The organism is Spirillospora sp. NPDC048823 (assembly GCF_043198445.1).
Lineage (GTDB): Bacteria > Actinomycetota > Actinomycetes > Streptosporangiales > Streptosporangiaceae > Spirillospora.
The window spans coordinates 345,605-458,543 of record NZ_JBICUT010000001.1; the positions used below are offsets into that span (position 1 = coordinate 345,605).

The 112,939-nt window shown below is 72.2% G+C and carries 108 protein-coding genes (2 of these 108 cut by a window edge); 60 read left to right on the top strand and 48 right to left on the bottom strand.

What is annotated here, in order from left to right:
- Window positions 1-1,440 carry the 3' portion of a nitroreductase family deazaflavin-dependent oxidoreductase gene (locus ACGFK0_RS01375; protein WP_392898386.1) on the top strand. The gene continues 72 nt to the left of window position 1, outside the view, so only the last 1,440 of its 1,512 coding nucleotides appear in the window; its start codon lies off the left edge, out of view; the stop codon is at window positions 1,438-1,440.
- 49 nt (window positions 1,441-1,489) lie between these two features.
- Here ACGFK0_RS01375 and ACGFK0_RS01380 read toward each other — a convergent pair whose 3' ends face one another.
- Both ACGFK0_RS01380 and lon read right to left on the bottom strand, forming a co-directional pair.
- The gene (locus ACGFK0_RS01380) at window positions 1,490-1,975 is read right to left on the bottom strand and encodes a VanZ family protein (RefSeq protein ID WP_392898389.1); all 486 of its coding nucleotides are present in this window, start codon (window positions 1,973-1,975) and stop codon (window positions 1,490-1,492) included.
- A gap of 119 nt (window positions 1,976-2,094) precedes the next feature.
- Complete coding sequence (lon, locus tag ACGFK0_RS01385) at window positions 2,095-4,491, bottom strand: endopeptidase La (RefSeq protein WP_392898392.1); 2,397 nt, start codon at window positions 4,489-4,491, stop codon at window positions 2,095-2,097.
- 186 nt (window positions 4,492-4,677) lie between these two features.
- On the opposite strand from lon, the gene ACGFK0_RS01390 reads away from it, so the two are divergent.
- From ACGFK0_RS01390 to ACGFK0_RS01400, 3 genes are all read left to right on the top strand, one after another.
- Window positions 4,678-5,181, top strand: a complete 504-nt coding sequence (locus tag ACGFK0_RS01390; RefSeq protein ID WP_392898395.1) for a hypothetical protein — start codon at window positions 4,678-4,680, stop codon at window positions 5,179-5,181.
- 11 nt (window positions 5,182-5,192) lie between these two features.
- Window positions 5,193-5,798: a Type 1 glutamine amidotransferase-like domain-containing protein gene (locus tag ACGFK0_RS01395; RefSeq protein WP_392898398.1), complete on the top strand. Its 606-nt coding sequence runs from the start codon at window positions 5,193-5,195 to the stop codon at window positions 5,796-5,798.
- Between the two features lie 347 nt (window positions 5,799-6,145).
- Window positions 6,146-7,348: an MFS transporter gene (locus ACGFK0_RS01400; protein WP_392898399.1), complete on the top strand. Its 1,203-nt coding sequence runs from the start codon at window positions 6,146-6,148 to the stop codon at window positions 7,346-7,348.
- A 640-nt stretch (window positions 7,349-7,988) separates the two neighbouring features.
- On the opposite strand, the gene ACGFK0_RS01405 is transcribed toward ACGFK0_RS01400, so the two are convergent.
- The 4 genes from ACGFK0_RS01405 to ACGFK0_RS01420 all read right to left on the bottom strand — a co-directional run bounded on the left by ACGFK0_RS01405 (window position 7,989) and on the right by ACGFK0_RS01420 (window position 9,938).
- Window positions 7,989-8,912 (bottom strand): GNAT family N-acetyltransferase, encoded by a 924-nt coding sequence (locus ACGFK0_RS01405; RefSeq protein ID WP_392898401.1) that lies wholly within the window; start codon window positions 8,910-8,912, stop codon window positions 7,989-7,991.
- A gap of 77 nt (window positions 8,913-8,989) precedes the next feature.
- The gene (locus ACGFK0_RS01410) at window positions 8,990-9,307 is read right to left on the bottom strand and encodes a DUF3817 domain-containing protein (protein ID WP_392898404.1); all 318 of its coding nucleotides are present in this window, start codon (window positions 9,305-9,307) and stop codon (window positions 8,990-8,992) included.
- Between the two features lie 61 nt (window positions 9,308-9,368).
- Window positions 9,369-9,725, bottom strand: coding sequence for a hypothetical protein (locus ACGFK0_RS01415; protein WP_392898406.1), 357 nt, complete (start codon window positions 9,723-9,725; stop codon window positions 9,369-9,371).
- A 75-nt stretch (window positions 9,726-9,800) separates the two neighbouring features.
- On the bottom strand, window positions 9,801-9,938 hold the full coding sequence (locus tag ACGFK0_RS01420) for a hypothetical protein (protein ID WP_392898409.1): 138 nt from the start codon (window positions 9,936-9,938) through the stop codon (window positions 9,801-9,803).
- A gap of 360 nt (window positions 9,939-10,298) precedes the next feature.
- Here ACGFK0_RS01420 and ACGFK0_RS01425 point away from each other — a divergent pair, with 360 nt between their 5' ends.
- Window positions 10,299-10,841, top strand: a complete 543-nt coding sequence (locus ACGFK0_RS01425) for a methylated-DNA--[protein]-cysteine S-methyltransferase (protein ID WP_392898412.1) — start codon at window positions 10,299-10,301, stop codon at window positions 10,839-10,841.
- Window positions 10,842-10,855: 14 nt separating this feature from the next.
- Here ACGFK0_RS01425 and ACGFK0_RS01430 read toward each other — a convergent pair whose 3' ends face one another.
- Window positions 10,856-11,338, bottom strand: a complete 483-nt coding sequence (locus ACGFK0_RS01430) for a Uma2 family endonuclease (protein WP_392898415.1) — start codon at window positions 11,336-11,338, stop codon at window positions 10,856-10,858.
- Window positions 11,339-11,462: 124 nt separating this feature from the next.
- On the opposite strand from ACGFK0_RS01430, the gene ACGFK0_RS01435 reads away from it, so the two are divergent.
- The gene (locus tag ACGFK0_RS01435; protein WP_392898417.1) at window positions 11,463-12,038 is read left to right on the top strand and encodes a TetR/AcrR family transcriptional regulator; all 576 of its coding nucleotides are present in this window, start codon (window positions 11,463-11,465) and stop codon (window positions 12,036-12,038) included.
- Here the strand turns inward: ACGFK0_RS01435 and ACGFK0_RS01440 are convergent.
- From ACGFK0_RS01440 to ACGFK0_RS01465, 6 genes are all read right to left on the bottom strand, one after another.
- On the bottom strand, window positions 12,035-12,943 hold the full coding sequence (locus ACGFK0_RS01440) for an oxidoreductase (RefSeq protein ID WP_392898419.1): 909 nt from the start codon (window positions 12,941-12,943) through the stop codon (window positions 12,035-12,037). The genes ACGFK0_RS01435 and ACGFK0_RS01440 overlap by 4 nt on opposite strands.
- Window positions 12,944-13,095: 152 nt before the next feature.
- Window positions 13,096-13,584 (bottom strand): glutathione peroxidase, encoded by a 489-nt coding sequence (locus tag ACGFK0_RS01445; RefSeq protein ID WP_392898422.1) that lies wholly within the window; start codon window positions 13,582-13,584, stop codon window positions 13,096-13,098.
- A gap of 100 nt (window positions 13,585-13,684) precedes the next feature.
- Window positions 13,685-13,840: a hypothetical protein gene (locus ACGFK0_RS01450; RefSeq protein WP_392898424.1), complete on the bottom strand. Its 156-nt coding sequence runs from the start codon at window positions 13,838-13,840 to the stop codon at window positions 13,685-13,687.
- Window positions 13,841-14,009: 169 nt separating this feature from the next.
- Window positions 14,010-14,168, bottom strand: coding sequence for a hypothetical protein (locus ACGFK0_RS01455; protein WP_392898427.1), 159 nt, complete (start codon window positions 14,166-14,168; stop codon window positions 14,010-14,012).
- 85 nt (window positions 14,169-14,253) lie between these two features.
- The gene (locus tag ACGFK0_RS01460; protein ID WP_392898429.1) at window positions 14,254-14,547 is read right to left on the bottom strand and encodes a hypothetical protein; all 294 of its coding nucleotides are present in this window, start codon (window positions 14,545-14,547) and stop codon (window positions 14,254-14,256) included.
- 38 nt (window positions 14,548-14,585) lie between these two features.
- Window positions 14,586-15,767 carry an LCP family protein gene (locus ACGFK0_RS01465; protein ID WP_392898432.1) on the bottom strand — a complete coding sequence of 394 codons (1,182 nt, stop codon included), beginning with the start codon at window positions 15,765-15,767 and terminating at the stop codon, window positions 14,586-14,588.
- Window positions 15,768-16,025: 258 nt separating this feature from the next.
- Here ACGFK0_RS01465 and ACGFK0_RS01470 point away from each other — a divergent pair, with 258 nt between their 5' ends.
- Window positions 16,026-17,942 carry an ABC transporter ATP-binding protein gene (locus ACGFK0_RS01470; RefSeq protein WP_392898435.1) on the top strand — a complete coding sequence of 639 codons (1,917 nt, stop codon included), beginning with the start codon at window positions 16,026-16,028 and terminating at the stop codon, window positions 17,940-17,942.
- A gap of 11 nt (window positions 17,943-17,953) precedes the next feature.
- Here the strand turns inward: ACGFK0_RS01470 and ACGFK0_RS01475 are convergent, their stop codons facing one another.
- Entirely contained in the window at window positions 17,954-21,577 is a 3,624-nt protein-coding gene (locus tag ACGFK0_RS01475; RefSeq protein ID WP_392898437.1) for an AAA family ATPase, read from the bottom strand.
- A gap of 177 nt (window positions 21,578-21,754) precedes the next feature.
- Here ACGFK0_RS01475 and ACGFK0_RS01480 point away from each other — a divergent pair, with 177 nt between their 5' ends.
- Window positions 21,755-22,108 (top strand): STAS domain-containing protein, encoded by a 354-nt coding sequence (locus ACGFK0_RS01480; RefSeq protein ID WP_392898440.1) that lies wholly within the window; start codon window positions 21,755-21,757, stop codon window positions 22,106-22,108.
- 31 nt (window positions 22,109-22,139) lie between these two features.
- Here the strand turns inward: ACGFK0_RS01480 and ACGFK0_RS01485 are convergent, their stop codons facing one another.
- Genes ACGFK0_RS01485 through ACGFK0_RS01500 form a run of 4 tightly spaced genes read right to left on the bottom strand, consistent with a single transcriptional unit; the run spans window position 22,140 to window position 26,969 of the window.
- Window positions 22,140-22,754: an ATP/GTP-binding protein gene (locus ACGFK0_RS01485; protein WP_392899570.1), complete on the bottom strand. Its 615-nt coding sequence runs from the start codon at window positions 22,752-22,754 to the stop codon at window positions 22,140-22,142.
- Between the two features lie 40 nt (window positions 22,755-22,794).
- Entirely contained in the window at window positions 22,795-23,247 is a 453-nt protein-coding gene (locus tag ACGFK0_RS01490) for a DUF742 domain-containing protein (RefSeq protein ID WP_392898442.1), read from the bottom strand.
- Between the two features lie 30 nt (window positions 23,248-23,277).
- Window positions 23,278-23,727, bottom strand: a complete 450-nt coding sequence (locus ACGFK0_RS01495; RefSeq protein ID WP_358451981.1) for a roadblock/LC7 domain-containing protein — start codon at window positions 23,725-23,727, stop codon at window positions 23,278-23,280.
- Window positions 23,724-26,969 (bottom strand): nitrate- and nitrite sensing domain-containing protein, encoded by a 3,246-nt coding sequence (locus ACGFK0_RS01500; RefSeq protein ID WP_392898445.1) that lies wholly within the window; start codon window positions 26,967-26,969, stop codon window positions 23,724-23,726. The genes ACGFK0_RS01495 and ACGFK0_RS01500 overlap by 4 nt, the downstream gene beginning before the upstream one ends.
- 443 nt (window positions 26,970-27,412) lie before the next feature.
- On the opposite strand from ACGFK0_RS01500, the gene ACGFK0_RS01505 reads away from it, so the two are divergent.
- From ACGFK0_RS01505 to ACGFK0_RS01525, 5 genes are all read left to right on the top strand, one after another.
- Complete coding sequence (locus ACGFK0_RS01505; protein ID WP_392898446.1) at window positions 27,413-28,399, top strand: ABC transporter substrate-binding protein; 987 nt, start codon at window positions 27,413-27,415, stop codon at window positions 28,397-28,399.
- Complete coding sequence (locus ACGFK0_RS01510) at window positions 28,396-29,172, top strand: ABC transporter permease (protein WP_392898449.1); 777 nt, start codon at window positions 28,396-28,398, stop codon at window positions 29,170-29,172. The genes ACGFK0_RS01505 and ACGFK0_RS01510 overlap by 4 nt, the downstream gene beginning before the upstream one ends.
- Before the next feature lie 49 nt (window positions 29,173-29,221).
- Window positions 29,222-30,025: an ABC transporter permease gene (locus ACGFK0_RS01515; protein ID WP_392898451.1), complete on the top strand. Its 804-nt coding sequence runs from the start codon at window positions 29,222-29,224 to the stop codon at window positions 30,023-30,025.
- Window positions 30,026-30,077: 52 nt separating this feature from the next.
- Complete coding sequence (locus ACGFK0_RS01520; RefSeq protein WP_392899573.1) at window positions 30,078-30,941, top strand: ABC transporter ATP-binding protein; 864 nt, start codon at window positions 30,078-30,080, stop codon at window positions 30,939-30,941.
- A 98-nt stretch (window positions 30,942-31,039) separates the two neighbouring features.
- A complete protein-coding gene (locus ACGFK0_RS01525) occupies window positions 31,040-32,317 on the top strand; it encodes a flavin-dependent oxidoreductase (RefSeq protein WP_392898454.1) in 1,278 nt (425 codons plus the stop codon).
- Window positions 32,318-32,392: 75 nt separating this feature from the next.
- Here the strand turns inward: ACGFK0_RS01525 and ACGFK0_RS01530 are convergent, their stop codons facing one another.
- Window positions 32,393-33,007: a TetR family transcriptional regulator C-terminal domain-containing protein gene (locus tag ACGFK0_RS01530; protein WP_392898457.1), complete on the bottom strand. Its 615-nt coding sequence runs from the start codon at window positions 33,005-33,007 to the stop codon at window positions 32,393-32,395.
- A gap of 113 nt (window positions 33,008-33,120) precedes the next feature.
- On the opposite strand from ACGFK0_RS01530, the gene ACGFK0_RS01535 reads away from it, so the two are divergent.
- Window positions 33,121-34,512, top strand: a complete 1,392-nt coding sequence (locus ACGFK0_RS01535) for an MFS transporter (RefSeq protein ID WP_392898460.1) — start codon at window positions 33,121-33,123, stop codon at window positions 34,510-34,512.
- A gap of 11 nt (window positions 34,513-34,523) precedes the next feature.
- Entirely contained in the window at window positions 34,524-35,210 is a 687-nt protein-coding gene (locus ACGFK0_RS01540; protein ID WP_392898463.1) for an SGNH/GDSL hydrolase family protein, read from the top strand.
- Here ACGFK0_RS01540 and ACGFK0_RS01545 read toward each other — a convergent pair.
- From ACGFK0_RS01545 to ACGFK0_RS01565, 5 genes are all read right to left on the bottom strand, one after another.
- The gene (locus ACGFK0_RS01545) at window positions 35,192-36,955 is read right to left on the bottom strand and encodes a bifunctional 3'-5' exonuclease/DNA polymerase (RefSeq protein WP_392898465.1); all 1,764 of its coding nucleotides are present in this window, start codon (window positions 36,953-36,955) and stop codon (window positions 35,192-35,194) included. The genes ACGFK0_RS01540 and ACGFK0_RS01545 overlap by 19 nt on opposite strands.
- Before the next feature lie 131 nt (window positions 36,956-37,086).
- Entirely contained in the window at window positions 37,087-37,587 is a 501-nt protein-coding gene (locus ACGFK0_RS01550; protein WP_392898468.1) for a DUF4234 domain-containing protein, read from the bottom strand.
- A 211-nt stretch (window positions 37,588-37,798) separates the two neighbouring features.
- Window positions 37,799-39,334 (bottom strand): metallophosphoesterase family protein, encoded by a 1,536-nt coding sequence (locus ACGFK0_RS01555; protein WP_392898470.1) that lies wholly within the window; start codon window positions 39,332-39,334, stop codon window positions 37,799-37,801.
- Window positions 39,335-39,781: 447 nt separating this feature from the next.
- Complete coding sequence (locus ACGFK0_RS01560) at window positions 39,782-40,714, bottom strand: diacylglycerol/lipid kinase family protein (protein ID WP_392898473.1); 933 nt, start codon at window positions 40,712-40,714, stop codon at window positions 39,782-39,784.
- Window positions 40,715-40,717: 3 nt separating this feature from the next.
- Window positions 40,718-42,313, bottom strand: a complete 1,596-nt coding sequence (locus tag ACGFK0_RS01565; RefSeq protein ID WP_392899575.1) for an FAD-binding oxidoreductase — start codon at window positions 42,311-42,313, stop codon at window positions 40,718-40,720.
- Window positions 42,314-42,386: 73 nt separating this feature from the next.
- Between ACGFK0_RS01565 and ACGFK0_RS01570 the strand changes: the two genes are divergently transcribed.
- From ACGFK0_RS01570 to ACGFK0_RS01585, 4 genes are all read left to right on the top strand, one after another.
- Window positions 42,387-43,025 (top strand): TetR/AcrR family transcriptional regulator, encoded by a 639-nt coding sequence (locus ACGFK0_RS01570; protein ID WP_392898476.1) that lies wholly within the window; start codon window positions 42,387-42,389, stop codon window positions 43,023-43,025.
- The gene (locus tag ACGFK0_RS01575; RefSeq protein WP_392898479.1) at window positions 43,022-44,593 is read left to right on the top strand and encodes a glycerol-3-phosphate dehydrogenase/oxidase; all 1,572 of its coding nucleotides are present in this window, start codon (window positions 43,022-43,024) and stop codon (window positions 44,591-44,593) included. Before ACGFK0_RS01570 ends, ACGFK0_RS01575 begins: the two co-directional genes overlap by 4 nt.
- An 87-nt stretch (window positions 44,594-44,680) precedes the next feature.
- Window positions 44,681-45,586 (top strand): sucrase ferredoxin, encoded by a 906-nt coding sequence (locus ACGFK0_RS01580; protein ID WP_392898482.1) that lies wholly within the window; start codon window positions 44,681-44,683, stop codon window positions 45,584-45,586.
- A 185-nt stretch (window positions 45,587-45,771) separates the two neighbouring features.
- Window positions 45,772-46,068 carry a WhiB family transcriptional regulator gene (locus tag ACGFK0_RS01585; protein ID WP_021600082.1) on the top strand — a complete coding sequence of 99 codons (297 nt, stop codon included), beginning with the start codon at window positions 45,772-45,774 and terminating at the stop codon, window positions 46,066-46,068.
- 287 nt (window positions 46,069-46,355) lie between these two features.
- On the opposite strand, the gene ACGFK0_RS01590 is transcribed toward ACGFK0_RS01585, so the two are convergent.
- The 3 genes from ACGFK0_RS01590 to ACGFK0_RS01600 form a co-directional block, all read right to left on the bottom strand.
- Window positions 46,356-47,060, bottom strand: coding sequence for a phosphoribosyltransferase (locus tag ACGFK0_RS01590; RefSeq protein WP_392898484.1), 705 nt, complete (start codon window positions 47,058-47,060; stop codon window positions 46,356-46,358).
- Window positions 47,061-47,186: 126 nt separating this feature from the next.
- Window positions 47,187-48,173 carry a phosphotriesterase gene (locus ACGFK0_RS01595; protein WP_392898487.1) on the bottom strand — a complete coding sequence of 329 codons (987 nt, stop codon included), beginning with the start codon at window positions 48,171-48,173 and terminating at the stop codon, window positions 47,187-47,189.
- 39 nt (window positions 48,174-48,212) lie between these two features.
- Window positions 48,213-49,331 carry a YihY/virulence factor BrkB family protein gene (locus ACGFK0_RS01600; protein ID WP_392898490.1) on the bottom strand — a complete coding sequence of 373 codons (1,119 nt, stop codon included), beginning with the start codon at window positions 49,329-49,331 and terminating at the stop codon, window positions 48,213-48,215.
- A gap of 677 nt (window positions 49,332-50,008) precedes the next feature.
- On the opposite strand from ACGFK0_RS01600, the gene ACGFK0_RS01605 reads away from it, so the two are divergent.
- The 4 genes from ACGFK0_RS01605 to ACGFK0_RS01620 all read left to right on the top strand — a co-directional run bounded on the left by ACGFK0_RS01605 (window position 50,009) and on the right by ACGFK0_RS01620 (window position 53,671).
- Complete coding sequence (locus ACGFK0_RS01605; protein WP_392898493.1) at window positions 50,009-51,676, top strand: nitrite/sulfite reductase; 1,668 nt, start codon at window positions 50,009-50,011, stop codon at window positions 51,674-51,676.
- A 205-nt stretch (window positions 51,677-51,881) separates the two neighbouring features.
- Complete coding sequence (locus tag ACGFK0_RS01610; protein WP_392898497.1) at window positions 51,882-52,592, top strand: phosphoadenylyl-sulfate reductase; 711 nt, start codon at window positions 51,882-51,884, stop codon at window positions 52,590-52,592.
- An 8-nt stretch (window positions 52,593-52,600) separates the two neighbouring features.
- Complete coding sequence (locus ACGFK0_RS01615; protein WP_392899578.1) at window positions 52,601-53,374, top strand: sirohydrochlorin chelatase; 774 nt, start codon at window positions 52,601-52,603, stop codon at window positions 53,372-53,374.
- Between the two features lie 72 nt (window positions 53,375-53,446).
- Complete coding sequence (locus ACGFK0_RS01620) at window positions 53,447-53,671, top strand: hypothetical protein (protein WP_392898499.1); 225 nt, start codon at window positions 53,447-53,449, stop codon at window positions 53,669-53,671.
- Here the strand turns inward: ACGFK0_RS01620 and ACGFK0_RS01625 are convergent, their stop codons facing one another.
- Window positions 53,672-54,376, bottom strand: coding sequence for a DUF1707 domain-containing protein (locus ACGFK0_RS01625; RefSeq protein ID WP_392898501.1), 705 nt, complete (start codon window positions 54,374-54,376; stop codon window positions 53,672-53,674).
- A 182-nt stretch (window positions 54,377-54,558) separates the two neighbouring features.
- On the opposite strand from ACGFK0_RS01625, the gene ACGFK0_RS01630 reads away from it, so the two are divergent.
- Window positions 54,559-56,184 carry an acyl-CoA dehydrogenase family protein gene (locus ACGFK0_RS01630; protein WP_392898505.1) on the top strand — a complete coding sequence of 542 codons (1,626 nt, stop codon included), beginning with the start codon at window positions 54,559-54,561 and terminating at the stop codon, window positions 56,182-56,184.
- Here ACGFK0_RS01630 and ACGFK0_RS01635 read toward each other — a convergent pair.
- On the bottom strand, window positions 56,153-56,434 hold the full coding sequence (locus tag ACGFK0_RS01635) for a hypothetical protein (protein WP_392898508.1): 282 nt from the start codon (window positions 56,432-56,434) through the stop codon (window positions 56,153-56,155). The genes ACGFK0_RS01630 and ACGFK0_RS01635 overlap by 32 nt on opposite strands.
- Window positions 56,435-56,747: 313 nt before the next feature.
- Here ACGFK0_RS01635 and ACGFK0_RS01640 point away from each other — a divergent pair, with 313 nt between their 5' ends.
- The gene (locus ACGFK0_RS01640; protein ID WP_392898511.1) at window positions 56,748-58,922 is read left to right on the top strand and encodes a DUF6461 domain-containing protein; all 2,175 of its coding nucleotides are present in this window, start codon (window positions 56,748-56,750) and stop codon (window positions 58,920-58,922) included.
- A 383-nt stretch (window positions 58,923-59,305) separates the two neighbouring features.
- Here the strand turns inward: ACGFK0_RS01640 and ACGFK0_RS01645 are convergent, their stop codons facing one another.
- Window positions 59,306-60,040, bottom strand: a complete 735-nt coding sequence (locus tag ACGFK0_RS01645; RefSeq protein WP_392898514.1) for a class I SAM-dependent methyltransferase — start codon at window positions 60,038-60,040, stop codon at window positions 59,306-59,308.
- Between the two features lie 327 nt (window positions 60,041-60,367).
- Here ACGFK0_RS01645 and ACGFK0_RS01650 point away from each other — a divergent pair, with 327 nt between their 5' ends.
- From ACGFK0_RS01650 to glgX, 4 genes are all read left to right on the top strand, one after another.
- Complete coding sequence (locus tag ACGFK0_RS01650; protein ID WP_392898517.1) at window positions 60,368-61,228, top strand: hypothetical protein; 861 nt, start codon at window positions 60,368-60,370, stop codon at window positions 61,226-61,228.
- A gap of 48 nt (window positions 61,229-61,276) precedes the next feature.
- The gene (locus tag ACGFK0_RS01655) at window positions 61,277-61,825 is read left to right on the top strand and encodes a DUF4262 domain-containing protein (RefSeq protein WP_392898520.1); all 549 of its coding nucleotides are present in this window, start codon (window positions 61,277-61,279) and stop codon (window positions 61,823-61,825) included.
- A 38-nt stretch (window positions 61,826-61,863) separates the two neighbouring features.
- Window positions 61,864-62,451, top strand: a complete 588-nt coding sequence (locus tag ACGFK0_RS01660) for a GNAT family N-acetyltransferase (protein ID WP_392898522.1) — start codon at window positions 61,864-61,866, stop codon at window positions 62,449-62,451.
- Window positions 62,452-62,541: 90 nt separating this feature from the next.
- Window positions 62,542-64,635, top strand: a complete 2,094-nt coding sequence (gene glgX, locus ACGFK0_RS01665; RefSeq protein WP_392898525.1) for a glycogen debranching protein GlgX — start codon at window positions 62,542-62,544, stop codon at window positions 64,633-64,635.
- Window positions 64,636-64,802: 167 nt separating this feature from the next.
- Here glgX and ACGFK0_RS01670 read toward each other — a convergent pair whose 3' ends face one another.
- On the bottom strand, window positions 64,803-65,240 hold the full coding sequence (locus tag ACGFK0_RS01670; protein WP_392898528.1) for a hypothetical protein: 438 nt from the start codon (window positions 65,238-65,240) through the stop codon (window positions 64,803-64,805).
- 118 nt (window positions 65,241-65,358) lie between these two features.
- On the opposite strand from ACGFK0_RS01670, the gene ACGFK0_RS01675 reads away from it, so the two are divergent.
- On the top strand, window positions 65,359-66,078 hold the full coding sequence (locus ACGFK0_RS01675) for a pyrimidine reductase family protein (protein WP_392898531.1): 720 nt from the start codon (window positions 65,359-65,361) through the stop codon (window positions 66,076-66,078).
- Here the strand turns inward: ACGFK0_RS01675 and ACGFK0_RS01680 are convergent.
- The gene (locus ACGFK0_RS01680; protein WP_392898533.1) at window positions 66,060-66,761 is read right to left on the bottom strand and encodes a dihydrofolate reductase family protein; all 702 of its coding nucleotides are present in this window, start codon (window positions 66,759-66,761) and stop codon (window positions 66,060-66,062) included. The genes ACGFK0_RS01675 and ACGFK0_RS01680 overlap by 19 nt on opposite strands.
- A gap of 76 nt (window positions 66,762-66,837) precedes the next feature.
- Here ACGFK0_RS01680 and ACGFK0_RS01685 point away from each other — a divergent pair, with 76 nt between their 5' ends.
- Window positions 66,838-67,929: an ATP-dependent DNA ligase gene (locus tag ACGFK0_RS01685; protein ID WP_392898535.1), complete on the top strand. Its 1,092-nt coding sequence runs from the start codon at window positions 66,838-66,840 to the stop codon at window positions 67,927-67,929.
- 108 nt (window positions 67,930-68,037) lie between these two features.
- On the opposite strand, the gene ACGFK0_RS01690 is transcribed toward ACGFK0_RS01685, so the two are convergent.
- Window positions 68,038-69,714, bottom strand: coding sequence for an alkaline phosphatase D family protein (locus tag ACGFK0_RS01690; RefSeq protein ID WP_392898538.1), 1,677 nt, complete (start codon window positions 69,712-69,714; stop codon window positions 68,038-68,040).
- A gap of 217 nt (window positions 69,715-69,931) precedes the next feature.
- On the opposite strand from ACGFK0_RS01690, the gene ACGFK0_RS01695 reads away from it, so the two are divergent.
- Window positions 69,932-72,376, top strand: coding sequence for a HelD family protein (locus ACGFK0_RS01695; protein WP_392898541.1), 2,445 nt, complete (start codon window positions 69,932-69,934; stop codon window positions 72,374-72,376).
- Window positions 72,377-72,517: 141 nt separating this feature from the next.
- On the top strand, window positions 72,518-74,458 hold the full coding sequence (locus tag ACGFK0_RS01700; protein WP_392898543.1) for a Xaa-Pro dipeptidyl-peptidase: 1,941 nt from the start codon (window positions 72,518-72,520) through the stop codon (window positions 74,456-74,458).
- Between the two features lie 65 nt (window positions 74,459-74,523).
- Here ACGFK0_RS01700 and ACGFK0_RS01705 read toward each other — a convergent pair whose 3' ends face one another.
- On the bottom strand, window positions 74,524-75,609 hold the full coding sequence (locus ACGFK0_RS01705; RefSeq protein WP_392898545.1) for a DNA polymerase domain-containing protein: 1,086 nt from the start codon (window positions 75,607-75,609) through the stop codon (window positions 74,524-74,526).
- Window positions 75,610-75,674: 65 nt separating this feature from the next.
- Between ACGFK0_RS01705 and msrB the strand changes: the two genes are divergently transcribed.
- Entirely contained in the window at window positions 75,675-76,076 is a 402-nt protein-coding gene (msrB, locus tag ACGFK0_RS01710) for a peptide-methionine (R)-S-oxide reductase MsrB (RefSeq protein ID WP_392898548.1), read from the top strand.
- A 59-nt stretch (window positions 76,077-76,135) separates the two neighbouring features.
- On the top strand, window positions 76,136-76,753 hold the full coding sequence (locus tag ACGFK0_RS01715) for a TIGR04222 domain-containing membrane protein (RefSeq protein WP_392898550.1): 618 nt from the start codon (window positions 76,136-76,138) through the stop codon (window positions 76,751-76,753).
- On the opposite strand, the gene ACGFK0_RS01720 is transcribed toward ACGFK0_RS01715, so the two are convergent.
- From ACGFK0_RS01720 to hemG, 3 genes are all read right to left on the bottom strand, one after another.
- Window positions 76,750-77,325, bottom strand: coding sequence for a hypothetical protein (locus tag ACGFK0_RS01720; protein ID WP_392898552.1), 576 nt, complete (start codon window positions 77,323-77,325; stop codon window positions 76,750-76,752). The two genes, ACGFK0_RS01715 and ACGFK0_RS01720, sit on opposite strands and share 4 nt — an antisense overlap.
- Window positions 77,326-77,415: 90 nt before the next feature.
- Window positions 77,416-78,114 carry a hydrogen peroxide-dependent heme synthase gene (gene hemQ / locus ACGFK0_RS01725; RefSeq protein WP_392898554.1) on the bottom strand — a complete coding sequence of 233 codons (699 nt, stop codon included), beginning with the start codon at window positions 78,112-78,114 and terminating at the stop codon, window positions 77,416-77,418.
- Window positions 78,071-79,543, bottom strand: coding sequence for a protoporphyrinogen oxidase (hemG, locus tag ACGFK0_RS01730; RefSeq protein WP_392898557.1), 1,473 nt, complete (start codon window positions 79,541-79,543; stop codon window positions 78,071-78,073). Before hemG ends, hemQ begins: the two co-directional genes overlap by 44 nt.
- 153 nt (window positions 79,544-79,696) lie before the next feature.
- On the opposite strand from hemG, the gene ACGFK0_RS01735 reads away from it, so the two are divergent.
- Together ACGFK0_RS01735 and ACGFK0_RS01740 are read left to right on the top strand one after the other, a co-directional pair.
- Window positions 79,697-80,809, top strand: a complete 1,113-nt coding sequence (locus tag ACGFK0_RS01735; protein ID WP_392898560.1) for a hypothetical protein — start codon at window positions 79,697-79,699, stop codon at window positions 80,807-80,809.
- 119 nt (window positions 80,810-80,928) lie between these two features.
- Window positions 80,929-81,969 carry a DUF4349 domain-containing protein gene (locus ACGFK0_RS01740; RefSeq protein ID WP_392898563.1) on the top strand — a complete coding sequence of 347 codons (1,041 nt, stop codon included), beginning with the start codon at window positions 80,929-80,931 and terminating at the stop codon, window positions 81,967-81,969.
- Between the two features lie 14 nt (window positions 81,970-81,983).
- Here the strand turns inward: ACGFK0_RS01740 and hemE are convergent, their stop codons facing one another.
- A complete protein-coding gene (hemE, locus tag ACGFK0_RS01745; RefSeq protein WP_392899581.1) occupies window positions 81,984-83,000 on the bottom strand; it encodes a uroporphyrinogen decarboxylase in 1,017 nt (338 codons plus the stop codon).
- Between the two features lie 323 nt (window positions 83,001-83,323).
- Between hemE and ACGFK0_RS01750 the strand changes: the two genes are divergently transcribed.
- The 3 genes from ACGFK0_RS01750 to ACGFK0_RS01760 all read left to right on the top strand — a co-directional run bounded on the left by ACGFK0_RS01750 (window position 83,324) and on the right by ACGFK0_RS01760 (window position 85,731).
- On the top strand, window positions 83,324-83,518 hold the full coding sequence (locus ACGFK0_RS01750; protein ID WP_392898565.1) for a hypothetical protein: 195 nt from the start codon (window positions 83,324-83,326) through the stop codon (window positions 83,516-83,518).
- A gap of 130 nt (window positions 83,519-83,648) precedes the next feature.
- On the top strand, window positions 83,649-84,206 hold the full coding sequence (locus ACGFK0_RS01755; protein ID WP_392898568.1) for a DUF3000 domain-containing protein: 558 nt from the start codon (window positions 83,649-83,651) through the stop codon (window positions 84,204-84,206).
- Between the two features lie 325 nt (window positions 84,207-84,531).
- Window positions 84,532-85,731 (top strand): HRDC domain-containing protein, encoded by a 1,200-nt coding sequence (locus ACGFK0_RS01760; RefSeq protein ID WP_392899584.1) that lies wholly within the window; start codon window positions 84,532-84,534, stop codon window positions 85,729-85,731.
- Window positions 85,732-85,804: 73 nt separating this feature from the next.
- Here ACGFK0_RS01760 and ACGFK0_RS01765 read toward each other — a convergent pair whose 3' ends face one another.
- Window positions 85,805-87,409, bottom strand: a complete 1,605-nt coding sequence (locus ACGFK0_RS01765) for a long-chain-fatty-acid--CoA ligase (RefSeq protein WP_392898571.1) — start codon at window positions 87,407-87,409, stop codon at window positions 85,805-85,807.
- 208 nt (window positions 87,410-87,617) lie between these two features.
- On the opposite strand from ACGFK0_RS01765, the gene ACGFK0_RS01770 reads away from it, so the two are divergent.
- The 16 genes from ACGFK0_RS01770 to ACGFK0_RS01845 all read left to right on the top strand — a co-directional run bounded on the left by ACGFK0_RS01770 (window position 87,618) and on the right by ACGFK0_RS01845 (window position 100,947).
- Entirely contained in the window at window positions 87,618-89,000 is a 1,383-nt protein-coding gene (locus tag ACGFK0_RS01770; RefSeq protein ID WP_392898573.1) for a Rieske 2Fe-2S domain-containing protein, read from the top strand.
- Window positions 88,997-89,584, top strand: coding sequence for a 3-phenylpropionate/cinnamic acid dioxygenase subunit beta (locus tag ACGFK0_RS01775; protein ID WP_392898576.1), 588 nt, complete (start codon window positions 88,997-88,999; stop codon window positions 89,582-89,584). The genes ACGFK0_RS01770 and ACGFK0_RS01775 overlap by 4 nt, the downstream gene beginning before the upstream one ends.
- Window positions 89,581-89,907: a hypothetical protein gene (locus tag ACGFK0_RS01780; RefSeq protein ID WP_392898578.1), complete on the top strand. Its 327-nt coding sequence runs from the start codon at window positions 89,581-89,583 to the stop codon at window positions 89,905-89,907. The genes ACGFK0_RS01775 and ACGFK0_RS01780 overlap by 4 nt, the downstream gene beginning before the upstream one ends.
- The gene (locus ACGFK0_RS01785) at window positions 89,904-90,689 is read left to right on the top strand and encodes an SDR family oxidoreductase (protein WP_392898581.1); all 786 of its coding nucleotides are present in this window, start codon (window positions 89,904-89,906) and stop codon (window positions 90,687-90,689) included. The genes ACGFK0_RS01780 and ACGFK0_RS01785 overlap by 4 nt, the downstream gene beginning before the upstream one ends.
- Before the next feature lie 27 nt (window positions 90,690-90,716).
- Window positions 90,717-90,914, top strand: coding sequence for a ferredoxin (locus tag ACGFK0_RS01790; RefSeq protein WP_392898583.1), 198 nt, complete (start codon window positions 90,717-90,719; stop codon window positions 90,912-90,914).
- Window positions 90,911-92,098 carry an NAD(P)/FAD-dependent oxidoreductase gene (locus ACGFK0_RS01795; RefSeq protein WP_392898585.1) on the top strand — a complete coding sequence of 396 codons (1,188 nt, stop codon included), beginning with the start codon at window positions 90,911-90,913 and terminating at the stop codon, window positions 92,096-92,098. Before ACGFK0_RS01790 ends, ACGFK0_RS01795 begins: the two co-directional genes overlap by 4 nt.
- Entirely contained in the window at window positions 92,095-92,901 is an 807-nt protein-coding gene (locus tag ACGFK0_RS01800) for a class II aldolase/adducin family protein (RefSeq protein WP_392898588.1), read from the top strand. The genes ACGFK0_RS01795 and ACGFK0_RS01800 overlap by 4 nt, the downstream gene beginning before the upstream one ends.
- Before the next feature lie 32 nt (window positions 92,902-92,933).
- Entirely contained in the window at window positions 92,934-93,311 is a 378-nt protein-coding gene (locus ACGFK0_RS01805; RefSeq protein ID WP_392898591.1) for a nuclear transport factor 2 family protein, read from the top strand.
- Between the two features lie 169 nt (window positions 93,312-93,480).
- Window positions 93,481-94,737: an ABC transporter substrate-binding protein gene (locus ACGFK0_RS01810; RefSeq protein ID WP_392898594.1), complete on the top strand. Its 1,257-nt coding sequence runs from the start codon at window positions 93,481-93,483 to the stop codon at window positions 94,735-94,737.
- 78 nt (window positions 94,738-94,815) lie between these two features.
- Window positions 94,816-95,697, top strand: a complete 882-nt coding sequence (locus tag ACGFK0_RS01815; RefSeq protein WP_392898597.1) for a branched-chain amino acid ABC transporter permease — start codon at window positions 94,816-94,818, stop codon at window positions 95,695-95,697.
- Between the two features lie 3 nt (window positions 95,698-95,700).
- Complete coding sequence (locus ACGFK0_RS01820) at window positions 95,701-96,831, top strand: branched-chain amino acid ABC transporter permease (RefSeq protein ID WP_392898599.1); 1,131 nt, start codon at window positions 95,701-95,703, stop codon at window positions 96,829-96,831.
- Complete coding sequence (locus ACGFK0_RS01825; RefSeq protein ID WP_392898602.1) at window positions 96,828-97,622, top strand: ABC transporter ATP-binding protein; 795 nt, start codon at window positions 96,828-96,830, stop codon at window positions 97,620-97,622. Before ACGFK0_RS01820 ends, ACGFK0_RS01825 begins: the two co-directional genes overlap by 4 nt.
- Window positions 97,619-98,389, top strand: a complete 771-nt coding sequence (locus ACGFK0_RS01830) for an ABC transporter ATP-binding protein (protein ID WP_392898604.1) — start codon at window positions 97,619-97,621, stop codon at window positions 98,387-98,389. The genes ACGFK0_RS01825 and ACGFK0_RS01830 overlap by 4 nt, the downstream gene beginning before the upstream one ends.
- The gene (locus ACGFK0_RS01835) at window positions 98,386-98,964 is read left to right on the top strand and encodes an NADPH-dependent FMN reductase (RefSeq protein WP_392898607.1); all 579 of its coding nucleotides are present in this window, start codon (window positions 98,386-98,388) and stop codon (window positions 98,962-98,964) included. Before ACGFK0_RS01830 ends, ACGFK0_RS01835 begins: the two co-directional genes overlap by 4 nt.
- Entirely contained in the window at window positions 98,961-100,088 is a 1,128-nt protein-coding gene (locus ACGFK0_RS01840) for an alpha/beta hydrolase (RefSeq protein ID WP_392898608.1), read from the top strand. The genes ACGFK0_RS01835 and ACGFK0_RS01840 overlap by 4 nt, the downstream gene beginning before the upstream one ends.
- A 79-nt stretch (window positions 100,089-100,167) precedes the next feature.
- Complete coding sequence (locus ACGFK0_RS01845; RefSeq protein ID WP_392898611.1) at window positions 100,168-100,947, top strand: IclR family transcriptional regulator; 780 nt, start codon at window positions 100,168-100,170, stop codon at window positions 100,945-100,947.
- 32 nt (window positions 100,948-100,979) lie between these two features.
- Here the strand turns inward: ACGFK0_RS01845 and ACGFK0_RS01850 are convergent, their stop codons facing one another.
- From ACGFK0_RS01850 to ACGFK0_RS01860, 3 genes are all read right to left on the bottom strand, one after another.
- Window positions 100,980-101,357 (bottom strand): nuclear transport factor 2 family protein, encoded by a 378-nt coding sequence (locus ACGFK0_RS01850; protein WP_392898613.1) that lies wholly within the window; start codon window positions 101,355-101,357, stop codon window positions 100,980-100,982.
- Window positions 101,354-101,920: a VOC family protein gene (locus ACGFK0_RS01855; RefSeq protein ID WP_392898615.1), complete on the bottom strand. Its 567-nt coding sequence runs from the start codon at window positions 101,918-101,920 to the stop codon at window positions 101,354-101,356. Before ACGFK0_RS01855 ends, ACGFK0_RS01850 begins: the two co-directional genes overlap by 4 nt.
- 128 nt (window positions 101,921-102,048) lie before the next feature.
- Window positions 102,049-102,774: a GntR family transcriptional regulator gene (locus tag ACGFK0_RS01860; RefSeq protein WP_392898618.1), complete on the bottom strand. Its 726-nt coding sequence runs from the start codon at window positions 102,772-102,774 to the stop codon at window positions 102,049-102,051.
- Between the two features lie 190 nt (window positions 102,775-102,964).
- On the opposite strand from ACGFK0_RS01860, the gene ACGFK0_RS01865 reads away from it, so the two are divergent.
- Both ACGFK0_RS01865 and ACGFK0_RS01870 read left to right on the top strand, forming a co-directional pair.
- Window positions 102,965-104,140, top strand: a complete 1,176-nt coding sequence (locus ACGFK0_RS01865; RefSeq protein ID WP_392898620.1) for an enolase C-terminal domain-like protein — start codon at window positions 102,965-102,967, stop codon at window positions 104,138-104,140.
- Window positions 104,140-105,060 (top strand): ketopantoate reductase family protein, encoded by a 921-nt coding sequence (locus ACGFK0_RS01870; RefSeq protein WP_392898623.1) that lies wholly within the window; start codon window positions 104,140-104,142, stop codon window positions 105,058-105,060. Before ACGFK0_RS01865 ends, ACGFK0_RS01870 begins: the two co-directional genes overlap by 1 nt.
- A gap of 55 nt (window positions 105,061-105,115) precedes the next feature.
- On the opposite strand, the gene ACGFK0_RS01875 is transcribed toward ACGFK0_RS01870, so the two are convergent.
- From ACGFK0_RS01875 to ACGFK0_RS01900, 6 genes are all read right to left on the bottom strand, one after another.
- Complete coding sequence (locus ACGFK0_RS01875; protein ID WP_392898626.1) at window positions 105,116-105,478, bottom strand: hypothetical protein; 363 nt, start codon at window positions 105,476-105,478, stop codon at window positions 105,116-105,118.
- Between the two features lie 77 nt (window positions 105,479-105,555).
- Window positions 105,556-106,749 carry an ABC transporter permease gene (locus tag ACGFK0_RS01880; protein ID WP_392898629.1) on the bottom strand — a complete coding sequence of 398 codons (1,194 nt, stop codon included), beginning with the start codon at window positions 106,747-106,749 and terminating at the stop codon, window positions 105,556-105,558.
- The gene (locus ACGFK0_RS01885; RefSeq protein WP_392898632.1) at window positions 106,746-107,459 is read right to left on the bottom strand and encodes an ABC transporter ATP-binding protein; all 714 of its coding nucleotides are present in this window, start codon (window positions 107,457-107,459) and stop codon (window positions 106,746-106,748) included. Before ACGFK0_RS01885 ends, ACGFK0_RS01880 begins: the two co-directional genes overlap by 4 nt.
- Window positions 107,456-108,502, bottom strand: a complete 1,047-nt coding sequence (locus ACGFK0_RS01890) for a peptidoglycan-binding protein (protein ID WP_392898635.1) — start codon at window positions 108,500-108,502, stop codon at window positions 107,456-107,458. Before ACGFK0_RS01890 ends, ACGFK0_RS01885 begins: the two co-directional genes overlap by 4 nt.
- A complete protein-coding gene (locus ACGFK0_RS01895) occupies window positions 108,499-109,011 on the bottom strand; it encodes a hypothetical protein (RefSeq protein ID WP_392898638.1) in 513 nt (170 codons plus the stop codon). Before ACGFK0_RS01895 ends, ACGFK0_RS01890 begins: the two co-directional genes overlap by 4 nt.
- Before the next feature lie 154 nt (window positions 109,012-109,165).
- Window positions 109,166-111,208, bottom strand: a complete 2,043-nt coding sequence (locus tag ACGFK0_RS01900; RefSeq protein ID WP_392899587.1) for a SpoIIE family protein phosphatase — start codon at window positions 111,206-111,208, stop codon at window positions 109,166-109,168.
- A gap of 223 nt (window positions 111,209-111,431) precedes the next feature.
- Between ACGFK0_RS01900 and ACGFK0_RS01905 the strand changes: the two genes are divergently transcribed.
- Window positions 111,432-112,241 carry a hypothetical protein gene (locus ACGFK0_RS01905; protein ID WP_392898641.1) on the top strand — a complete coding sequence of 270 codons (810 nt, stop codon included), beginning with the start codon at window positions 111,432-111,434 and terminating at the stop codon, window positions 112,239-112,241.
- 43 nt (window positions 112,242-112,284) lie between these two features.
- A protein-coding gene (locus ACGFK0_RS01910; RefSeq protein ID WP_392898643.1) for a response regulator transcription factor crosses the window boundary here: on the top strand, window positions 112,285-112,939 show its 5' portion. 8 nt of this gene lie beyond the right edge of the window; the window shows 655 of its 663 coding nt (coding positions 1-655); its start codon is at window positions 112,285-112,287; its stop codon lies off the right edge, out of view.

The following is a 112,939-nucleotide window of genomic DNA, read 5'->3' on the forward strand; positions in this document are numbered from 1 at the left end:
CACCGCCCGCGCGCGCTGGTCCGCGACCCCGGGAAGGCGGCCGAGGTCCTGCAGGCGATCGGCGTCGCGGCCGGGGACGTGGAACTCGTCACCGGCGACATGCTGGACGAGGACGCCGTGGCCGGGGCACTCGACGGCACCGACGCCGCGATCCACGCCGCCGCCGCGATCGGCGTGACCGGCTCCGCCGGCGACCTGGTCGACGTCAACGTCCGGGGCACCCGCAACGTGGTCGGCGGAGCCGTCGCCCGCGGACTCGACCCGGTGATCCACGTGTCGACGATCGGCGTGTTCGTCCCGCCGTCCGCCCCGGTCATCACCGCGAACGGCTCCCTCGCGAGCCCCCGCACCGGTTACGGCAGGTCGAAGCTGGCCGCCGAGGAGTACGTGCGCGGACTCCAGTCGGACGGCGCGCCGGTCACGATCGTCTACCCGGGCGGCGTGTTCGGCCCGAACCAGCCCACCCTGGACGCGCTGATGGAAGGGCTCGCCGCCGCGCTCGGCAAGGTCTGGCCGCTTCCGGGCGGCGGCGTCTCCGTGATCGACGTCCGCGACCTCGGCGAGGCGCTGGCACGTTCCGTGCAGGCCGCGCAGCCGCCGAGCCGCTGGGTGCTCGGCGGCCACTACCTGACCTGGCCGCAGTACGCGGACCTCTGCGACCGGCTCACCGGCGTGAAGTGCCGCCGCGTGCCCGTCCCGAGCCGCATCATGCTGGGCCTCGGCTCGGCGCTGGACGCGGCCAAGCGGGTCCGCCGCTTCGACTACCCGCTCACCCGCGACGCCGCCGAGTTCATGGTCACCCTCGTCCCCACCGACGACCGTCCCCTCCTGGACGCGCTGAACCTCACCCTGCGCCCGGTCGAGGAAACGGTCGCCGACGGCCTCCGATGGCTGGCCGAGACCGGCCATCTGAAACCCCACCGGGCCGGACGGCTCGCCCCCAAGGAGAAACCGATGCCGACACTCATCCAGCGCACCTTCGGACCGGTCTTCCAGCGGGTCTCCGGCGCCGAATGGTTCTCCAGGGTGGGGCCCAAGGTCGTCCCGCCCGTCGACCGGGCTCTGCACAAGGCGACCGGCGGCCGCCTCCTCCTCGGTCAGCTCCTCGTCCCGAGCATCGTGCTGACCACGACCGGCGCGGTCAGCGGCCTCCCCCGCCGCACGCCGCTCGCGTGCCTGCCCGGCGACGACGGCGGCTTCGTCGTCGTCGGCTCCAACTTCGGCCGCGAGAAGCACCCCGCGTGGACCGGCAACCTCCTTAAGAACCCGGAGGCCGAGGTCAGCTTCCAGGGCCGTTCCGTCCCCGTCACCGCCCGCCTTCTGGACGACGCCGAACGCACCGAGATCTGGCCCCGGCTGACCGCCGTCTGGCCCGTCTACGACCAGTACGTGGAACGCACCACCCGCCAGCTGCGCGTCTTCCGCCTGACCCCCCGCTGACCCCTGCGTCCCCCTCGCCGAGCGCCGGCGGGCGGTTCGCCCCGTCGTCTCAGTCGCCGCGGACGCCCTTGGAGAGGCGGCGGCCCAGGAGGAGATAGGCGATCACGACGCCGGTGACGTTGAGGATGACGTCGTCGACGTCGAAGGCGCGGCCCATGACGAGGGCTCCCTGCACCATCTCGATGGCGAAGGAGAACATGCCGGCGAGGAGTGCCAGGCGGATCGGGCCGCGGAGGGTCGTCCAGACGATCGGAAGAAGCACGCCCAAGGGCGCGAGAAGCGCGAGGTTGCCGCCTATCTGGAGGAATGCCTCCTTGGTGGGACGGTCCAGGTAGAAGCGGAGCGAGCGGCCGGGATCGGTGTTCCCGCCCGCCTGGCCGTTGTCCTGGACGGGCGTCAACGTCAACTTGAAAGCGAAGAGGAAAAAGACGCCGAGCGCGCCCAACGCGATGGCCACAACGACCACGCGCAGAGCGATCACGTACCAGGGGACCTTCTTGCCCTTCGCTGCGGGCTGCCACATCTCCGTCAACACCCGGCGCATGGTCCCCCGCCCGTCGCCGCCCATGCACGACCGGTGATACGGCAGGACCGAAACTCGGGTTGACGTCGAACGCCCGCGCCGGGACGAGCCCGGCGCGGGCGTTCCGTGCGTCAGACCGCCACCGGCGTGGTGGCCGGCTCCAGGGCCAGGTCCAGCACTTCGCGGACGTCGCTCACGGCGAAGACCGTCAGGTTCTCCAGCACCTCGGCCGGAACGTCCTCAAGGTCCGGCTCGTTGCGCTTCGGGACGATCGCGGTGGTGATGCCGAGCCGGGACGCGGCCAGCAGCTTCTGCTTCAGGCCGCCGATCGGCAGCACCCGCCCGGTCAGCGACACCTCACCGGTCATCGCCACGTCCGAGCGGACCGGCCGCCCCGACAGCAGCGACGCCAGCGCCGTCGTCATCGTGATGCCCGCGCTCGGCCCGTCCTTCGGGATCGCACCGGCGGGCACGTGGACGTGCACGCCGCGGTCCTTCAGGTCGCCGACCGGCAGTTCCAGCTCGGCGCCGCGCGAACGCAGGTAGCTGAGCGCGATCCGCGCCGACTCCTTCATCACGTCGCCGAGCTGCCCGGTGAGCGTCACGCCCGTGTCGCCGGTCTCCTTGTCGGCCAGCGACGCCTCGATGTAGAGGACGTCGCCGCCCGCGCCGGTGACCGCCAGGCCCGTCGCGACGCCCGGCACGCCCGTCCGCCGCTCGTTCCGGCTCAGCTCGACCTCCGGCGTGTACCTGGGCCGACCCAGATAGTCCCTGAGGTCGTCCGCACCGATCGAGACCGGCAGGTCCGCCTTCTCCATCGCCACGTTCGCGGCGACCTTCCGGAGCACCCGCGCGATCGACCGGTCCAGCGACCGGACGCCCGCCTCCCGGGTGTACTCGGCCGCCAGCAGCCGCAGCGCGTCGTCGCCGAAGCCCACCTCGGACGCCTCCAGCCCCGCCTTGTCGAGCTGGCGCGGCAGCAGGTGGTCGCGGGCGATCGTGACCTTCTCGTGCTCGGTGTAGCCGTCCAGCTCGACGAGCTCCATCCGGTCGAGCAGCGGCGCGGGGATCGCCTCCACCACGTTCGCGGTGGCGAGGAAGAGCACGTCGCTCAGGTCGAGCTCCACCTCCAGGTAGTGGTCCCTGAACGTGTGGTTCTGCTCGGGATCCAGAACCTCCAGCAGCGCCGCCGTCGGGTCGCCCCGGTAGTCGGCGCCGACCTTGTCGACCTCGTCCAGCAGGACGACCGGGTTCATCGAACCGGCCTCGCGGATGGCGCGGACGATCCGTCCCGGAAGCGCGCCCACGTACGTACGGCGGTGGCCGCGGATTTCGGCCTCGTCCCTGACTCCGCCCAGGGCGACCCGGACGAACTCGCGTCCCATGGCCCGCGCGACCGACTCGCCAAGGGACGTCTTACCGACGCCGGGAGGGCCGGTCAGGGCCAGAACCGCACCGCTCCTGCGGCCGCCCACGACGCCGAGGCCCCGGTCCTCACGCCGCTTGCGCACGGCCAGGTACTCGATGATGCGCTCCTTCACGTCATCGAGCCCGGCGTGGTCGGCGTCCAGGATCTCCCGCGCGCCCGCGATGTCGTAGGCGTCCTCGGTCCGGTCGTTCCACGGAATGTCGAGAACGGTGTCGAGCCAGGTGCGGATCCAGCCGCCCTCGGGCGAGGCGTCCGACGACCGCTCCAGCTTGTCGACCTCCTTCAGCGCCGCCTCGCGCACCTTCTCAGGCAGGTTCGCCGCCTCGATCCGGGCCCGGTAGTCGTCCTCCTCGTCGGCGGGGTCGCCGTTCAGCTCGGCCAGCTCCTTGCGGATGGCCTCCTGCTGCTGGCGCAGCAGGAACTCCCGCTGCGTCTTCTCCATGCCCTCCTGGACGTCCTTGCGGATCGTCTCCGCCACGTCCAGCTCGGCCAGATGGTCCCGCGCCCACCCGATCACCAGGGTGAGCCGCTCCACCACGTCCGGGGTCTCCAGGACCTCGATCTTCTGCTCGTCCGACAGGTACGGCGCGTAGCCGGCGTTGTCGGCCAGGGTGGACGGGTCGTCGATCTGCTGCACCACGTCCACGACCTGCCACGCGCCCCGCTTCTGCAGGATCGCGCTGACCAGGCTCTTGTACTCCTTCGCCAGCTCCTGCGCCCGCCCGGACGCGGGCGGCGCCTCGATCGCGGTGCCCTCGACCCACAGCGCCGCGCCCGGCCCGGTCGTCCCGGTCCCGATCCGCACCCGCTGCACGCCCCGGACGACCGCGCCCGGCTCACCGCCGGGCAGCCGCCCCTCCTGCTCGACGACGCCCAGCGTCCCGATGCCGGCGTACTGCCCGTTCAGCCTGGGCACCAGCAGCACCCGCGGCTTGCTCACCGACCGGATGCCCGGCCCCTTGGACTGGGCCGCCGCCCGCGCGGCCTCGATGGCCGCCCGGACCTCACCGCTCTCGGACAGGTCCAGGGGCACCACCATGCCCGGCAGAACGGCCCCGTCGTCCAGGGGCAGCACCGGCAGCGTCAGGGTCTCGCTCATGCTCAGCTCCAAGTCCGTACGTCGACCCAACGGCAAGTTGAGTCATCCACACTCAAGAAAACGGAGCAGCATTTTGTTTCCTCAGCAACGTTCGCTCTCAGCGATCACATCCACCGGGGCGTCCCGCCGTCCACGTGCGACGAGCCGGGATCGCGCGTCCGCGGCCGCCCTTGACACACTTCCCTGATGATCGACCTGACCGACGAGTTCCTCACGCCCACGCCCGGGACCATCTCCTACTGGCCAGCCGGACTCGACCATCCGGTCGCCGGAACCTGGAGCATCACCATCCCGCTCACGCCCTTCTCCGCCGACGACGAGTACGAACCCGCCACCTTCCGGCCGGGTGCCAGCGGACCGGAACTCGTCACGACCGAGATTTCGCTGGACCACATCCAGTTGCCGGCCACCAACCCGGCCTCACTGAGCCGGCGCGTCTTCACCTTCCCGGCCAGGCACGAGGAGGGCCACATCGATGGCTCGATCTATCTCATCGCCGCTCACTGCCCAGTCGACGTCACCCGCATCGAGTTCGGCCGAGCCACCCCCGACCACATCACCGCCGCACTGCACACCTACCTCGACTTCGACGCCGCAGGCGGCATCGACATCCGCAACCGCACAGCGCTCCTGAGGACGAGTCTGCGCTTCGAACCAGGACACCTCACCAAAACCACAAACCAAGCCTGAACAAGATCACAGTGAATGAACACCAACACCTGTTCCTGGGGTCGGCCGGGCTCGGCGCCCTACCGGGCTGGATCAGGTCGCTCCCCACACCTCCCACCCGGGCCACGCTCATCCCCACCGCCGCCAACCCGCTGCGGTCGGCACCGTTCGTCGAAGCGGGGGCGCGACTGCTGCACAACGAGGGTATGACGGTCGATCGCCTCGACGTGGAGCACGCTGATCCATCCGCCGTCGAACGCGCTCTCCGCTCAGCCGATCTGGTCTTCGTCACCGGCGGCTATGCGATCTTCCTTCTGCAGCACGTGCACCGCACTCACGTGGACCGGACCGTCCGCCGGGCCGTCACCAGCGGACGAACGGCCTACGTCGGCATCTCCGCCGGAGCCGCACTCGCAGGACCCGACCTCCGCTTCTTCCGCGACGTCGAAGACCCCGGTCAGGTCGCCTCGACCACCGGCCTGGGCCTCGTCCCGTTCACGGTGCTACCGCACCGCAACCGCGGCAACGCCGACCGCCACGACCGCCGGCACGGCCGTCAGGCCCGCTTCATCTCGATCAACGACGACCAGGCCGTCACGGTCCACGGCAGCTCCTGGAAGATCCAGGAATCACCCTGAGACTCACCGCGCGGCTTCCGTGACACCCTTGCGCCAGCCGGCAGGAGACGCAGGCGCGGTACGACGCCAAGATTGAAAGGGGGTTGCGGTGGTAACGGGGGGTATGCGATCTTCGGCGTGATGTTCCGGCTCCGGTTCTGGAGGCAGATCGTGTACACGGGTCTCGGCAAGTCCACGACCGGCGCCTCGGCGGCGGAGCGCACCACGGCCTAGCCGGCACCGCGCTCCTCGACGCCGAGGCGAGTCCCGCGCGGGGGTTCTCCCCCGCCGCCTCGATCCTGCCGCGTCGAATCGATGGAGCATCCGTGTCCTCGCATGCCTCGCAACCCGTTGGCCTCAGCCGTCGGGTGATCTTCCTACTTGCTCTGACCTGCGGCGTCGCCGTGGGGAACATCTACTTTCCGCAGGCGGTCAGCCCGCTGGTCGCGTCCGGCCTGGACGTGTCGCCGGGAACGGCCGCGCTGGTGGTGACCGCGGCGCAGTTCGGGTACGCCGCGGGGAACTTCCTGCTGGTGCCGCTCGGGGACCGGTTCCCGCACCGGCCGCTGATCGTGGTGATGCTCGTCGTCACCGGGATCGGGCTGCTGGGCGCGGCGGGCGCCCCCGGGCTGCCTGCGCTGGCCGGCGCCAGTGCCCTCGTCGGGATCACGACCGTGGTCGCGCAGGTCATCGCGCCGATGGCGGCCGGGCTGGTGGCCGACGACCGGCGCGGCGCGGTCATGGGGACGCTGCTGTCGGGGTCGATCGGCGGCATCCTGCTGGCCCGCACGTTCGGCGGGATGATCGGCGAGTGGCTCGGCTGGCGGGCACCGTACCTGGTCTCCGCCGCGGTCGCCCTGTGCCTGGCGGCGGCGCTGGCGTTCGCGCTGCCCGCGACCGTCCCGCCGTCGAAGCAGTCGTATCCCGCGCTGCTGGCCGAGCCGCTGCGGCTGCTGCGGCGTGAGCCGGAGTTGCGGCGGACGTGCTTCTACCAGGCGACGATCTTCGGCGGGTTCCAGGCCGTCTGGACGGGCGTCGCGCTCCTGCTCACCGGGCCCGTCTACGGGTTCGGGGCGCAGGCCGTGGGGGTGCTGGCCCTGGTCAGCGCGGGCACCATGATCGCCACGCCCATCGCCGGACGGCAGGTCGACCGGCGGGGCTCCGATCCGGTCGGCCTCGTCGCCATCCTCGGGACGATCGCGGCCGCCGGGGTGCTCGCGGCCGGCGCCGCGGGCGGGCGGTCCGGGCTGGTGGCGCTCGCCGCGGGGACACTCCTGCTGGACGTCGCGATGCAGTCCGGCATGGTCGCGAACCAGTCCCGGATCTTCGCATTGCGGCCGGAGGCCCGGAGCAGGCTCAACACGGCCTACATGACCTGCTCCTTCCTGGGCGGGAGCACCGGTTCCTGGCTGGGGGCCGCGGGCTACTCCCGGTACGGCTGGACGGGCGTCTGCGCGCTCGTGGCGTTCCTGGCCGTCCTCGCCCTGGCCCGCCATGTCCTGCGCCGCCGCCCCGCCGCGGCGGAGCGGGTGCCGGGCAATGCGGAGGCAAAGTCCGCTTCGCGATCATGATTCTTTGCGGCGGGCCGGTTTACGTGCGCATGACGCGCGGGTACCTAACGCATCAGGTTCGTGACACAGAGTGAGCGAGAAGGCCTCGGGGCGGCAAAGCCCCAGGTCGGGAAACGGGAGGGACCGGGATGCACCGCACGGAGCGTGAGACCCGCGTCGTCCCCGCGCCCCCGTCCCCGCGCGGCCCGGCCCGTACGGCCGAGGGCGATCGCGGCGCGCTCCACCGCGGCCGGCACCGTCCCCCAACGGGTGCCGCGGGCGGGGCGGGCGGCGATACACCTCGGGTCCTCGGCCGTACCGGACCAGCCGGGCCCTTCGACCATCCCCGGACCCCGGTGCCGCACGCCCCCGCGGCACCGGCGTCCCCCACGAGCCGGGCCGGCGGCATCACCCGAGCCGTGCCGCCGGCCCGGCCGCCGTCACCGGGGCGCCGTGGCGGCGCCCTCCCCCGAGCGCCGGACGGGTCCCCCGGCCGGCCGGAGCGGAAGGGAGGTGGGAACCAGTCCTGAGCCGAACCGGCGCAACGCCGGTGAACACAGGCGGCCGGAACCTCCGTCCGACCCCCGTCCCGGCCGCCGACGCAGTCAGGGATCGCTGCGGAGCCGGGCCCGTGGAGGCGTCACGCCCCCGCGGGCCCGGTTCACAGTTTCCTGCGCCAGACCTGCCCGTGGACGACGTCCCCGAAGCGTTCGACCGGGGGCTCCTCCTCGTCCAGGACGAATCCGGCCCGTTCGTAGAGGCGGTGCGCCGGACGCTGCAGCGCCGTCGTCCACAGCATGATCTCGGAGTATCCGGCTTCGGCCGCGAAGCGGACGCACTCGCCGACCAGCGCCGCCCCGATGCCCATCGCGCGGGCATCCGGCTCGACGTGCAGCAGCCGGAGCTGCGCGACGTCGCCGGCGCTGCGGACGCAGAAGACGCCGCCCACCCGCATGCCGCCGGATTCGGCGATCCAGGCGTTCTCCCGTTCCGGATCATGGTTCTGCACGTAATCGGCGACGACCTCGGCGACGAGGGCCTCGTAGGTGCGGTCCCAGCCGCATTCCCGGTCGTAGAGGGCGCCGTTGCGCTCCACGATCCAGCCGAGGTCGCCGGGGCGCAGCGGGCGCAGGACGAAGCCGTCCCCGCGCGGGCGGTCGCCGAGGATGCCGTGGACGGAGCGCATCGCGGCCAGGAGGCGGCGCCGGTCATCGGCGGGCAGCCCGTCCAGCAGCGCGCGGATCTCGGCGACGGACCGCTCGTCGAGCATGGCGAACACCTCGCGGCCCCGCGGCGTGAGCCGGACGATCTGCCGGCGCGCGTCGCCGGGCGCACGTTCGCGCCCGACCAGCCCGTCGGCCTCGAAGCGGGCCAGCATCCGGCTGAGATAGCCGGCGTCGAGGTCGAGGGCGCGGCGCAGGGCGAGGACCTCGGTGTCGTCCCGCTGGGCCAGCTCGAAGATCACCCGGGCCTCGGTGAGGGAGTACGGCGTCTGGACGAGGCCTTCGCCGAGCACGCCGATCACCCCGGTGTAGAACCGGTTGAACGACCGGACCGTGCCGATGTCCCCGTCGGTCACCGCCATGCCCACCTCCCAATGTTTGACTCAGTCAAACATTAGTCGACCCGGCGGCGGTCATCCAGTCCCTTGAGGAACGGCCGTCAGGCGCTCGCCTCGGCCTCGGCCTTCGCGCCGCCCAGCTCCCGCGCGTCCTGCACGATCCGGCGCTCGACGAAGAACGTCATCAGCGGGACGATGCCGCCGAGCACGATCACCGCCATCCTGTTCAGCGGCCAGCCGGTGCGCCGCCACAGGTCGTACGCGACCGCGAGGTAGACCATGTAGAAGAAGCCGTGGATCGGCGAAACGACGGCCACCATCTCCGGCATGTCGGTCGGCCCGTACTTCAGGACCATGCCGATCGTCAGCAGCACCAGCAGCGTGCCGACCACCAGCGCCAGGATCCGGTACCTGGTCACCGCGCCTTCCACAGATCACACCTTTCGTCGACGGCCCGCACGGGCGGCCCGTGCGGACGGGTCAGCGGCGTCCGCCGCTCTCGGAGTTCAGCCGCGCGAGGTAGCGGTTGTAGGCGGCGAGGGCGGGATCCTCGTCCTCCTGCTGCCGGATGATCCGCCGCGTGATCTCCGCCTCCGCGGGCTCCTCGATCACCGCGGGCGCCGGGGCGGCGCCCGATCGCTCGTCGCGGATCATCTTGACCCACATCACGACCACGAAGAGCGCGAAGATCGGCCACTCGAAGGTGTAGGCCCAACTGCGGTCGTTGCCGCTCTGGGCGCGGTCGTACTGCCACCAGCCGAAGCCGAGGAACGCGCCGCACAACACGATCGCGATCAGGTGCAGCCCGAGCCAGCCTGGGGTGAGGAACCGTCGCACACCCCCGAGCCTACCCTCGGCCCGGTGGAGTGCGGCCACGACCCCGTCCGGGCGCATGGACGGCCCGCGCGCCGGTCACCCGGCGGGAATCGGCGGCCCGGTGAAGACGGCGCGGGGACGCAGCGGGCCGCCCCGGCCGTACTCCTCCAGCGCGTGCGCGAGCCACCCTGCGGTGCGCGCGACGGCGAAGACCGCCTCCCCCGCACCCGGCACGAGGCCCGCGACCGCACCCAGGGTCGCCGCCCATCGCCCGACTTGTAGACGGTGTGCCCGAACCCGGGGATCCCAGGCCGGCGATCAGGGCGCGTCCGGGCGCGGTGACGGTCTCAGGGTCGAGGTGGTGACGCAGCGGGTCGGTCGCGGCGAGCGCGGCCACCCGCGTCGCCGAGACCACCGGTGCCAGGGGCACGATCCCGGCCGTCGCGGACGTGGCGTCCCGGGGCGGCTCGAGCCGCCTGGTCAAGGAGTCCGCCCGGCTCCACCGCACCCACGCAACGTGAGGAGCCGCAGCGGTGTTGAAGAAGATGACGGATCCGCATGGGACGCTGAACACTCCGGAAGGAGCGCCGCACGATGACCGAGACCCTCGCGTTCGGCACGGTCGACACCGTGCTCGGCCGCCTGCTCATCGCCGAGACCGAGACGGGAGTCGTCTCCCTGCACTTTCATGACACCCCCGCCGCCCGTGCCCGCACGGCCAAGGCGACCGGCCTGCCCGTCGTGGACGCTCCGGGCCGCCCGGCCCCGGCCCTGTCGGCCCTCCGCGACTACTTCGCCGGCGACCTGAAGCGGTTCGAGGTCCCGATCGACTGGCGGCTCACGTCCGACGTCCAGCGGCAGGTCCTGTCGACGCTGCACGACTCCGTCCCGTACGGGCAGGTCATCACCTACGGCGGCCTCGGCGACCGCAGCGGCACCGGCGTCCACGCGCAGGTCATCGGCCAGGTGATGGGGAGCAACCCGATTCCGCTGATCGTCCCCTGCCACCGCGTCGTCGCCTCGAACGGCCTGGGCGGCTACAGCGGCGGCTCCGGCGTCGAGGTCAAACGCTGGCTCCTCACCCTGGAGGGCGCACTCCCCGCCACCCTCGACTGGGACCTCACCCGCGCCCCCTGAGCCCCACGGCGCCTTCAGACGCCGGGCCGGCGCGGTCCCACGAGAATCGCCGGGTCGAACGAGACCTCGAACGGCTCCGACAGCCGCAGAGTCCGGCCCGCGCACACCCGGTCGGCCTGCACGTACTCGGCGCCCTTGAGCACGAGCACCTCGACGCAGGGCGCCCCCTCACCGATCAGCTCGACCCGCAGAAACGTGGGAATCCCTGCGGCCGCATACATGCGGGGCTTGTCGGTGAAGTCCCGCATGCGATTCCGCTTTCCCGGGCTGACCACCTCGGCCACGAGATGTATCTCGCCGGGATCCAATGCCACGGTAGCGGCCTGCATGGCCTCGGCGTTGCCGAGCACCACGTCCGGGGTCGCCCCCTCCCCCGCACACGGGACGTTGGCACCCTCGGTGATGTCGAAGTCTTCCGGTGCGGCGGCGATCAGGATGCGCGCCAGACGCCCCGTACAGAGCTGATGGCTAATCGCTGTCATGTGGGTGTGATCCACAGGCGATCACACTGGGCGTTCGCTCGGTTACGTCGAGAGACCCGGACTCTAGAGGATCTGTCAGCCAGATGCGCCGGGAGTCGAAACTTACCTACGGATAGTCGGGAATCGTAGGATGGGGGGCGTGCCGAGGATCAGTGAGGCGACCGTCGCGGCGCATCGGGCGCGGCAGTTGCGGACGCTGCTGGACGCCGCGCGGGCGCTCGTGGCGGAGGAGGGCATCGAGGCGCTGTCGCTCGCGGCGCTGGCGAGGCGGGTCGGGCTGTCGCGGCCGGCCCTGTACGAGTACTTCCGGTCGAAGGACGATCTCGTCGCCGCGATCGTCGAGGAGGAACTGCCCCGGTGGGCGTCCCTCGTCGAGGACGCGCTGACCGGTCCCGGTGATCTGGACGGCAAGGTCGAGGCCTACATCCGGGTTCAGCTCGGCGTCATGACCGACGGGCGGCATGCCGCCGCGGTCGCCTTGGCCGAGCATGCGCTGGCCGAACCGGCCCTTGAGCGCATCCGGGTGGGGCACGCGATGCTGCTGCGTCCGCTCGTCACCGCCTTGGAGGACGGCGGCGTCGCCGAGCCGGCGCTGCGGGCGGAGCTGATCCAGGGGCTGGTCGATACGGCCGCGCGCCTCGCGCAGCGTGCGCCGTCGGACGCCGGGACCGTCATCGCTGCGACGCTGGCCCAGGCCACCGCGGGGCTTCGCTAGGCCTTCTCGTAGGTGACGTCGGTGAGCGTTTCGGAGATCTCCCAGAGGCGTTCGGCCTGGGCGGGACGGTTCGCCCGCGGAGGCGTGACCACTTCGGTCGGGGCGCCGCGGTACTGGAGCAGGCGCGGGCCGTAGCAGGCGCCGCCGTGGACGTCCGGGGCGGTGGCGGCGTAGAGGGACGGCAGGGCGCCCGCGGCGGCGGACTGGGCCATCACCGCGTTGCCCAGGCCGGCGGCCCTCTCCATCAGAGGGCTGCCCTGCATCCTGGGGCCGGTCTGCTGGAGGTTGGTGGCGGCGTAGCCGGGGTGGGCGGCGACGCTCGTCACCTCGGGGACGCGGCGGTCCAGCTCCCGGGCGAAGATCAGGTTGGCGAGCTTGGCCTGGCCGTAGGCGGACCACTTGCGGTAGCGGCGCTCGCCCTGCAGGTCGTCGAAGTTCAGCCGGCCGGACCAGGCGAACGCCGAGGTGAGCGTGACCACGCGGGGGGACGGGGCCGACCGCAGCGCGGGCAGCAGGAGGCCGGTGAGGGCGAAGTGGCCGAGATGGTTGGTGCCGAACTGCATCTCGAAGCCGTCGGCGGTGGAGCGGCGCGGGATGGCCATGACGCCGGCGTTGTTGACCAGGATGTCGACGGGCGCGTCGCCGTACCGGGCCGCGAACTCCCGGACCGACGCCAGGTCGGCGAGGTCCAGTGAGCCGAGGACGAGGTCGGCGTCCGGCGCGGCGGCCTTCACCCTGTCGAAGGCGGCCTGGCCGCGTTCGGCGCTGCGGCAGGCCAGCACGACGGACGCGCCGTGCCGGGCGAGCTGGAGAGCGGTGTGGTAGCCGATGCCGCTGTTGGCACCGGTGACGATCGCCCGCCGGCCGTGCAGATCGGGGATGTCTCCGGTCGTCCATCCGCGCATGGGCACCTCCACGTCATATCGCGACTTCACAAGCTAGACGACCCGGCCGCGCCGCGCAGCCGGGCGTCCACGAAAACGGACGGCGAATGCGCCGTGTGGCGCAATTCACAGCCGCGGGGCGCGCCCTCCGGACGCGGAGGGCGCGTCCGCTCTCAGGCCGGCAGGTTCTCTTCGATGGCGGCGACGACCTCGTCCGCCTCGGGCTCGGCCTGCGGCGCGAAGCGGGCCGCGACCGTGCCGTCGGGGGAGATCAGGAACTTCTCGAAGTTCCAGCGGATGTCGCCGGTGTGGCCCTCGGCGTCGGGCGCGCCGACCAGCCCCTGGTACAGCGGGTGCCGCCCGTCGCCGTTGACCTCGACCTTCTCGGTCATCGGGAACGTGACCCCGTAGGTCGCCGAGCAGAACTCCGCGATCTCGTCCGCGGTGCCGGGTTCCTGCCCCATGAACTGGTTGCAGGGGACGCCGAGGACGGTGAAGCCGCGTCCCGCGTACCTCTCCTGCAGCCGCTCCAGGCCGGAGTACTGCGGGGTGAGGCCGCACTTGGAGGCGACGTTGACAATGAGCACGGCTTTGCCCCGGTACTGGCCGAGGTCTGCGGGTCCGCCCCGCAGGCCGTCGATTTCTACGTCGAAGACAGACATGGGGCCGATCCTAGGAGATCGCCCTCCGTGGCCGGCCATGTCCTCGTTCGATCACCCGCCGGCGCCGCCGGGCCCGCGGGCCCGCGCCGCCGGCGCATCCTCACGTGCCCAAGGCGTTCACGAAGGCGGCCAACTGGTTGCCCGCCTCGCCGAGCTGGCTGAAGGCGTTGTTGACCACCCCTGCAGCATCCGTGGGTGAGCTCAGCAAATAGAAGATGACGAACGCGATCGCCACATAGCGGAGGTTCTTCTTCATCCGTACGCCGTCCCTGGTTGTAGCGCAGCGACACAACTGACCCGATCCAATTGTGCCCAGGCGCGTCTGCCCGCAAAGCGCGATTTTACTGTGACGCGGAGGCAACCGCTTGCTGGCCGCGCGTGAAAAGCCCCGCACCGCCGGGGATGCGGGGCCGGGGAGCCGCCCGTCAGCCCGGGATGGCGCTCATGAACTGCGACAACGACTCGGCGGCGGTGCCGAGTCCGCTCAGGGCGTTGTTGACGAGACTCGCCGCTCCCTCGGGCCTGCTGATGACGTACCACACCACGAAGGCGATGGCGGCGATCTTCATGTGCTTCTTGTTCACTTCAACCACCCTCTGCAGTCAATTAACTACGGAGAGTGTTTCCCAGTGATGGCCGACCAGAGAGCAACGACGGGCAAAGAGCCGGTCAGGTCCCGTTGGCGTGCGCCGTGAGGTAGTCGATGTAGAAGGGCCGGAGCGCGTCCGCCATCTCCCCCTCACCCGCGTGCGTGAACTCCTCCAGCAGCGACAGGCCGTGCAGCAGATCGAACTCGGCGCGGCCGACCTCCCCCATGGACGCCGCCGCGGCGGGGATCGCGCGCAGCAGGTCCCACAGGAAACCGACGTCGCGCCGCTCCTTCGCGAGGCTCATCGCACGCTCATACAGCTCCTTGGACGGCAGCTCCTCCAGCTCGGCGCCGTCCGGCGTCACATCGGCCATGCCCCGACTCTAACCAAGCGGACGGGAACCGGTCCCCGTCACTTCTTCTGGATGACGTCCTGCGGGATCGGCTGGTCCTGCTTGAGCGCCTCGAAGAGCTTGGACGCCTTGGCCTTGTCCCAGGTGATGTACGAGCCGACGCCCGCCGCGCTGCCGTTGCCGCCGATCGGGACGGTGGTCGTGACGCCGTCCTCGCCGCTGACGCCCTTCATCGCCCACATCATGCGGACCAGGTGGTGCAGATGGTCGCCCTCGTCCACCAGGAAGTTGCTGGTGGAGTTCATCGCGAGCGGGACGCTCTTGAACGGGTTGAGGAGCGTCCCCGGGCTCGCCGCCTTCTTCATCAGCGCGGCGAAGAACTGCCGCTGGTTCTCGACGCGTTCGAGGTCGGCGCGGGCGAACGCGCGGGTCCGCACGTATCCGAGCGCCTGGCCGCCGTTCAGGGTCTGGCAGCCGGCCTTGAGGTCGAGCCCCGCCTTGGGGTCCTTGAGGTCCTCCTTGATGCACATCTCCACGCCGCCGATGGCGTCCACCACACCGACGAAGCCGCCGAGGCCGATCTCGGCGTAGTGGTCGATGCGGAGGCCGGTGGCCTCTTCCACGGTCCGGACCAGCAGCTTGGGGCCTCCGAACGCGAACGCCGCGTTCAGCTTGTTGCGGCCCTTGCCCGGGATCGGGACGTAGGAGTCGCGCGGGAGGCTGATCATGGACGTCCCGCCGGAGCCGTAGTGCAGCAGCATCATCGTGTCGGTGCGCCGCCCCGAGGCGAAGCCGGTCCTGAGCTCGCGCTGCTCGGCCTTCGACAGGCCCTCGCGGCTGTCGGAGCCGACGATCAGCCAGTTCGTCCCGGGCGTGTCGGCGACGCGCCCCGGGTAGTCCACGAGCACCGCCTCGCGCTTCAGCCGCGAGTCCAGGTAGAAGTAGCTGCCGGCGAGGACCAGCAGCAGGACGACCACGATGGCGCCGAACACCCGCCCGCCGCGACCGCGGCGCCGCCGCCGCCGGGGCGGAGGGCCGCCGTAGGGGTCGCCCTGGCCGTGACGGGCTCCGCCGCGCAGCTGGTCACCGGCATGCGGGTCGTCGTACGGGTCGTAGGAATCGCCGTACGCTTCCCGCCCGTAGGCGGGCTGGTGATGCTCCGCCCGGACGGAGTGGTGCCTGCTGCGGGCCACGCGGTCGCCCTCCTTGCGTGTCCGGCCTTCCGGCCAGCCGTCGTTCATGCCGTAGACCTTAGACTTCCCGGGCGTCCGCCGCGTCCTTCTCCTGCATGATTGTCCATACGGCCAAATCACCGCGCTATGTGACATATGAAGCGGAAACCGTCGTCCTCAGGACGCACACTGCCCTTGGCACGCAGGACGCGCGGAGGGCGGCGTATGGGTACACGACGGCGTTCTTCCCGGCGATTCGCGCTGCGTGGGCCGGGCCGGCGCGCCCGGCGCCGCAGAGAGCCGCCTCCCGACCCCGGCCTGCCGGAGGTGATCCTCTCGTGGCACGCCCGGGACAGGGAGCTCACCGAGACGGGCATGGGCACGATCGCGCGGCGGCTCCCCTCGACGATCGTCCAGGCCGCGCGGCTGGCCTGGCGCGCGAGCCGCGCCGACACGATCGCCACGATCTCCCTCAACCTCGCCGCCGGGTTCTTCACCGCATTCTGGCTGCTGGCCACGACCGGCGTGCTCACCGCCCTGTTCAGCGCCGCGCCGACGCCGTCCCGCGTCCGCGACGCGCTGCCCTCGCTGGCGCTGGTGGCGGGTGCGGTGGCGATGCGGGCCGCGCTGCAGGCGGGCGCGGGCTGGGCGCAGGCGCGGCTGGACCCGCAGGTCGAGCGGCTGGTCGAGCTGCGGCTGTACGAGGCGACGACCGCGGTGGACCTGACCGCGCTGGACGACTCGGACTTCCTGGACGACCTGAAACGCGCGCAGGGACGAGGCATGATGTCGGCGCCCATGGTCGTCCAGTTCGCCGTGGACGTCCTCACCGGCGCGGTCGGCATGATCGCGGCCGCCGGGACGCTCGGCGTGCTGCATCCGCTGCTGCTGCCGCTGCTCCTGCTCACCGCCGTGCCCGAGGGCTGGGCGTCCGTCCGCAGCGCACGCATGCGGTACCTGATGATGCTCTCCCTCGTCGGGGTGGCACGCCGCAAGTGGATCCTCTCCGACCTGATGGTCGACCGGCGGCACGCCCCCGAGGTGCGCTCGTTCACGATGCGGCCGTTCCTGCTGAACCAGTACGACCGGGCCGCCTCCTACCAGCGGCGCGTCGAACTGGACGTGGCCCGCCGCCAGACCATCGTGAAGATCACAGGCGACATGCTGAAGGGCGTCGCGACGGCGGCCGTCTACATCACGCTGGGGATCATGCTGTGGAAGGGCGCGGTGCCCCTGGCGGTCGCGGGCACGGCGGTGCTCGCGATCCGGACGGGGCAGTCCTCCCTGGCCAACCTCGTGTTCGCCGTCAACCGGTGCTACGAGGAGGGCCTGTACTTCGGGGACTACCAGGACTTCTGCGCCGCCGCCGAGAAGAAGATCCCGCATCGCGCGCTGCCGCCCGCGAAGACGGAGAAGCGCGAACGGCTCCCGGACGACTTCGACTGCATCCGGGTCCGGGACGTCGCCTTCACCTACCCGGGCTCGGACGCACCGTCCCTCAACGGCATCTCGCTGGACCTGCGCAAGGGCGAGGTGGTCGCGCTCGTCGGCGAGAACGGTTCGGGCAAGACGACGCTCGCGAAAGTCATGGCCGGCCTGTACGACCCGGACGCGGGCGAGGTCTTCTGGGACGACGTCCCGCTGACGAAGGTGGCGCCCAATGACGTGTGGGAACGCATCGCCGTCATCGCACAGGAGTACACGCACTGGCCGATGACCGCCAGGCAGAACATCACCATGGGCCGCGGCCGCGATCACGTCCCCGGCGAGGACGAGGCCCCGGCACTGCTCACCGCCGCCCGCGCCTCCGGCGCCGAAGAGGTCGTGGGCGATCTCGCCCACGGGTACGACACACTGCTGGACCGCCGGTTCAAGGGCGGCGCGGAACTGTCGGGCGGCCAGTGGCAGCGCCTCGCCGTCGCCCGCGGCTTCTTCCGCGACGCGCCGCTGCTGATCTGCGACGAGCCGACCGCCGCCCTCGACGCGCGGGCCGAGCACCAGCTGTTCGAGCGGATCCGCACGCACGCCGACGGCCGGACCGTCCTGCTCATCACGCACCGGCTCGCCAGCGTCCGCTACGCCGACCGCATCTACGTCCTGGAGCACGGCACGGTCATCGAGGAGGGCGACCACGCCTCCCTGATGGCCCGGGGCGGCCTGTACGCCGACCTGTACTCCCTCCAGGCCGCCGCCTACGGCAACGGCGACGCGCACACGCAGGCGGGCCGGACACGGGCCGACTGAACACGGGCAGGTCAGAGGTAGGCGCCGAAGCCGATGCCTCCGCGTTCGGGCGCGGGGGCGTCGGGGAGGTCCTCCGGGCGGAGCGTCCCCACCTCGGCGGCCTCGACGCCTCCCGGTTCCTCGTCGTCCTGCGCGGTGATGCGCCGCGCCTGCCGGGAGATCGCCGCCTCCAGCAGGTTGCGGACGAGCCTCGCGTTGCCGAACGAGGAGCCCCGCGGCTGCGCGGCGACCAGGCCGCGGACCGCGTCGACGGTGCCGGGCGCGAGCACGAACCCGGCCTCCGCCGCCATGAACTCGAAGATCGTGACGAGCTCGTCGCCCGAGTAGTCGGGGAAGCGCAGCACCTTCGGGAACCGGGACTTGAGCCCCGGGTTGGCCTTCAGGAACCCCTCCATCTCGGCGTCGTACCCGGCGACGATGACGACCAGGTCGCCGCGGTGCTCCTCCATCAGCCGCAGCAGCTCGGCGATCGCCTCATGGCCGAAGTCGCGCCGGTCGCCGCCCGAGGACGACAGCGCGTACGCCTCGTCCACGAACAGCACGCCGCCGAGGGCGCGCTCGACCGCGCCCCGCACCCGTGGCGCGGTCTGCCCGATGAACTCGGCGACGAGGTCGGCGCGGGTCACCTCCACCAGGTGGCCGGACGACAGCAGCCCGAGCCGCGCGTACACGGCGGCGATCAGCCGGGCGATCGTCGTCTTGGCCGTGCCCGGGTTGCCCATGAACACCATGTGCCGGGACGGGGACGCCGGGGACAGCTTGGCGTCGCGCCGCAGCTGCTCGGCGCGGACCTCGGCGACCAGCGACGACACCTCCCGCTTGATGTCGGCCAGGCCGATCAGCCGGTCGATCTCGGCGAGCGGGTCGCCGGGGACGTCGTCGCGGCCGCGGGTGAGCGTGCCGGGGACGTCCTCCAGCAGGATCTCGTCCAGCGACTCGGTCTCGTCGACGATGCCGTCGGCCAGGACGCGCCGGCCCTGCATCGCCACCGCGCGGTCGAGCAGGTGGATCATCGCGCGGGCGTTGCCGAACCCGCGTTCGCGCGGCGCCGCCTCGGCCAGCTCGCGGACCTTCTCCAGCACTCCCGGCGCCAGCTCGAACCCCGAGTCGGCGGCCTTGGCGGCGAACACCTCGACCAGCTCGTCCTCGGTGAGGTCGGGGAACCGGACGGTGCGGGGGAAGTGCGCGGCCAGGTCGGGATGCGACTTCAGCAGCCCGTTCAGCTCCGCCTCCGGGCCGGTCAGCACCACGACGAGGTCCTCGGGGTGCGCCTGGACGCCGGTGAGCAGCACGTCCAGGACCTCGCGTCCCCGCGCCGCGTCCGCGGCGGCCGACACCAGGGCGTGCGCGTCGCGGACGACCAGGACACCGCCGTGGGCCTGCTCCACCGCCCGGCGGACCCGCAGGACGCTCTCGCTCGCGTACTCGCCGAGCAGGTCGGCGCGCTCCACCTCGACCAGGTGCCCGGACGACAGCACGCCGAGGTCGGCGTAGAGCCGGCCGAGGATTCCCGCGACCTTGCTCTTGCCGGTGCCGGGGTTCCCGATGAACACCAGGTGCCGGGGCCGGGCCCTCGCCGTCATGCCCGCCTCGCGGCGCAGCCGCGCGGCCCTGGCCTCGGCGACCAGTGCGTCCACCTCCCGCTTGGCGGACTCGATGCCGGCGCACGCGGCCAGTTCGGCGAGCGGGTCGGTGCCGGCGGAGCGGCCCGGGACAAGCCGCTGCGGCAGGTCCTCCGCCGTGACCTCCGGGGGGCCGGCCGGTGCGGCGGCGTCCGGCCGCCCGGCCTCCTCGCCGGCGCGCCCTGCCTCCTCGCCGGCGCGCCGGGCCGCCGCCTCGACGGCCTCGCCCGCCATGTGCTCCACCAGCCGCGCACCGCGCAGGTTCAGCAGCGGCGGGGTACGGCGCAGCATGCCGGCGGCGGTCGCGGCCACCTCCGGTTCGACGTGCGCGCCGCGCCGCACGACGGCCAGGGTGAACAGTTCCGCGAAGTCGTCCTCGGCGAAGTCCCGCGTGCGGGCCACGTCGAACGCCCGGACGAGCGCCGGGTTGGCGTCGAACAGCCGCCGGTCGCCGCCGGGACGGCACAGCGCGACGACGCTGAGCGACGGCGAGCGGGCCATGAGCCGCCGCAGCTCCTCCGCGGCGGCGGCACCGCACCGCTCGTGCGCGGCGAGTTTCTCCAGGTCGTCCACCACCAGGAGCATCCGGGCCTCCAGGCAGTCCCGGACGCGGGACTGCAGCCACAGGACGGCGTCGCTCACCCCCAGCGACGCGAACACCTGATCGGAGATCCACATCGCCTCGCGGACCGCGCCGCCCTCGGCGAGCCGGCGCTCCACGACCTCGGCGGCGGTGCCCTTGCCGGTGCCCTCCGGGCCGGCGATCAGCAGCCGGACGGGCCGCTCACCGGCCAGCCGCGCCGTCACCGCGTCCCGGAGCACCCCGGACAGCTCCGGCTGCCCGACCAGCGCGTCCCCCTCGACGTCGTCCCGCCGGGGACGCGTCTGCGCGGTCTCCCCGCCGTTGCGGGCGGCGCCCAGAGTGGCGCCGAGCGTGTTGACGACCCGCCGCGCGGTGAACAGCCGCCGCAGATCGGCCTGGAACGGCCGGACGGGCACACGGCACCGCGGGCTGACCGGCGACTCCGGCAACCCCTGCACCGCGCCCGTGATGCGCACGGCCATGTCCAGCCACGCGCGGGCCGCGTCGGCCTCCCCCGCGACCAGTCCCCTGGCCAGCCACGCACGCACGTCCTGCTGCCACGCCTCGACGGAGAAGCCCTCACGCGCCGCGCGGAACCGCTCCTCCAGGTTCTCGTAGCGGGCCGTCCCCAGCACCACCGCCAGCTCCGCCGGGACGACCGTCGCCTCGGCCGCCAGCAGCAGCCGGGCGAGAGCGACGTCGGGCTCGTCCCCGTCCGCGACGGCCCCGGCCAGGCGCTCATGCGCGGTGTCCAGCCCGGCGCACGCCCATCCCAGATATCCGACCGGCCCCGCCAGCTCGGGCAGGACGGCCAGTTCCCCGTCGGTCAGCCCGGCGGCCCACGCCTCCTCCAGCCGCGCGTTGGGGACGCTCATGTCCACCTCGCGCAGCTCCGGATCGGCGGCGCGCCGGTCGAACAGCGCCATCAGGGCCCGCCTGCGCCGCTCCACCGGCTCCAGCCCCTCGAAGACGTCCAGCCCCGCGCGGGCCAGCTCGAACATCACCGTGCGCCGTTCGCGGTCGTTCCCGGCCGGTTCGGGCAGCCACAGGCCCGGCGGACGCCACCGCCCGCCCTGCGTGAACCACGCCAGCGGGTCCTGGACGGCGGACTCGGGCGTCGCGAGGAACGCCGACAGGAGCTCGTAGTCCACGTCCCCCCGCGACCCGCCGCGGACCGCCGACGCGCCGAGCAGGAACGTCAGCAGCGACCACTGCTCGGCACCCGCCGCACTGGTGTCGCCCCCGTAGAAGTCGCTGAGCTGCCGCGTCAGCACCACCGCGCGGGGGTCCCGGTTGTACTCCACGGCGCGTTCGCGCATCTCCTCGACCAGGCCGTCGGGGACGCGCCAGGGCCCGTACGCGTACACGTCCAGCACGGGCTCCTCGGTGAGCAGCACTTCGAGATGATCCGGCAGCCGGGGGGAACTCACCTGGGGTCCTTCTCCTACATGGGGTCGGGCATGGCGTCCGACAGCACCCTATGACCCGGCTTGATCACGCACACCCCCGTCGCGCGCCGCGTTTGGCAGGCGGGCCGTCCTCGGCGATAGTTGTCGTATGGAAACCATTCGCCGGACGAATGAGTGCAGACACGAGGAGAAACCCGCGTGCCGCTCCTGGAAGTGACCACGCGGCCACACGGCGGACGCGCCGTCGTGCGGCTGCGCGGAGAACTCGATATCGCCTGCTCGGACGACCTGCACAGGCAGCTGAGCGACGCCCGCCGCGAACACGGCGAGCATCTGGTCCTCGACCTCGCCGACCTGGAGTTCATGGACTCCGGCGGCCTCTCGGTCATCGTCGCCTGCTACAAGGCCACCACGGCGGCCGGCGGCAGCCTCACCCTCGCCGCCCCCCGCCCTCTCATCCGCCGCACCCTGGAGATAACCGGCCTCCACCGCCGGATCCCCGTCGTCGCGACCGTGGAGGACGCGATGGCCGGACCCGGCCCGGCCGGCTGAACCTCACGCAGATGTCAGGTCCAGCTGGGCGTCAGGTCCAGCTGGGCGACGCGCTGCCCAACTGGCCGCCGGGCGCGGCGGGCGGCGCGGACGCCCCCGCGGAGGGCGTGGCGTGCACCGACATCGCGTGCTGGACCAGCATGATCAGCACCTGCTTCGTCGACTCGCGGCTCCGCGCGTCGCACTGGACGATCGGCACGTGCGCGCTGATCGACAGGGCGTCGCGGATGTCGTCGACGGCGTACTGGAACTCGCCGTGGAACCCGTTGACGCCCACCACGAACGGCAGGCCGAGCTCCTCGAAGTAGTCCACCGCGGCGAAGCAGTCCTCAAGCCGGCGGGTGTCGACCAGCACGACGGCGCCGATCGCGCCGCGGACCAGGTCGTCCCACATGAACCAGAAGCGGTGCTGCCCGGGCGTGCCGAACAGGTAGAGGATCAGCTCGCTGTCGAGCGACACGCGGCCGAAGTCCATCGCGACCGTGGTGGTCGTCTTGTCGGGCACGGCCGACAGGTCGTCCACGTCGGCGCTGGCCGCGGTCATCACGGCCTCGGTGGTGAGCGGCATGATCTCCGACACCGAACCGACGAAGGTGGTCTTGCCGACACCGAACCCGCCGCCGACGACGATCTTGACCGAGGTCAGCTCGGCCTCTCCGCCGTGCGGCCCCGGGACCGGAACCTGGTCAGAGCTTCCGAAGGCCACTGAGCACCCTTTCTAGCAAGCGGAGGTCCGGCTGTCCGCCGGCGGTGGTGGCGGGCTGGGACTGGTGCAGCCGCAGCAGCCCTTCGACGGCCATGTCGGCGACGAGCACCCGCGCCACCCCCAGCGGCAGGCGCAGGAGGGCCGAGACCTCGGCCACCGAGCGGGCCGAACGGCACAGGTCCATGATCGCCCGGTACTCCGGGGTCAGCACGGCCACGTCCCGCGGCGGGTAGGGAGCCGCGGTGACCAGGGCCTCGATGGCCAGGTCGTAGCGCGGCTTGGTCCGCCCGCCGGTCACGGCGTACGGGCGCACCAGCGAGCTGCCGTCGCCCTCGGGCCGTTCGGGGGGGCGTCCCTGGGCCGGAACCCTCCCCTGATCACCCGGCCAGCGCCCGGGGACCCCGGGACTGCCTCCGAAGCTGCCTCGATCCATGTCGCCGACCTCCGTCAGAGTCAGTCACGGTCAATAGCGGGCGGGGCCGGCGCCCATCTCCGTCACCGGAGGCCCCGAGTACGGAGGCTGCTGTTCCTGCGCGCGCAGCGCGGGCGTCAGCACCCGGCCCACCCGCTCCACCAGCAGCGTCATCTCGTACGCGACGAGCCCGAGGTCACAGTCCGGCGCCGCGAGGACCGCGAACACCGACCCGTTCGTGATGGACATCACGAACAGCAGGCCGCGGTCCATCTCGACGACGGTCTGGTTCACCCCGCCCGCGTCGAAGATCTTCGCCGCGCCCTGGGTCAGGCTCATCAACCCCGAGGCGATCGCCGAAAGCTGGTCCGCACGCTCGGGCGGGAAGCCCGACGAGTACGCCATCGGCAATCCGTCCGAGGAGACCACGACGGCGTGCGCGACCTTCGCGACACGGTCCGCGAAGTTCGTCACCAACCAGTTGAGATCCTGCCCGCTCACCGGGTGCCTCCTGTCTCGCCGTCACCCTGTGACGGCGCCTCACCTGACGTGCCTGCACCACGAGCCTCGTGGCGTCCCCGATGGACGCCGCGCTGCAGGCTCGCGAAGCGGTTGCGTACGACGTCGGCCGTCTGGCCGTGTCCCTGCTGCTGGCCCGGTCCCTGAGCGCCCGGCGCCGGCCGGCCCTGCACAGCCTGCCCCTGAGCAGGCCCCTGAGGCAATGCCTGGCCCGGCGCGGGAGCCGCCCCGGCCTGCGCGTTCCCGGCCGGAGCCGCGCGGCCGACCGCCCCCGGCACCCGGTTCTTGCCCGGCACCCGCTTGGGCAGGCCGACGCTGGTGCGCGACGTGGCGATGGGCTCGCGGGCGGCCTCGGCCGCGCGGAAGCCCGCGTCCGCCGGGGACTCCCAGCCCCGCACGGGGTCCTCCCCCGAGTTCTCTCCCGACCTCCGCATGAACCACTCCGATTGCATCGCGTCGAAGATGGGCGAACGCTCGGGTACCCGCGGCGGCATCTTCGGCTCGGGCGGTGGCTGCACCGGCGGGGCCTGCGCCGCCGGCATGGGCGGTTCGGGGACGCGCGGCCCCGGAACCGGTTCCTCCGGCGGGTGCGGCGTGGCCATCGCGCCCGGGCGCGGCGCCGGCATTTCGCCGGTGTCCCACCGGGCTCCGCCCGGCCGGTGCGTGCCTCCGGTGGGCGAGCCGTCCCCGTACGGGTCCGGCGGTGCCTGCCCGGCGTCTCCGCTGACCTGCTCCAGCGGTCCGGTCTCCCACGGGATGTGCCGCGGCGCGCCGGGCTCGGGCACCATCGGCTGGGCCTCGGGCACGACCGACTGGGGGCCGCCCGGGCGGTAGGCGCCGTTGCTTCCGGCGCCGCCGTCCTGCGAGCGCTCGCTGCGCGGCTGGAAGAGGCCGTTGGACTGGCCGTCGTCGGCCGGGCGTCCCGGCAGCTGCGCGCCCGGCCGGCGGATGGGCAGCTCGCCGGGCCTGCGCGGCGGCTGCTGGTCGCCGGGCTGGTACGGGTCGTCGCCGGGCGGCCCCTGCTCGCCGCGCGAGACGGCGGGCAGCGGGCCGGTGTTCGGGAACGCGGCGTGGGCGCCGGTGCCGGCTGCGGGGATCGGGCCGGTCTCGTTCATGGCCGGCTGGGGACCGGTGGCGCCGCGCAGGGACCGCAGCGGACCGGTGCCGCCGACCATCGGGTGGGAGCCGGTCCCGCCGCCGGGAACGCCGGCGGGCCCGTAGTCGTCCTGCCGGAACGCGCCACCGGAGCCGATGGCGGGCGGCTCCGCGGCGGTGGTGAGCGCGGCGAGCTGCTGGCCGTCGGTCTCGCGCGGGCCGAGGCCGCGGGTGCCGATCGGGCCGGACTCGCCGGGTGTGATCACCGCGTCGGGCAGCACCACGAACGCGGTGAGGCCGCCGCCCTGCGCGGCGCGCAGCTCGACCCGGACCCCGTGCCGGACGGCCAGGCGGCCGACCACGAACAGGCCCATGCGGCGGGCCGCGGAGAAGTCGATGACGGGCGGGTTCGCCAGCCGCCAGTTGGCCTGCTCCAGCTCGTCCGCCGACATCCCGACGCCGTTGTCGGTGATCTGCAGCATGGAGCCGCCGCCGCTCAGCATCTGGCCGGAGACGGTCACCTTCGTGTGCTCGGACGAGAAGACCGTCGCGTTCTCGATCAGCTCGGCCAGCAGGTGGACGAGGTCGTTGACGACGGGGCCGGCGACGGTCATGTCGCCCTGAACCCGCAGCGCGACCCGCTCGTACTGCTCGACCTCGGACAGCGACGCGCGGACGACGTCGATCAGCGGGACCGCCTGGTTCCACCGGCGCACCTGCTCCTGTCCGCCGAGGACGAGGAGGTTCTCGCAGTTGCGGCGCATGCGGGTGGCGAGGTGGTCGAGCCGGAACAGGTTCCCGAGCTGCTCCTCGTCGCGCTCGCTCTGCTCCAGCTCCTCGATCAGGCGCAGCTGGCGCTCGATCAGGGACTGGCTGCGGCGGGAGAGGTTGACGAACATCGCGTTGATGTTGCCGCGCAGGACGGCCTCGTCGGCCGCCAGCCGCACCGCCTCGCGGTGGACCTCGTCGAACGCCCGCGCGACCTGGCCGATCTCGTCGGTGGAGTCGATCTCGATCGGCTCCACCTCGATGCCGCCCGCGGCGGCCTCCGGGTCGCGGAGCCGGTCGACCAGGCCGGGCAGCCGGGTGCCGGCCACGTCCAGCGCCCCGGACTGCAGCCGCAGCAGCGGCCGCACCAGCGAGCGGGCCACGAGGATGACGGTCACCAGGACGATCGCGAGGATGAGGAACAGCAGCGCCGCGTCGCGGAACGCGTTGGTCTGCGCGTCGGACTTCGCGTCGTTGGCCGCGTCCGCGAGTTCGGCGGCGATGTTCTGCTCGACCGTCCGCAGCTTGTTGATCCGGGCGCTCGAGTCGGACGTCCAGTTGCGGGCGACGCCGTTGCCGAGCCTGACCCGCAGGCCCGGGGTCGCGTCGGCGACGGCGAGCGTCCGAAGCCTGGTGACCTCCGCGCGGTCCAGCTCGGGGCCGGTGACGGTGTCCTCGAAGAGCTGCAGCTGGCCCGCCGTGGCCGAGCTGCGGAACGCCTGGACGCTGGTGTTCAGGTCGGCGCGGGCGTCGTCGACCTCGGCGCGGTCGAGCGGTGAGAAGCGCGCCTCCCAGAGGGCCGCGCCGATGATGGCCCGTTCGCGGGACGCGGCCTCCTTGGCGCCCGCAAGGTCGGCGAGCGCCAGTGCGCTCTGCGCGAGTTCGGGCGTCGGGGCGTCCTGCGAGACCAGCAGGTGGTAGCTGCTGAAATCGTCGATGAACTCGCCGTACTTGTCGATGATCGGGCCGGGCGCGAGGCGCGCGGACAGGGCCCGCAGTGCGGGCAGGTCGCTGACCCGGTCGAGGACGTTGCCGAGCGCCAGCTCCAGGCCGGGCGAGTTGACCTCGACGTCGGCGGCCGCGTCCTGCACCTTGCGCGCGGCGGCGTCCACCGCCTCCTGGCGCGCCTTGAGATCATCGGCGTCGATGGCTCGCTGGCCGCCGGCGGCCCGGCCTGCCATGGCGTCGCGCTCGTTCTCCACTTCGTGCGCGAGCGCAGTCAGTTCCTTACCGAGCGTAGCCATCTCGCCCGTCCGGCGGAAGGCGTCGGCGTCGTCCATGGACACCTGGACGCGGTAGCCCGCAAGGAGTGCGGCCACGATCGTGGGCACCGCGATGAGGGCGAACAGGCGCGTCCGCACGCGCCAGTTGCGCAGCTTGAACCGGCCTCCCAGGAAGCCTCGCTTGGGGGCGTCTTCACTGGCAGACGGGCCTGGCTGACGGGACTGCGGGGCCATCTCGGCCCCTTCGGCTTTCCGCACTGCCCTCCGCTACCTCTCAATGGGTCGATCGCTCGCGGCGCACAGTGACCCTGAACGAGATCCGGGTCGCGTCGCCTGCCCGCACCACTGTGGGCAAGCGCGGAACATTGCAACACAGAGCAACCATCATGGCCAACCCGAATGATCACACAGGTCTAGACTTGTGATGCAGAAGATGCGAATGTCACAGCTTGTTCACGTATGTTCACATAAGTGCACGTAAAGCTGGCATCTCCCCCATGGCGCGGGCCCGGTGCGCTACGCTCCCGGCTCGTTGAAAGATCAGCTTTCAACCAGCTTCCCCCGCAAATGGAGCGTTGTTCATGTCTGCTTCCCACCGCCGCACAGTCATCGGCGGCGCACTCGCCATCGCGCTCGCGCTCTCCGGAGCCGCCTGCGGCGGCTCCGAGGAGAACACCTCGGCGAACGGCCTGGAGAAGTCCGAGATCACCCTCGGCACGATGACCATCGCCGACACCGCGCCGGTTCAGATCGCCATCCAGAAGGGCCTGTTCAAGGCCGAGGGCCTGACGGTGAAGACGCAGGTCATCCAGGGCGGCGCCGCCGGCATCCCGCTGCTGAAGAGCGGCCGGCTGGACTTCAGCTTCGGCAACTACGTCTCGCTGCTCACCGCCGGGGTCAAGCAGCCCGACTTCAAGCCGAGGATCGTCGCCGAGGGTTTCCAGGGCGCCCCGAAGACCCACACGCTGATGGTGCGCAAGGACTCCCCGTACCAGACGATCGAGGACCTCAAGGGCAAGAAGATCGGCGTCAACACCCGCCGCAACATCAGCACGCTGATGGTCCGCGCCGCCGCCAAGCCCAAGGGCGTCGAGTTCGACGAGGACAAGAACTTCGTCGAGGTCGCCCCGCCCGCCATGGAGCAGGCCCTGAAGTCCGAGAGCGTCGAGGCCGTCCAGGCGATCGAGCCGTTCGGCACCCAGATGCAGCAGTCGATCGGCGCGCGCATGGTCGCCGACCTGTCCAGCGGCCCGACCGCCGACTTCCCGATCGCCGGCTACGCCGCCACAGACGAGTTCATTAAGAAGAACCCGAAGACGACCGCCGCCTTCCAGCGCGCGCTCCAGAAGGCCCAGGGCATGGCGGCCGACCGCAAGCTCGTGCAGGACATCCTGCCGACCTACGCCAAGGGCATCGACGCCAAGGTCGCCTCGACGATGAGCTACGGCTCCTTCCCGACCACGCTGAACGCGACGCGTCTCCAGCGCGTGGCGGACGTGATGCTCCAGTTCGGCTACGTGGAAGAGAAGATCGACGTCAAGAACTTCATCGCCACCTCCGCCGCATGAATTTTCGCCGTATCGCTTTCGGCGCCGCCGGGGTAGCCGGGGTGGTCGCCGTCGTCGAGGCCGTGAGCCGTCTGGGCCTCATCGACGCGTCCGCCCTGCCCCCGGCGTCGACCGTTCTGTGGGAGGCCGCGAAACTCGGCGTCGACGGGGAGTTCCTCGCCGACGTCGGGGCCACGCTCAAGGCGTGGTTCGGCGGGCTCGCGCTGGCGGTGCTCGTGGCGGTACCGCTGGGCGTCCTGCTCGGCTCGGTCCCGCTGCTGGGCACCGCCGCCCGCGCCCTGGTCGAACTGCTCCGCCCCATCCCCTCGGTCGCGCTGATTCCGCTCGCCATCATCCTGTTCGCCGACCCCACGCAGATGAAGATGTCACTGATCTTCTACGCCTGCCTGTGGCCGATCTTGATCAACACTTTGTACGCGCTCCGCGACGTCGACCCGGTCGCCAAGGACAGCCTGCGCGCCTTCGGGTTCGGGACGCCGTCGGTGCTGTGGCGCGTCTCGCTGCCGAGCGCCGCCCCGTTCATCACGACCGGCGTCCGGATCGCCGCGTCCGTCGCCCTCATCGTCGTGGTCAGCACCGAGCTGCTGGCCGGCGGGGTCAACGGCGTGGGAATCTATCTCAGCTCCACCCAGGCCGGAGGCGGCCGCACCGACCTGCTGCTGGCCGGGGCCGTCTGGGCCGGCGTCCTCGGGCTGCTGGCCAACATGGGGCTTCTCGGGCTCGAACGGATTGCCTTCCGCTGGCACGCGGCCCGCGTGGAGGGGATCGCATGAGCGGAGCGAACCGAGGGGACGGGGAGTCGCCTCCCCGCAAGGAGCAGGCATGAAAGCCCTGAAAGCGCTGCGCGGGTTCGCCGAGCGCGCCTGGCTGGTCGTCATCTTCCTCGTGCTGTGGGAGCTGATCACCCGCGCGGTGGACGAGAGCTACTTCCCCCCGCCCACCAAAATCGTCGAAGCCCTGCACGAGCTGTGGTTCTCCGGCCCGGCGTCCCGGTTGTTCCTCACGGACAACGCCACGGACGACTTCTCCACCAGCCTGACCCACCTGTTCATCGGCTGGGCCGCCGCGGGCGCCGCCGGCGTCGTGATCGGGGCGGCGGTCGGGCGGTCGCAGGCCATGTACGACATGCTGACCCCGGTGCTGGAGTTCCTGCGCGCGGTGCCGCCGCCGACGCTGCTGCCGTTCTTCATCATCGTGTTCCAGCTCGGCGCGACCATGCAGATCGTCACGATCGCGTTCGGCGTCGTGTGGCCGGTGCTGCTCAACACCTGCGACGGCGTCCGCACCGTGGAGTCCCTGCAACTGGAGACGGCCCGGGTGTTCGGGGTCGGCCGGCTGCGCCGGCTGCTGACCATCGTCCTCCCGGCGGCGGCACCGAAGATCTTCGCGGGACTGCGGGTGGCGCTGTCGTTCGCGCTGATCCTCATGGTCATCTCCGAGCTGTTCGGCAGCACGGCGGGCATCGGCTCCGAGCTCATCGGCGCCCAGCGCTCGTTCGAGCTGCCCCGGATGTGGGCCGGCATCGTCATGCTGGGCATCCTCGGCTTCGTGTTCAACGCCGTCTTCATGCTCCTCGAACGCCGCCTGCTGGCCTGGCACATCGGCGCGCAGCGGCTCGCGAACTGACCGGTGCCCCCATGCTGACCCTGACGACGTACACACAGAAAAGGCGGCCGTGATGCTCCAGATAACCGGCCTCACGCACTCCTACGCCGACGGCCACCTGGCCCTCGACGGCCTCGACCTCACCGTCCCGGACGGGCAGATGGTCAGCATCGTCGGCCCGTCCGGCTGCGGCAAGTCCACCCTGCTGCGCTGCATCGCCGGGCTGATCAGCCCGACCGGCGGGAGACTGACGCTGGACGGGAAGCCGATCAACGGCGTGCCCGACGACCTCGCGGTGGTGTTCCAGGACTACAGCCGCTCGCTGTTCCCCTGGCTGACCGTCCGCGACAACGTCGCGCTGCCGCTGCGGCGGCGCGGGAAGTCCCGCTCGGAGCGGCGCGCCGCGGCGGAGGAGGCCCTGGAGTCGGTGGGCCTCCACGACGCGGGGCGCAAGTACCCGTGGCAGCTGTCTGGCGGCATGCAGCAGCGCGTGTCGATCGCGCGGGCGCTGGCGTACCGTCCCTCGCTGATGCTGATGGACGAGCCGTTCGGCTCCGTGGACGCGCAGACCCGGGAGGACCTGGAGGACCTCGTCCTCGAGGTGCACCGCACCCAGAAGATGACGATCCTGCTGGTCACGCACGACATCGACGAGAGCGTCTACGTCGGCGACCGGGTGATCGTACTGAACCGCTCACCGGCCCGGGTGCACGCCGACCTGACCGTCGGGCTGCCCTCCGTCCGCGACCAGATCGACACCCGGGGCCTTCCGGAGTTCGTCCAGCTCCGCGCCGAGGTCGGCCGGCTGGTCCGCGGCGGCGCGAAGGTGCCCGGCGCGGCGCCCGCCGGCTCCAGGCCCGCGGACGAGCCGGAGGCGGCCGGGACGAAGACCGCGAAGAAGTCCGGCGCGGGCTCGGGCACGAAACCGGCCCGCTGAAGACGGCCGCCTGAACGGCGGCGACAACAAGACCGGGGCGGGCGGGGCCGCCACCATACCGGCCCCGCCCTGCCCGGGAACGAACGGGAGGGCGATTCATGCGCGTACTCATCGTGGGTGCGGGGATCGGCGGGCTCACCACCGCGTTGAGCCTGCACGAGGCCGGTGTCGAGGCGCTCGTCGTCGACTCCGCCGTCCGGCTGCGGCCGCTCGGCGTCGGCATCAACCTGCTCCCGCACGCCGTCCGGGAGCTCACCGAGCTGGGATTCGGCGACGAACTGGCCGAGATCGGCATCCCCACCGCGGAGACGGTGCACTTCGACCGCTACGGCGGCCGGATCTGGGGGGAGCCGCGGGGACGCGCGCTCGGCTACCACTGGCCGCAGTACTCGATTCACCGCGGTGAACTGCAGATGATGCTGCTGGACGCCGTCGTGGCGCGGCTCGGCGAGGACGCCGTCCGCACCGGAACCGTCTTCGAGGGCTTCGAGCAGGACGGCGAGCCGGGCGGGGCGGCGGAGGTTCGCGCGCGGCTGCTCGACCGGGCGTCCGGTACCGCCGGCACCGTCACGGCCGACGTGCTGGTCGGCGCGGACGGCCTGCACTCCGCCGTCCGCGCGCAGCTCAACCCGGGCGAGTCGGCGCCGCTGTGGAACGGCATCAGGATGTGGCGCGGCGTCACCGAGGGCGAGCCGTTCCTGAGCGGGCGGACCCTGGCCATCGCGGGCAGCAACGCCGCGTCCAAGATGGTCGTGTACCCCATCTCGATGCGCGCCGAGCGGCGGGGCAGGGCGCTGCTGAACTGGGTGGCGGAGGTCAGGCTCACCGACGACCGGCGAGACCGCACCGCCGACTGGAACCGGACGGGCCGCCTGGAGGACGTGCTTCCCTACTTCGCGGACTGGAAGTTCGACTGGCTCGACGTCCCGGCGCTGCTGGCGGGCTCGGCGGAGATCCTGGAGTACCCGATGGTCGACCGGGATCCGCTGGACCGCTGGACGTCCGGCCGCGTGACACTGCTCGGCGACGCGGCCCACCCGATGTACCCGATCGGCTCCAACGGCGGATCGCAGGCCGTCCTCGACGCCCGTGTCCTGGCGCACGAGCTGGCCCGGTCAGGCGACCCGGCCGAGGCGCTGCTCGCCTACGAGCGGGAACGCCGCGACCCGGTCAACTCCATCGTGCTGGCCTGCCGCGACATGCCCGCCGACCGCATCCTGCAGACCGTCAGCGAACGCGCCCCGCAGGGCTTCGACGCCATCGAGGACGTCCTGGCGCCGGGTGAGCTGAACACCATCACCGGCGCCTACCGCAAGACGTCGTTCTCCGACGTCGAGACCCTCAACAGCCGGCCGTCGTACACGGCCTCCGGCTGAGCGTTCCCGCACGGAGCGCGGTGGGGCCCGGCCCCGCCGCGCTTCGCGTTTCCGTCGCGGATCCCGCGATGGTGTTCAGGCGGGGGTCGTCACGGCGGCCAGGCGGGTGCTCATGGCGCGGGCGGCGCGATCATAGAAGGTCGGGTCGTCGTGCAGGAGCGCGTGGGCAGAGCCGGTGCGGCAGACGGCGTCCAGTTCGAACGCGAGCTGGGCGACGTCGGCGGACGCGTCGATCTCGCCTCGGTCCCGCGCGTCGCGCAGGCAGCGCTCCATGAAGTCGCGCCAGTCGCGCTGCGAGGAGGCGATGGCGTCGCGGACGCGGCCTGGGCGGGCGTCGAACTCGGCCATCGTGGAGTGGAAGAAGCAACCGCCGGGGAAGACGGGTTCGCGCTGGTAGCGCTGCCAGGCGTCCAGCATCGCACGGACGCGGCCGAGGCCCTTGGGGACGGCGAGGGCGGGCTCGACGACGTGCTCGCGGTAGATGTCGACGGCCTTGCGGACGGTCGCGAGCTGCAGCTCCTCCTTGGAGCCGAAGTGCGTGAAAACGCCGCTCTTGCTGATCTCCAGCTCGGTGGCGAGCCGGCCGATCGACAGGCCCTCCAGGCCTTCCGCGGACGCGATGTCGGCGGCACGGCACAGGATGGCCCTGCGCGTCTGCTCACCCTTGAGAAGCCGTCCGTCGGTGCTCACGGTCAATAATCTGCACGATCGTTCGTACAAAGTCAACGTTTCCAGGCCCTTGACGGGAGGAGCGTCCATAGAAGAGTGTACGACCGTTCGTTTAATTTTCTGGAGGCCCGCCCATGACCGCCGAGACCACCGCGGCGCCGCCCGCCACCGCAGGCGCCGGCGCACGGCGCGACGTGCCCTGGCTCGCCGCCGGGGCGACGTTCCTGGCGATGCTCGACGCGACCGTCGCCAACCTGGCCGTCCCCGACCTGCGCACCGACTTCCCGGGCACCTCGCTGTCCGGGCTGACCTGGGTGATCACCCTGTACGCGGTGCTGTTCGCCGCGCTGCTCGCCCCCGCCGGGCGGCTCGCCGACCTCGTCGGCCGGCGGACCCTGTACCTGTGGGGCGTCGGGCTGTTCACGCTGGCCTCCCTGGGCTGCGCGGTCGCGCCGAACGTGCCCGTCCTGCTGGCGACGCGCGGCGTGCAGGGCGCCGCGGCGGCCGCGATGATCCCCGCGTCCCTGGCACTGCTGCTGCGCGACACGCCCGCAGCGCGGCGCGCCGGCGCCATCGGGCTGTGGAGCGCGGCGGGCGCGTTCGCCGCCGCCATCGGCCCCAGCCTCGGCGGCGTCCTCGTCGACCAGTTCGGCTGGCGGTCGCTGTTCATCATCAACGTGCCGTTCGGCCTGGCCATGCTGCTCGGCGCACTGCGCCTCCCCCGCACCGAGACCGGCCGGGGCCGGCTACCCGACCTGCTCGGCACGGTCCTGCTCGGCGGCGGCGTCGGCGGCGTCGCGCTCGGCGTCACCCAGACCCGCGACTGGGCCTGGACGGACGCCCGCACGCTCGCCCTGCTGATCGGCGGCGCGGCCATGGTCGCCGCGGCACTGATGCGGTCGGCGCGGCACCCGGTGCCCGCGCTGGAGATCTCGCTGTGGCGCAGCCGCCGGTTCGCCCTCGCCAACGCCGCCTCGTTCCTGTACGGGACGGCCCTGTACTCGTGGCTGCTGCTCGGCGTCCTCTACCTCACCGCCGAGTGGGACTACTCGATCCTCAAGGCGGGCCTCGCCTCGACGCCCGGGGCGCTCACCGCCACGGCGGCCGCGATCACCATGGGCCGGCTGACCGGCCGCATCGGCGTCCGGCCCGCCGTCACGGGAGGCGCGCTCGTCATGGTCGTCTCCGGGACCTGGGCGGTCGCGTCCCTCCCGCCGGAGCCGCACTTCCTCACGTTCTGGCTCCCCATCGGGCTGCTGGTCGGAACGGGCATGGGGATGCTCACCACCGGCACCGCGTCCGCCGCCGCGCTGTCGGTCGACCCGCAGCGGTTCGCCGGCGCCACCGGCCTCAACACGACGGCGCGCCAGCTCGGCGGCGCGCTCGGCATCGCCGTCCTCGCCGCGATGCTGCCCGGCCAGGCCGCCCACGGCGACTACACCGCCATCTACCTGTTCTGCACACTCGCCGCCGCCGGAGCGGGCCTCGCGGGGCTGCCGCTGACGCTCCGGCGCACCACGTCCTGATGGGAGACGACATGACCGAGACGACCCTGTCCGAATGGACGGACCCGGCCGTCCTGCCCGCCGCCGAGGCCGCCGCGCTGCTGGCCGGCGCGCCCTGGACCCGCATGGTGACGATCGGCGACAGCGTCGCCGAAGGCGTCCGCGAGCCCGTGCCCGGCTACCGCGACATGTCGTGGGCCGACCGGGTCGAAGAGGCCCTCGCCGCCGTGACGCCCGGCTTCACCGCCCTCAACCTCGGCCGCCGCGACCTCGTCGCCGCGCAGATCGCGGCCGAGCAGCTGAAGCCGGCACTCGCGTTCGGCCCCGACCTGGCCGTCGTCGTGGGCGGCGGCAACGACATGCTCCGCCCGCACTTCGACGCGGAGGAGGTCCGGCACGAACTGGCCGGCATGGTCTCCGCGTTCCGCGCCGCCGGGGCGGACGTCGTCACGATCGGCCTCCTGGACATCACCGTCGCCGGCCTCGGCCCCGCCCGCTACCGGGAGGTCATGTCGTCCCGGACCCGGCGGCTGAACGCCCTGGCCGCCGACGTCGCCGCCGAACACGGCGCCTGCCACGTCGTCAACCCGTACGACCATCCGGCCGCCGCCGACCCCGGCATCTACTGCGGCGACCAGCTGCACCTCAACGCCCGGGGGCAGGCCTTCGCCGCCGCCAACACCATCCGCGCCCTCGCGGACTACTTGGCGTCGGCGTAGCGGTCCACCACCGCGACCTCCATGGGGAACACGACCGGGGTGTCGCCGAACAGCAGCCGCCGCGCCTCGTCCGCCGAGGCGTGGACGGCGGCGGCGACGTCCCCGGCCAACTCGGCGGGCGTGTGCACGATGACCTCGTCATGCTGGAAGAACACCAGCCGCGGAGCGTGCAGCGCCATGAGGCGGCGGCGGAGGGAGCCGAGGAGGGCGAGCGCCCAGTCGGCGGCGGTGGCCTGGACGACGAAGTTGCGGGTGAAGCGGCCCCGGCTCCGCAGCGCCTGCGCGGCCGTGCCCTGCCGCGACTCCGGCGCGTCGTCGTCGCCCGCCGAGGTCAGCTCCCGCCAGCCCGCCGACGGCGGCGGGCAGGTGCGGCCGAGCCGGGACCGGACGAGGCTCCCGCGCTCCCCCGCCCGCGCGGCGGCCTCCACGTATTCGAACGCGTCCGGGAACCGGTTCTTCAGAACGGCGAGGAGCTGCACCGCCTCACCCGTCCCACCTCCGTACATGGCGGACAGCAGCGCCAGCTTCGCCTTGTCCCGCGCATCCAGCCCCCGCCCGCCACCATCCAACCGACGAGCTCCGCTCGGCCTCTCGTCGGCGCGGAAGGCGTCGGCGAGGGCCTCGTAAAGGTCACCGTGGGCCGCCGCGTCGGTGAACGCCCTGTCGCCCGCCAGCGCGGCCAGCACGCGGGGTTCGAGCTGGGCCGCGTCCGCGACGACCAGCGACCAGCCGGGATCGGCGACGACGGCCTTCCGCAGGATGCGCGGGATCTGCAGGGCGCCCCCGCCGCTCGTCGCCCACCTGCCGGACACCACGCCGCCGACCACGTACTCGGGGCGGAACCGTCCCTCGCTCACCCAGGTGTCCAGCCACGTCCAGCCGTGCGCGGTGTGCAGGCGCGCCAGCTCCTTGTACTCCAGCAGCAGCGGCACCGCCGGGTGGTCGAGCCGTTTGAGGACGTGCGCGCGCGTCGACGGGATCGGCAGCCCCGCCGCCGCGAAGGCCTTCAGAATCTGCGCCGGGGAGTCGGGGTTGACGTGCACGCGCGGCCCGAACGCCGCGCTGATCCGGTCGGCGAGGTCCTGAAGCCTGCGGGGCCGGAGCCCGCCGGAGGGACGCGGCCCGAGCAGCTCGGTGAGGAGCGCGTCGTGCACCTGCGCCGACCACGGCAGCCCGTCGTGGCGCATCTCGGCCGCCACCAGCGACCCGGCCGACTCCGCCGCCGCGAGCAGCGCGAAACGCCGCCCGGCCCCCGGCCTGCCGCCGTTCGAACCACGAGCTCCGGTCCCGAGCGCGGCGATGGTGCGCTGCTGCTCCGCGTGTACCGCGACGACCTGGTCGATGTCGTCGGCGGGTTCCTCCCCTTCGCCGTCGTCGTCGAACAGCGACGCCTGCGCCGCCTCCTCATGCGGCGGCCGGTCCGCGGGCACCGGCTCCCCGCGCGACCGCGCCCACGCCGCCTGGACGGAGCGCGGCTCCCCGTACCGTCCCGCGTGACCGAGCAGAAGGCTCTCGACCAGCTCCAGATCGTGGCACCGCGCCACCCGCACGCCCGCGTCCAGCAGCCGGGGATGGATCCGCGCCGTCGAGGACCAGACCCACCGCGGCGCCTCGGCCTCCTCCCGCTCGGCGACCGCCGCCACCAGATCGGGGACGACCTCGACCGGCCCGGCGGGCGTCCCGTCCTCACCGAGCGGCCGCAGCACTCCCCCGCCCCGCGCCCCCACCGCCACCGCGATCCTCACACCGCCGATTCTGGCCCCGGCCACCGACAGTTCCCACCTCGGGGCGCACGCGAAGACCCCTCCGCGACGGGTGATGGCGGAGGGGTCCGGTGCGGGTCTTGTACGGGGCCAGGGCCGTGGCCCCTAGCGCATCACGCGACCAGGGAGACCTGCTGGCCCGCGGGGGTGTCGCCGTAGCGGTCGGCGACCTTGTTGAGCTGGATCTGGTAGTACAGGACGCCGAAGCCGAGGATGCCGAGCAGGAAGCCCATGCCGCCGCTGCAGCTGGCGGGCAGCCCGGCGGCGCGCTGGGCCCCGGCGATGCGGCCGCCGAGCTTGACCCACATGATCAGGGGCCAGATGCCGAGGGTGATCGCGCCGAAGAGCATGGACAGCAGCGCGTTCACTGCGGCGTTGTCGATGCGGCGGTCGTACTCGTGCAGCTCGTTGTGGACCTTGAAGAACCACACGAGGCCGTAGATCCCGAAGGTGATGATGGGCAGGCCGAGCCAGGCGCCGACCGGGTTGCGGCGCTTCATGTTCGCGCCGGCACCGACGGCGACTGGGCCCTGCTGCTGCTGGGCGGGCGCGTAGGCGCCCTGGTAGGCCTGCTGCTGTTGTGGCTGGCCCTGACCCTGCTGGGGATAGCTCATTGAGTTGCTTCTCCTGTGGACGCGGTCGAACTCCGGCCGACCGCCCGAACCGGTCACCCGTCTGGTTGATCAACGACTGTAACGGCGTTCATGCACGTCGTGGGCCAGGTTCGCCACCTTTGACGGCATTTCTGGTGGATTCTCCAACGCGCCGACCCCGGCCACCACCCCGTCCCCGCAACGACCCGAGGCATCGCGATCGCGTCCAGCCCTAGGGCCCGACGCCAAGGGAACTGCTCAAGGGAACGGTGACTTCGTCCTCGCAGGGCGGGGTCGCCTCGTGGTCGCCGCAGCCCGTGGCCGCGTAGCAGCGGATCCGCAGCCGCGACTCCGTCACGTCCAGGCGCAGGAAGCTCTTGAAGAACGGCGGGTCGTCCCAGTCCGCCAGTTCCGAACGGAAGCGCTGCGGCAGTTTGTGCACGGGGACGCGCAGCATCCGGGGGCGGTGCCGGTCGCCGCGCGGAACGCCCAGCAACGATGCGACGAGCCGGGCCCGGAAGGACGGCTCGGGGCTCTTGTAGCCGCGGCCCGGCCTGATGCCCAGCCGGTGCCGGACGGCGGCCGTGGCCTCCTCGGGGGTGAGTTCGAAGAACCGGGGCAGGTGCAGCCACCGGCCGTACAGCTTGCTGTAGCGGGAGAGGGAGTCGCCGCGCAGCGGGTAGCAGCGGAACCGGTCCTCCTCCACCACGCGCGTCCGGGGGATCGTGTGGGTCGCGTGCATGAACGCGCCTCCGCCGCCGGCGACGATGTACTGGATCGTCCGCCCGTCGACGGTCGTGAGCGGGTAGCGCTGGTAGTTGTGGATGTCGCCGCCGATCGCCGCCACATAGTTGTGCGCGGGGTCCCGGACGATCTCGTCGACGGTCCCGCCGCCCTGGATCTTGCCGGGACGGTGCTCGTCGTCCACGTACAGCGGTTTTCCGGTCACGAGCAGCTTGGGTTTCGGACCGGCGGACACCTCTCGCAGCCAGCGGCCCTGGCCGCGGTCGACGGTGCCCGTGATTCCGGTGTCGATGCCGATGATGCGCAGCGAGGGCGTGTCGATCGCCCAGTACGGTCCGGGCTGTACGGCCTGCTGGCCGGGCGCGCCCCTGTACCGCCGGCGGGCCTCGCCGAGCGTGCCCGAGTCGACCTCGCCCGGGTCGCGCCAGAGCAGGCGCGGCAGGAACGAGAGGGGACCGCGCCACGGGGGCGGCGAGCAGTCCGCGTCCAGGTCGCAGAAGACGTGGAGGAAACCGCGCAGTCCGTCGTACCAGTCGTGGTTGCCCGGGACTGCGTAGATGGGGGCCGGATAGTCCGTGTAGGGGCGGAAGAACTTGCCCGGGTACTGGTCCGCGTCCCCCGCCGGGTAGATCACATCGCTGGCGATGATCATGAAGTCGGTGCCGGCGGCGGCGTGCAGCAGCGGCGGGACGACCGCGTACTGCGACCGGTCGCCCTCGCCGGTGTCGCCGAGCAGGGCGAACGAGAACTCCGGCTCCGTGCGGTGGACGGTGAACGCCGCCGGCGTCCCCCGCTCGCGCAGCGCGGCGACGCAGCGGCGGCGGATCGCGTTCGAGGGGTCGCCGAACAGGCTCGCGAGGACGTCGTTGCGGGACCGCCACAGCACCCTCGGGCGGCGCCAGGAGAAATCGGTGACGCGCTCGGGAAGCAGCTCGTTGAAGGTCCCCGGTTTCCGGCAGACCCACCCGGCGCCCGCCTCAGAGGTGCGCGAGTTGTCGGGACCGGGGTTCACCTCGGCACACACAGAACGCCTCCGGGCAGCGGCGAGCCTTCTCGTCCCGATGTCACCGGCCGGCTCCCGACGGCCCAGCGGGGACGTAAAGGTTCGGATAGGGGGTGCCCATAGCCTGTCCGGACGCGATCTCGGCAGTCAAGCGGACTTGCCGTAGCCCGGCATGCGAGGTTCTCCGGCGTACTGCGGCGTTCTCCGGCGCGGAATGCGGGTCAGCGCGTGTACGTGGTGGACGCCGGCGCCACCCCCAGAGACGCCGGCGCCACCACGACGAGGGCGCCTGCGTTCTTCATGAGTCCCCCCAGAACGGCGAACTCAGTCGCCTTCTCATGATGCTTCCGCAGACGGCCCCAACGGTCCCTTAGCGGGACGTAACTGACGCTATCCGAGGGACCGTAATGCTGGCGTAAACCATCCCAAATATCGGGCCAAACCCTGGGCCGCCGGCGAATCCGCTGGTCAGGGCGCCAGGACGCGGAGCGCGCCCGGCATCACCCGGGCCGTGACCGGCAGCGTCCCGGGCAGTTCACCGTCCGCGCCGTACGGAAGCGTCCTGCCGGGCGGGCCCGCCAGCTCGATCCGTACTTCGCGGCCGCGCATGACCTCGACCTCGGGCCTTCGCACGTGCGAGCCGTCCTCCAGTTCCCGCATGACGGAGAAGAAGAGCTTCTTGGGCGCCTGCCGGATGAGGATCACGTCGAGCAGCCCGTCGTCCACCGCCGCGTCGGGGGCGATGTGCTTGCCGAACCCGTAGTAGCCGGAGTTGGCGGCGACTACGGTGTAGCCCTGCCGCGCGTGCGACTCGCCGTCGACGGTGATCAGGTAGTCGGCCGGGCGCCACGAGACGATCGCGCGGAGCGCCCCGAAGTAGTAGGCGGCGGAGCCGCGCAGCAGCCGCGTCCTGTTCGCATTGTCGTTGGCGACCGCGTCCACGCCCGCGTAGACGCTGCCGAGGACGGCCGTGCCGTTGGCGTCGATGGCGTCCACGGCGCGCGGTTCGCCCTCCAGCAGCAGCCTGGCCAGCTCCTCCGGGTCGGAGGGGATGCCGAGCTGCCGCGCGAAGTCGTTGCCGCGTCCCGCCGGGACGATGCCGAGGACCGCGCCCGTCCCGGCGTCCATCTCGGCCAGGGCGCCGCCGACGCAGCCGACCATGCCGTCGCCGCCGACGCCGAGCACCACCCGCCCCGTTCCCGCGGCGGCGCGGGCGACGTCCGTGGCGTGCTCCAGGCCGCGGCTGTACTCGACCGCGACGTCGGCGCCCGCTTCGCGCAGCAGCCGGGCCAGCGTGATCAGCGACGAGGCGGACGCGGAGCCGCCCGCCGCCGGATTGACGATCGCGGTGAACGAACGCGGGCCATCGTCACCGGTGGCCTCCCGGTTCGCTTCGCTCATGGGTCACTCCCCTGCGGCCGGCGGGACGAGGACGCCCGGGTTGAGGATCCCGGCCGGATCCACCCGGTCCTTGACGGCGCGGAGCACCGCGGCGCCCAGCGGCCCGATCTCCCGGGCGTACCAGTCGCGATGGTCGGTGCCCACACCGTGATGATGGCTGATCGTGGCGCCCGCGTCGATGATCGCGTCGTTGGCGGCCCGCTTGGCCGCGTCCCAGTGCCCGACCGGATCCTTACCCTGAGCGGACACGACGGTGAAGTAGAGGGACGCGCCCGACGGGTACACGTGCGAGATATGGCACATCACCAGCGGCGGCGTGCCCGCGCCCGACAGGGTGCCGATCAGCGCGACCCGGACGGCCTCGTACAGCGCGGGGATGCCCGCCCAGAAGGCGGCGGTCTCCAGCGTCTCCACGAACGCGCCCACGTCCAGCAGCGAGTCGCGCAGGTAGGGGGCGTTGAAGCGGCCGTGCTCCCACTTCTCGCCGGGCCCGGTGCCGAGCGGTTCGCCGCCGGCGGCGCGCAGCACGTCCGCGGCCCGGGCACGCCGCTCGGCGACCCGCGCCGGGGCGCCCTCGAACCCCAGCACGGCCAGGCATCCCGCCGATCCCCCGTCCTCCAGCCCTCCGATGGCACCGGGGTCGGCCAGGCCGATCATGGTCTCGGTCTCGTCGGAGAGCCGCAGCACCGCGGGCATCGGCCCGTCCTGGGCGAGCCGGCGCAGCGCGGCGGCGCCCTCCGCGAACGACGCGAACCGCCAGCCCTCGTACTCCCTGGCCTCCGGGACGGGATGGATCCGGACGGTCACGGAGGTGATCACCCCGAACGCGCCCTCCGAGCCGAGGACGAGCTGCCGCAGGTCGGGCCCGGCGGCGGACTTGGGCGCCCGGCCGAGATCGAGGGGGCCCTCCGGGGTGGCGACGGTCAGCCCGACGACCATGTCGTCGAAGCGGCCGTACCCGGCGGACGCCTGCCCGCTGGACCGCGCCGCCGCGAACCCGCCGATCGTCGCCCACTCGTACGACTGCGGGAAGTGCCCGAGGGTGTAGCCGTGCCCGGCCAGCAGCGCCTCGGCGTCGGGGGCGCGCAGGCCGGGCTGGAGGACGGCGGTCCGGGCGACCTCGTCGACCGAGACCAGGGCGTCCATGCGGCGCAGGTCGAGGGCGATGAACGCGCCGACGCCGGCCGGTGCCAGGCCGCCGACGACGGAGGTGCCGCCGCCGAACGGGACGACCGCGATCCGCCGTCCCGCGCAGTACCGCAGCACCGCGAGGACCTCGTCGTGGGTGCCGGGCAGGACGATCGCGTCCGGCGCGTCGGCGGTATCGCCGGCGCGGATGCGCAGCAGGTCGGGAGTCGACTTGCCCCGCGTGTGCCGGACGCGCGTCTCGGTGTCGGCGCGGACGTTCCGGTCGCCCACGAGCTTCGCCAGCGCGGTCAGGTCGCCGGCCGGCAGCCGGGAGTCGCGGACCTCGAGGCCGGCGAGGGCCACCGGGGGCCGCTCGGCCGGCCGGACGCCGAGCATCTCGCGCAGCAGGCCCACGACCTGCTCCGGCAGCGGCGCGGCCCGGCCGGGATCGCCCCAGCCGCTCCACAGCATGTCCCGCGTCTCCACCCGCGCCTCCCGTCGCCGGCCTGCCGCCGGCCTCGAAACTGTGCTTACACTGTGACACATGACGTCGAATCGTCACAACAAGGTGGAGCGCGACACGCCGCAGCGCAACGGGCCGGGCGGCCGGACGGCGGACGACACCGTGCTCGACGCCGCGCGGGACTGCGTGCTGGCCGTCGGGGTGCGCCGCACGACCCTGACCGACATCGCCCGCCGCGCCGGCGTGTCCCGGATGACGCTGTACCGCCGCTGGCCGGACGTCCGCACGATCGTCGCCGACCTGATGACCCGCGAGTGGGTCGGGCTCGGCGACACCCTGCAGCCGCCCGACGACGGCCGCCCCGTCCGGCCCCGGTTCGTGGACGGCCTGGTGACCGGCGTGCGGGCGTTCCGCGACCACCCGCTCCTCCGCAAGATCATCGAAGTGGATCCGGAGCTGCTGCTGCCCTACGTCCTGGACCGCTGCGGCGCCAGCCAGCTGGTGTTCCTGGAGCTGTTCGAGGAGGCGCTCAGGGCCGGGCACGCCGACGGCACCGTCCGCCCCGGCCATCCGGCCCGGCAGGCGCGCTCGGTGCTGCTGGTCGTCCAGTCCTTCGTGCTGTCGGCGCCGACGATGCTCGACGACGCCGACCCCGACCTCGATTCCGACGCCTTCGACGCCGAACTCCGCCACATCCTGGAAAGGATGCTCGCGCCTTGAACACACCAGATCTCCACGCACGGACCCCGCAGATCCCCCGCACCTCGCTCAACGCGGCGCGCAGGGAACGCGAGCTCGCCGCCCTGCCGGACGAGGTCGTGGACGTCCTGGTCGTCGGCCTCGGCGCGACCGGGGCGGGCACCGCGCTCGACGCCGCGTCCCGGGGCCTGTCGGTCGCCGCGATCGACGCCCACGACCTCGCGTTCGGCACGTCCCGGTGGAGTTCCAAGCTGATCCACGGCGGGCTGCGCTACCTCGCGTCCGCCCAGGTGGACGTCGCGCACGAAAGCGCGGTCGAGCGCGGCGCGCTGATGCGGCACACCGCGCCGCACCTCGTGCGCGCGCTGCCGTTCGTGATGCCGCTGACCCCGCTCGTGTCCCACTCTCGCGCGCTGGCCGTCGGTGCCGCGCTGCACGCCGGGGACGCGCTGCGGCTCGCCGCGCGCACCCCGCGCTCGGTGCTGCCCCGACCGCGCCGCCTGTCGGCGGTCGAGACGCTGCGGCTGGCGCCCCCGCTGCGGCCCTACGGGCTGCGCGGCGGGCTGCTGTCGTGGGACGGCCAGCTCGCCGACGACGCGCGCCTGGTCACGGCGCTCGCCCGGACCGCCGCCGGGTACGGCGCCCGCATCCTCACCCGCTGCCGCGCCGTCACCCTCGCGGGCGACGGCGCGCTCGTCCGCGACGAGCTGACCGGCCGGGAGTTCACCGTCCGGGCGCGTTCGGTGGTGAACGCGGCCGGCGTCTGGGCGGGCGGCCTGGTGGACGGGGTGCGGCTGACCCCGTCGCGCGGCACCCACATCGTGGTCGCGGCGGAGACGCTGCGCGGATTGTCGGCCGGGATGCAGATCCCGGTCCCGGGGGCGGCCAGCCGGTACCTGCTGGTGCTGCCGCAGGGCGACGGCCGCGTCTACGTCGGCCTCACCGACGAGCCCGCGGAAGGGCCGATCCCGGACGTGCCCGAGCCGACGGCGGGCGAGATCGGGTTCCTGCTCGACATCCTCGGTTCCGCGCTGGACGTCCCGGTGCGGCGCTCGGACGTGCTGGGCGCGTTCGCCGGGCTGCGCCCGCTGCTGGATCTCGGGCGGGGCCGCGACACCGCCGACATCTCCCGGCGGCACGCCGTGCTCACCTCGCGGGACGGCGTCGTCACGATCGTCGGCGGCAAGCTCACCACCTACCGGCGGATGGCGCAGGACGCCGTCGACGCGGCGGCGCGCGTCCGCGGGCTCGACACGGTGGCGAGCCGGACCGCCCGGCTGCCGCTGGTCGGCGCCGCGTCGCGGGACCGGCTGGACGCGCTGGACGTGCCGTCCCGTCTCGTCCAGCGGTACGGGGCCGAGGCGCCGCTGCTGGCCGCGCTCGCGAAGGACGACCCGGCGCTGCTGGAACCGGTCGCCCCCGGGCTGCCCGTGCTCGCTGCGGAGCTGGCCTGGGCGGTGCGGCACGAGGGCGCCCTCGACGCGGGCGATCTGCTGGACCGCCGCACCCGGATCGGGCTCGTCGCGTCCGACCGGGCGGCCGCGCTGCCCGCCGCCGAGTCGTTCCTGCCCCGAGCCGCGGTGCGCTGATCCGCCTTCCCGGCCCCCCGGCCGGTTTGGACCCGATACGTTAGGTTACCCTTACCTAAACGATCGAAGATCTACGGGGGTCTCCTTTTGACGCGCGGCGACGCCTGCGGGCACTGTCCCGGCAGCCACACCGGGGAGCGGCCGTGCCTGGCGAGCGCGACGGCGAAGGCGCGCGCCTGGCTGCTCGTCGAGCATCCCGGCCCCTGGCCCGAGCGCGTCGAGGACCTCGCCACGCCCGCACCGGTCGGTGAGGCGGTGCGGGCCGCGCGGAAGGCGGGCGTCCGGCCCCAGCTGATCCGCCGGCCGGGGCGGCGGCGCCGCACCCCGCCCCTCCAGGTCTACGCGGCGTTCTCGCGCGGCGCGGAGGTCTGGATCGAGGGACGCGAACTCGCCGACCCGGCGGAGCTGGAGGCGCTCGATCTGGACGCCCTCGCCGCCGGCCGGTCGCCGGGCCTCGGGGAGCCGGTGGCCGAGCCGCTGCTGCTGGTCTGCACGCACGGGCGCCACAACGTCTGCTGCGCCCGCGCCGGGGGGCCGCTGGCCCGTACCCTCACCGCACGTTTCGATCGCCTCGTATGGGAAACCACCCATGTCGGCGGTGACCGATTTGCGGCGAATTTGGTATGTCTTCCACACGGGCTCTACTACGGCGACCTCGGCGAGACCCAGGCCGTGACGGCGGCGGACGCCTACCTGCGGGGCGAGGTCGTCCTGGACAGGCTGCGCGGACGCGCCGGAACGCCCGAGCCCGCCCAGGCGGCGGAGCACTTCGTCCGCGCACACACCGGCCGCCTTGGCCTGGACGACGTGACCGTGCGATCGATCACGGGAACATCCCGGTACGAAGCGGTCGTTGTAGTACAGGAGAGCCGTTACCGGGTCGTGGTCGAGGCCGTCGAGCAGTCGGCGCCATGCGGGCCGGGATGCGGGGAGAACCTGAAAACCTACCTTGTTAGGGAACTCACCCTTCTCAACGAGGCGGCCCTCGTGTAATCTCTCTGAGGCCCCATTCGAGGGTCTTCGTGTCGCACGTCCCCAGGTTTCCGGCTTAACCGGACGGGGAACAGAGCGGCAACTCTGGACGTTGGACCATTCGGCGCTTCTGACTTCATGTCGCCTGAAGCATGTCGAGCGTCCATGTCCTGAAATTGTTCGAAACCAATCAAGGTGGGTGTTCCATGGCTCAGGTACGTCGGCAGGCAAACCTCCCTCGTCCCAGCTGGGGCTGGCAGGACGCCGCGGCGTGCCGGGGGGAAGACCTCGTCCTCTTCTTCGGTCCCGACGGCGAGCGTCAGCCCGAGCGCGAGATCCGCGAGCGTAAGGCGAAGCAGATCTGCATGGGCTGCCCCGTCCGGACGGAGTGCCTGGACTACGCGGTTTCCAGGCCCGAGAAGTACGGCACGTGGGGCGGTCTGAACGAAGACGAGCGCGCGTCCGAGCGCCGCCGCCGGATGCGTCGCGCCAACGCCGCCTAGTCGAGTACGCAGGCCGCTACAACGCTCCCATCGGAAACCCCGGCACGCCACCGAAAAACGACACGGCCCCGCCCCGCGGGGCCGTTTGCGTTGCCCCGGGCCCGGTCCACGCGGACCGGGCCCGGGTGCTTCGTCACATCTGCGTCACATGTGAGTCACATCGCACCCGACTTTCCGCAGAACCGTGCTTTTACCGCAAGCGCCCTCGCGATGCGGCCATTTTTCAGAAAGTCGCCGCACCATTTTTCGCCGCCGTCCCGCCCGGACGCCCGGGCCGGGCGGCCGGGTCAGCCCGTCTCCCGGACCCGCGCCGCCCGGTCCAGCCAGGCGATCACGTCGTCGTCGGTGAGCTGCTCGAAGTCGCGGTACCACTGGCCGACCGCGCGGAACTCCCACGGCGCGGCCGGCACGACCATGTCGTCCACCTCGGCCTCCAGGCCGCGGACGGTCTCGGCGGCGCCCACCGGCACGGCGAGCACCAGCCGGGACGGCCCGCGCTCGCGCAGCGCCCGCACGGCGGCCCTCGCGGTCCCGCCGGTGGCGAGCCCGTCGTCCACGACGATCACCGGGCGGCCCGCGGTCTCCGGCAGCGGCCGCCCGCGCCGGTAGACCTCGACCCGGCGGCCCAGTTCGGCGCGTTCGGCCGCCACCGTGGCCTCCAGGTCCTCCTCGCGGAGCCCCAGCCGGCGCAGCAGGTCGGCGTCGAACACCGGCGAGCCGCCCTCGGCGATCGCCCCGACGCCCAGCTCCGGCTGCGGCGGGTATCCGATCTTGCGGGTCACCAGGACGTCGAGCCGGGACCGCAGCCGCCGCGCGACCTCGTACCCGACGGGGACGCCGCCCCTCGGCAGCGCGAGGACGGCCGCGCCCTCCAGGCCCATCGGCGCGAGCCGCTCGGCGAGCACACGGCCCGCCTCGGCGCGGTCGGTGTAGGGGAGCCGGACGGTCTCGGTCTGCTGGAGGTCATCGCGAGCGGATCTGTTCCAGGACATCCGCTCACCCCCTTCCGGGGTCACCCCTACCCACTCCCGCCGCGCCCAGAGGCTCCCACGAACGCCGACTTGCGGCGCGACGCCCCGAAGGGCGCCCCGACGAGCGATACGCGCAGGTGGACGAGCTCAGGAACCGGTGAGCCAGCGCAGCGGGTTGTCGTGCAGGATCGCTTCGATGATGGCGTCGTCGGCCCCGGCTGCGCGCAGCGCGGGCAGGAACGTGTCGAACAGGTATCCGAAGCCGGCGCCGCCGTACCGGGTGACCTGGGCCATCCGGGAGACGCCGGTGCTCAGCAGTACCCGGGAGGCGTGCCCGGCCTCCAGCAGGTCCATGACGCAGCGGACGCGCGCGCCGATGGCCGCGTGGTCCTCGCCCGCGAGGCCGAGCGTGCCGAACGAGACATAGCCGCCCGTCTCGGCGATCTTGCGGTGCTGGCCGGGGTCGTCCACCCGGTCCTGCTGGCCGACCGCGACACGGTCGGGGGACAGCCCGGCGGCGGTGAGGATCTCCATCTGGGCGAGGCCGGCGCGGCCGTAGGTGGCGACCGACAGCCCGGAGTAGCGGGCGGCCCGGGCGGCGGCGCGCAGGCAGAGCTCCTCGGCTTCGGTGGGCGCCTCGCCCCAGGTGCCGATCTCACCGATGACGCCCGGCAGGGAGTTGGTGCCGTCCATGCCGAAGCCGACCTCGGCGAGGAGCCGCTCGGCGAGCCGCTCGACACCGGTGGGCCCGTCCGGACCCGCCTCCGCGGCGAGGGTCTCGCTGACGAACGCGGGGTGGAACGGCTCGGTGAACACGCCCGTCCCGGCGACCACGGCCACCCGGGCGCCGGCGCTGATCCGGGCGAGCGCGGCGGCGTTGCGTCCCATACCGGAGCAGGTGAGGTCGACGACGAGGCCGAGGCCGTGCTCCTTGCGCAGCCCCGTCAGCTCCCGCTGGACGGCCTTCTCCTCGTCCAGCCAGCGGCCCGGATCGGACTCGACCAGCTGCGGACGCTGCGGCCAGCGCAGATCCATCTGCAGGTGCTCGTGGGAGAGCACCGGCCCGGTGACGTCGGACGTCGCGATCATGCCGGTCACGGTCCGGAGCCGGCCGGTCTCCTCACGGGGGGTCATGTCAGGCGAGGTTACGACATGTTTTGCCTTATCAGGACCTCATTCGGGGTTGTTTTTACTTCCCGCGTCCTCGTCCTCCCGCCGCTCCTCCGCCTGCGCGTCACGGACGGCCCGCGCCCGCGCGGTGTCGGCGCTCGGCCACAGCCGGTCGATCTCGGCGTTCAGCGCGGCGCCGATCAGCACCGCGATCGCCGCGACGTAGAGCCAGGCGAGCACCGCGATCGCGGCCGACAGCGACCCGTACAGCGACACCCCGCTGAGCGACCCGGCCAGGAAGAGCCGCAAGCCGAAACTGCCGGCGATCCAGATCAGCAGCGCGAGGACGGCGCCGGGCAGGTCCCACCGCCACGGCGTCCGCACCGGGACGCTCAGGTGGTACAGCGTCGCGAGGAAGACGATCGACAGGGTCACCACGACCGGCCAGTAGAGCGCCTGGACGAACTCGGCGCTCTCCGGCAGCGCCCGCCGGACCAGCGTGGGCCCCGCCACCAGCATCGGGATGACGATCAGCATGACCAGCAGGCCGATCAGGTAGAGGAAGAACGCCCGCAGCCGGGTGCGGATCATGCCGCGGATGCCCGAGAGCCCGTAGGCGATGCTGATCGTGTCGATGTAGACGTTCGTCGCCCGCGACCCCGCCCACAGGGAGAGCAGGAAGCTGAGCGAGATGATGTCGGGACTGCCGCCCTCGATCACGCCGTCGATCAGCGGGACGACGACCGTGTCGACCGTCGAGCCCGTCAGCACGGTTCCGGACTGGTCGATGACCCAGGTGCGGATCTCGGTGACGGTGCCGCGGCCGAACATGCCGCGCAGGTGGCCCATCGTGCCGATCAGCCCGATCACCAGCGGCGGCAGCGACAGCAGCGCGAAGAACGCCGCCTCGGCGGCCAGCCCGGTCACCCGGTAGCGGAACGCGCCCACCGCGGTGCCCTTGGTCAGGGTCCAGGCGACCCGTGGCACCGCGCCCGCGCCCACACGGACGCGTGCGCGCAGGAGGCGGGCCCGGCCGCGCGGACCGGAGCCGCCCGGGTCGGGGGCGCCGTCAGGATCGTGAGCGTCCGCCTCGGGGTTGCCCGGATCGAGGGCGGTGGGGCCCTCGTCCGGATCGGAGTCCCCGGCCGGGGGGACGCCCGCGGCGTCGGAGACGGTGGTCACACCGCCCCACCGTAAAGCGTTACGGGCCCGGAACATGCCGCATCGCCCATTTCAGTGGTCCGCTCCGCGCGTCGCGTTCCGACCGCCTCCCCCGCCCGAATGTCGCGTCGGCGTGTGGCATGTCCCCTACACACCCATTGGCTCATACCCGCTTCGACGACCCGGAACGTCATCTCGCCCATGATCGTTTAGGCCGGGGGGGCGCGGGCACCGGCCTTGATGGGTGACACTGGAACCATGATCTGCCGGTCGTGCCGAGAACGCCGCCACGAGGAGTGCCGCGGCGGATCCTGGTGCGACTGCCAGCACCGGCCGGCCCCGGCGACGTCCGGGCGGGAACGCCGGCCCGGTCCCGGTACCAGCGGCGACACCGAGTCCCCGGTGAACTGGAAGCGGCAGGGATGACGCATCTCACTCGTCCATATGCCGGACGTAACTGGACAGCCCGCGAGACCGCGTGTCAGAGTTCGGGTATGACTGCTGCGGACCCGTTGCTGGCGAAGCGCCGGCACGTGGACTTCCTGCGCGTCCGCAGCGCGATCTGTCGGTGACGCCCCGACCACGCCCCTGCTCAGCGGGCCGCGTGGTGCATCGGCGTCATCTTTGACTTCACCCTGCTCAGCGTCGAGCCGGCTGCCTCAGACTGCCGGTGCGCTACGCGTCCCTCACGACAACAGATGAGGACGCGCGCCGTGCCACCCGCGATCAAGCGCAAGAAGGCCGAAGGCCAGTGGGCCCTCGGCTACCGGGAACCGCTCAACAAGACCGAAGAGAACAAGAAGAACGACGACGGCCTCAACGTCCGCCGCCGCATCATCGACATCTACTCCAAGCACGGCTTCGACTCGATCGACCCGGCCGACATGCGCGGCCGGTTCCGCTGGATGGGCCTGTACACCCAGCGCAAGCCCGGCATCGACGGCGGCAGGACCGGCGCGCTGGAGGACGAGGAGCTCGAAGACCGCTACTTCATGATGCGGGTGCGCATCGACGGCGGCCAGTTGAGCGGCCCGCAGCTTCGCACCATCGCCGACATCTCCACCCGGTACGCCCGCGGCACCGCCGACATCACCGACCGGCAGAACGTCCAGCTGCACTGGGTGCGGATCGAGGACGTCCCGGCGATCTGGGAGGCCCTCGAAGCCGTGGGGCTGCACACGATGGAGGCGTGCGGGGACGTCCCGCGCACCATCATCGGCTGCCCGCTGGCCGGGATCGCCGCCGACGAGGTGATCGACGCGACGCCGCAGCTGCGCGACATCCACGACCGCTACATCGGCTCCCCCGAGTTCTCCAACCTGCCGCGCAAGTACAAGACGGCGCTGTCGGGCTGCACCTCGCACTGCACCGTCCACGAGATCAACGACATCGCGTTCGTGGGCGTGGTGAACGAGCTGGGCGAGACCGGCTACCAGGTGTTCGTCGGCGGCGGGCTGTCCACCAACCCGATGTTCGCGCAGAGCCTCGGCGTGTTCGTCAAACCGGAGCAGGCCACGGAGATCTGGCACGGGGTCACCTCGATCTTCCGCGACTACGGCTACCGGCGGCTGCGCAGCCGCGCCCGGATGAAGTTCCTGGTGAAGGACTGGGGCGTGGAGAAGTTCCGCGAGGTGCTGGAGAAGGAATACCTCGGCTACGCGCTGCCGGACGGCCCGGAGCCCGCCGCGCCGCTCGCCCGCCGCGACCACGTCGGGATCCACCCGCAGCAGGGCGGCGGCTTCTACGTCGGGTTCGCACCGCGCGTGGGCCGCGTGAACGGCGAGCTGCTCGGCGTCATCGGCGAGCTGGCCGACCGCTACGGTTCCGGCCGGGTCCGGACGACCATCGAGCAGAAGATGGTGATCCTGGACGTCCCGGAGGAGGACACCGAGGCGCTCGCCGACGAGCTGGCCAAGCACGACCTGCAGGTCCGCCCGTCCACGTTCCGGCGCCAGACGATGGCGTGCACCGGCATCGAGTACTGCAAGCTCGCCATCGTCGACACCAAGCAGCGCTCGATGGACCTCATCGACGAGCTGGAGAAGCGGCTCCCGGACTTCGACCAGCCGCTCACCATCAACGTCAACGGCTGCCCGAACGCCTGCGCCCGCATCCAGGTCGGCGACATCGGCCTGAAGGGCCAGCTCGTCGTGGACGAGAACGGCGACCAGGTGGAGGGGTTCCAGATCCACCTGGGCGGGCAGCTCGGCGCCTCGTTCGGCAAGAAGGTCCGCGGGCTGAAGACCACCTCGGCCGGGCTGACCGACTATGTCGAGCGGATCGTCCGCAACTACGACAAGCAGCGCGAAGACGGCGAGACCTTCGCCGAGTGGGTGCATCGCGCGGACGAAGCGGACCTCAAATGACGAGCGGAGCGAACCCGGGGGCCGGTCCCCCGCACACGGGCGGAGGCGAGCGGATGGCGCCGTTCTACTGCCCCTATTGCGGGGAAGAGCACCTGGAACCGCAGGAAGAATACGGTTCATGGTTCTGCCCCGACTGCGTCCGTTCCTTCAGGTTGCGATTCCTCGGTGTCGGCGCTCCCGGCACCGCAAGCAAGGAGATCCCTCGGTGACGCTTCTGGAGACCGACAGACCTGCCCTTGACCTCGAAGACGTCGTCGAATCGGCCGCCGTCGCGCTGGACGGCGCGCCCACGCTGGAGGTCATCCGCTGGGCCGCCGCCACGTTCGGCGAGCGCATCTGCCTCACCTCGTCCATGTCGGACGCGGCGCTGATCCATCTGGTGTCGAAGGTGAAGCCCGGCATCGACGTGCTGTTCGTCGACACCGGCTACCACTTCGCCGAGACGATCGGCACCCGGGACGCGGTCGAGGCCGTGTACCCGGTGAACGTCATCAACGTCACCCCGTCCCGCACGGTCGAGGAGCAGGAGGCCGCGCTCGGCCCACGGCTGTTCGGCCGCAACCCGGACCTGTGCTGCCACCTGCGCAAGGTGGAGCCGCTCGGCCGCGCGCTGGAGGGCTACATGGCCTGGTTCAGCGGCATCCGCCGGGACGAGACCGCGAGCCGCCGCGACCGCCGCGTCGTCGAGTGGGACCGCAAGCGCGGCATGGTCAAGGTGAACCCGATCCTGGACTGGTCCCAGGAGGACATGGACAACTACATCGAGGACAACGGGGTGCTCGTCAACCCGCTGCACTACGACGGCTACCCCTCGATCGGCTGCGCCCCGTGCACACGCCCGGTCGCGGCCGGCGAGGACCCGCGCAGCGGCCGCTGGGCCGGATCGGGCAAGACCGAGTGCGGTATCCACCTGTGAGCAGGCCGATGGTGGCGGTGGCGCACGGGAGCCGCGATCCGCGTGCCGCCGCGACCGTCGCCGAGCTGCTCGACGTCGTGCGGGACCGCCGCCCGGACATTCCCGTCCACGCCTCGTTCCTGGACCACGCGCCGCCGGCGCCCGACCGCGTCCTGGACGGACTCGCCCGGGACGGCGCGACCGGCGCGGTCGTGCTGCCGCTGCTGCTCACCGCTGCATACCACAGCAAGACCGACATCCCGGGCGTCCTGAACCGGGTGCGCGGCCCGCATCCGCGGCTGCGCCTGCACACGGCCGAGACGCTCGGCCCCCACCCGCTGCTGACGGACGCCCTGGAACGCCGCCTGTCCGACGCCGGCGTGGAACCCGGCGACCCGGACACGGCGGTCGTACTGGTGTCGGCGGGCTCCAGCCACGCCTCGGCCAACGCCACCATCGCGCGGCTCGCACGTGAGTGGCGGCGGCGCGGCTGGCGGGACGTGGTCCCGGCCTACGCGTCGGCGGCCCGCCCCGGGCCGGCCGAGGCGGTGGCGGCGCTGCTGGACGCGGGCGCTCCGCGTGTGGCGGTGGCGTCCTATTTCCTGGCCCCGGGGTACTTCGCCGACAAGGTCCGGGCGGCGGCGCTGGACGCCGGCGCCACCGCGGTCTCCTCCGTCCTCGGGGCGGCCCCGGAAGTCGCCGACCTGATCGTCCACCGCTACGACGAGGCGGTCGTCTCCCGGGTGGACGACCCTTCAAACCCCCGGCCTGCTCAGACGTCCCACAGGGCACGGGCCGTCTGAGCACGGGCCGTCTGAGGAGGGGCCGTCTCGATTCCGCGTTCGGCGCCCGGCTGGGCGGGTATGCGGGCTGCCATGAAGCGTGAGGATCTCGGACACGAGCCAGAAGAGACGCACGACCGCGACTTCGCCCCCGTCAACGAGGACTCCGACGCCCGCGGCCGGACCCGGCCCACCACCGATCATGGCGCCGGCGGCACGGGGACGCCCGGCGTGGAGATCGAGCACCCCGACACGCTCCCGCCCGACGAGGAGGGCGTCGAGGAGGCCGAACGCCACGACGACTCCCGCCGCCGGTAGCTACTTCTTGTCGCGCCACCAGGAGACGATGGCGCGGCGGAGCGGGGCGTAGTGCTCGTCGTCGACGATCTTGACGTCGCCCATGACGGCGTGGGCGGTGACGTGGACGACGGGCACGGGGGCGCCGGGCTGCGCTTCGCGGACGGCGATCTTGCGCTCGCCGAGGAAGGCGTGCCCGGACAACTCGACGCTGACGCCGTCCGGGACGATGATCTTGACGTCGCCCATCACGGCGGTGGCGGAGATGTGGATCTCGCCGGTGGGAACCTGGGCGCCGCGCAGGTCGAGCACGACGTCGCCCATCACCGCCACGGCCTCCAGCGGCCCGTCGATGCGCCCGACGATGCTCTCCTTGCAGTCGCCCATGACGGCGCTGAACTTGCGTTTGATCTGGCGGGGCGCGCGGTTGGCGCCGGGCGCGCCCATGCCCGGCAGGTCGTCGGTGATGCGCTCCAGGTCACCGCGGGTGACGGCCGCGTAGGCGGCCTCGCTGCGCTCGGTCAGTTCCTCGAAGGTGAGCCGTCCTTCGACGGAGGCGATCCGCAGCCGCTCGACGACGGCCTCCCGCTCGGCGTCCGAGGCCCGTATCGCGTCGGGGCCCGGCTCGAGGGGGTCGGTGACGGGCCGGTCGGGGTGCAGGTCCTGCCGCCGGTCCCGCGGGCGGCACGAGGAGCGCCGCTCCGGCTGCGGACTGGACTGACTCATGATTCCGAAGGTATGCCCCCGCGGCCGCGGGACAATCCGCCGCGCGGACGAGATCGCCCCACCACTTGAGGAGGATGGACGCACGGGCACGCCGAGGGCAGGATCAATGGTTGCCCGAACGGGATTCTGTATCCTGCGTCGCGATGGCTCGAACGTAGTCGGAGCAACGCGGGAGCGGCACGGTGACGCACGAGGTGTTCAATCAGGTTCCCCCGCTCGCCGGGCACGACACGGCCGACGAGGCGGTCCTGCTGGACGGGCTGGAGCGCGAGGGCGCCGGGTGGGCCGAGGCCGAGGTGCACGAGCTCGGGAGGCTGGCGGGCACCGAGCGGGCACAGGAATGGGGACGCCTCGCGAACGAGAACCCGCCGGTTCTGCGCACCCACGACCGCTACGGGCACCGGATCGACGAGGTCGAGTTCCACCCGGCGTGGCATGAGCTGATGACCGTCGCGGTGACGCACGGGCTGCACGGTTCCGCCTGGACCGACGCGCGTGCGGGTGCTCACGTCGCGCGGGCCGCCAAGTTCTACACGTGGCGGGTGGACGCGGGTCACGGCTGCCCGATCTCGATGACCTACGCCGCCGTCCCCGCGCTGCGGCAGTCCCCGGAGCTGGCGGCACGGTACGAGCCGCTGCTCGCCGAGCGGGAGTACGACTTCGGCCTGCGCGCCCCGCTCACGAAGAACGCGCTGATCGCCGGCATGTCGATGACCGAGAAGCAGGGCGGGTCGGACGTGCGGGCCAACACCACCCGGGCGGCCGCGCAGCCGGACGGGACGTACCGGCTCGTCGGCCACAAGTGGTTCACCAGCGCCCCGATGTGCGACGTGTTCCTGACGCTGGCGCAGGCCCCGGGCGGCCTCACCTGCTTCCTGGTCCCGCGCGTCCTGCCGGACGGCGAGCTGAACCCGCTGCGGCTGATGCGGCTCAAGGACAAGCTCGGCAACAGGTCCAACGCGTCCTCGGAGGTGGAGTACGAGAACGCCGTCGCCTGGAGGGTCGGGGACGAGGGCCGCGGCGTCCGCACCATCATCGAGATGGTCAACATGACCCGGCTCGACTGCGTGATCGGCGCGGCGTCGGGGATGCGGCAGGGCGTCACGACCGCCGTCCACCACGCCGCGCACCGCAAGGCGTTCGGGGCGTACCTCATCGACCAGCCGCTGATGCGCAACGTCCTCGCGGACCTGGCGATCGAGTCCGAGGCCGCGACGATCACGATGCTGCGGCTGGCGGGCGCGACGGACCGCTCGGTGCGCGGGGACGAGACGGAGTCGGCGTTCAAGCGGCTCGGGCTCGCGATCAGCAAGTACTGGATCACCAAGCGGTGGCCCGCGCACGCCGCCGAGGCCCTCGAATGCCTGGGCGGCAACGGCTACGTGGAGGACTCGGGCATGCCCCGCCTCTTCCGGGAGTCGCCGCTGAACTCGATCTGGGAGGGCTCCGGCAACGTCGCGGCGCTCGATCTCCTCCGCGCGGTCCTACGCGAGCCACAGACGCTGGACGCGTTCTTCTGCGAGGTCGAGCTTGCCCGAGGGGCCGACAAGCGCTTGGACGCAGCCGTCCAGGATGCCAAGGAAAGCTTCACCGACACCGCAACGATCGAGCTCCGTGCCCGCCGCGTAGCCGAGCGCCTGGCTCTCGTCCTGCAGGCGTCACTGCTGGTCAGGCACGGCCACCCGGCCGTCGCCGACGCCTTCTGCGCGTCCCGCCTGGCGGGCGACTGGGGGTCCGCCTTCGGCACTCTCCCGCCGGGATTGGACCTGTCCCCCATCATCGACCGCGCCACCCCGAAGCTCGGCTGAGCCCACATGAGGCGCATTCGACGTCGACCCGAACCACTTGTCCGGGCGTTCCCCCCGGGGCCGGATCAAAGTCGAGCAGCCACGGGGGCAGTGGTATGGCCAAGGCGGCCTCCACCGCATCGATTTCCTGTACCGCGGCCTGCGCATTGAGGTGATGCAGGGAAGCCGGCAGGACGCGACTCAGGCCGGCCTCGATCCGCGCCCACGCCTCGGCAACGCGCTTGTCGACGTCGGCTCCAGTGTCGTTCACGACACAGACTCTAGACATCGCCACCGCAGCGGCACTACCTCATCTGCCCCCGACCGCAGGCTCGAACGAGCAGCGCGAAGCCGTCGAGCCGGCCTTCGTGGCCGCGTTACAGCACCTGTCGGGAAACCGGCGGGCCGCACTTTTAAAGTGCTCGATCCCGGCAGCCGGAGCGGCGACCTCCATGAGGGACGCTCGGATACAGCAGCCGCCCGCTCTCGTTCGCGGCCGGGCGGCGAACTCCTTGGCAGGCGCAGTGTCGTAGTCGATGGCTAGGGTTCCGTCCGTCTGGTGAGAATCGGCGGTCGGAGGTGCTGTGGTCGAGGTTCCGGAAGCGGTGCTGGAGGAATTGGCGGGGCCGGTCGCCGAAGCGATACCGCTGGTCGTCACCCGCATACCCGCCGCACCGGCGGCCGAGCTCGGCCGGCTGCGGGCTGCCGCCGACGACACCTGGCGCATCCGAGGGATGACCGGCAGGCCCGGGGCCGACTTCTACTCCGGCGTCCGGCCCGGGCCGAGCGGGTCGCCGGTGCGGGACGCGCTCGCTTCGCTGCCGCCACTGCTGACCGAACGCCTCCTGGGCGCGCTGGAACTGACCGTCCCGGAACTCGACCTCGCCGACGCCCCGGACCTGGCCGGTTTCCTGGGCGGGCCGCCTACCGGCGGCCTCGGCATGATGACCATGGACGGGATGAGCGAGGCGGTGACCGCGTCGGCCATGCTGGACCATGTCCGGCCGGGCGCAGTGCCCCTGGTCGCCGCCCTGGTCCGCCGCCTCGCCACCGTCCCGCGCGTCGCCGCCCTCCTGGCGGTCGGACCCGAAGTCACCGACGAGGAGGGGGTGGCCGCGGCGCACGGCGCGGCGCGACTCGCGCTGGCCGTATCCACCACCGCCGCCGTCCTGCACCGGGCGGGCATCCACCCCCGGGTCGCCGGACCGCCCGCGGTGCTCGGCGTCGCGATCGGCACCGCGGTCCTGCTGCTGAACGAGACCCCGATGCCTCCCGGCTACGCCGCCGCGATACTCGACAAGGTCAGGGAGGAGTACCTGATGCCCGTCGCGGTCAGCGGGTCGCCGCCGGTGTCGGGGCACAGGTTCGCGTTGCTGGAGGAAGGCGACGTCCCGGAGGAGGCCGACTTCAGCGGCAACGGGCTGGTCGCGGTAGTGCCGGGCGGTGCGCTGATCCGCACCGGCCGCGAGAACGGACGCGTCTCGATGCTGGCGCACGTCCTGGAAGAGCCGCCGCAGGAGGTCGCCACGGGCTGGGAGGAGGTCGTCGAGGTCAGCTGGCATGCAGCGACCGGCGGCGCGTCCGTGACCGGGGCCCAGGAGGTCGAGCCGCAACTGCGCCGCTTCACCCCGCCCTGGCCGGGCGACTACCGGTTGCGGGTCCACGCCCGCGGCCGGGACGACGCCGACAGCCGCGAGTCCTATGACCTCTGGATATGGCAGGCTCCCGCCGCGGCCGAGATCGTGCACACCCGCACCGACCGGCTCGGCCACCGGCTGCGCGGCGAGCCGGAGCCGGTACGTCCCGAACCGCCCGAGGCCGTCTACCGGTGGTTGGACGACAGCACCCTGTCCGAGGCCGCGACGGTCACGGTGGTGACCGGGTCGGAGGCCGCGGACGTGCTGCGCGCCTTCGGAGCGGACCCGGCCCAGCCGGAGTCGCTGCAGAGAATCGCCGACGATCTGATGAACCGAAGGTCGATCGACCCTTGGGTCGCGGTGCTGGACGTCGGCGGCGCCGTGATCGCCGTTGAGTACAACGGCTTCTGCGGCTCGCGCGCGCCCGTGCTGGAGCGGGCGTCCGCCACCGGACGGGCGGCCAGCATGTACTGGAACGTCAATGCGCTGACCAGGCTGTCGTTCGCCGAGCATGGCGAAGTGCTGCTCTCGGACGAACCGTTCGGCGACCTCGACGCGCCACCACAGCTCGCCCTGTTCCTCTCCGATCTCGACTTCTCCGACCTGGACCGTCGCAAGGAGGCGCAGGGCCTGCTGGCCGTCCAGCGGTTCACCGGCCATGGCATCACCGCCGAAGACCTGGCCCGCATCGAGGCCGCCGACATCGCGTTCCGGATCGTGCCGGACCTGCCCACGCTGTATCCGCGTTGGCGGAGCATCGACAACGCGCTCGGTTCCGACGCCGAAGCACTGACCGGACTACCCGAACCGGCACTGCGGGACCTGGCGTGGTGGGCCGCCTCGGAGGCGGCCCGCTACGCGGACCTCGACGAAGATCCCGACATCGTCGCCAGCATCAACGCGCGTGCCCTGACCTCGGAGGCGCACCTGCGCGCCCGCCGCTCCCAGCTCGGCGACCACGAACACCGGTGGCTCTGGTTCGCCCTGCACCACGCGACCAACCCAGACCCGCCCTCCGCGGCCGCCGGCGCCATCAACGCGGCCCGGTACGCCGCCGGCCCCCACGCGGCGAACCTGATCACCGACGCCAAAGCGAGAATCACCGCCCTCACCACCCCTTGACCACCCGCCCACCGTCAATCATGACCACACTGCTCCCGCCAGGAGTGCTGTGTCGGTCTGTTCCAGGCGCTTCGCCCGTGGCGTGATCGAGCCCTCGTTATCCAGGCATCGCTGCTGGTCAGGCATGGCCATCCGGCGGTAGCCGACGCCTTCTGCGCGTCCCGCCTCGCGGGCGACTGGGGAGCCGTTTCCGGCACCCGCCCGCCGAAATTGGACCTGTCCCCCCATCATCGACCGCGCCACCCCGAAAGTCGGCTGAGCCCACACTCAAGCTCAGGCCCAGCAGTCCGCCGAGCCGCCCTACTGAATTCCCTGCGGGCGCTCTGTGATCGAGGGTGCTCGTCGGACGCTGACCATGGGGCCTGGATCGTGCCGGTTGGTGTTCAGGGGGTGGCTGGTTTGCGGGCGGTGAGCAGGCGGGTCGGGACCCACGGGCTGCCCCACCACGCGCGCCAGCCGAGGCCGCGTACGCGGATGTCCTGGGCGTTCAGCCGGGCCAGCACCGCAGCGTACTCGCGGGGGGTCCGCGCCAGGTCGGCGATCAGCAGGCGGCCGCCCGGCCGCAGCACCCGGTACGCCTCGGCGATCGCCTGGGCGCGGGCGTCCGCGCCGAAGATGGTGTGCACCGTCAGGCTGGACACGACCAGGTCGAAGCTCGCCTCCGCGTACGGGAGTCTGCGCAGGTCACCCCCTTGCACGTGGACGCGGTCGGCGACGCCTTCGGCGCGGGCGTTGCGCAGGGTCGCCGCCGGGGTGTTGCCGGACTGGTCCCGTCCGCGCCACAGGTCCACGCCGACCGCCCGGCCCTGCGGGAGGTGCCGGGCGGCGGCCAGCAGGACGGCGCCGCGTCCGCAGCCGAGGTCGAGCAGCCGTTCGTCGCCTCGCAGGTCCAGCTCGTCCAGCACGTCCCGCCAGACCAGGAACTTGCCGCGCAGCGTGGCGTGCAGGCTCAGGGCCAGGCATCCCGCCAGCAGGGTGCCGGAGACCAGCGCGGGCAGCGCGGCGGCCAGATCGGCGGTGACCGCCATCACCAGCCCGGTCACCCAGAACCCCAGCACGACCAGGGCCACGAAGCCGAACCCGTAGGGCGCATCCATCCCGTACCGCGCTCCAGACATCCCGCCACTCTGCCACGAACCGGCCGCTCGGGAGCCGGCTACGACGCACTGGTCCACCGCCGACCAGCTCGCCGCCGAGTACCCGGCACCGGGACACCGTGTGTCAGCAGGAGGGAGGCGTGGGAGTGGCGCATTTGGAGGGGTCACGTCGACTCTCACGGCTTTGCGGGCTGGGGATCCGTCGCGTCCATCAGCCGCCCGACGATCGTGCGCACCGCGGCCAGATCCGGCTCGTAGCCGAGCACCGTTCCGGGACCGGAACGAGACGCGGGTGCGACATCGTCTTACCAGGGTGGGAATCGGCAGCGTCCAGCATCGGAGGCCGGGGTGTCCGTTCGGCGGCTCGTCGCACTCGGCGTGACACTGCTGGCCGTCGCCGTGATCGCCGGGTGCGGCGGCGGAGGGCCCGTCCCCCGGCAGCATGCCCGGCTCGGCGTCACCGTCCTGCCCGGCGGGGACGCCCTCCTGGACCTCCACGCGGCGGGACGGCTGCGATCGGACGCCGAGGTGCGGGCGCTCGCCCGGCGGATCGCGGAGCGGACGTTCCCGGAGGCGCGCGGCGTCCGCGTCCACACCGAACAGGACCGCGGCATGCCGTTCGCCAGCGCCGCCGTCGACCGCGCCTACCGGACCGGCCGGAGGGCGTCGCTGCGGATCGACACGGCGGGCGCCGTGCGGCAGCTCGCCGACAAGGGCTTCGGCGTCACGTCCATGACGCTGACGCTGCCGTCGGTGCCGGCCACGGTCGGATCGGACACCCGGCCCTCGGGCCACCGCACCTGGCGGCTGCGTTCCGGGGAACCGCCGCCGGTCCTGCGGATCGAGCTGAGGCCGCGGCCGGTGCGGTGGCTCGGGGCGATCGCCCTGCCCGCGCTCGGCGCCGCCGGGGTCGCGCTGGGCTTCTTCGTGCGGCGACGGATCTTCGCGCTCCCCGCCGCGGGGCTCGCCGTCGCCGCCGCCGGAGCCGCCCTCGCTGTCCCGGTGGGACGGCAGGGCGACAACCTCGGCGTCGCGGGCCTGCTCGGCGGGACGGCACTGGACGTCGCGACCGCCGCGCCCCTGGCCGCCGTGCCGCTGGGGCTGCCCGCCGCGATGCTCCTGGCGACGATGCTCGCCCGCCCGCGCCGTCGGCCGGACGCCCGCGCCGGCCACGAGAGCCGGCCCCGGGACACCGGCGTGTTCTGGTGATGGTCCCCGGCGCGATACACAGGGTCGATTGATCGTAAACTGACGGTCATGTCCGGCGATCGCCCCTCATGCACCTGTGTGATCTGCCGTGACTACGGTGACCGCGACCGGCTCGACAACTTCCAGCTCCGCACCATCGTGCACATCACGCAGTACGGCTGGAGCGTCGTCCTCGTCCACCCCGACGGCGACGGACCCGGCTGGGCGTACACGGTCGGCCTGTGGCACAGCCACCGGTCGCCGGAACTGGCGATGTTCGGCGGCGACGTCTACGAGACGGAGGAGATCCTCAACACCCTCGGCCGGCACACCGCCGAGGGGCGCGCCCCCGCGGACGGCGAGCGCCGCGACGGACTCGTGCGCGGACAGGCCGCCGCCTTCCGGGAGATCGACCCGCGCTGGTACGACGCGCTGTTCGGCGGCGCCGTCGCGTTCTACCGGCGCCCCCCGCTGCCGATGCTCCAGGTCGTCTGGCCCAACCGGCAGGGCCTGTTCCCCTGGCAGCCCGGCACGGAACTGCCGTTCCGCCACTCCCAGCCGTGGCTGTGGCTCGACCCGAAACAGCACTCCACCGGCGTCTGGACACGCCGCCTCTGACCGGGCCCCGGCGGGCACGGGGCGCATACGATCGGCGGGTGTACGGGCCGCTCGCCGAGACCATCCGGACCCAGCGCCTCGTCCTGGAACCGCTGGCGGTCCATCATGCCGACGAGATGGCCCCCGTCCTGGACGACCGGCGCCTGCACCGCTACCTCGGCGGCGAGCCCCTCACCCGCGACGAACTGCGCGCCCGCTACGCGCACCTGGTCGCCGGGCCGGCGCCGTTCCACCAGGAGTACTGGCTGAACTGGATCGTCCGCCGCGGCCGCGACCGGCAGGCCGTCGGCTACGTTCGGGCGACCGTCACTCCGGCGGCGCGCGGCTTCACCGTGACGCCGCCCTCGACCGGCTCGACCGTCAGGCCGGGCCCGCCGCGCCGCATCGCGTCCGTCGCCTGGGTCATCGCGATGCCCTACCAGGGGTTCGGGTTCGCCACCGAGGCCGCCCGCGCCCTGCTGGACTGGCTCCTCGCCCACGGCGTCCACGACATCGTCGCCACCGTCCACCCGGACAACCGCCCGTCCGCGACCGTCGCCGCCAAGCTGGGCCTGTGCCGCACCGGCGAGACGACGGGCGACGGCGAAGACGTCTGGCGCCTCCCGCACGGAGCGTCGCCGACGTGACACCCTGATGGGGCCCAGTGGGTGGGGGCTGGAGGACGGTAGGTAAGCCACAATCGACGGGCGAGGATGGACCGGCCGAGGAGATGGAACATGCGGGAGGTTTGGCCCGGGGAGCCCTATCCGCTGGGCGCCACCTGGGACGGGACCGGCACGAACTTCGCGCTGTTCTCGGAGGTGGCCCGGCGGGTCGAGCTGTGCCTGTTCGACGCCGGCGGGCGCGAGACGCGGCGGGAACTGCCCGAGGTGGACGGGTTCGTCTGGCACGGCTACCTGCCCGGCGTCGGCCCCGGCCAGCGGTACGGGTACCGGGTGCACGGGCCGTTCGACCCGCGCGGCGGGCACCGCTGCAACCCGTCCAAGCTGCTGCTCGACCCGTACGGCAAGGCCTTCGAGGGCGAAGTCCGCTGGCACGAGTCGCTGTTCTCCTACCGGTTCGACGACCCCGACGCGCTCAACGAGGACGACAGCGCCCCGTACATGCCGAAGAACGTGGTGATCAACCCGTTCTTCGACTGGGCGGACGACCGGCCGCCGCGCGTCCCGTACCACGAGAGCGTCATCTACGAGGCGCACGTGAAGGGCCTGACGAAGCTGCACCCGGGCATCCCCGAAGAGCAGCGCGGCACGTACGCGGGCCTGGCGCACCCGGTGATGATCGACCATCTGCTCGACCTCGGCGTGACCGCCGTGGAACTCATGCCGGTGCACCAGTCGATCCCCGAGCACGCGCTGGTGGCGCGGGGCCTCGACAACTACTGGGGCTACAACACGATCGGGTTCTTCGCCCCGCACAACGCCTTCGGCTCGTCCGGGCAGTACGGCGAGCAGGTGCTGGAGTTCAAGGCGATGGTCCGCTCCCTGCACGAGGCGGGCATCGAGGTCATCCTGGACGTCGTCTACAACCACACCGCCGAAGGCGACCACCTGGGGCCGACGCTGTCGTTCCGCGGCATCGACAACGCGTCCTACTACCGGCTCCGCGATGACGACAAGCGCTACCACCTCGACTACACCGGCTGCGGCAACTCCCTGAACGTCCGCAACCCGCACGCGCTGCAGCTCATCATGGACTCGCTGCGCTACTGGATCCTGGAGATGCACGTCGACGGCTTCCGCTTCGACCTCGCCTCCGCGCTGGCCCGCGAACTCCACGACGTCGACCGGCTCGCCGCGTTCTTCGACCTCGTCCAGCAGGACCCGGTCGTCTCGCAGGTGAAGCTGATCGCCGAACCGTGGGACGTCGGCGAGGGCGGCTACCAGGTCGGCAACTTCCCGCCGCTGTGGACGGAGTGGAACGGCAAGTACCGCGACACCGTCCGCGACTTCTGGCGCGGCTCCTACGCGACGATGCCGGAGTTCGCGTCCCGCCTGACCGGCTCGTCCGACCTGTACGAGCACAGCGCGCGGCGCCCGTTCGCGTCCATCAACTTCGTCACCTGCCACGACGGGTTCACGCTGACCGACCTGGTCTCCTACGACCACAAGCACAACGACGCCAACGGCGAGGACAACCGCGACGGCACCGACGACAACCGGTCGTGGAACTGCGGCACGGAAGGCCCTGCCCGCGACCCGGCGATCCTGGCGTTGCGCGCCCGCCAGCGCCGCAACTTCCTGGCGACCCTCTTCCTCTCCCAGGGCGTGCCGATGCTCTCCCACGGCGACGAGCTGGGCCGCACCCAGAAGGGCAACAACAACGCCTACTGCCAGGACAACGAGATCGCCTGGGTGCACTGGGAGGACTCCGCCGACATGGAGTTCGTCCGGACCCTGTCGCGGCTGCGGCACGACCATCCCGTGTTCCGCCGCCGCCGCTTCTTCACCGGGAGGGGCACCGGCGCCGCCGCCGACATCGCGTGGCTGACGCCCGCCGGCGAGAGCATGACCGACCACGACTGGAACGTCGGCTTCGCCAAATCCCTCGGCGTCTTCCTCAACGGCGACGCCATCACCGAACCCGACCCGCGCGGCCGCCGGGTCCGCGACGACTCGTTCCTCCTCCTCATCAACGCCGGCTCCGACCCCGTCGAGTTCGCCCTCCCCGGCGGCGAGTACGGCGAACGCTGGGAGTTCACCCTCGACACCGCCGAACCCGGCACGGTCGGGGAACGCCCCCGCGTCAAGGCCCGCGACACGGTGACGGTCACCGACCGCGCCCTCACCGTCCTCCGCAGACTCCCCTAGCCCTACGCCCGGTGCGGTGGCGTCGGCGGGATCCGTCCAGGCGGCCGAGGCCGGACGGCTGCTCGGTGCGTCCGCCGCGGCGCGGCGGACGGTCCCGGTGCCTCTGGCCCGTCCGAACAGGCGGAGATCGACCGCATCGCGGCGGCGACCCGGTTCGGCGGCCGGCGTTAGGCGCGGGTCACTTCGATGGCGCTGAAGAAGACCAGGACGAACGTCGTGACGGCGAGCGTGCCGTGGACGGCCACGGCGGCGGCGGGGAAGTCCTGGTCCGCGCCGCGGGCGTGGCGGCCGTGGCGGCCGCCGCGTCCGACGAGCCAGCGGGTGAGCAGCATGAACCCCTGGACGGTGACGACCAGCAGCGCGGCGAACGCGAGCCAGGCGTACGCGGCCCGCCCGGTGACCAGGTAGGCGATCCAGATGACGAGCCCGGCGGTGCCGGCGAGGGGATGTCCCGCCACGACCAGGGCCGGGAACCGTGTCACCTTCGCCGAAGGCCCCCCGCCGGACATCCAGTTGATCAACAGGTAGGCGCCCGCGCCGGCGGCCAGGACCCACGCGCCCAAAGCGGCGAACTCCAACCCCCGCTCCTTCCATGAGATTCTCATCCCCGTCCCCGGCCCCAGTGTGGCCTCCGGACCCTCCCGCCATGACGAATTCGTCCAGATTGATGCGCGGACCGTCGTCCGCGTGGGGCGGCCGGGGCTGGAGTAGCTTGGGTCTCCTATGCGGACCCTTTCCCCGGAGGCCGGCGACGCCGACCTCCGCGAGCGCTACGCCTACCCGCCGGAGGGCCTGTGGCTGCGGGCCAACATGGTCGCCAGCCTGGACGGGGCGGCGCAGCGCGACGAGCGCAGCGGCGGTCTCGGCAATCCCGCCGACCGGCACCTGTTCCTGCTGCTGCGCGGCCTCGCCGACGTGGTCATCGTCGGCGCCAACACGGTGCGCGCCGAGGGCTACGGGCCGGTCAAGCCGAGCGAGGGCTGGGACGGCGTCCGGGACGGGCGCACCCCCGTCCCGCCGCTGGCGATCGTCTCGCGCACCCTCGACCTGGACTTCGACGCGCCGATCTTCACCGAGGCGAAGGCCAGGACGATCGTGCTGGCGACCGCCACCGCCGACCCGGCCCGGCTGGAGGCCGCACGGGAGCGCGCCGACGTCATCCTCGCCGGGGAGGACTCGCTCGACTTCGCCGCCGCCGTCGGGGAACTCGCGGCGCGCGGCCACAGGCGCCTCCTGTGCGAGGGCGGTCCGGGCGTCCTCGCGCAGGTGGTGGCGGCCGGGCTGCTCGACGAGCTGTGCCTCACGCTGAGCCCGCTGCTGCTCGGCGGGCATCCGACGCGGATCCTGGACGGGCCGCCCGTCCCCGTCCCGCCGGAGCTGACCCTCGCCCACGCCCTGCAGGACGAGGATTTCCTCTTCCTGCGTTACAGCCGCAGCCGGTAGCGGACGAACAGCACGCCTTCGTCCAGGTACAGGGCCGTGGGGTCGAGCGGCACCTCGGTTCGCAGGCCGTCCAGGAGGCGGGTGTGGCCGGGGCCGCCGAGGAGGGTCGGGGCGATGTTGAGGCACAGTTCGTCGACGAGGGACGCGCGGATCAGCGCGGTCGCCAGGGAGGGGCCTCCCTCGCAGAGGAGACGCTCGTAGCCGAGGTCTTCGCGGAGCGTCCTGACGGCGGCGGGAAGGTCGACGTCGTCCTCGCCTGCATCGACCACCTGGATGTGGCTCGGAACCCTGCTCCGGACGTTCTGTGATGTCACGACGATGGTGGGGGTCTCGGCCTGGGTGAAGAGCGGGAGCGTCCAGTCGAGGTCCAGGGAGCGGCTCACCACGACTATGGGGGCGGGCGGGCCGCCGCGGCGCGCGCGCAGATCGGCGCGTAGGCGGGCGGGTCCGAGTCTTCCCGTACGGACGGTCGCGGCCCCCACGAGGATCGCGTCGGCGAGGGCCCGCAGGGTCCGGAAGACGCGGAAGTCGGCGTCGCCGCCGAGGGCGTCCGTCCAACCCTCGGCGTCGGTGACGGAGCCGTCCACGCTCATCACCATGCCGAGGCGGAGCGCCGGCGCGTCCCCGTAGGCGTCGAACGGGTCGATGCCCGCGACGGCGGGCTCGGGCAGCAGACGGCGCATGACCTGCACGCTATCCAACGGCCGTTTTGCGCCCGCGGGATGTCCTTTTGTCGGTGCCGGGGCGCAAGATGGGGGCATGGACCTGCCGATCAGCCCGCCGCTGCCGCCGATGCTGGCCAAGGCGGTCAAGACCATGCCCAAGGGCGACCTGCTGTACGAACCGAAGTGGGACGGCTTCCGCTGCATCGTGTTCCGCGACGGCGACGAAGTGGAACTGTCCAGCCGCGGCGAGCGGCCGCTCACCCGCTACTTCCCCGAGCTGGTCGAGGCGGTGAAACGCGAGCTGCCCGAGCGGTGCGTGGTGGACGGCGAGATCGTCCTGCCGAAGGGGGCGCGCCTCGACTTCGACGGCCTCCAGCAGCGCATCCACCCGGCCGCGTCGCGCATCAGGCTGCTGTCGGAGCAGACCCCGGTGTCGTTCGTGGCGTTCGACCTGCTGGCCCTCGGCGACGAGTCGCTGCTGGAGGTGCCGCTCGGCGAGCGGCGGCGGCGCCTCGTCGACACCCTCTCCGGGGTGCGGGCGCCGGTCTACGTGACGCCGGCGTCCGACTCCTACGACCTGGCGCTCCGGTGGTTCGACGAGTTCGAGGGCGCCGGGCTGGACGGCGTCATCGCCAAGCCGCGCGACACCGCGTACGAACCCGACAAGCGCGTCCTGTTCAAGGTCAAGCACGAGCGGACCGCCGACTGCGTGGTGGCGGGCTTCCGCTGGCACAAGTCCGGGCCGATCATCGGGTCGCTGCTGCTCGGGCTCTACAACGCCGAGGGGAAGCTCCAGCATGTCGGGGTGGCGGCCTCGTTCACGATGAAGCGCCGCGCCGAGCTGGTGGAGGAGCTGCAGCCGTACCGGCTGGAGGATCTGGCGGAGCACCCGTGGGCGGAGTGGGCGCAGCAGAGCGAGGCGACCGTCGACCGGATGCCGGGCGCGGTGTCCCGGTGGACGGGCAAGAAGGACCTCAGCTGGGTGCCGCTGCGTCCCGACCTGGTCGTCGAGGTGGCCTACGAGGCGATGGAGGGCGAGCGGTTCCGGCACACCGCCCGCTTCCGCAACTGGCGGCCCGACCGCAAGCCCGGCTCCTGTACGTACGAGCAGCTCGAAGTCCCGGTGGCCTATGACTTGAGCGACATCTTCAGCGGCGGAGCAACGAACGCACGGGTCGACCTCTGAAGACCAGGACGGCGCCGGGGGGTGCCCACGCGACTGCGGGGCACCCCCCGGCGTGTGCGGGGAGCACCGATGAGCTCACTCACCATGGCCGGGACATGAGTCGGGGCGTCAGGGCTGGGTCTCGTTCTCGATGGTCTGCCGGATGATCTCCTGGTCCGGCCGGGCCGACATCTTCGCCGACGCGTAGGGCCGCAGGTAGGTCTGGTTGACGCCGGGGACGCGGTCCTCGATGACGAACGTCGCCTTGACGGACGCCTCCGCGCCCGGCGTCCGGACGTAGGGCAGCGTCGTGAAGTCGGCCTTCATCTCGTCCTTGCCCATCTTCGTGATCACGTAGCCGCGCTGGTTGTTGTAGAAGCGCAGGTGCGGGTTGATCTCGAGGAAGGGGTGGTCGGCGGGGTCGGAGTCCCGGCCGTCTCCGGTGCTGCTGATGGACGTGCACACCAGCTCGGCGCCGACGGTCCTGGAGTCCGGGTCGTCGTAGTCGGCCTTCAGGTCGCTCGCCCAGTGGGCGTGGACGTCGCCGGTGAGCACGACGGGGTTGCGCACCCCGGCGTCCAGCCAGCCCTTGGTGATGCGGTCACGGGACGCGACGTAACCGTCCCACCCGTCCATCGACGTCTTCTTCACGGGGCCGGCGGTGTTGTCGCGCTGCGCGAAGAACACCTGCTGGCCGAGGACGTCCCAGCGGGCGCGGGACCGGCGGAAGCCGTCGAGCAGCCACCTCTCCTGCGCGTCGCCGGTGATGGAGCGCTTCGGGTCGGCGGCCTCCGGGCAGTCCTTGTAGCCGTCGCCGCAGCTCTGGTCGTCCCGGAACTGGCGGGTGTCGAGCATGTGGAAGTTGGCGAGCCGGCCCCACTGGATCCGCCGGTAGAGCTGCATGTCCGGGCCCTTGGGGAGCGAGCGGCGGCGCAGCGGCATGTTCTCGTAGTAGGCCTGGAACGCGGCGGCGCGGCGTGCGCGGAACGCCTCGTGGGACGGGGTGTCGGAGTTGTTCTCGGGGATGTCGTCGGCCCAGTTGTTCTCGATCTCGTGGTCGTCGAACACGACGAGCCACGGCGCGGCCTCGTGGGCGGCCTGCAGGTCGCGGTCGGACTTGTACTGGGCGTGCCGCTGCCGGTAGTTCGCCAGAGTGACGGTCTCGGGGCCGTCGTGGTCGCGGACGTTGCCGCCGGGGCTGTTGTAGACGCCCTTCTTGTACTCGTACTGGTAGTCGCCGAGATGCAGGATCAGGTCGGGGTTCTCCTCGGCGAGCCGCCGGTATGCCGTGAAGTAGCCGTGTTCGAACTGGGAGCACGACACGAAGCCCATCGCCAGGGCGGGACCGAAGGTGGCCGGGTGCGGGGCGGTGCGCGTCCGTCCGGCCGGGGAGACGTGGTCGCCGGCGCGGAAGCGGTACCAGTAGTCGCGGCCGGGGCGCAGGCCGTTCAGCTCGACGTGGACGGAGTGGGCGCCGCTCGGCCGGGCCGCGGCGGTGCCGCGCCGTTCGATGCGGCGGAAGCGCTCGTCGGTCGAGACCTCCCACCGCACCGGGATCGTGCGGTCCGGCATCCCGCCGAGGCCGTCCTCGGCGAGGGGGTTCAGGGCGAGCCTGGTCCAGAGGACGAACCCGTCGTGGTCGGGGTCGCCGGACGCGACGCCGAGGGTGAACGGGTCGCCGGGCAGGGGCCGCGGGCGGGGGGCGGCGTTGGCAGGGAGGGGGGCGGCGGTCACGGCGGCGGCGGTGGCGAGTCCACCGGCGACGAGCAGCGTTCGCCGGTTGATCGGGTGTGCGGTGTCGGCCATGGAGAAAGCGACCTTTCGGAGGTTCCGGCAACGACTGCCGGAAAGCCTCACCACGGCCGGTGACCCCCAGGTACCGCGCGGGTGACATCCGCTACAACAACGATGATCTTTTGGGAGCGAGCTAGAAGATCATGCGCGGCGAGAAGAACGGATGGTAGGGTAGCGACTTACGAGTTGCGCACAGAAATTCCATCCTGAAAAGGAGTGTACCCGAGGCATGGGACTCCGTCAAGCCGACGCTGTCAACCCGGAACGGGATGAAAAAGCGCGTAAGTCCGCGATGCTCGCCGAACAGGAGTACGTGTCCCGCGTGTACGCACGGCTCGACGTCGAACGGGCGAAGGCCGAGGCCGCGCTGCGCGAAGGGCCCGCCACGGGCGGCGGCGGCGCGTTCCAGGCAAGGGTGGAGAGCGCCGTCGCCACCGACGAGGCGGCCCGCCGCCTGGCCGGGCTCGGCGGCGTCGAGCACGGCCTGTGCTTCGGCCGCGTCGACCACCGCGCGGACGCCGACGGCCCCGGCGACACGTTCTACATCGGCCGCATCGGCCTCCGCGACGAGGACCGCGAGCCGATGCTGATCGACTGGCGCGCCGCCGCCGCCCGCCCCTTCTACACCGCCACCCCCGGCGCACCCGGTACCCTCGCACGCCGCCGCCACCTGCACCTGCGCCGCCGCGAGGTCGTCCGGCTGGACGACGAGGTGTTCGACCTGGAGGGCCTGGACGAGTCCGAACGCGGCGGCATCGTCGGCGAGGCCGCCCTCCTCGCCACCCTCCGCCGCGGCCGGACGGGCCGCATGAGCGACGTCGTCGCCACCATCCAGGAGGAACAGGACCAGGTCATCCGTTCAGGCCTGCAGGGCGTCCTCGTCGTCCAGGGCGGCCCGGGCACCGGCAAGACGGTCGCCGCCCTGCACCGGGCCGCGTACCTCCTCTACACGCACCGGGACGTCCTCGAACGGCGCGGAGTGCTCGTCGTCGGCCCGAACGCCACGTTCCTCCGCTACATCGAGCAGGTACTTCCCGGCCTGGGCGAAACAGACGTCGCCCTCGCCACCGTCGGTGAGCTCTACCCCGGCCTCAAGGCAACCGCCACCGAAACCCCGGCGGTCGCCGTCGTCAAGGGCGACCTGCGCATGGCAGACCTGGTGCAGGCGGCCGTCCACGACCGGCAGCGCGTCCCCGCTGAGGGCCTCCACATCGAAACCGACGGCCTCACCCTGGTCGTGGACGCCGAAAAGTGCGAGGAGATCCGCGACCGTGCCCGCGCCATGCGCCTCCCCCACAACGTCCAGCGGCGCCGCTTCGTCCATGACGTCCTGGAGGCCCTCGCCATCAACAGGGCCGAGCAGTACGACCGCATCATGGACGAGCCCCTGGAAGAGATCGCCAAGAACGGCGGCCTCCCCGGCTGGCTCCAGGAACTCATCGACGAGGCCGAAGACGAACCCCTCCTGGACGAAACAGACCTGCGCCTGGCCAAGGAGGCCCTCTGGCAGGATCCCGCCGTCCAGTCCGCCCTCAACGAGCTCTGGCCCGAGCTGACACCCGAGCAGCTCCTGACCGACCTCTACGCCGCACCAGACGCCCTGGCCCGGGCGGGCGCGCAGGCCGGCCTCGACGGCGCGCTCCTTCACCGTCCCCCCAACGCCCCGTGGACGATCTCGGACATCCCCCTCCTGGACGAGGCGGCCGAACTCCTCGGCAAGGACGACTCCGCCGACAAGGCCCGCCTGCGCGCCGCCGAAGCCGCCCGCGCCCAGGAGGAGCTGTACGCCCGCGAGGTCATCGAATCCGCCGGCCCGGCGGAACGCGACAGGCTCTCCGCCGCCGACCTGCTCTCCGCCGCCGAACTGGCCGAACGCCACCACGACGACGGCCCGCCGCTCACCACCGCGCAGCGCGCCATCGCCGACCGCGAATGGGCGTACGGGCACGTGATCGTGGACGAGGCCCAGGAGCTGTCCGAGATGGCCTGGCGCACCGTCATGCGGCGCGTCCCGACCCGTTCCCTCACCGTCGTCGGCGACATCGCCCAGACCGGCAGCGCCGCCGGCGCCGCGTCCTGGGGCCAGATGCTCGACCGGTACGTCCCGGGCCGCTGGCGCGAGCAGCGTCTCCTGGTCAACTACCGCACCCCCGCCGCCATCATGAGGGTCGCCGCCGACGTCCTCGCCGCCGTCGCCCCCGGCCAGACCCCACCCGAACCCGTCCGCGACGACGGCCCCCCGCCCGCGGCGATCGCGATGCCGGTCACCGGACTCCCCACCCTCATCGAATCCGAACTGTCCCTCGTCACCGGAGGGACCCCCGACGACATCGGCGGCGCCTTCAAGGAGGGCCGCCTCGCCGTCATCACGTCCGCCGCCCGCCACGCCGCCGTCCTGGACGCCCTCCCGGACGCCGCCGCCGGCGCGACCCCGGAGGCCCTCGACTCCCCCGCCGTCGTCCTGACCGCCGAAGAGGCCAAGGGCCTGGAGTTCGACTCCGTCATCGTCGTCGACCCGTCCGGCATCCTCACCGAGTCCCCCAAGGGCGGCCAGGACCTCTACGTGGCCCTGACCCGGGCCACCCGCCGCCTGACCCTCATCCACGACAACGACCTCCCGCCCCTCCTCGCAGGCCTGGAGCAGGCGGGCCGGGAAGGCAACGGCAGGAGATGACCAAATCCGGCGCGAGTTCGTCGCGCGCCGCTCTTTACCCGGAGTCCGGGGGCGAGGAGCGTGTGCCCCCGTAGAGATCATTTTCCGATTTCCGGGAGGTGCGGGTTGGCCAGGCGATCCCTGAGACGAACCCGGCGGACGATGACGGTGGCCGTGCTGACCGGCGCGGCGATGACCGCGGCGGGCGGCGGTGCGGCGGCGCTGGCCCAGACGTCCCCCAAGATCGTGGTGAAGGGCGGCGCGACCCAGCCGGTCTTCTCCTACGAGGACGCGATCCGCGAGCACGTGTACGTCGAGTCCAGCGTGGACAGCGACCGTGACGGCGAACTCGACCGCGTCAACGTGGACATCATCCGGCCCAAGGAGACCGAGAACGGCCTCAAGGTGCCGGTGATCATGGATGAGAGCCCGTACTACGACAACGCGGGACGCGGCAACGAGAGCGAGCGCAAGACCTACGACGCCGACGGGAACCCGGTGAAGTTCCCCCTGTTCTACGACAACTACTTCGTCCCCCGCGGCTACGCGTTCCTCGCCGTCGACATGGTGGGGACGACCCGTTCCGACGGCTGCCCCGTCAGCGGCGGGCCGACCGACGTCCTCGGCGGCAAGGCCGTGGTGGACTGGCTGAACGGCCGCGCGAAGGCGTACCGGGCGGACGGCAGCCCGGTGGAGGCGGACTGGACCACCGGCCGCACCGCCATGATCGGCAAGTCGTACGACGGCACCCTGGCCAACGGCGTCGCCGCGACCGGGGTCGAGGGGCTGGAGACGATCGTCCCGATCGCCGCGATCAGCAGCTGGTACGACTACAGCCGCATGAACGGCGTGCGGTACTGGACGGACGAGCAGCCCTGGCTCGCGGGCTACGTCGACACCGACCCGCCGGAGAAGTGCGCCGCCGTCAACGCCGGCCTCGACGAGGGCGAGGACGACGCGACCGGCGACTACAACGCGTACTGGAAGACCGCCGACTACCGGCGCGGCACGATCGCCCGCGCGTCCCGCGTCCGGGCGAGCGTGTTCGCGGTCCACGGCGTCAACGACCTCAACGTGAAGGACAACCACTTCGCGCTGTGGTGGGACGCCCTCGCCCGGCACGGCGTGCAGCGCAAGGTGTGGCTGACGCAGCGCGGCCACGTCGACCCGTTCGACTTCCGGCGCGACCACTGGGTGGCGACCCTGCACAAGTGGTTCGACCACGAGCTGCACAAGATCCGCAACGGTGTGATGGACGAGCCGCGCGCCGACATCGAGACCGGCCCCGAACGGTGGATCACCCAGTCGAACTGGCCGTCCCGCGACGCCCGCGACATCACCCTGCGGCCCGGCGAGGACGGCACCCTCGGCCTGAAGCGCGCCCCGGAGGGGGCGACCGCCGCGTTCACCGACGCTCCCGGCCCGCGCGGCGGGGGCCACCCGGAGAGCGCGATGGTGAGCGACCCGACGGTGGAGCAGCCGTTCCGGGCCGCGTTCGTCTCGGGCCCGCTGCCGAGGACCGGACGGCTGTCCGGGACGCCCGAGGCGCGGCTCAGGATCAAGCTGGACAAGCCGACGTCCAACGTCACCGCGCTGCTCGTCGACTACGGCGAGGACACCCGCGTGGACCATCTCGGCCCGGGCTCGGGCATCCGCACCCTCGACACCGAGGACTGCCACGGTGAGAGCACCCCCGCCGACGACGCCTGCTACCGGCAGACCGAGGTCACGACGGTCACCTCACCGGTGAACGTGGTCGCCCGCGGCTGGCTCGACGCCCAGAACCACCGGTCGCTGAGCCACCCCAGACCGCTGGAGCCGGGCCGGTACTACGACGTCCGGTGGGAGACGCTCAGCCAGGAGTACCTGCTGAAGAAGGGCCACCGCCTGGCGCTGGTCCTGGCCGGCACGGACGCCGACTACAACACCGAGACGCCCACGGGCACCAAGGTCACGGTGGATCTGCGCGGCAGTTCCATCAGCATCCCCGTGGTCGTCGGCGCGGAGGAGCCGGCCGCCATGGTCGCCCCGCCGCAGCCCGAAACCACGTGGCGCGGGCCGTCCGACGTCACCCTCCCCGTCCAGGAGCGCAGGTTCTACTGATCCCGCGCCGGGCCCGCCGCACCACCCGAGCGGCGGGCCCCTGACCATACGGCGCCGGGGCCTCGTCAGGGATGGTTGTCGGTGTCCTTGCTGGGCTGGACGCGTTTCGGCTCGCCGGGCATTTTCGGATAGTTCGGCGGGTACGGCATGTCGCCGAGGCCGTGGTCCTGCTCGTCACGGTCGGCCAGGTCGAGGAGGCCGTCGAGGGAGAACGACTCGTCGTCGATGGACGCGTGCAGGTCGCCGAGTTCGGCGAAGCGGGCGGGCATCGTGGCGATGGTGAAGTCGCGGGGGTCGACGTCGGGCAGCTCGTCCCATGTCACGGGGGCCGAGACGGGGGCGTGCGGGGCCGGGCGGACGCTGTAGGCCGACGCGATCGTCCGGTCGCGGGCGTTCTGGTTGTAGTCGATGAAGATCTGCTCGCCGCGTTCCTCCTTCCACCATTTGGTGGTGACCTCGGCGGGAGCGCGGCGCTCCACCTCGCGGCCGAACGCGAGGGCGGCGCGGCGGACCTGGGTGAACGTCCAGCGCGGCTCGATGCGGACGTAGACGTGCACGCCGCCCTTGCCGGACGTCTTGACGTAGCCGGTGTAGCCCAGCTCGGACAGCAGGTCGCGGGCCGGGCCGAGCGCGACGCGGACGGCGTCGGAGAAGTCGGTGCCGGGCTGCGGGTCGAAGTCGATGCGCAGCTCGTCCGGGTGGTCGACGTCGCCCTTGCGGACGGGCCACGGGTGGAACGTCAGCGTTCCGAGGTTCGCGGCCCATGCGATCACGGCGGCCTCGGTGGGGCACACCTCGTCGGCGGAGCGGCCGCTGGGGAACGCGATCCGGGCGGTCTGCACCCAGTCGGGGGCGCCCTTGGGGATGCGCTTCTGGTAGAACGCGTCGGACTTGCCGGCGCCCGCGCCCATCTGGCCGCGGGCGTAGTCCTCCCGGGTGGCCATGCGGGCGCCCTCGAACACGCCGGCGGGCCAGCGCTCCAGCGTCGTCGGCCGGTTCCGGGTGGCGCGGACGATGCCCTCGCCCACGGCCAGGTAGTACTCCACCAGCTGCCGCTTGGTGTAGCCGTGCTCAGGGAAGTAGACCTTGTCGGGGTTGGTCACCTTGACGAGCCGATCCCCGACCGGGATCTCGATGAAGGGCGAGGCCATGACGGCACGTTAACCCACGGGCACGACAGTCCCCCGGAACGCCCCCGCCGGGTACCTTCGAAGGCATGGACAAGATCCGCAAAAGCGAGGATGAGTGGCGGGCCCGGCTCAGCCCGGAGGAGTTCCACGTGCTGCGGGAGGCGGGCACCGAGAAGCCGTTCACCGGCGAGTACACCGACACCAAGACCGTCGGGGTGTACCGGTGCCGCGCCTGCGGGACGGAGCTGTTCCGTTCGGCGACGAAGTTCGAGAGCCACTGCGGCTGGCCGTCGTTCTTCGAGCCGTCCGACTCCGAAGCGGTCACGCTGATCGAGGACCGCTCGCTCGGGATGGCCCGCACGGAGGTGCGGTGCGCGGTGTGCGACTCGCACCTGGGGCACGTGTTCCACGGCGAGGGCTACGACACCCCCACCGACGACCGCTACTGCATCAACTCGATCTCGCTCACCCTCGAACCCGCCGAGTAGGCAACCGGTACCGGCCCTCGGACGTCTCATGGACGACGCCATACCGCATGGGGGTCTCCATGAGCGAGTCCGGTCCCGACGAGTTGGGTCTCTACGAAGTCGCCCTGCTGTGCGGCGGGCGAGAGCGGGTCGCGCAGACGGCGCTGCTGGCCCTGTACGAGGCGCGCCGCATCAGAATCGGCCGGGGGACCCGGCGGGTCAGGGTCGTCCGGGATGAGTCCGACGACGCGGTGCAGGCCGCCGTCCTGGCGGAGATCCCCGACGTCGGGCGGCTGCTGGGCCAGGTGATCGCCGCGGCCGCCAAGGCGCCGCAGACGCGTGCCGCCGGGGACGGGCTGCGCGCGGCAGGGCTCCTGCGCGGCGGGCGGCTCCGTCCGACCCGCCGGGGCCGGGCGCTGCGCCGCCGCCTCGCGGACGAGCCCGGTACGTCCGGCCCCGAGCGCCTCGCCGCGCTCGGGCCGGCCGGAGTCGAGGACGCCTGGATCCGGGAGATCCTGGAGGCCGGCGACCCGAAGCCGATCAAGCTTCCGCGCAGCCGGGTGCGCGGCCACCGGTACAGCGGCAGCACGGCCGGCCATTACTACGGCGCGGAAGGCGCGGCCGACGGTGACGGCGGCGGCTACGACAGCGGCGGCTTCGACAGCGGCGGGGGCGGGGGCGGGGGCGGGGGGTTCTAGCGGGTCTCGCCGACCTCGCAGTCGTCCTTGTCGCTCTGCTTGTTGGCGAGGACGACGCTGCCGTTGCCGTCGCTCGTGCCGTGGACGAAGACGCGGGGCTCGTCGTCGCCGCCGTCGCGCAGGAACTCGGTCGTCCACTTGCACAGGTCGAGTGCCGGTTCGGAGTTCTCGTCCCCCTCGCCCAGGTCGGTGTAGACGCGGACGAACCGGCCGCTGCGGCGGACGTCGGTGACGTGCTTGACGACCTCGTCGTCCGGGTCCCTGGTCTCCAGGTAGGGCACCGCGTCGGGGATCTCGTCCGGGTCGCCGGCGGCCGCGGCCGTCTCCTGCGGTGCCGGTGAGGCGGCACCGGTGCGGGCGATGGCGGCGCGGGAGCCGGCGCCCGAGCCGCCGGTCAGCGTCAGCGCGGCGCCCGCGAGCGCCGCCGCCACCGTGAGCGCCGTCGCCGCCGCGGCCAGCCGGCGGCGCCGCGACTCCCGCAGCGACGCGGTCAGACGGTTCCAGCGGATCTCGATCCGGGACGGCGGCCGCGCGTGCCGTCCACGGGAATGCCTGGCGGGAGACTTGGTCACGGACGGCACCCTACTCAGGTTCCACCTCGTCCCAAGGCGGGTTGGCGATGTCCTCGGACAGGCTTGACGCCGTCCGAGGACAGGCGGGCCCTAGACGAGGTCGGCGACGAGTTCGGCGACCGGCTTGCGGCGGCCGGTGTAGAACGGGATCTCCTCGCGGGTGTACAGCCGCGCCTTCGCGCCGCGCAGGTGGCGCATCAGGTCGACGATGCGGTGCAGTTCGTCGGCCTCGAACGCCAGCATCCACTCGTAGTCGCCGAGCGCGAACGACGAGACCGTGTTGGCCCGGACGTCGGGATAGTCGCGCGCCATCTTGCCGTGCTCGGCGAGCATCGCGCGGCGCTCCTCGTCCGGCAGCAGGTACCACTCGTAGGAGCGCACGAACGGGTAGACGCACACGTAGGCGCGCGGCTCCTCGTCGGCGAGGAACGCCGGGATGTGGCTCTTGTTGAACTCCGCCGGGCGGTGCAGCGCCATCTGCGACCACACCGGTTCGCTGGCGCGGCCCAGCGCCGTGCGGCGGAACCGGGTGTAGACCTCCTGCAGGTCGTCCGACGTGGGCGCGTGCCACCAGAACATGTAGTCGGCGTCGGCGCGCAGCCCGGCGACGTCGTAGACGCCGCGGGTGGTCACGTCCTTCTGGCCCGCCTGGTCGAGGAGGGCCTGGACTTCGGCCGCGTCCTGCTCACCGAGCGTGCCCGGGTTCGCGACCCGGAAGACAGACCACATGGTGTAGCGGATGACGTTATTGAGTTCGCGTGCCTTCGGCTTGCCCGCCGGCTGCGTCATGGTCTGCTCCTTCTCGGCTGCGCAGATGGTCCAGTACCCGGGCGGCCGCCGCGCGTGCCGAGGCGATGCACGCGGGGATGCCCAGGCCGTCGTAGGCCGCGCCCGCGACGGCGAGCCCCGGCTCCCCGGCGACCGCGGACCGGACCCTGGCCACGCGGTCGGCGTGGCCAACGTTGTACTGCGGGAGGCCGCCGCCCCACCGGGTCACCCGTGTCTCGGCGGGCAGTTCGGTGACGCCGCACGTCGCGGCGAGCTCGGCCATCGCGGCGGCGGTCAGCTCCGCGTCGGTCCGCTGGAGCAGGTGCTCCTCGCCGAACCGCCCGATGGAGCAGCGCACCGCGATGACGTCGGGGTCACGGTCGCGCAGATGAGGCCATTTTACCGAGCTGAACGTGACGGCCTTGACCCCCCGCCCGCCGTTCTCCGGCGCGCTCTCCACGGCGGGGACGAGGTAGCCGCTGCCCTTAGGGAGCCGCGGGAACGCGGTGGCCCGGTAAGCGAGCGTGATGATCGCCATGCCGGCGTACTCGATGCCCTCCAGTTCCCGGGCGGCGGCCGGGACGTCGTCCTTGAGCAGCCGGGACGCGGGCGCCGCGGGCACCGCGATCAGCACGGCGCCGGCGTCGAGGTACTCCGGGTCGCGGGTGGGGCCGATGGTCAGCCGCCATCCGTCCGGGCCGCGGCGCAGTTCGCGGACCATGGCGCCGGTCCGGACCGTCCCTCCGGCGGCGGCGACGTCGTCGGCGACGAGGTGCGGGAGCGCGCCGAGGCCGTCCGGCAGGGTGGCGAACACGGGGCCGGGGTCCTTGGGCGCGGCGTCCCGGATGCCCTGGACGGCGTGGAGCAGCGAGCGGTGCGTGCGCGCGGAGGCGGCGACGGCGGGCAGCGTCGAGTCGAACGAGAGCCGCTCGACGAGACCCGCGTAGACGCCGCCGAGCAGCGGTTCGACGAGGCGGTCGACGACCTCGCGGCCGACGCGGGCGCCGATGTAGTCGGCGACGGACACGTCGGCGCCGCGCGGCGTCCCGGGCAGGACGAGGTCGAGCGGGACGCGCGCCAGCCCGGCCGGGGACAGCACCCGGGAGGCGGCCAGCGCCCGCAGGTCGGACGGGACGCCCATGACCTGCCCGGACGGGATCGCGCGCAGTGCGCCGCGGCTGAAGATCGCCGAGGAGGTGGTGCCGGGGTTGACGAGATCGCCGAGGCGGCCGAGGTCTCCGACCAGGTCCAGGCCCTCGGGACGGCGGGCGAGCATCGACTCGGCGCCCTCGTCCACCGGGATCCCGGCGATCTCACTGACCCGCAGCTTGCCGCCGATGTGGGGAGAGCCCTCCAGGACGGTCACCCGCACGCCGGCGCGGGCGAGGACGCGCGCGGCGGCGAGACCCGCGATGCCGGCCCCGACGACGACGGCATGGGACCTGTTCATGCCCACCAGCCTCCCAGACGCTCCAGGAAACCGTGCACCGGGTCGGGGCGACGCGGCGGGCTTCGGGTGCGGTCTCCCCGCCGGCTCCCGGTCGCGGAGTTCGTGGCCGGATTGACAAGACCTCCCGCACCGCGCCAGTGAATACTGGCATACATGATCTCCTGGAAGTCTCCACTCCTGGGCGCCGGCGCGATCGCCGCCGCCACCGTGCTGGCCGCCGGACTCGCCGCCCCCGCCTCCGCCGCGGCGCGGGGCGGCTTCGAGCGGGTGCCGCTGCCGTTCTTCTGGCCGAACAACAACCTCTACGACGTCGCGGCCGCCTCCCCCGACAGCGTGTGGATCGCCGGAAACCAGGGCGAGCTGGTCATTCCCGGCCCCATCCCGGGGACGGGCACGCTCATCCACGGAAACCCGGTCGTGCGCCGGTGGAAGAACGGCGGCTGGACGGAGTACGACCTCCAGGGCCTGGCCGGTCGCGGCACGATCATGGACGTCGACGCCGTCGGCCCCGAGGACGTGTGGATCACCGGCCCCGCGTACGGCTCCGGCGACACGGCGACCACCTACCTGGCGCATTTCACCGGCTCCGCCTTCACCCGGGTGGCGCTGCCCCCGGGCACAGACCGCGCCGACCTGCAGGCCCGCGCGTCCGGTGTGTGGCTCAGCACGGCCACCGACGTCCACCGCCGGACAGGCGGCACGTGGACGCACGTGACCGCCATCCCCGAAATGGAGCAGGACACCACCCATATCCGCGCCGATGACGACATCTGGGTCCTCGGCTCCGCCTCCCGGGAGGACCGGGCCCTCATCGCCCGGCACTGGGACGGGCGGTCCTGGCGGACCGTCCCGATGAACCTGCCGTCCGGGAACGATGCCGGCATCACCGACATGGTCGCGGTGTCACCCATGGACGCGTGGGCCATCGGCTTCGCATCTCCCGGCGCACCCGGCTCGCCCGTCCTGACGCACTGGGACGGAACCGCCTGGACGACCGTCACACCGCCCGCCGGCCTCAACAGCTTCAACAGGATCGTCCAGGGAGAGGACGGGACGCTCTGGATCATCGGGCACGCGGCCGACGAGCCCGCCAAGCCCGGCCTGCTCCGGTACAGCGGCGGGACCTGGGAGCGGGTGCCGACCACCGCCGTGCCGAACCGGAGCACCATCAACGCGACGGCGCTGGCCGTCGTCCCCGGCACGGGCGCCCTGTGGACGCTCGGCCCCGTCAACATCGGCGGCCCCGTCGTCCTCACCGACGGCTGAGCTCCCACGGTGGATCACGGCCCGAGCAGGGGCCGGGCCGTGACCCCCGCGTGCCTTTTTCGTGCCCGGATCGCGATGGGCCCGGGGAACGGTGATTTGTATCACCACGTCCAAGCCTCATGCGGATAGCGAGAAGCGTCAGGCACGCGACATGCGCGTTCATCGTCCTCCTGCTCGCCGGAATGCTGGCCGCCTGCGGGGGAAGTGACGGCGCGTCCGACGAATCCGGGTCCGCGGGCGGGACGGCCGCCCGGGCGCCGGCCGCCACGAGCGACGGCCGCGGCCAGGCGGGAGAGACGGCCGACGAGTGGGGGTCCGGAGGCGGCCGGGAGCCGGGGACCCGGACGAAGCCGCAGGCGCCCCTGGCCGCCGCGCGCGAGGTCATCCACTCGGCGGAGCTCCGGGTCAGGGCCGATGACGTCGACGCGTCCGCCGCCAAGGCCAAGCAGATGGTCACCGGGGCGGGCGGCTACATCGAGCGCGAGTCCAGCAGCACCGAGCCGTCGCCCCGCGCGGAGATCGCGCTGAAGATCCCGTCCGACCGCTACACCGACCTGCTGAACCGGCTCGGGACGCAGCTCGGGACCAGGCTGTCGCTGCGCCAGGAGGCCGAGGACGTCACCGGCGAGGTCGCCGACGTCGAGGCGCGGGTGCGCTCCGCGGAGGCCGCGCTCACCTCGTTCCGCAAGCTGTACGAGAAGGCGAACTCCATCGACGAGATCATCAACCTCGAAGGGGAGATCGCGGAGCGGGAGTCCGACCTGGAGTCGCTCCAGGCGCGCCAGAAGTCGCTCCAGCACCGCACCCGGTTCGCGACGGTGACCGTGACCCTGGTGGGCAAGTCCGCGCCGGCCGAGGAACCCAACGACGAGTCCGGCGGGTTCCTCGGCGGACTGCAGAGCGGCTGGGGGGCCTTCACGGCGTTCGCCGGAGGCGTCGCCACCGTGGTCGGCTGGCTCCTGCCGTTCCTCGTCACCGCCGCCGTGCTGGGCCTTCCGGTGCTGGCCTTCCGGCGTCGCCTCCGCGGCCGACTCCGGCGGGGAACCGCCCCGGCGGGCGGCGGCACCGGGCCGCACCCGGAGCCCGAGCCTGAGAGGGCCGCCGTCGGCGCAGCCGGGAACCCCGCGGAAGCGGGCCGGCCGGCCCCCCCGCCCGAGTAGGGCGTCCGGCGCGGCTAGCGCGTGTCCTCGGTGCTCGCCTCGTGGACGAGGTCCGCGAGGCGGGCCAGCACGTCCGGGTCCGTGGACGGCAGGACGCCGTGGCCCAGGTTGAAGATGTGCCCCTCGGCGGTGCGGCCCCGCGCCAGCACGTCGCGGGCGCGGCGCTCCACCGTCTCCCACGGCGCGAACAGGATCGCCGGGTCGAGGTTGCCCTGCAGCGCCTTGCCGGGCTCGACGCGGCTGACCGCCTCGTCCAGCGGCACCCGCCAGTCGACGCCGACGACGTCCGCGCCGGCCTCGCCCATCAGGCCGAGCAGCTCGCCCGTCCCGACGCCGAAGTGGATGCGCGGGACGCCGAGCGGCTCGATCTCGTCGAAGATGCGGCGCGCGTGCGGCAGCACCGATTCGCGGTAGTCCTGCGCGGAGACCGCGCCGGCCCACGAGTCGAAGACCTGCACGGCGCTCGCCCCGGCCGCGACCTGGACCTTCAGGAACGCGATCGTGAGGTCGGCCAGGCGGCCCATGAGGTCGGCCCACAGGTCGGGCTCGCCGTACATCATGGCCTTGGTGCGCTCGTGGTTCTTGGACGGGCCGCCCTCGATCAGATACGAGGCGAGCGTGAACGGGCCGCCCGCGAACCCGATCAGCGGCGTCGGCCCCAGCTCGCCGACCAGGCCCTCGACGGCCTCGGTCACGTACGGGACGTCGCCGGGTTCGAGGGGGCGCAGCGCCGCCATGCCCTCGGCGTCCCGGATCGGGTCGGCGATCACCGGCCCGACGCCCGGCTTGATGTCGAGGTCCACGCCGATGGCCTTGAGCGGCACCATGATGTCGCTGAAGAAGATCGCGGCGTCCACCGAGTACCGGCGCACCGGCTGCATCGTGATCTCGACGATCATCTCGGGGCGGGCGCAGGACTCCAGCATCGGGACGCCCTCGCGCAGCCGCAGGTACTCCGGCAGCGAACGCCCCGCCTGCCGCATGAACCACACGGGCGTGTGCGGCACCGGCCGCCGGCGGCAGGCCAGCAGGAACGGGCTCGTGGCGAGGCCGCCGTTGTCAGGCGGACTCGAAGCGACGTCGTCGGGACGGGCAGCGTCAGCGGTCACGTTGTGATGGTCCCACGAAACCCCGGTGACAGGGCACGGGGGTGGCACAGGACGGAAGCCGAGCGGAGCTCGTCGATTGAATGGTGGCGGGTGGTGGGTGGTGGGTGGGGGCTGGAGGACGGTGGCACGAACTTCCGGACACGCCGAGCGAAGTCCCGCATTCTGTCACCGGCGCGTGCGAACGTGATGCGTGTCATAGCCGAGGGAGGTCCCCCTTGTACTGCTCCACCTGCGGTGATGAACGTGTGTTCGAGCAGCCGCCATGTCCGGACGGTCACGGTGAGGAGTGCCCTGAGCGAGCGTGCATCGAGTGCGGCGCGGCCGTCCTGATCGGTTCGCCGCCACCCGCCCTGGCCGCCGCCCCGGCCATCACGACCGCCGCCGCCCCGGCGCGCGGAGCGGCCGCCGGCCGCGCCGCCAACGTGCGGGCCGTGGCCTGACCGGCCCGGCCCCCGAAACGAAACCTGTGCTGTGCCTGTTTCCCCTCCGCATCCTCTCGCCGCCCATGGCGGCGCCCCGCACCGGCATACCCGACCCGAGTCACACCCCCGCACCCAGGCCGGTCCACCTATGAACCCACCTGCCTTCCAGCGGGCCCAGGACACGCTGCGCGAGATCCTCGACGGCCCCGGCTTCCGGCCGGAACTCGACCTCGAGGACATGCCCGCGCCGCAGAGCCTGGCCCCGTACGCGGCGGCGATGTCCGGAAGCGTCTACCGCGACGACGACACCGAGGTCGCCATGGGCCGCCTCATCGTCCTGTACGACCCGGACGGCCGCAGCGGCTGGACGAACGGCTTCCGCATCGTCGCCTACATCCGCGCCGACCTGGAGCCCGACATCGCCGCCGAAGAGCTGATCGGCCCGGTCGCGTGGGACTGGCTCCTCGAGGCGCTGGAACCCGCCGGCTACGCGGACGTGTCTGGGACGATCACCCGCGCGGTGTCGGAGAGCTTCGGCGACAAACGCGGCGAGCCGTCCACCACCGAACTGGAGCTGCGCGCCTCCTGGTCGCCGACCGGCGAGGATCTCGCCGGGCACGTGACGGCCTGGTGCGAGGTGATGTGCACCACTGCGGGGCTGCCGCCGTCCGGTGTCGCCGCGCTGCCGAACGGTCCGGGCGGCTGAGCGACGTACGGTAGGGGACGTGAGCAGAGCGTCCGAAACCGAGGCGGCGGGGGAGAACACGGAAGAAGCGCACCTTTCTCGCCGGCCCGTGTCCCCGAGGCCCCGGTCGGACCGCCGACCCGAGGATGAAAAGGGTTCAGCAGGAGTGTCCGAAACGCGCGCCACCGGCCCCCAGGGGGATACCGGTACGGAGAAGACCACCGCCACGGGGCGGCCCGGGACCGTTCCAGCACAGCCCGCGGCAGCGCCCGGCCCGGCAGCGCCCCGCCCGGCGGAGCCCGGCACGGCGGAGGAGGAGGCCGGCACCGGTCCCCCGCCCGTTCCGCTGCTGGAACCGCGTGAGGGCGTCCCGTCGGTGGTCACCGAACCGGCCGAACTGGAACGTGTCATCGCGGCGTTCACCGCGGGCGGCGGCCCCGTCGCGGTCGACGCCGAGCGCGCCTCCGGTTACCGGTACGGCCAGCGCGCCTATCTGATCCAGCTGCGCCGCGCCGGCGCGGGCACCGCGCTGATCGACCCGATCGCCTGCCCCGACCTCTCCGTCCTGGACGCCGCGCTCGCCAACACCGAGATGGTGCTGCACGCCGCCAACCAGGACCTGCCGTGCCTGGCGGAGGTCGGTCTCCTCCCGCGGCGGCTGTTCGACACGGAGCTGGCCGGGCGGCTGCTCGGCTACCCGCGCGTCGGGCTCGGCTCCATGGTCGAGAACGTGCTGGGCTTCCAGCTGGAGAAAGGGCATTCGGCGGCCGACTGGTCGACGCGCCCCCTCCCGGAGGACTGGCTCCGCTACGCCGCCCTGGACGTCGAGCTGCTGGTCGATCTTCGCGACGCGCTGCAGGAGGAGCTGGAGTCGGCGGGCAAGCTGGAGTGGGCGCTGGAGGAGTTCACCGCGATTCTGGCGACGCCGCCGAAGCCGCCGCGTCCCGACCCGTGGCGCCGCACGTCCGGCATCCACCGCATCCGGAACCGGCGGGCGCTCGCCACCGTCCGCGAGGTGTGGGAGGCCCGCGACAAGATCGCCCGTGAGCGGGACCTGTCCCCCGGCCGGGTGCTGCAGGACGCCGCCATCATCGAGCTGGCGCAGAAGACCCCCAAGACGCCCGCCGAGCTGCAGGCGCTGCCCACGATGCGGGGACGCGGCGCCCGCCGGCACCAGTCGGCGTGGCTGCGCGCCGTGGCCCGCGCCCGCGACCTGTCCGACCGCGGGCTGCCCGAGTCCAACATCCCCGGCGACGGGCCGCCGCCCGCGCACCGCTGGGCAGACCGCGACCCGGAGGCCGCCAAGCGCCTCACCGCCGCCCGCGCCGTCGTCGCCGCGCTCGCCGACGAGCATTCGATGCCGTCGGAGAACCTCATGCAGCCCGACTCCGTCCGCCGGCTGGCCTGGACGCCGCCGGACGAGGCCTCCGCTTCGGCGATCGGCGCCGCGCTCCGCGACCTCGGCGCCCGCCGCTGGCAGGTCGAGCTCACCGCCCAGCCCATCGCCAGAGCGTTCTACCGCCTCGAATCCAAAGGCGACCTGTGAGCCGCCGGACGAGTCGCCCCGGGGAGTACGCCGTCCGCGGACGGGAGCGTGGTCCGCGAGCGGCGGCTACAGGTCAGCGCTCGCCGTAGAAGTCGGCGTACTCCTCGCGCAGGACCTTCTTGTCGAGTTTGCCGACACTGGTCATCGGCAGGTGGTCGACGACGAGGATCTCGTCGGGCAGCTGCCACTTGGCGAACGTGGCGGCCAGGTGGGTCCTGAGCCGGTCGAGGTCGACGTCGTGGCCGGGCTCGGGCACGACCAGGGCGACAGGGCGTTCTTGCCACCGGGGGTGCGGGGCGCCCACCACGGCGGCTTGGCGGACCGCGGGATGGCCCGCCAGGGCGTTCTCCAGGTCGATGGAGGAGATCCACTCCCCGCCGGACTTGATCACGTCCTTGAGCCGGTCGGTGATCTTCAGGTACCCCTCGGTGGTGATCACTCCCATGTCGCCGCTGCGCCAGTAGCCGCGGTGGAACTTGTCCGCGTCGTCGGACTTCCAGTAGCTCTCGGTGATCCACGGGCCCCGGATGCAGATCTCCCCCACCGACGTCCCGTCGTGGGGCAGGAAAGAGCCGTCGGCGCCCAGCAGCCGGACGTCCACACCGGCGACCGGCAGGCCCTGGGAGCGTTTGAGGTCCCAGAACTCCCGCTCACTCAGGCGCCCTTCCAGCGAGGGCTTGGGCCGGTTGGACGTGACCAGCGGCGTGGTCTCGGTGGCGCCGTACCCGTGGATGATCGAGGCGCCCGTCAGGTCGTGGTAGCCCTTGATCAGGCTCAGCGGCGGTTCGGTGGATCCTGAGATCATCCGCGCCCGGGACAGGTCCGGCGGCTCGGGCAGGGAGCGCAGGTACTCCAGCATCGGCGCGAAGATCGCCGGTGCCCCGTTGGTCACCGTGACCTCGTAGTCCACCATCGCGCGGGCCAGCACCCCGATCTCCTCGGCGGTGTAGCGCCCCGGCAGGACCACCCGCGCCCGCGCGTACACCGCCACCTGCGGCAGGCCCCAGCACTGGGCGTGGAACATCGGCGTCGTCAGCAGCACGTTGTCGTGGTCGCCCACCGCCTGGTCGGCCGCCCACATCATCGTGTGCAGCACGATCCCCCGATGGGAGTAGAACACCCCCTTGGGACGCCCCGTGGTGCCGGTGGTGTAGCACGCGCTGTAGGCCGAGGTCTCGTCGATCACCGGCCAGTCGAACTCGTCGCCCTGCCGGGCCAGCAGCGCCTCGTGGTCCACGGGATCCGGCAGCGAGGTTTCGATCTCCGCCAGCGGCCGGTCGCTCATCACCACCCAACGCCGCACCTGCGGGCACCGTGCCGCCAGCTCCTCGGCCTGCCCCAGCAGCGACTCGTCGACGCACACCACCGTGGCGCCCGCGTGGCGCACCACGTACGCGAGGTCGTCGGCGGCCAGCCGCAGGTTCATCTGCAACATCACGGCGCCGACCCCGGGGATCGCCCAGTACAGCTCGAAGTGCCGCAGGTGGTTCCAGTCCAGGACGCCCACCACGTCACCCGGACCCACGCCGATGCCGGCCAGCGCGTGCGCCGTTCGCGCCACCCGCCGCCACGTCGCCGCGTAGGACGTACGGTGCCAGTCGCCGGCCGCGTCCCGGAAGACGATCTCCTGCTCCGGATGGGTCACCACCGCCTGGCGGAACAGGTGCGTGGTGTTCAACTGGTAACTGTCCCCGTGCGTCGACGGGTGACCGGTCACGAGCTCGGACAAGGTGACACCTTCCTCCCCGGCGCGCGCCGGAACTGGAACGGGGGTCGTCCTGGACTTCGGACAGCAGCGCGAGTTCTCTTGATATCAGAAACGTTCTCCTTGACACGGGAAGACCCCGCGGCCAGAATACATTTCTGGCTTACAGAAAGAGGTCTCCGTGTCCGTCCCCCCCGACGTCGTCGGCCATGTGCGCAACGGGATGCTGCCGGCGCACATCTACAACGACTCCGAGATCTTCGCCGCCGAGCGGGACGCGATCTTCTCGCGGTCCTGGGTCTTCCTGGCGCACGAGTCGGAGATCCCCCAGGTCGGTGACTACGTGGTCCGCCGCGTCATGGAGAACTCGTTCATCGTCAGCCGCGCCAACGACGGCGCGGTGCACGCCATGTTCAACATGTGCCTGCACCGCGGCATGCAGGTGTGCCGCGCCGAGCAGGGCAACGCCTCGCACTTCCGCTGCCCCTACCACGGGTGGTCCTACCGCAACGACGGCCGCATCGTGGGCCTGCCCTTCCACCGGGAGGCGTACGGCGGCGAGGCCGGCTTCAACAAGCGCGGGCAGCGGCTCCTCCCCGCACCGGCGATGGACACCGTCAACGGCCTGATCTTCGTCTCCCTGGATCCCCAGGCGCCTCCGCTGCGCGAGTTCCTCGGCGACTTCGCGTTCTACCTCGACTACTACACCCGGCAGAGCCCGAGCGGGGTCGAGGTGCTCGGGCCCCAGCGGTGGCGGATCAAGGCCAACTGGAAGATCGGCGCGGAGAACTTCGCCGGGGACATGTACCACACCCCCCAGACCCACGCGAGCGTCGTGGAGATCGGACTCTTCCGCGAGCCGAAGGCCGAGAAGCGCAAGGACGGCGCGACCTACTGGGCCACGAGCGGCGGGGGGACCACCTACAAACTGCCTCCGGGGACGCTTGAGGAGCGCCTCCGCTACGTCGGCTACCCCGACGAGATGATCGACCGGATGAAGCGGTCGTGGTCGGCGCGGCAGCTCGACCTGATCGGCCGCGACGGTTTCATGGTCTCCGCGGCGTCGCTCTTCCCGAACCTCAGCCTCGTCCACAACTGGCCCAGGGTGGCCGACTCCGACGACGTGCTCCCCTTTGTGTCCCTGCGCCAGTGGCAGCCGATCAGCAAGGACGAGACCGAGGTGCTCTCCTGGTTCGTCGTCGACAAGGAGGCCCCGGAGGAGTTCAAGGCACTGTCCTACAAGGCCTACCTGATGTGCTTCGGCAGCAGCGGGATGTTCGAGCAGGACGACGTGGAGAACTGGGTCTCACTGACCGCCACCGCCGCCGGCACCATGGCGCAGCGGCTTCTCCTCAACGGCCGCATGGGCCTGCTGCCCGACGGTTCGACGATCGCCCCGGCCCTGGGCGTCGACGAGTGGTCGGGCCCGGGCGAGTCCCGGGTCGGGTACGGCGAGTACAACCAGCGCCACCTGATGAACCGCTGGGCCGACCTCATCGAGGCGGGGCCCGTCGAGGCGGCCGACGTCACGGTCGGCGTTCCGGGGCGGGAGGACGCCCGATGACCGCGCACATCCCCATCGACTCCGCCGACAGCCCCCTCGGCGCCCGGGCGACCCCGGCCGTCCCGGTGGGCGGTCCGCTCCCGTTCTCCGATCCCGTGCATCTGGCCGCCCACCAGTGGCTGGTCGACGAGGCCTACCTGCTGGACCGGCGGGAACTCGACAAGTGGCTCGCCCGGATGACCGAGGACGTCCACTACTTCATGCCGATCCGGGTCACGACCTCCCTGGGCAGCGGCTACGACACCGCCCGGCGCATGGCGCACTTCGACGAGGACCTCTACTCCCTGGAACGCCGGGTCGCCCGGCTGCGCACCGAGCACGCGTGGACCGAGGACCCGCCGTCACGGCTGCGCCACCACCTGTCCAACGTGCGCACCTTCGCCACCGACGTGCCCGGCGAGATCCTCGTGGAGTCGGCGGTGCTGCTCTTCCGCAGCCGCGGCGACGTCAACGAGCCGTCCCTGCTCTCTGCGGGGCGCAGCGACGTACTGCGGAGCGTCGACGGCGCCTGGCGGCTCGCCCGCCGCCACATCGCGGTCGACGAGTCGGTGCTCCGCACCCAGAATCTGGCGGTCTTCCTGTGAGCCTGCACTGGGAGGGCGAACTCCGGGACCAGGACCGCGCCCAGGCGGCCGCGGACGAGTTGGCGGCCCTGCGGGCGGGGCAGGTCGGCGAGCCCCTGATCCTGGGCAACGAGTTCTCCGAGATCCGGGTGAGCCTCGTCCGGACCCGCAACGGCGTGCGCCTGCTGGTCGAGGCGGCCAAGTCCGGGCAGTGGGTCACCCTGGACCCGCTGGAGCTCGAGGCCCTCACCTGGCAGGGGCCCGCGACGTTCTCCGCGATGGTCGGCCGTCCGTTCTCCTCCCTGTTCCCCGAGCAGGACGACGCGGGGGAGCCGGCCTCATGAGCGCCCCCGTGCTCGACGGCCGGCGAGCGCTGGTCGTCGGCGCCGGGTCGGGCATCGGCCGTGCGGTGGTGGAACGGTTCATCGCCGAGGGCGCGGCGGTGGTGGCCGTGGAGCGCGACGAAGCCAAGTGCGATGACCTGCGCGGCGCGGTCCCCGGCATCGAGGTCGTCCACGGCGACGCCTGCGAGGCGTCGGTCAACCACGACGCGGTGAGCCGGTGCCGGGAACTGCACGCCGGGCTGGACGTGCTGGTCCACTGCGTCGGCATCTTCGACTTCTACCGTCCCCTCGACGCCGTCGCCGAGGACGCCTTCGACGACGCGTTCGACGAGATGTTCTCGGTCAACGTGCGAGCGGCCATGCACGGCGTCCGCGCCGCGCTGCCGGAGCTGCGACGCAGCCGCGGGAACATCGTCCTGACGGAATCGACCTCCGCCTACCAGCCGGGCCGGGGCGGCGCGCTCTACGTCTCCACCAAGTTCGCGATCCGCGGACTGCGCATCGCGCTGGCCCACGACCTCGCCCCCGATGTCCGCGTCAACAGCGTCGCCCCCGGCGGCACCGTCGGCACCCGGCTGACCGGCGCGCGATCCCTGGGGCTGGACCAGCAGCGTCTCGACGGCCCCGGTCGCGCCGCAGGCATCGCCGCCCGGGTCCCTCTGCAGGTGGCGCTCTCCGGCGAGGACCACGCCTGGAGCTACCTGTTCCTGGCGTCACCGATGTCCCGAGGGATGACGGGCACCGTCCTCCACAGCGACGGCGGCGCCGGCGTCAAAGGCTGACAGCGACACGAGAACGGGGAGTGCCGAGTGCACATCGTGAAGGCGAACACCGAGGCCTGCCAAGGCTATGCCAGCTGCGTCATCGCGGCTGACGACTACTTCGACATCGACGACGGCGGCCTCGTCGTGCTGCTGGCCTCCGAGGTGCCCGAGGCCGACCGCGAGCGCGTCGACCGCGCGGCCCGCAGCTGCCCCGCCGCGGCTCTCCGGCTCGAGGGAGCATGACCGGCGACCTGGTGATCGTCGGCGCCTCGGTGGCGGGAGTCACCCTGGCCCGGACCCTGCGCTCCCGCGGCTTCACCGGCCGCGTCCGGCTGGTCGACCGGGACGCGGAGGAGCCCTACGACAAGCCGCCGCTGTCCAAAGGCCGGCTGGAGGAGCCCGTCCGGCTCCTCACCCGTCCGGAGGCGGAACGGCTCGGGCTCGAACTGCTGCTCGGCGTCGAGGCGACCGGCCTGGACACCGGGGCCCGCCGCCTCGCCCTGTCCGACGGAAGGCGGCTCCACTACGGCGCGCTGGTGATCGCCACCGGGGTGCGGCCGAGGTCGCCGGCCTGGACCGGATCCGGTGTCCACGTGCTGCGGACGCTGGCCGATGCGCGTGCACTGAATGCCGCCCTCGCCCGTGGCGGTGACCTCGTCGTGGTCGGCGCCGGCTTCATCGGGGCGGAGGTCGCCAGTACCGCGATCTCCCAGGGGTGCCGGGTCACGCTGGTGGATCCGCTGCCCAACCCTCCTGCCCGGGTCGTCGGCCGGCGCGTGGGCGACCGGATCCTCACCTGGCACGACCGGGCAGGCGTGAACCTGAGGTTGGGCAGGGTCGTCGAGGCTCTGGACCATCTCGCCGACGGGATCGGGGTCCGGCTCGACGACGGGGAGGTGCTCCGCGCCGATCACGTGCTGGCGGGCATCGGAGCAGAGGCCGACGTGGAATGGCTGGCCGGGTCGGGCCTGCACCTGGAGGACGGCATCGCCTGTGACCGGCACGGCCGCGCCCTGGGGGCCGACCACGTCTTCGCCGCCGGCGACATCGCCGGGTGGGCGACCGCGGACGGAGGTTCCGGCCGGCGGATAGAGCACTGGAACTCCGCCCAGGAGCAGGCCAGGTGCCTCGCGGCGACCCTGCTCGACCCCGAGCGCCCGCAGGCCCCCGGCGACGTACCCATGGTGTGGAGCGATCAGCACGGCCGCACCATCCAGATTCTCGGTGCCGTGGACCCCGCCGTCGAGCCCCGGCTGGTGGAGGACGCGGACCGGCTGCTCGCCCTGTGGGACGCCGACGGACGCGTGATCGGCGCGGTCTCCCTGGCGTGGCCGCGCGGCTCCCTGGCCGCCCGCCGGGCCATCGCGGGCGGCGCCCCGGTGACCGCGGTCCTCGACGCCCTGGCTCCCCTGGAGGCCGCCCGATGACGGCGGACGTCCACGACGGCGACCTCTGGGAACTGCGGGACCGGCTGGCGGCGGGATGCCGGGTGCTGGCGGCCCGCGAACTCGCTCCGGGGTTCCTCGGCCACATCAGCCTCCGCCTCGACGACGAGCGGATCCTGGTGCGGTGCCGCGGCCCCCGGGAGTCGGGCCTGGCCCACACCACTGCGCAGGACGTGCGGGTGGTGACCCTCGACGGCGAACCCGGCCTGCCCGGCGAGCTGGACGGCTGGACCGTCCCGCACGAACTCCCGCTGCACACCCGGATCCTGCGCCGGCGTCCCGACGTCCGGTGTGTCGTGCACGCGCACCCCCGGCGCACGGTCGCCGCCGATCTGGCCGGCCTGGTCCTGGAGCCGCTCGTGGGGGCCTACGACATTCCGGGCTCCGCACTGCTGGAGAGCGGCGTCCCCGTGTATCCGCGCTCGGTGCTGGTGTCCAGCGACGCGCTGGGGGACGAGGTGGCCGGGCACCTCGGCGGCCATGCCGCGGCGCTGCTCCGCGGGCACGGTGTGGTGGTCACCGGCGGCTCGGTCCCCGAGGCGGTGCTCCGCACCGTCTCCATCGACGAGATCGCCCACCTCTGCCTGCTCGTCGCCTCCGCCGGGGGACGCCCCCGTCCCATCGACGCGGCCGACCGCGCCGAGCTCCCCGACCTCGGGGAGAGCCTCAACCTGGACGTCGCCTGGCGCCACGAACTCTCCCGGCTGCCCGAGCCTCCCCACCGTCCTCCAGCCCCCGCCCACCGCCATTCACCGGACGAGCCCGGCTCGGCCGGGCATTCCTGATCCGACCGACCGGTTCCACGAGGAGCGTCCCGTTGTCCGACCACATCACCGCCATCACCCAGCTCTACGCGCGCTACAGCTTCGCCATCGACGCCGGGGATCTGGAGTCCTTCCGCGACTGCTTCACCGCCGACGGCCGCATGGAGATCACCGGCGGACCCGTCTTCGCCGGCGCCGAGGGACTGGCCAAGGTGATCGCCGGCCGTACGGCGGAGTCGCCGCGCCACGAGAACAGCAACGTCCTCGTGGACCTCGTCGACGACGCGCGCGCCACGGGCCGGGCCTACTTCGTGCTCCGGGGAACCGACGGCCGACCGGCCGGTGCGGGAGATTACGTCGACCGCCTGGTCCGCCTCGATGCGGGATGGCGTTTCGCCTCGCGACACATCACGTTCAGCTGGCGAGCCTGACGCGACCTCGCTCCAACGCTGTGACCCGCAACGATGCCGCGGCAACGCCCCGAATCGGGTTTTCTCCAACTTGCAGAGTCCCTCTCTTCTATTTCTGTTTAGTCTGGTCTAATCTTTGTGAGCCGTGTCACCGAAGCACGGGTCCCCCGACCGAGAGAGACACAACCCCATGCTCAAGAAGTCCATGACCGCGCTGGCGGTCGCCTCCCTGATGACCCTGGCCGCCTGCGGCAACGGCTCGGGCTCCGGCAAGGCCGACACAGGGGCCGACGGCGTCGCCATGGGCCCCGGGGTCACCGACGACGAGATCAGCGTGACCGTGATCAGCGACTTCTCCGGGCCCATCGCCCAGGGCGGCATCGCCGGCTCGCTCGGTGTCGAGGCCAAGATCGACCAGGTCAACCGGGCGGAGGGCGGCATCTGCGGACGCAAGGTCGTGGTCGACAAGCGCGACACCAAGTACGACCCGCAGATCACCACCCAGCAGTACCGCGCCGCGGCGCCCAAGAACCTGATGGTGGCCCAGTTCGTGGGCACCGCCGGCCTGAACGCCGTCCAGGCCAACATCAAGCGGGACGACATGCCGACGCTCTCGGCGTCCATCAACACCCAGACCCTCGATCTCCCCAACGTCTACGTCGCCATGCCGCCCTTCGAGGTCGAGCTCATCAACGGCCTGGTCTGGGCCGCCGAGAAGGCCGGCGCCTCGTCCGCCAAGACGGTCAACGTCGGTTTCGTGACGTCGGCCGACGAGACCGGCAAGATCTACCTCGACGCCCTCAACCACGCGGCGAAGGCCACCGAGGGCGTGAAGGTCGTCGCCCAGCCGACCTACACCAACGCCGACACCGACTTCACGGCCCAGATCAACGACCTCAAGAACGCCGGGGCCGAGATCGTCATGCTGGGCGTCACCCCCGCCCAGACCGCCGGCATCATCGGCCAGTCGGCCCAGTTCGGCTACAAGCCGACCTTCGTGTCCAGCTCGGGCGCCTGGGCCTCCAGCCTCGGCAAGCCCCTGGACGGCCTGCTGGGCAACTACTTCATCTCCGGCGGCTACGGCACCCTCAATGACGACAACGCGGGCATCCAGGCACTGACCAAGGCGCGCGACGCCTACGCGCCCAACGCGAAGCCGGACAACTTCCAGGTCGGCGGCTGGATCAACGGGACCGTGGTCGTGGAGGCGCTGCGCAAGGCGTGCAAGGCCAAGGACCTCACCCGCGAGGGCGTGAAGAAGGCGATGGTCGACCTCAAGGTCCCCTTCGACGGCATCCTTCCGGCGATCGACCTCGGTGACGGCGACTCGATCGTGAGCTACCAGTCCCGCATCAACAAGATCGGGAAGGACGGCGTCCAGGAGCCGGTCGCCGAGTTCTTCGAGTCCGGGGCCGCGAAGTCCTGGGACGCCTCCAGGGGCAACTGACGACGCGGGGCGTGTGCGGGCTCAAACGGGCCCCACACACCCCGCTCCATTCCCACCACCCCGACCCAGGATCTCCAGATGACCCTCTTCCTCCAGCTCGGCTTCCAGGGCGTCGCCCTGGGCCTGGTCTACGGGCTGATCGCGCTCGGGTTCGTGATCATGTTCAAGGGCTCCCACACCTTCAACTTCGCGCACGGCGGGTTCGTGGCCATCGGCGCCTACGTCGTCCTGACCCTGCTGCCCCGGATGCCCTACCTGTTCGCCTTCCTCGGAGCCGTGGCGATCACCGTCGGCCTCGCGCTGGTGGTCGAGCGGATGCTGATCCGCGGCCTGATCGGACGCTCGGTGACCGTCGTGGTGCTCGCCACCCTGGGCATCTCGACCATGCTGCACAACGCCATCCTGATGGTGTGGGGCGTCGGCAGGCACGACTCGGTGGGACCGGTCGGCTCCGGCACCACCACGGTGGGCTCGGTCGTGCTGCCCAACAGCGCCCTGGCCACCGTGGTCGTCTCCGTCGTCGTCCTGGCCGCCGTCGCGTTGTTCTTCCAGCGGACGCGGCACGGGCTGGCGCTGCGCGCGACCGCGAGCAGCCAGGAGGCGGCCCTGGCCCAGGGCATCGACGTAGGGCGGATGTTCGCGCTCTCCTGGGCCCTGGCGGCCTTCCTCGCGGTGACCGCGGCGATCTTTCTCGCCTCGTTCCCCCGCGTGGTCTCCCCCAGCATCGGCGACCTCGCACTGATCGCGATCCCGGCGATCGTCATCGGAGGCATGGACTCACTGATCGGAGCCGTGGTCGGTGGCCTGGTCGTGGGGCTCACCCAGGTCCTGGGCTCCAACTACCTCAGCGACATCGGCGGCGGCCGCCTGCACGACGTACTGCCCTATGTGCTCATGCTCCTGGTCCTCCTGGTCCGGCCGTACGGCCTGTTCGGCAGCCGCAGCATCGAAAGGGTCTGAGCCTTGTCAGTCCTGACCAGCCCCCCGGGCGCCCCCGGCGCCGCGGCTTCCCGGCCGCGCCCGCGCCGCCTCCTCACCCGCGGGCGGACCGGCGTCGGCCTGTGGGTCGCCGCCATGCTCGTGCTGCCGCTGGTGCTCCGCTCCGAACTGTGGCTCGGCATCGGCATCTTCACCCTGATCGTCGGCGTCGGCGCCCTCGGCATGCAGGTGATCACCGGGCTCGCCGGCCAGATCTCGCTGGGCCACGCCTTCTTCATGGGCATCGGCGCGTACAGCTCGGCCTGGCTCGGCGCCGACAAGGGCCTGCCCTGGTGGCTCTGGTTGCCGGCGGCCGGCCTCGTGGCCGCCGTGGCCGGCGCCCTGGTCGCGCCCGTCGCCGTCCGCATCCGCGGCCTCTACCTGGCCGTCGCCACCCTCGCCCTGGTCTTCATCGGCCTCTACGTGTGGGAGACGTGGACGGGCCTCAGCGGTGGCGTGAACGGGCGTCCGGCGGCACCGGTCCTCTTCGGCGACCAGGACCTCAGCCTGGGCGTCATGGCCGGGGACCAGATGATCCTGGACGCCTTCCAGGCATGGTGGTACTTCGCACTGGCGATCCTGCTGGTGGTCATGCTCCTGACCCACAACCTCAAGCGTTCGCGGCTCGGCCGCGCCTTCATGGCCGTGCGGGACAAGGACGTGGCGGCCGCGGTGGTGGGCGTCCCGGTGACCCGGACCAAGACGATCGCCTTCGTCATCTCCTCCTTCTTCGCCGGCATCTCCGGGGCGCTGCTGGTGTCCTACATGGGCTACTTCACCCCCAGCCAGTGGCACCTGATGCTCTCGGTCGACTTCATCGCCATGATCGTGATCGGCGGTATGGGCACGGTCTCCGGGGCCTTGCTGGGTGCTCTCTTCGTGCGCGCGATCCCCGAGGTCGTGAACCAGACCTCGGGCTTCCTGCCCTTCGTCCGCAAGGGCATGAGCACCGACGGCGGCATCACGGCACCGCTCCTGTCCGGGTTCCTCTACGGGTTGGTGATCGTGTTGATCCTGCTCTTCGAGCCCAACGGGATCCGGGCGCTCGCGCTCCGGGCCTGGCGGCGCCTGCCCGGACCGCTGGGCGGCCCACGCGAAAGGCGGAAGACGTCATGAGCCGCAAGGCCCCGAAAGCGTCCGACGGTGCGCCCGCCCTGCAGGCGACGGACGTCAGCGCCGGCTACGGCGCCGCCGGAGACGCCGTGACCGAGCTGACCCTGCGGGTCCCCCAGGGGCAGGTCGTCAGCCTGCTCGGCCCCAACGGGGCGGGCAAGAGCACCACGATGCGGGCGGTCTCGGGCCTGCTCGGGCTGCACCGCGGACGCCTCACCGGCGGGCGGGTGGAGCTCTTCGGCAAGGACATGACCGGGTCCCGCCCGTCGCAGCGCGTCCGCGCCGGGCTCGCGCAGTGCCTGGAGGGCAGAATGGTCTTCCCCGGCCTCAGCGTCGCCGAGAACCTCGCCAGCGGGGGGCACACGCGCCGCTACCGCCGTGCCGCGCTCACCGAGGCCCGCGACGAAGTCCTGACGCTGCTGCCGCCCCTGCGCGGCCTGCTGGACCGCAAGGCGGGCTACCTGTCCGGTGGCGAGCAGCAGATGCTGGCGATCGCGCGGGCCCTGATGTCACGGCCGAAGCTGCTGCTCATGGACGAACCGAGCCTGGGCCTCGCACCCCGGATCGTCGAACAGGTCCGGGACATCATCGTGTCCATCAACGAGCGGGGCACCTCGATCCTGCTCGTCGAGCAGAACGCGCGCATGGCCCTGTCGATCTCCGGCTACGCCTATCTCCTCGAAGGCGGACGGATCTGCGCGGAGGGCACCCCGGCAGAGCTGGAGCAGGACAACGACATCGCGGCGGCCTACCTCGGCGCCGCACCCGCCACCGCCCCGGGAGCCGACTCGTGAGCCCCGCACTCCTGGAGGTCGAGGACCTCACCCTGTCGTTCGCGGGAGTCCGCGCGCTGGACGGGGTCACCTTCACCATCGACGAGGGCGACCTCTTCGCCGTGATCGGCCCCAACGGCGCCGGCAAGTCCACGCTGTTCAACTGCATCTCCGGCATCTACCGCCCGGAGTCGGGGAGCATCCGGTTCGCCGGCAGGGAGATCCTGGGCACCGCCCCCCACCGGATCGCCGGCGCCGGGATCGCCCGCACGTTCCAGAACGTCGACGTCTTCCCGGCCATGACGGTGCAGGAATGCCTGCTCCTGGCCCGGCACCGGCATCTTCGCTCCGGGCCGGTGGCCGGCATGATCCGATGGGGCCGCAGCGCGCGTGAGGAGCGCGCGGCGCTTCGGCACGTCACCGAGGTGGCCGACCGCCTCGGGCTCGGCGGCCTGCTGCAGCACACGGTCGGCCCGCTGCCCCACGGCGTGCAGAAACGGGTCGAGCTCGCGCGCTCGCTGTGCATGGAGCCCCGGCTGCTGCTGCTCGACGAGCCGGTGGCGGGGATGAACCACAAGGAAACCGCCGAGATGGCGGCGACCCTGAGCGAGGTGAACTCCGACCTGGGCATCACCATGCTCCTGGTCGAACACGACATGTCGATGGTGATGGGCATCTCGAGCCGGGTCTGCGTGCTCGACTTCGGGCGCCGCATCGCCCTCGACGTCCCGGCCAACGTCGTCCGCGACGAGGCCGTCATCGACGCCTACCTGGGAGGAGCACTGTGAGCACGGCGGACATCACCGTCTACGGGATCGTCGGGAGCCTGCGCGAGCGCTCGTGGAACCGGCTGCTGCTGGAGTCCGCGGCGCGTCTGGCACCGGACGGGGTCACCGTCGCCATCAGCGACCTGGTGGGGCGGTTCCCGCTCTTCAACGAGGACCTGCTCGGCCAGGAGCCGTGGGCCGTCACCCGGATGCGCGAGGAGATCGCCGCCGCGGACGCGTTGATGATCGCCACGCCGGAGTACAACGGCGGGGTCCCGGGCGTCCTGAAGAACGCCCTCGACTGGATCTCCCTCCCCCTGGGCGCCTCCGTCCTCCAGGGCAAGCCGGTCGCCCTGATCGGCACCTCTCCCGGACGGCTGGGCACCGCCCGGTGCCAGTTCGAGCTGAGGAACATGTTCGTCTTCTCCCAGTCCCCGGTGATGCCGGGACCCGAGGTGGTCATGCCCTTCGCCCACGAGTGCTTCGACGAGGCCGGGCACCTCACCGACCCGGTGGCCACCGAGCGCCTCGGGATCCTCTTCGAGAAGCTCCGCAGCCATGTGGCCGCGAGCCGGATCGAGGTGGCGGCCCAATGATCACCCGTACCTTCGTCTCCCGCCCCTCCGCCGACGCCCCGCGGGCGGGCGCCGGCGGACATCCCTGCCAGGGCCTCTACCACGCGCCGGAGGGCGTCCGCCCGAGAGTGGCGCTGATCGCCACCCACTATCAGATCGACTTCGCCGAGCACTATCTCGCCGGTCTGATGGCCGAGCGCGGCATCGGCTTCCTGGGATGGAACACCCGGTTCCGCGGCTACGAGTGGAACTTCCGGCTCGACCAGGCACTGGTGGACATCGGCGTCGGCGTGCGCTGGCTGCGCGAGGAGGCCGGGGTCGACTCGGTCGTCCTGCTGGGCAACTCGGGGGGCGGCTCCCTGATGGCCGCCTACCAGGCCCAGGCCGTCGACCCGGCCCTGCGGCCCCCGATCGGCCACGGCCCCGTCCCGGGCGTGGACGAGCTGCCCGCCGCCGACGGCTACGTGTCCCTGGCGGCGCACCTGGGCCGTCCCGACGTCCTCACCGCCTGGATGGACGCCGCGGTGGTCGACGAGTTCGACCCCGTGGCCACCGACCCCTCCCTCGACCTGTTCAACCCGGAGAACGGTCCGCCGTACAGCGCGGAGTTCATCGAGCGCTACCGGCGGGCGCAGGTCGACCGCAATCATCGGATCACCGCGTGGGCCAAGGCCGAGCTGGCCCGGCTCACCGAGGCCGGCTACTACGACCGCCACTTCACCGTGCCCCGGACCTGGGCCGATCCGAGGATGGTCGACCCCGCTCTGGAGCCCACCGATCGGAAGCCGAACAGCTGCTACCGTGGTTCCGTCGAGGCCGCTAACCGAGGCGACCGAGGGATCGCCGGGGAGACGACGGTGCGCAACTGGCTCAACATGTGGAGCCTGAGCGAGTCGCCCTGCCGCGGTGAGGCCAACCTGACCAAGGTCACGGTCCCGTCACTGATCATCAATCCGACCGGGGACACCGGTGTCTTCCCCAGCGACGCCGACCGGATCGCCGATGCCCTGGCCGGCGAGGACAAGACCCGTCGCGACCACCTCGGTGACCACTACTTCCTGGAGCCCGAAGGCGCCCGCGACGCGGTCGCCGACACGATCGCCGACTGGCTCGCCACGCGCTTCGGGAGTGAGAGCACGCCATGACGGCGTTCGCGGCGATCCAGGGCGCTCGGGCCGCGAGATGGAAGGATCGATGAAAGCGTCCACGGATAAGGTCCGCTGGGTGGACAGCTCCTCCCCCGCTCAGCCTCGCAAGCCGCAGTATCCGATCGAGTCGGTCGACAACGCGCTGCGCATCCTGCTGCTGCTGGGCGAGCGGAAGAGCCTTCGCCTCACCGAGGTGAGCGAGTACCTCTCGGTGGCGTCGTCCACCGCGCACCGGGTGCTGGCGATGCTGCAGTACCGCGGGTTCGTCCGCCAGTCGGGCAGTTCGCGGGCCTATGAGCCGGGTCCCGCGCTCACCGAGATCGCCTTCTCGGTGCTGCGGCGGATCGACGTCCGCGAACAGGTCCGTCCGATGCTGGAGGACCTCGCCAAGCACTACGGCGAGACCGTCCACCTCGCGCGCCTCGACGGCTCGCTGGTGTCCTTCGTCGATGCCGTGGAGAGCAGCCGGGCCGTGCGGGTCGGGTCGCGCATGGGCAAGACCCTTCCGGCCCACGTCTCGGCCTCGGGCAAGGCGCTGCTGTCGCTGCTGCCCGACGAGGCCGTGGTCGCGCTCTATCCCCAGGAGGAACTGGAGCAGCTGACCCCCCAGTCACTGAGCACCCGGACCGCGCTTCTGGAGGATCTGAAGCGCATCCGGAAGCGGGGCTACGCCACCGGGCTGCAGGAGAGTGAGGACGGGGTCATCGCGGTGGCCGCACCGCTCGGCACCCATGCCGGCGCCCGGTACGCGGTGAGCATCTCGGCGCCCAGCCACCGCAGGCAGGATTTCACCGAGGTGTCCGTGGCGGAGGACCTGCTGCGCTTCGCCGAGGAGAGCCGCAGCTTCTTCTCCTGACCGGAGAGGCGGACCCGGGTCCGCCTCCCGGCTCAGGCCGCGAGGACGACGGCGAGCTGGCTGCGATCGAAGTACTCCTCGATCCGCCGGATCCTGCCGTCCTCGACGTACACGCGCAGGATCGCCGGGATCGCGGCCGACCGGCCGTTGCGCTCGACCTCGATCACGTGTTGGCGGAGGAAGCCGTCCTCCAGGGCGACGTGCCGGGGCTGGGCGTAGCCGAACCTGTCGTAGCGGCTGGAGATGCTTCCCAGCGTCGCGAGGTTCTCTTCCTTGGACTGGTCGACGTCGTCATAGTTGTGCCAGACGGTGACGTCGTCGTGGTAGAGGGCGGAGACCGCTTCGATGTCACCGGCTTCCACGAGCCGGAAGAACCTTTCGGCGTACTCCACCATCGGCTCCCCGCTCATGCGGAGGCGCTCTGGGTGGCAGGGATCCCCGCGGCGGTCATCGGCGCGAGGTTGACGTCGTCTTCGTTCAGCTCACGCGTCCAGGCGGCGAACTCCAGCAGGACCCCGTCCGGGTCGAAGAAGTACATCGAGCGGACGTAGACGCCCTCGTGGAACGTCTCCGCCACACCGCGCGGGCTGTCGTCGTGCTCGAGGACGGGACCGGTCTCGACGCCCTTGGCGTCCAGCTTGGCCTTGTACTCCTCGAACCTGTCGAGCGGGATCTTGAACGCGACGTGGTTCATCGAGGCGTGGGCCGTGGCGATGTCACCGAGACCGGGCAGCACTGCGGAGGAGGCGATGCCGGGGGCGCGCTTGGGCGCATCGGGGAACCAGAAGAAGGCCAGGAACTGGTCACCGCCCATGTCGAAGAAGAAGTGCTGCCCGCCGTTGGGCATGCTGATCGTCTTGCTCAGCTTCATGCCGAGGACGTTGGTGTAGAAGTCGACGGTGCGCTCCATGTCCTCGCAGACCAGCGCGAGGTGGCAGAGCCCCTGGAGCTCGAACTCGGAGTTGGCGCCCATGGTGATCCTCCCGTGAAGTGACCCGGCCCACGTTATAGGAAAGTGTTTCTGTCCACCAGACTTTTTCTTGAACGGTCTGGACAATTGGACTGAGGCGACACACCCGTCCCCGGTCTCCGCAGACTACGTCAGCCGCGGCCGCGCTCCAGGTCAACCGCATACTCGAACCGATCGGCGGGGTGCACCGAGACCGTGATCTCGAACGGGTCCCCGGCGCGATCCAGGTACCGCCGCATCATCTGCAGCACCGGCGAACCGGCGGTGGTGCGCAGCAGATCGACCATGGCGTCCGGCACCGTCGCCGCCCGCATCCGCTGCTCGATGGTGTGCACGGTGCGGCCGGTCGCCTGCTCGACCATGTCCGAGATCAACCGCTTGGGGTCCAGGACCTGGTCGCCCACGGCCTCGGCGATGCCGGGCTCGAGGTAGACGTCGGTGCAGCACAGCGGCCAGCCGTCATCGGCCGGATCGATGCGCAGCATCCGGATCTTGGTCCAGCGCTGCCCGGGCCGGCAGCCCAGGACCAGGGCGTCGACCTCGTCGACCACCACATCGGCGATCGACAGCACCTGGCGGTCCGTCTCCGCGGAGTACTGCATCAGGTCGCCCACCGAATGCACGGAACGGGCGAAGACCGAATGCGGCTTGAGGCGTTCGACGCGGGTGCCGCGCCGGGGCCGGCGGGAGACGAGCCCCAGATCCTCCACGATGTCGAGCGCGGCTCGGATCGTGCCCCGGCTGACGTCGAACTCCGCCGCCAGGTCCACTTCGGGCGCGAACTGCCCGCCGATCGGCCAGCGTCCCGACTGGATCTGCCGGACCAACTCCTCCGCGACTTCCTCATAACGCCTCATTGCCCTCTCCCGTCCTCGGGTCCACCGTCCGCAGGACCGAAAAACATTGTGACCTGTCGCACCAGGGCGAAGCCCCCGCAGAGCCGCCCGCGCCGGGCTCCTGCCGGCCACCGGGCAGACGGGACCCCGGGGGCAGGGGACGGTGATTAGACTAGACAATTCGAACGGTCTAGATCATAGTTTGAGGGCCATGCGCATCACCGACATCCGCGAGGTCGCGATCCCCCTCCGCGGGGACATCAACAACTCCGTGGTGAACTTCGCCGAGCACACCGTGTCCCTGGTGGCCGTCCGGACCGACGTCCGCCGCGACGGGGCCCCGCTCACCGGCATCGCCTTCAACTCGATCGGACGCCATGCCCAGGGCGGCATCCTACGGGAGCGGATGATCCCGCGGCTGCTGGCCGCCGACCCCGGCGCCCTCCTCGACCCGTCCACCGGGCTGCTCTCCCCCGCCCGCGTACTCGAACGCGCCATGCGGGACGAGAAGCCCGGCGGCCACGGCGACCGCGCCGCGGCGGCCGGCGCGGTCGAGCTCGCGGTGTGGGACCTGCTGGCCAAGCACCGCGACGAGCCGGCCCATGCCACCATCGCCCGGGCCTTCGGGCGCCGGCCCGCGACCACCGGTGTGCCGGTCTACGCCGCGGGGGGCTACTACCACCCCGCCGACTCCCTGGACCGGCTCCGCGACGAGCTCACCGGCTACGCCGACCAGGGCTACCGTACGGTCAAGATCAAGATTGGCGGCATGCCGCTACCCGAGGACGTCGCCCGGGTCGAGGCGGCCATCGACGTGATCGGCGGCGGGGACGGGGTGGCCGTCGACGCCAACGGACGCTTCGGCCGGGACCAGGCCCTGGCCTACGCCGCGGCTCTGGCCGGTCTCGGCCTGCGCTGGTACGAAGAGCCGGCCGACCCCCTGGACTACGCACTGCACAAGGAACTGACCGAGGCCTACCCGGACGCCGTCGCCACCGGCGAGAACCTCTTCTCCTACCAGGACGTGCGCAACCTGCTCACCTACGGCGGAGTGCGGCCCGACCGGGACGTCTTCCAGATGGACGCCGGCCTCAGCTACGGGCTGACCGAGTACGCTCGCATGCTCGAGGCCATGGAGTCGTGCGGCGTCGACCGGTCCCAGGCGTTCCCGCACGGCGGGCACCTGATCAACCTGCACATCGTGGCCGGTCTGGGGCTGGGCGGCTGCGAATCCTATCCGGGGGTCTTCGAGCCCTTCGGCGGTTACAGTCCGGACTGCCGGCTCTCCGGCGGGCTGGTCCACCCCGGCCAGGCGCCCGGGTTCGGCCTGGAGGCCAAGCCGGGCCTCGGTGACGAGATCGCCAAACTCCTCAAGGAGATGGGCTGATGAGGATCTGCGTCGTCGGCTGTGGAGCCATGGGCTCGGTATACGCCGCACGCCTGGGCCGCGCCGGCCACGAGGTGTCGGTGGTCGACGCGTGGCGGGCCCACGTCGAGGCCATCGCCCGCGACGGGCTGCACGTCCACGGACCGGACGGGGAGTTCCGCGCCGCGGTCGCGGCCCACGCCGCCGTGCCCGCCGAACCCGTCGACCTCGTGGTCCTCGCCGTCAAGGCCGCCGACGTGCCCGGGGCCGCAGCCGGACTCGCACCGCTGCTGGAACCGGGGACCACCGTGCTGACCATCCAGAACGGCCTCGGTTCGGCCGATGTCGTGGCCGGCGCGGTGGGCGCCGGACGCCTGGCCGTCGGTATCGCCAGCGGCTTCGGCGCCGGCCTGCGCGGGCCGGGCCGCGTGCACCACAACGCGATGCGGGCCCTGAGGTTCGGCGCCTACGGCTCCCTGCCCCCCGAACGGGTCGAGGAGGTCGCGGCGGCCTGGCGGACGGCCGGGTTCGACGCGGAGGCCGTGCACGACATCATCGCGATGCAGTGGGAGAAGCTCATCTGCAACGTGGCTTACAGCGCTCCGTGCGCCCTGACCGGGCTGACCGTGGGCGAGATCCGCGACCACCCCGAACTGGGCCGGACGAGCCGGGCCGCGGCGACCGAGGCCTGGGAGACCGCGCGGGCGCGCGGGGTGGCCATCGACGTGCCGGACCCCGTGGAACTCGTGCGCGAGTTCGCCGCCCGGATGCCCGGTGCCGAGCCGTCGGCGCTGCTGGACCATAAGGCCCGCCGGACCAGCGAGATCGATGTGATCAACGGGGCGGTCCCGCGGGAGGCGGCCAAGGTGGGCCGCACGGCACCGGTCAACCAGGCGCTGACCGCCCTCGCCCGCCATCGCGAGGCCGCCTGGCGGCGGTGACGTCGCCCCCGCCGGGCAGACGAGCGGCAGGGCGTCGTCCTCGTCCGGAAATCGCCTAGAGATCCGGCAGGGGGTCCTTGGGCAGGCTGTCGCGGTCGAAGATCTCGGCGTCGGCCGCGTTGACGACCGCGGCGTACTCGTCGTCCACCTCGAACACCGAGCCGGCGAACTCGAACGACGCGCCGACGCCGGTCTCCACCGGCCCGATCCGGGTGCCGCGCGGGTAGCTGCCCCAGACGGACTTCGGGGTGGTGCGGCTCATCACGCCGGTGGAGACCACCGCGATCTGGTCGTCGGTGACGACGAAGATGAAGCTCGCCCCACCGCCGTAGGCCATCGCGGGGAAGATGTAGCCGATCTCTCCGTCGATCCCGAGGAACTCGCGGCAGCGTTCGCGCAGCGGGCGTGGCACCGGCATGACTGTTGGGGCACCTCCCAGAAGGAACGTTGTCTGCCCTCACAATCATGCCCCGGTTCGTCACGGCGTGGCCAGAGTCAGGCGGTCGCGAGAGCCGTGGTCGGCGGCAGCCGCGCCGCGCGCATCGCCGGATACAGGCCCGCGACCGTCCCGATCGCCAGGGTCGCGGCGAGCGCGCCGCCGAGCGCCCAGGCGGGCACGACCGGCGGCCAGCCCTTCCACAGCGCGAACCCGGCGGTGACCGCCGCGCCGAGCACGACGCCGGCGGCACCGCCGAACGCCGACAGCAGCAGCGACTCGGCCAGGAACTGCACCCGCACCTGCCCCCGCGTCGCACCGAGCGACCGGCGCAATCCGATCTCACGGCGCCGCTCCAGGACCGAAATGACCATGGTGTTGGCGACGCCGACCCCGCCGACCAGCAGCGCGACGGCGCCGAGCCCGAGCAGCAGCCCGGTGAACGCCCCGTCCGCGGCGGCCTTCGCCTCCAGCGCGTCCGAGGGACGGCTGACCTCGACCTCCTCGGGACGCTCGGGGCTGACCGTCCGCGCGAGGACGTTCCGGACGTCGCCGACCGAGGCGTCGGCCGACCGCTCGTAGATCGTCGTCGGATGCCCGCCGAACCCGAGGTACTTCTCCGCGGCGTCCCAGCCGACGAGCGCCGACCGGTCGATCTCGGGCGCCAGCTCGGCGGGCCGCAGAACACCGAGGACGGTGAACCACCGCCCGCCGATCCACACCTGCCCGCCCGCCCGGTCCAGGCCGAGCCGCCCGGCCGCCTGGTCGCCGAGCACGACGCCCGGGTAGCGGCCGGTTGCCGCGTTCAGCCACCCGCCGCTCGCCGTCTCCACCTCCAGGGTGCCGAGCAGCCCGACGGTGGCAGCCTGCACCGCGATCCCGTGCGTGACCTCCTCGGGGATCCTGTCGGTGCGGCGGACGGTCGCGTCCACCGACCCGGTCGCCCCCACCGCCGTGACGGGCCCGATCCTGCCGACCATCTCCGGCGCCGCCTCGGGCAGCTCGGCCTTCGCACCGAACAACGTGTCACCGGGCCCGGCCGTCAAAAGGTTCGTCCCGAGATGATCGAGTCGCCGCAGCAGATCCTCCTTGCTGGACGACGAGATCCCGATGACCGCGACCATCGTCGCGATCCCGATCGCGATGCCCAGCGCGGACAGAACGACCCTCGCCGGACGCGCCCGCAGCCCGCCGAGACCGACACGCAGCACATCGCCCACGCCGAGCCGCGCGGGCACCAGCGCGGCCCTCACCGGCTTCCCGCCCCCGCCCGCTCATCGGCCACGACCAGGCCGTCGCGCATCCTCACCCGGCGCGGCGCCCTGCCCGCGACCTCCAGGTCATGCGTGATGATCGCGACGGTGGTGCCCGCGCGGTTCAGCTCGTCCAGCAGGGCCAGCACCTCGGCGCCCGCATTCGAGTCGAGGTTCCCGGTCGGCTCATCGGCCAGCAGCAGGTCCGGCTCCCCCACCACGGCCCGCGCGACCGCGGCCCGCTGCTGCTCACCCCCCGAGAGCTCATGGGGCCGGTGCCCGGCCCGCTTCCCGAGCCCGACCCGCTCCAGCGCGGCCCGCGCCCGCTCCCGCCGCTCGTCCAACCCCGCACCGCTGTAGAGGAGCCCGTCGGCGACGTTGTCGAGAGCACTCACCCCCGCGGCCAGATGGAACTGCTGGAACACGAACCCGATATGCCGCGCCCGGAGGGCCGACAACTCCCGGTCGCTCAGCCCCGACACCTCATGCCCGGCGACCTTCACACTCCCCGCGGTCGGACGGTCCAGCGTCCCGATCATGTGCAGAAGCGTCGACTTCCCGGACCCGGACGGCCCCACGATCGCCGCCATCTCCCCCGGCGCGATCATTAGATCGACACCCCGGAGCGCCGCCACACCGGTGTACTCCCTGGTCACCCCGGCCAGCTCAACGATGTCCGCGCCCCGTCCGCCGATTCCGAGCGTGTTCATTCGGCGGGCACCCCGACCTTCACACCTTCACGCAGCCCGGACCCGCCGACCTCGACGCGCCCGCCGCCGAACGCCCCGGCATCCACCGGGACGAGCCGCCGCCGCGTCCCGTCCACGACCTCGACACCGAAGCCGCCCTCACGCAGCGCCAGCAGCGCCTCCACCGGCACCGACAGGACGTCCTTCCTCCGCTCGCTCTCCAGCTCCACACTCACGGGCGCCTCGTCCAGCCGTCCCGTCCCGGCGTCGCCGAGGGAGATCTCGACGTCGACCGTGGTCTTCTTCTCCTGCCCCGACCCGCTGCTCTCCGCGACCTTCCCCACCTCGGTGATCTCCCCCTTGACGCTCCTGCCACCGGGCAGCTCCACGACGACCCCGGCGCCCTCCTCGGCGAGATCCTGCTTGTCGGCATCGAGATCCACGTGGACGATGCGCCGCGTCCCCGCCACCGTCAGAACCGGCTGCCCTCCGGCGATCCGCTTCCCCTCGGGCGCCGTGACCTCCCGCACGAGCACGGCCCCGCCCAGGAAGACGACCTGATCCGGGCCGACCGCCCCGGACTCCTCCAAACCCCGGTCGTCCTGCCACTTCTTCACAGCGGCCTCGGTCGCACCGGTGAACTCCGTGTCCACGGTCATGCCGCCGTACCCGAGCGCCCGCAGGTTCTGTTCGAGCTGCCGCACGTCCTTGCCCGAAGCCCCGTTCCCGAGCGTCCGGTACATGGGGCTACCGCCGTACATGAGCGTGACCGGCCTGCCGGCCACCCTCAGCAGCGTCCCGCCCCGCTTGACCGTCGCCCCCTGCTCCGGCGTCCACGTCACCACTCCCGACGCGCCCGTCCACACCTCACGGACGCCGTCATAGGTCAGCTTCCCGTCGACCGTCTCGGTATCGACGAGATCGCCCCGGCTCACCTCCGCCGTGGCCGGCCGCACCTCCTGCCCCGCCTCCGCCTCGTCGCCGTCCGCCGTCCAGGCCAGCGCACCTCCCCCGCCGGCCACCACCAGGCCGGCGACGCCGCCCACGACCACGAGCCGCCTCACTTCCCGAACCCCGGCAGGTCGAGCCTGCACTTCTCCCGGGCCTTCTCCAGCGCGCCCCGGTCGATGTCCCCCGACGGAAGCCTGAGCTCCCCGTCCGGCCCCGGATCCGGGATGTCGACCCCGTGCTCGCGCATGCACTGCGCGAACTCGACGTACTGATCACGCACCTTCGGATCCTTCAGGTCGGGCATCCTCCCGCCCGCCTGAAGCCACGACCGGCACTTCTCCAGCGCCGCCTCCAGCTTCTTACGCTCGGTCCCCTCCCCCAGCCGCTTCGCCGCCGCGTCCCCGCTGCCCGGGTCGGGGACGTCCACCCCGTTCTCCCGCATGCACTGCGCGAACTTCAGCTCCGCGTCCTCCGCCGAAAGCGACGCACTGGGCGACGCCGAGACCGCGGCCCCCGTCCCTCCGGCACTGGCCACCCCACTCCCGCCACCGTCGTCCCCGCATCCGGCAAGCCCGAACAAGACCGGCACCACGACCACCGCGGCCCAAACCCGAAACCCCATGACGTCCTCCCCGCCGAGGACACCCGGCCCCGGCGAGAAGCCACAAAACCCACCCCAGGGTTAAACCCGCATTAGCCGCGGTGCTGGACGTGGTGGTGGCGCGCTCTGTCCTGTGGGCGGGGGTGGGTGCCGGCCATGGTCGCGTGGGTGCGGGTCAGTCTTGAGGGTCCCTGACGCGCAGGGCGATCATGGCGATGTCGTCGGTGCCGGTCGGTGGGCGGTGCTCCAGGAGGCCGTCGCAGAAATGCTCCAGGGGGCCGGGCGCGAGGGCGGATGCTCGGCTGCGGAGCCGGGAAAGGCTCGTGTCCGGGTCTTCGTCGGAGCGTTCGACGAGGCCGTCGGTGTAGAGCAGGAGGGTGGAGCCGGGTGGAAGGGGCTCGGTCGCGCTGCGGTAGGGCCTGTTGACCGGGACGCCCAGCAGGGGGTTGGTGGCGCCCTTTAGGAAACGGCCGCGGCCGCCGGGGGTGAACAGGAGTGGTGGGGGGTGTCCGGCCGCGGCGTGGGTGAACTGCCATCGGCCGGGTTCGGGTTGCTCGATTCTGGACAGGATGCAGGTCGCGGTGGTGTCGGGGGCGACCGTCTCCATGGCGGTGTTGAGGCGGCGCAGGATCTCGCCGGGCGGGGCGATGCGGTCGGCGGTCAGGGCCCGCAGCATGTTGCGCAGCTGGCTCATGCCGACGGCGGCACCCAGATCGTGGCCGGCCACGTCGCCGATGGCCAGGACCGTCGCGCCGTCGGGCAGGACGAACGAGTCGTACCAGTCGCCGCCCACCTCGGCCGCCGCGGGGCTGGCCCGGTACCGGGCGACGATGTCCAGATCGGCGAGCTCGGGCGGGTCGGCGAGCTGGCCGTGCTGGAGGGCCAGGGCCACCTGCTGGGCGCGGTGGAACCGGATGGCGCCGCTCAGCGCATCGTGGGTGTGCTCGAAGATCTGCCGAATGAGAGCGATGTCGTCCGGCCCGAGGGGCGCGCGGTCGTCGCGCCGGGAGGCGGTGACCGCCGCCGCCACGGTGCCGTCCACGACGACCGGCATCAGCACGACGCTGGTGGCCTTGACCTCGGTCAGCCAGGCGGCGGTGCTCTTGGGCAGCAGGTCGGCCGGCGGCCGGCCCGGCGGGAACGTGCGGTACAGCGGACGGCGCTTCAGCAGCGCGCGGATGAACCCGCTGTCGGGGGCGAACCCCTCGTCACCGGCCGGGGGCCGGCGGGGCAGGCCGTCCCGCGCGGCGGTGGCGATGCGCCGGCCGACGATCGGGGCGCCGGGGGGACGGTCGACCAGATCGGGGAGCAGGTGCACGCCGCAGCCGTCGGCCAGGGCGGGGACGAGCACGTCGGCGAGCGCGGCGAACATCTCGGCCAGTCCGGCATGCTCCGCGGCGGCCGCGGCGGCCCGGTCGAGCAGCTCCTGGCGCTGCTGCCGCCGCCACTGCTGCTCGACATCCGTGCAGGTGCCGATCCATTCCACCACGGCGCCGTTCTCGTACACCGGCGCGGAATTGAGCTCGAAGTGCCGGTACTCGCCGTCCCGCGTCCGCACCCGGTAGGTGTAGTGCCAGGGACGGGCCTGCCGGCGCGTCCGCTTCCACGAGCGGAGCGCCGGCCCGCGGTCGTCGGGATGCAGCGCGGCCGACCAGCCGTCACCGCTGAACTCCTCCCGGCTCTGCCCGGTCACGCGCTCCCAGCCCCCGCTCGACTCGATCACCCCGCCCGACGGGTCCGCCACCCACACGATCTGCGCGCTCATCCACACCAGGCTCTCGAACCGGCGGCGCCAGCGCCGCTGCTCCTCGGTCGCCCGGTCCGCCCGGCGCGTCGCGGCGACCTGTTCGGTGACGTCCACCGCGATCACCAGGACTCCGGGCCGGTCGTGGGTGAACCGGGACAGGCTGAAGGAGAAGAACCGCTCCTCGCCGCCCCCGCCCGCGGGGACCAGGCTCACCAGCGCCTCGACGAGGTTGACCGATTCCCCGGTGGCCAGGACGTGGTCGAACAGGGCGCCGTAGTCCCGCTGCGCCTGATCGCCGAACGCGTACCCGATCGGCTGGCCGAGCGGACGGTCGCCGACGTAGGCCCGGAAGGCGAGGTTGGTGTACACCAGCCGGTGTTCGGGCCCGATGGTCAGCGCGACGGCGACCGGCGCCGGATCGAACGCCTCCAGCGCAAGCCATCCCATCCCACGCCCGCCGGCGTCGTGCATCACGCGTCCCTCCATCAACCCACCGCACCCGGGTGTCCCCTACCCATGACGCCGGGCGATAGCTTGCTCACCGGCTCCGATTTCCATGGCTCGCGCTTCCACGTCCGCCGCCGCCCACATCGCCGTCCGGACCCGGCTATTCATGTCCCGGTGACAAAGCGGGGGCGCGGAGTGTGTGCTTCGGACGCATTTATCCACGTGCGGGTTAGGCGATAATCCGTTCGTGCCCATCCGTACCGCTTCCCCGCTGAACGAGGACTTCCGGCTGGCCATGGCGCTTGAGGATCAGCGCCCGGACGCGGCGGACCAGGTCTACGACGTGTACGGGCCCGAGCTGGTCGAGTACGCCGAGGGGCTGGTCGGTGACCACGACGCGGCGGTGGAGGCGGTCCACGCCGCGCTGCTGGCGCTGTCGGCCAAGGGCGCGGGCGCGGGGACGTTCCGGGACCGGATGTACGAGCTGGTGCGCGAAGAGTGCCAGGATCCGCCCGTGCGGCTGCATCGGTGGCTGGTGGTCATCGGGGTCGCGGCGGGGGTCGTGCTGACCGCCGTGATGCTCGTGCTGTTCGAGTCGACGGACGGGGACGAGACGTCGCCGGTGGCGGCGCCGCCGAGGGTGACGATGACCTCGCCCGCGGCGCCGAGTCCGTCGCCGACGCCGTCCCGGGAGAAGAAGAAGGCGAAGGTTCCGGCCAAGGACGACAAGCCCGCGAAGACGCCGGCGGGGCCCGGGCGGTTGTCGGTCGACGACGCGGACTGCCGTGGGGTGCGGGCGGTGGGGCTGCCGACGCGGTGTGAGATCCGGCTGACGGCGCGGGGCGGAGCGGTGAAGTGGTCGGTGTCGGCGGTCCGGTCCGGGGACGCGCGGATCAGCGCGGACGGGAGCGGCAAGCTCGCCGCGGGGCGTTCGACGTCGGTCGCGGTGACGGTGCGCCCCAGGGTGCTGTGCTTCCTGGACGGAAGCGGCAGCGGGACGGTGTCGTTCGCGCCGGGCGGAACCGCGACCGTCACCTACACCTGCTGGAAGCGCTGAATACTTACCGGCGTTTAACCTCCGGCCGGTCATGCTCGGCGGCATGCGTGTACTGATCGTCGAGGACGAGCGGGTGCTGGCGGACGCGATCGCCGAGGGGCTCCGCGAGGAGGCGATCGCCGTCGACGTGGTGTACGACGGCGATGAGGCGCTGGAGCTGGCCTCGTACAACGAGTACGCCGTGGTGGTCCTCGACCGGGACCTGCCGACGGTGCACGGGGACGAGGTCTGCCGGGAGCTGGTGGAGCGGCGGAGCCCCGCGCGGATCCTGATGCTGACCGCCGCGGGGGACGTCGGCGACCGGGTGGACGGGCTGTCGCTCGGCGCCGACGACTATCTGCCGAAGCCGTTCGTGTTCGGTGAGCTGGTGGCGCGGGTGCGGGCACTGGGGCGCAGGTCGGGGCCGCCGGTGCCGCCGGTGCTGGAGCGCCGGGGCGTCCGGCTGGACCCGCATCGGCGCAGGGCGGCGCGGGACGGGCGGGAACTGCGGCTGACGAAGAAGGAGTTCGCCGTGCTGGAGGAGCTGCTGCGGGCGGAGGGCGGCGTGGTGAGCGCCGAGCGGCTGCTGGAGCGGGCGTGGGACGAGAACATCGACCCGTTCAGCAACATCGTCCGGGTGACGATGGCGACGCTGCGCCGCAAGCTGGGGCAGCCGCCGGTGATCGAGACGGTGACGGGTTCCGGGTACCGGCTGGAGG

Excerpts from the sequence above, each read along its gene's own strand:
- lon (WP_392898392.1), bottom strand. The coding sequence starts at position 4,491 with ATGAGCGAGACCCTGACGCTGCCGGTGCTGCCCCTGGACGACGGGGCC.
- ACGFK0_RS01390 (WP_392898395.1), top strand. The coding sequence starts at position 4,678 with ATGATCGACCTGACCGACGAGTTCCTCACGCCCACGCCCGGGACCATC.
- ACGFK0_RS01405 (WP_392898401.1), bottom strand. The coding sequence starts at position 8,912 with ATGGCGGTGACCGACGGGGACATCGGCACGGTCCGGTCGTTCAACCGG.
- ACGFK0_RS01425 (WP_392898412.1), top strand. The coding sequence starts at position 10,299 with ATGACCGAGACCCTCGCGTTCGGCACGGTCGACACCGTGCTCGGCCGC.
- ACGFK0_RS01440 (WP_392898419.1), bottom strand. The coding sequence starts at position 12,943 with ATGCGCGGATGGACGACCGGAGACATCCCCGATCTGCACGGCCGGCGG.
- ACGFK0_RS01445 (WP_392898422.1), bottom strand. The coding sequence starts at position 13,584 with ATGTCTGTCTTCGACGTAGAAATCGACGGCCTGCGGGGCGGACCCGCA.
- ACGFK0_RS01450 (WP_392898424.1), bottom strand. The coding sequence starts at position 13,840 with ATGAAGAAGAACCTCCGCTATGTGGCGATCGCGTTCGTCATCTTCTAT.
- ACGFK0_RS01460 (WP_392898429.1), bottom strand. The coding sequence starts at position 14,547 with ATGGCCGATGTGACGCCGGACGGCGCCGAGCTGGAGGAGCTGCCGTCC.
- ACGFK0_RS01465 (WP_392898432.1), bottom strand. The coding sequence starts at position 15,767 with ATGAACGACGGCTGGCCGGAAGGCCGGACACGCAAGGAGGGCGACCGC.
- ACGFK0_RS01490 (WP_392898442.1), bottom strand. The coding sequence starts at position 23,247 with ATGGATCGAGGCAGCTTCGGAGGCAGTCCCGGGGTCCCCGGGCGCTGG.
- ACGFK0_RS01505 (WP_392898446.1), top strand. The coding sequence starts at position 27,413 with ATGTCTGCTTCCCACCGCCGCACAGTCATCGGCGGCGCACTCGCCATC.
- ACGFK0_RS01510 (WP_392898449.1), top strand. The coding sequence starts at position 28,396 with ATGAATTTTCGCCGTATCGCTTTCGGCGCCGCCGGGGTAGCCGGGGTG.
- ACGFK0_RS01515 (WP_392898451.1), top strand. The coding sequence starts at position 29,222 with ATGAAAGCCCTGAAAGCGCTGCGCGGGTTCGCCGAGCGCGCCTGGCTG.
- ACGFK0_RS01520 (WP_392899573.1), top strand. The coding sequence starts at position 30,078 with ATGCTCCAGATAACCGGCCTCACGCACTCCTACGCCGACGGCCACCTG.
- ACGFK0_RS01525 (WP_392898454.1), top strand. The coding sequence starts at position 31,040 with ATGCGCGTACTCATCGTGGGTGCGGGGATCGGCGGGCTCACCACCGCG.
- ACGFK0_RS01535 (WP_392898460.1), top strand. The coding sequence starts at position 33,121 with ATGACCGCCGAGACCACCGCGGCGCCGCCCGCCACCGCAGGCGCCGGC.
- ACGFK0_RS01540 (WP_392898463.1), top strand. The coding sequence starts at position 34,524 with ATGACCGAGACGACCCTGTCCGAATGGACGGACCCGGCCGTCCTGCCC.
- ACGFK0_RS01550 (WP_392898468.1), bottom strand. The coding sequence starts at position 37,587 with ATGAGCTATCCCCAGCAGGGTCAGGGCCAGCCACAACAGCAGCAGGCC.
- ACGFK0_RS01560 (WP_392898473.1), bottom strand. The coding sequence starts at position 40,714 with ATGAGCGAAGCGAACCGGGAGGCCACCGGTGACGATGGCCCGCGTTCG.
- ACGFK0_RS01565 (WP_392899575.1), bottom strand. The coding sequence starts at position 42,313 with ATGCTGTGGAGCGGCTGGGGCGATCCCGGCCGGGCCGCGCCGCTGCCG.
- ACGFK0_RS01570 (WP_392898476.1), top strand. The coding sequence starts at position 42,387 with ATGACGTCGAATCGTCACAACAAGGTGGAGCGCGACACGCCGCAGCGC.
- ACGFK0_RS01585 (WP_021600082.1), top strand. The coding sequence starts at position 45,772 with ATGGCTCAGGTACGTCGGCAGGCAAACCTCCCTCGTCCCAGCTGGGGC.
- ACGFK0_RS01590 (WP_392898484.1), bottom strand. The coding sequence starts at position 47,060 with ATGTCCTGGAACAGATCCGCTCGCGATGACCTCCAGCAGACCGAGACC.
- ACGFK0_RS01595 (WP_392898487.1), bottom strand. The coding sequence starts at position 48,173 with ATGACCCCCCGTGAGGAGACCGGCCGGCTCCGGACCGTGACCGGCATG.
- ACGFK0_RS01605 (WP_392898493.1), top strand. The coding sequence starts at position 50,009 with ATGAGGACGCGCGCCGTGCCACCCGCGATCAAGCGCAAGAAGGCCGAA.
- ACGFK0_RS01615 (WP_392899578.1), top strand. The coding sequence starts at position 52,601 with ATGGTGGCGGTGGCGCACGGGAGCCGCGATCCGCGTGCCGCCGCGACC.
- ACGFK0_RS01620 (WP_392898499.1), top strand. The coding sequence starts at position 53,447 with ATGAAGCGTGAGGATCTCGGACACGAGCCAGAAGAGACGCACGACCGC.
- ACGFK0_RS01625 (WP_392898501.1), bottom strand. The coding sequence starts at position 54,376 with ATGAGTCAGTCCAGTCCGCAGCCGGAGCGGCGCTCCTCGTGCCGCCCG.
- ACGFK0_RS01645 (WP_392898514.1), bottom strand. The coding sequence starts at position 60,040 with ATGTCTGGAGCGCGGTACGGGATGGATGCGCCCTACGGGTTCGGCTTC.
- ACGFK0_RS01655 (WP_392898520.1), top strand. The coding sequence starts at position 61,277 with ATGTCCGGCGATCGCCCCTCATGCACCTGTGTGATCTGCCGTGACTAC.
- glgX (WP_392898525.1), top strand. The coding sequence starts at position 62,542 with ATGCGGGAGGTTTGGCCCGGGGAGCCCTATCCGCTGGGCGCCACCTGG.
- ACGFK0_RS01670 (WP_392898528.1), bottom strand. The coding sequence starts at position 65,240 with ATGAGAATCTCATGGAAGGAGCGGGGGTTGGAGTTCGCCGCTTTGGGC.
- ACGFK0_RS01675 (WP_392898531.1), top strand. The coding sequence starts at position 65,359 with ATGCGGACCCTTTCCCCGGAGGCCGGCGACGCCGACCTCCGCGAGCGC.
- ACGFK0_RS01680 (WP_392898533.1), bottom strand. The coding sequence starts at position 66,761 with ATGCGCCGTCTGCTGCCCGAGCCCGCCGTCGCGGGCATCGACCCGTTC.
- ACGFK0_RS01685 (WP_392898535.1), top strand. The coding sequence starts at position 66,838 with ATGGACCTGCCGATCAGCCCGCCGCTGCCGCCGATGCTGGCCAAGGCG.
- ACGFK0_RS01690 (WP_392898538.1), bottom strand. The coding sequence starts at position 69,714 with ATGGCCGACACCGCACACCCGATCAACCGGCGAACGCTGCTCGTCGCC.
- ACGFK0_RS01695 (WP_392898541.1), top strand. The coding sequence starts at position 69,932 with ATGGGACTCCGTCAAGCCGACGCTGTCAACCCGGAACGGGATGAAAAA.
- ACGFK0_RS01700 (WP_392898543.1), top strand. The coding sequence starts at position 72,518 with ATGACGGTGGCCGTGCTGACCGGCGCGGCGATGACCGCGGCGGGCGGC.
- ACGFK0_RS01705 (WP_392898545.1), bottom strand. The coding sequence starts at position 75,609 with ATGGCCTCGCCCTTCATCGAGATCCCGGTCGGGGATCGGCTCGTCAAG.
- msrB (WP_392898548.1), top strand. The coding sequence starts at position 75,675 with ATGGACAAGATCCGCAAAAGCGAGGATGAGTGGCGGGCCCGGCTCAGC.
- ACGFK0_RS01715 (WP_392898550.1), top strand. The coding sequence starts at position 76,136 with ATGAGCGAGTCCGGTCCCGACGAGTTGGGTCTCTACGAAGTCGCCCTG.
- hemQ (WP_392898554.1), bottom strand. The coding sequence starts at position 78,114 with ATGACGCAGCCGGCGGGCAAGCCGAAGGCACGCGAACTCAATAACGTC.
- hemG (WP_392898557.1), bottom strand. The coding sequence starts at position 79,543 with ATGAACAGGTCCCATGCCGTCGTCGTCGGGGCCGGCATCGCGGGTCTC.
- ACGFK0_RS01735 (WP_392898560.1), top strand. The coding sequence starts at position 79,697 with ATGATCTCCTGGAAGTCTCCACTCCTGGGCGCCGGCGCGATCGCCGCC.
- ACGFK0_RS01740 (WP_392898563.1), top strand. The coding sequence starts at position 80,929 with ATGCGGATAGCGAGAAGCGTCAGGCACGCGACATGCGCGTTCATCGTC.
- ACGFK0_RS01755 (WP_392898568.1), top strand. The coding sequence starts at position 83,649 with ATGAACCCACCTGCCTTCCAGCGGGCCCAGGACACGCTGCGCGAGATC.
- ACGFK0_RS01775 (WP_392898576.1), top strand. The coding sequence starts at position 88,997 with ATGACCGCGCACATCCCCATCGACTCCGCCGACAGCCCCCTCGGCGCC.
- ACGFK0_RS01785 (WP_392898581.1), top strand. The coding sequence starts at position 89,904 with ATGAGCGCCCCCGTGCTCGACGGCCGGCGAGCGCTGGTCGTCGGCGCC.
- ACGFK0_RS01795 (WP_392898585.1), top strand. The coding sequence starts at position 90,911 with ATGACCGGCGACCTGGTGATCGTCGGCGCCTCGGTGGCGGGAGTCACC.
- ACGFK0_RS01800 (WP_392898588.1), top strand. The coding sequence starts at position 92,095 with ATGACGGCGGACGTCCACGACGGCGACCTCTGGGAACTGCGGGACCGG.
- ACGFK0_RS01810 (WP_392898594.1), top strand. The coding sequence starts at position 93,481 with ATGCTCAAGAAGTCCATGACCGCGCTGGCGGTCGCCTCCCTGATGACC.
- ACGFK0_RS01815 (WP_392898597.1), top strand. The coding sequence starts at position 94,816 with ATGACCCTCTTCCTCCAGCTCGGCTTCCAGGGCGTCGCCCTGGGCCTG.
- ACGFK0_RS01825 (WP_392898602.1), top strand. The coding sequence starts at position 96,828 with ATGAGCCGCAAGGCCCCGAAAGCGTCCGACGGTGCGCCCGCCCTGCAG.
- ACGFK0_RS01840 (WP_392898608.1), top strand. The coding sequence starts at position 98,961 with ATGATCACCCGTACCTTCGTCTCCCGCCCCTCCGCCGACGCCCCGCGG.
- ACGFK0_RS01850 (WP_392898613.1), bottom strand. The coding sequence starts at position 101,357 with ATGAGCGGGGAGCCGATGGTGGAGTACGCCGAAAGGTTCTTCCGGCTC.
- ACGFK0_RS01855 (WP_392898615.1), bottom strand. The coding sequence starts at position 101,920 with ATGGGCGCCAACTCCGAGTTCGAGCTCCAGGGGCTCTGCCACCTCGCG.
- ACGFK0_RS01860 (WP_392898618.1), bottom strand. The coding sequence starts at position 102,774 with ATGAGGCGTTATGAGGAAGTCGCGGAGGAGTTGGTCCGGCAGATCCAG.
- ACGFK0_RS01865 (WP_392898620.1), top strand. The coding sequence starts at position 102,965 with ATGCGCATCACCGACATCCGCGAGGTCGCGATCCCCCTCCGCGGGGAC.
- ACGFK0_RS01870 (WP_392898623.1), top strand. The coding sequence starts at position 104,140 with ATGAGGATCTGCGTCGTCGGCTGTGGAGCCATGGGCTCGGTATACGCC.
- ACGFK0_RS01875 (WP_392898626.1), bottom strand. The coding sequence starts at position 105,478 with ATGCCGGTGCCACGCCCGCTGCGCGAACGCTGCCGCGAGTTCCTCGGG.
- ACGFK0_RS01885 (WP_392898632.1), bottom strand. The coding sequence starts at position 107,459 with ATGAACACGCTCGGAATCGGCGGACGGGGCGCGGACATCGTTGAGCTG.
- ACGFK0_RS01895 (WP_392898638.1), bottom strand. The coding sequence starts at position 109,011 with ATGGGGTTTCGGGTTTGGGCCGCGGTGGTCGTGGTGCCGGTCTTGTTC.
- ACGFK0_RS01900 (WP_392899587.1), bottom strand. The coding sequence starts at position 111,208 with ATGCACGACGCCGGCGGGCGTGGGATGGGATGGCTTGCGCTGGAGGCG.